Here is a 113491-nt window from a genome sequence, read left to right as displayed (position 1 = left end):
GATCGTCGCCGCGGGGAGGAAGCCGTGATGGAGCACGTCGCCGATGAACTCCCACGACCACTCCGGCGCCACGCCGACGCCGTAGGCCTTGCCGATCGGGAACCACCCGAGCGCGACCGAGAAGACCGAGATCGCCAGCAGACCCAGCCAGAAGTAGGGGATGGTGCTGAAGAAAGTGGTGATGGGGATGAGGACGTCGAGTCGGCTGCCTCGGCGCCAGCCGACGATGGCGCCGCCGATGGTGCCGATCGCGAAAGCGAGGAGCGTCGCGAAGCCGACGAGGCCGACCGTCCAGATCAGGGACTGGCCGACCACCTCGGTCACCGGCCGCATGCCGTGCAGCAGCGAGATGCCGAGGTCGCCGCGGAGAAGGAGGCCCCAGTAATCGACGTACTGCTGCCAGAGCGAGGTGTCGGTATCCATTCCGAGCAGGGCGCGCAGAGCCTCCGCCGCCTCGGGCGTGACGTTGCGGTTGCGCGCGAGGTACGCGCTCACCGCGTCGCCCTTCATCAGGCGCGGCAGGAAGAAGTTGATCGTGATGGCAGCCCAGAGCGTGAACAGGTAGAACAGGGCGCGGTTGCCGAGGAAGCGCCAGGGGACGCGGGTGCGGCCCTTGACGGCACTGGTCGCGGTCGTGCCCTCCTCGATCGCGTCGAAGCCCGGAGTTGGCAGCTGGGGGGCGACGGCGCTCACTTCTCACCTCCGAGGATGCCGGCTGCGTGCGCGAAGTAGGTGTCGGGATCGGGAGATGCGGCGCGCAGCTCCTGGGTGTACGGGTTGTCGGGACGCAGGATCACGTCGTCGGCGGGTCCGCGTTCGACGACCCGCCCCTGGTTGAGCACGAGGATCTCGTCGCTGAAGTGCCGGGCGGTGGCGAGGTCGTGCGTGATGTAGAGCACTCCCAGCCCCTCCTCGCGCTGCAGATCCGCGAGCAGGTTGAGCACCCCGAGGCGGATCGACACGTCGAGCATCGAGACGGGCTCGTCGGCCACCAGCAGCTTCGGGCGGGATGCCAGGGCCCGGGCGATCGCGACGCGCTGGCGCTGACCCCCCGAGAGCTCGTGCGGCCGGCGGTCGATCACCGCGTCGGCGTCGAGCCGCACGCGGCTGAGGAGCCGACGCACCTCGTCGTCGAGCTGGCCCTTCGGGACGACGTCGTCGAGCTGGAGGGGCCGCTGGATGGCGTAGCGGATCGAGTGGTACGGATTCAGCGACGCGAAGGGGTCCTGGAACACCATCCGCAGCTGCTGACGGTACGCACGCAGGCCCTTGCCCCGACGGGGGATCGGCTCGCCGTCGAGACGCACCTCGCCGCTCGTAGGCGTCTCGAGCTGGGTGAGGATCTTCGCGATGGTCGACTTGCCGCTTCCGGACTGGCCGACGAGGCCGATCGTCTGGCCGGAGCGGAGCGTGAAGCTCACGTCGTCGAGCGCTTTCACCTGGCCGGCGCCGCGCACGGAGTACACCTTCGTGACGCCGTCGAACTCGAGGACGGTCATCGGTGGACCACCCCTCTCTCGCCGGTGAGTCTGGGGAACGAGGCCAGCAACGTACGGGTGTACTCGTCCTGGGGGTCGGTCCAGATCCGCTCCGCGGTGTCGAGCTCGACGATCTCGCCGTCGCGCATGATCGCGATGCGGTCGCTGATCTCGAGCAGCAACGGCAGGTCGTGGGTGATGAAGATCACCGAGAATCCGAACTCGTGACGCAGGTGCGAGATCTGACGCAGGATCTCGCGCTGCACGAGCACGTCGAGGGCGGTGGTCGGCTCGTCCATGACCATGAGCTGGGGGCGAAGCGCGAGCGCCATCGCGATCATGACGCGCTGTCGCATGCCGCCGGACAGCTCGTGCGGGTACGAGCGGTAGCGCTGCGCGCCGACCTTGACGATCTCGAGCAGTTCGACGACGGCCTCGCGCCGCTGCGAGCGGGAGAGAGCGGGGCGGTGGACCTCGAAGACGTCCTCCAGCTGGGAGCCGATGGTCGCGACCGGGTTCAGCGAGTTCATCGCGCCCTGGAAGACCATCGAGATCTTGTCCCAGCGGAAGCGGCGCATCTCCTCGGCCTCGAGGCTGTTGATGTCGACGTCCTCGCCGGTCGCGTCGTGGAAGACGACGGAGCCGCTCGTGATCACGGCCGGGGGCTTGAGCAGGCGCTGGACGCCGTAGGCGAGGGTCGTCTTGCCGCATCCGCTCTCGCCGGCGAGTCCGAGGATCTCACCGCGCTGGAGTTCGAGGGTGACGTTCTTGACCGCCCGTACCGGGGGATCGACGTCGTAGACGATCGAGAAGTCGTGGACGGAGAGCAGCGATTCGCTCATCGGTGCTGGTTCGCTTTCGTGAGGGCTGACGTGCAGGCGGGACGGATGCTGCGCATCCGCCCCGCCTGCGGTGTGTCATTCGGCGGGCTGCAGCTGCGTGAGGATCTGCACGATCGCGGGCTGCGTCGGGTCGGCCGAGGCGTACTGGTCGTCCTCCGACGGCCATCCGACGTAGTTGCGCGTGTTGAACTCGCCCAGGAGCGGGTGCGCGCCGAGCGGGATCGCCGGCACGTTCTCGACGAACGCCGTCTGCATCACCGCGAGAGCGGCTTCACGATCGGCGTCCGACGACGCGTTCGCGTAGGTGTTCAGCGCGTCGGTGACCGCGGGGTCGTCGAAGCGGCCGAAGTTGAACGCAGCCTTGCCGTCGACGATCCACTTCGGGTCCATCGTGGACGTGTACAGGCCGTACGCGTTGCCGGTGTCCTCGAGCCAGTGGATGATCGCCTGGAAAGTGCCCTCCTGGCGTGCAGCATCCCAGCCGCCCCAGTCGGGCTGGTCGACCTTGACGTCGATGCCGAGGCCTTCCTTGAGCTCCTCGGCGATGAGCGCCTGCTCGGTGTTCCAGTCGCTCCAGCCCGCGGGGACCGAGATGGAGAACGAGACCGGCTCTCCGTCCGGGTCGATGAGCGCGTCGCCGTCCCAGGTGTAGCCGGCGTCGGTGAGGATCGCGCGGGCCTTGTCGACGTCGACCGAGTAGTTCTGTCCGGCGTACTCGGGAAGGACCTCGTCATCCAGCAGCGTGCCGAGACCGGTGACGCTCCAGACCACCTCGCTCGCGCCTTCGCGCGCGATGTCGACGTAGGCTTGACGGTCGATCGTCCAGGCGAGCGCCTGACGGAGTGCCGGGTCGTTGAACGGCTTGGTCTGCAGGTTCATGAACAGCGTTCCAGCGCCCGCGGTGGGCGACGCGAGGAACTTGTTGTCGGGATCGGCCGACAGGTAGCTGTCTTCGATCTGGGGGATGAACGCCTGCGCCCAGTCCGCCTCGCCGGTGGCGAGCGCGGTCGTGAGGGCCGCGTTGTCGCCGTAGGAGACGTAGTGCAGCTCGGGCACGGCCAGCTCGCCGCCCCAGTAGTCGGGGTTCGCGGTGAGGGTGACCGACTCGGTCGTCCACGAGTCGAGCACGTACGGTCCGGTGCCCACGACCTGGCCCTCGCCGGTGAGAGGGTCGGTGTTCGGGTCCTCGATCTCGCTCCAGATGTGCTCGGGCACGATCTGGAAGTGCAGCACGCGGGCCTGCTGTGTGTACTTCGAGCTGTTGAAGTCGATGGTGACGGTGTCGCCGTCGACGTTCACACTCTTGATGTCGAGTGCGTTGGTGTCGTTGAGCTTGCCGTCGAGCACCTGATTGAAGGAGAACGCGATGTCGTCGGCGGTGAACTCCTCGCCGTCGCTCCAGGTCACGCCGCTGCGGGCGACCGCGGTGAGCTGGGTGTAGTCGTCGTTCCACGTCACGGACTCGGCCAGCCACGGTGTGGTGCCGAGGTCGCCGGTCGGGTTGACGAGTGCGAGGGATTCGAAGATGACCTTGCCGTAGGCGTACTTCGAGGCGGACGAGTCGCCCAGGTACGGGTTGTTCGACTCGGTGGTGATCGCGCCGTCGGGCTTGGCGATCGTGAGCGCCGCTCCGGCGGAGTCGGCGTCGTTGCCACCCCCACCGGCGCAGCCGGTGAGCACCAGCGCCGCGGCGACACCGACGGCGGCGAACGTTGTTCTGAGCCTCATTGCTTCTCCTTGATGTGTGAGCACGACGTCGTGTCTCCCGCAAGTGACGACGGCGTCAGGGTGATTGCCGGATCAACTTACAATCAAGTAAGTAACTTTTGCAACTAGGGTGGTCCGCAGCGCATGGGAAGGCCGTGCGTAGACTCACAGCGCCGGCGAAATCGCACTCGGGACCCGGCGAAGAAGGGGGTGCCGACCGATGGCAGGACAGCGTCGGCAGCCGCGCTCGCGGCCCGAGACACTCGCCAAGCGACGCGACATCCTCGATGCCGCCGTCGAGATCTTCGGCAGCAAGGGGTTCACCGGAGGCACGCTCCAGGAGATCGCCGACCAGGTCGGCATGACCCACGCGGGGATCCTCCACCACTTCGGCTCGAAGCACGAACTGCTCCTCGAAGTGCTGCAGCACCGGGACGAGACCGATGTCGCAGACCTCGATGAACAGCACATCCCTGACGGGCTGGCGCTCTTCCGCCACCTCGTGCGCACGGCATTCGTCAATGCGCACCGGGCCGGCATCGTGCAGGCCTACGTCGTGCTCTCGGCCGAGTCGGTGACCGACGACCACCCCGGTCGCGACTTCTTCGAGAAGCGCTACCGGACGCTGCGGGCCGAGGTCGCGCACGCGTTCGCGGTCGTGTGCGCCGAACGCGGCATCACGGCGCCCGACACCGTCGGCTTCGCGTCGACGAGCATCCTGGCCGTCATGGACGGGCTCCAGGTGCAGTGGCTGCTCGACCCCGACGCCGTCGACCTGGCGCACGCCTCGGAGTTCGCCATCGAGGCGATCGTCTCCGCGGTGCTGTCGCCGTCACCGTCACCGCTCGACGACGCCGCCGGCGAGGACGCGGATCAGCCCAGTCGCTCGACCGTGTAGTCGATGCAGCGGATGAGCTGACGCACGTCGTCAGGCTCGATCGACACGAACGTCGCGACGCGCAGCTGGTTGCGACCGAGCTTGCGATAGGGCTCGGTGTCGACGATGCCGTTCGCTCGGAGGCTCTTGGCCACGGCCGCGGCATCCACCGACTCGTCGAAGTCGATGGTCACGACGACGGGGGAGCGGTCGTCCGCATCGGCGACGAACGGCGTCGCGAAGGCGGATGCCTCGGCCCAGTCGTACAGCGCCTGCGACGACTCGCGCGTGCGGGCGTCCGCCCACTGCAGGCCGCCCGACGAGAGGATCCAGTCGAGCTGCTTGTCGAGGAGGAACAGCGTCGCGAGCGCCGGGGTGTTGAGGGTCTGGTTGAGGCGCGAGTTGTCGAGGGCGTTCTTGAGGCTGAGGAACTCGGGGATGTAGCGGCCCGACGCCGCGATGCGCTCGATGCGCTCGATCGCCGCCGGCGAGACGAGCGCGAACCACAGGCCGCCGTCGGAGCCGAGGTTCTTCTGCGGCGCGAAGTAGTACACGTCGGCCTCGTGCACCGAGAAGTCGATGCCGCCCGCGGCGCTGGTCGCGTCGATGACGGTGAGGGCGCCCTCGTCGCCGTGCACGCGCGTGACCGGGGTCGAGACGCCGGTAGAGGTCTCATTGTGCGGCCAGGCGTAGACGTCGACGCCCTCGACCGCCTCAGCGAGGGTGCGGGTGCCCGGCTCGGCCTTGCGGACGTCGGGAGCATCGAGCCACGGCGTCTTCGCCGCGGCGGCGAACTTCCCGCCGAACTCGCCGAACACGAGATTCTGGCTGCGCTTCTCGATCAGGCCGAAGGCCGCGGCATCCCAGAATGCGGTCGAGCCGCCGTTGCCGAGGATGACCTCGTAGCCGTGCGGCAGACGGAACAGCTGGCTCAGCTCGGCGCGCACCTGGCCCACCAGGTCCTTGACGGGCGCCTGACGGTGCGACGTGCCCAGCAGCGCCGCTCCGGGTCCTGCGAGCGCCTCGATGTGGGCGGGCGCGATCTTCGACGGGCCGCACCCGAAGCGTCCATCGGTGGGAAGGATCTCGCGGGGCAGGAGGACGTGGGCCATGCGTCGATTCTAGAGAGCCGCGCGCCGGCGCCCCGTCCCCGTGACAGCCTGTGACGCTGCGGCTCGGGATCGCGCGGCGCCCGCCGGGCCTCCGCCACGTCTTCAACAGGTCAACCGGCCCTCCACAGGAGAACCGGGGGCGCGGATCTCCTGCGGAAGCGCGGTTGACCTGTTGAACGGCGAGCGGGAGGTGTCACCAGTCGCGGGTGAGGGGGCGGGATACGGAGCGGTGCGGGTATCCGTCGTCGCGGGTGTCGGCACCCGTCGTCGAGCGTGCCGGCATCCGTCGTCGCGGGTGTCGGCGTCCGTCGTCGTGAGTATTGTCGGCACCCGTCGTCGCACAGGTCAACCGGCCTTCTCCAGGAGAACCGGGGCCGCAGATGTCCTGCGGACGCGCGGTTGTCCTGTCGAACGGGGTGGCGTTGTCGCCACTCACGTGTGAACCGGCGGCATCTGGCGCGGCGCGACCTCCGAGGGCCCGGCACCTGCGTGCAACAGGCCAACCGGCCCGCTACAGGAGAACTGCGCCGCAGACCTCCTGTGGAAGCGCGGTTGACCTGTTCGCCGCCGCCTCCACAGAGGGGCGAACGGATGCTGTCGGGCCGAGTTGTCCCGAAAACAGCCGTGGCCGACGGTCGAGCCCTTGAGGATCCGAGACTCTGCGGGGATGGCAGATCTCCGGGACGAAGTGAAAGACCTCGGCGGGGTTGTCCGCACGACCGCGCTCGTGGACGCAGGCACGAGCCGGCACGCGATCGCCGCGGCGCTGGCTGACGGACGGCTCACGAGTCCTCGGCGCGGATGGGTGGCAGTCGGGGATGCCGACCCGTATCTCCTCGCGGCGGCCCGAGCAGGTGTCGTGCTGACGTGTGTCACCCGCGCGAAGCGGCTCGGTCTCTGGGTGCTGGGGGAATTCGGGGCGCACGTCGGTGTGCCTCCCACCGCGTCACGGTTGAACCTGCCCGACGGCAAGGCCACGGTGCACTGGTCGGTTCCCGCCGAGCCACGCGCCCCCGGTGCGCTGGAGGACAGCATCCTGAACACGCTCGTCATCGTGGCGAGCTGTCAGCCATACGAGCGGGCACTGGCAGTGTGGGAGTCCGCGCTCAACAACGGGCTGGTGGCGAAGGGCGAACTCGCGCGCTTGAGCCTGCGACCCGCGGCGCGCCGGGTGCTCAATGCGGCGGGCCCGTTCTCGGACTCGGGGCTGGAGACGCTCTTCGCCGTGCGTCTCAAATGGCTGCGGCATCCGGTTCGCTGCCAGATCTGGATCCAGGGGCACCGCGTCGACTTCCTGATCGGTGACCGTCTCGTCGTGCAGATCGACGGCGGGCACCACGTCGGTCTGCAGCGAGCCGAGGATGTCGCGCACGACGCTGCGCTGATGCTGCTCGGCTATCACGTGATCCGAGTGACCTACGTGCAGGTGATCGAACGCTGGCATGAGGTGCAGGACCTCATCATGCGCGCGGTCGCGCAGGGGCTTCATCGGGCGGTGTGAGGCACGTGCGACCGAGCGCGGTCTTCCTTCGCCGACAGGTCAACCGCGCCTTTACACGTGGTGGGTGCGCGAGTTTCTTCTAGAAGCGTGATCGACCTGTTTCGCAGGATCAAGTGGGACGCTGCACCTGCTTCGCGTCTGGATTGGCCCGATGGTAGCGAACTGGGCCGTGTGCGTGCTTCCGTCAACAGGTCAACCGCGCCTCTACAGGAGAACGGACGTCGGAACCTCCTGTGGAAGGGCGGTTGACCTGTGGAAGGGCGGTTGACCTGTGGGGGAGGACCGGACGGGGACTGGATGCCGCGACGAGTGCGTCCGGCCGCGGCGGCGCGCTCACGCATCGTCCAACAGGCCCGCCGCGGTGCGGGTGTCGATCAGTGGAGATGCGCAAGAACGCTAGCGAGCCTCTTCATAGGCGCGCTCCATCCAGGTGATCAGCTCGCGATCGACATCCTTCACCGTGCGCAGTTCCAGATGGTGCATCCACGTCGACGACGACGGATGAGAGACCTCCTTGAATCGAGGGGAGCGCAGTTCCTCCCGAAGCGCGATGGACACGACTACTGGCACGTCACTCTTCACGTAACGTTCGGGTGCCCACGCGTAGGCGAATCCTCGACGGGCTCGGAATGCCACCTGGCTCTTCGACACCACGACCTCGACGCCTTCGAGTCCGACGAGCGGCCGGGCGAGCGCGCGGTAGATCGAGACGGCCTTCTCGTCGGGGGCGAAGAACTCTTCCCCGGGCATCGGCTGAGTCATGGCGCAACACTATTCCGACGGTCCCGGTCCTCCAGCACTGGCAGCTCGAACTCGGCGGAGGACTCCCCGGGGGCCGGCCTGGGCATCGGGGGCAGAGGATAGGCTGTCCTCAGCCCCTTGACAACACTGAGGACACCGCGATGACCGATCTGATCGACACCACTGAGATGTACCTGCGCACGATCCTCGAGCTCGAAGAGGAGAACATCGTGCCGCTGCGGGCACGGATCTCGGAGCGCCTCGGGCACTCGGGCCCCACGGTGTCGCAGACCATCGGCCGTATGGAGCGCGACGGGCTCGTCGTCGTCTCTGAGGACCGTTCCCTCGAGCTCACCGCCGCCGGCCGGCAGAAGGCCGTCGACGTCATGCGCAAGCATCGGCTCGCCGAGCGCCTGCTGTCCGATGTCATCGGGCTGGACTGGGCCTACGTGCACGAAGAGGCCTGCCGCTGGGAGCACGTCATGAGCGAGCAGGTGGAGCGCCGGCTCGTCGAGTTGCTCGGCCACCCCACCGAGTCGCCGTACGGCAACCCCATCCCCGGGCTCGACCAGCTCGGCGATGTGCCGACGAACGGCTTCGAGCAGGGTGTTGTGGGGCTGGTGCGCCGGCTGAATGACGCCGGCGAGCCGATCACCGGCACGGTGCGCCGCCTCGCCGAGCCCGCGCAGGTCGACCCCGAGCTGCTGCAGCAGCTCAAGGGCGCCGGCGTCGTGCCGGGCGCCGTGGGCGACTACCGCTACAACGAGGGCTACGTGCTCGTGCAGATGCAGGGCAACGACGAGGGCCTCGAGCTTCCGGTCGAGATCGCGTCGCACATCTTCCTCGTCGACGAGACCCGCTGAGGAAAGCGGATGCCGGGCCGAGCCCCTCGCTGAGGGAAAGCGGATGCCGGGCCGAGCCCCTTGCGGAATGACGGCGCTTCCTGCGCCCGCGGCATCCGTAAATGCACTGTGCGGAGATTGCCAGGCGTGGAGCGTGACATAAACGTGACCTTCGGGTAGCCTCAAGAAGTCCACCAGGCGAGAAGCCCGCCGACCGGACCCCGCATGGATTGCCTCACCGGCTCGTCGTCCACGCGGTGCAGCCCGCACATCGTGCCCCGACATCGAGTGCTGACGAGCCAGGCGCCTCGGCGCAGAGGCGCCGGAGGACCAAGTTTGGCTGAAGAGATAGATTCGCACGCGATCGTGCCCGAGCATGCGGCGACGGACCCCAACCGTCGTGAGCGCAACCGGAAGACCCCCGTGCGACGCTCCCGAGCCGTGCCGCCCGCGAAGTCCAAGCCGACGACCGCGCGCGCGACCTCATCATCCGCACCGTCGACCAAGGGGCGCGTGGCCAAGCCGCTGCGCAGCCTTGTCGTGCTGACGATGGTGGGCGGACTCGTCGCGACGGTGGCCATCCCCGCGTTCGCCGCGACTGCCGGAGCCGGCCCTGAAGAGGCCGTCACCCTTCAGCAGATGGCGGTCGATGACGCGCAGACGTTCGTCGCGGCATCCGATGCGAACGCGAGCGAGCTGTCGCGCGAGAGCTACGCGGCCACCACCGCCGAAGAGATCGACAAGAAGAAGGCAGAGGAGGCTGCGGCCGAACGCGCCCGTCAGGTCGCGAAGCTCGCGTCGACCTCATCGCGCTCGTCCGTTCCGATCAACATCGCCCTCACCTCGCCCGGAACCGGCGAAGTGCGCTGGCCGATCCTCAACTTCACCAAGGGTCGCGGCCTTTGGGACTCGGGCTACCACCAGGGCGTCGACCTGCTCGCGCCCCAGGGCACCCCGATCTATGCGGCTGCTGCCGGCGTCGTCAAGGTGTCGCAGGAGAGCTACGGCGGCTACGGCGTCGGAATCTCGATCGACCATGTCATCGGCGGTCAGCAGGTGAACACCCTCTACGGGCACATGACGTACGGCAGCCGTCAAGTCTCGGTCGGCCAGACCGTCGAAGCTGGCCAGCTGATCGGCCTCGTGGGCAGCACCGGAAGCTCCACGGCGAACCACCTGCACTTCGAGGTCCACATCAACGGCTCGGTCGTCGATCCCTGGGCGTGGCTGCAGGCCAACGCCGGCTGACGCTGATCCCTGCGATCGCATCACCGCGAATGCCCACTGCCCTTCAAGGGAGTGGGCATTCGTTGTTCGACACGCCCGCCATCGTTCACCGGCTTCACCGCCCCGGTGTCCGCTGGGTGCGTTAGCCTGAATCCCGACGCTGAGAGAGCGGAGGGAGCCGATGGGCTGCACACCACGCATCCGAACCATGGATGCGCTTGGACGCCTCGTCCTTCGGCATTGCACGAGTGGATGCCGCGGCATTGCCGTGGCGCCAAGGCGCTGTCTATAAGACAGCGCCTTTTTCATGCCCCTGCGCCCTTGATCGTCGCATGTCGAATAACCGAGAAGCCGTCCCGGCCATTCGAGAGGATGATCAATGCGCACTCTGGTGCTGAATGCGGGCTACGAACCGCTCGCGGTCGTGTCGTTCAAACGGGCGCTCGTGCTCGTGATGAACGAGAAGGCCACCGTCGTGGAACACACCGAGACAGATCCGGTGTGGGGCACCAGACGCTCGTACGAGCGCCCCGCCGTGATCATTCTGACCCGCTATGTGCGGGTGCCGGGAGGTCGCCATGTGCCGGTGACGCGGCGCGGCGTGCTGCGGCGTGACAACCACCGTTGCGGCTACTGCGGCAAGGCGGCGTCGACGATCGACCACGTGCTTCCGCGCTCGCGCGGCGGAGCGGACTCGTGGGAGAACCTCGTCGCGTGCTGCCTGCGCTGCAACAACATCAAGGGCGATCGCACACCGCAGGAGATGAACTGGGAGCTGCGCTTCCTCCCGCGCCCGCCGCGTGGCGGACAGTGGACCGTGCGGGGCACCGAGCGGACCGATCCGCGGTGGGAGCCGTATCTCGCACTGGCGGCGTGATCCTCGGGCGGAGTGCGCGGGCAAGAGCGCGCCGCTGGATGCGCCGGCGGGTCAGCTCTCGTCGAGGAGTGTGGACGCGACGTCGGGAACATAGTTCTCGAGATTGCGCGGCGGTCGTTCGTATCCGTGCGAGGGGGCCTGCGGCGGGATGACGACCTCGTCACACTCGATGACTTCGTACGGTATGCGCGAGAGCAGATGCGACATCATGTTGATCCGGCTGCGGCGCTTGTCCACCGATGGCACTTCGTGCCAGGGCGCCTCCGGGATGTCGGTGTGCACGAACATGCTGTCTTTCGCGCGGGAGTAGTCCTCCCATTTCGTGATCGACAGCACGTCGTTGGGGCTGAGTTTCCACCGTCGTGTCGGGTCGTCGGCGCGAGAGCGGAACCGTCGCAGTTGTTCGGCGGCCGACACGCTGAACCAGTACTTGAGGAGAAGGATGCCGTCTTCGACGAGCATGCGCTCGAAGATGGGCGCCTGGTGGAGGAAGCGGTGGTACTCGGCGTTCGTGCAGTAGCCCATGACGTGTTCCACGCCGGCGCGGTTGTACCAGGAGCGATCCATCAGCACGATCTCGCCGGCGGCCGGCAGGTGAGGCACATAGCGCTGGAAGTACCACTGGGTTCGCTCGCGTTCGGTCGGCGTCGGCAGAGCGACGATGCGGGTGACGCGCGGGTTGAGATACTCCGATACGCGTTTGATCGTGGATCCCTTGCCGGCGGCATCGCGCCCCTCGAAGATCACCACGATGCGCGCTCCGCTGGATTGCACCCATGCCTGCATGTCGACGAGTCGAGCCTGCAGGCGACGGAGCTCTTGTTCGTAGGCCTTCCGTGGGATCCTCGGTTCGCTCATGGCCCTGAGGCTACACGCTGCGTTCGCGGTGGAACGGGTGGTGGAATCGAACATAACTGTCGGAAGTGGAAGGTACGCTCGTTCCCAGCGGTTGAATGACTAGAACATCTGTTCTAGAATGTGGGAATGGGGGCGATCGTGCAGCTCACGGCACAGCACGTGCACGAGACCGTCGGGCATGAGCCGACGGCCCCCGAGCCTGCCGCCCTCCGCGCGGGGAGAACAGCTTCGGCAGACGCGGGCATGGGCCAAGGATCGACCAACACCGTCGCACAGCTGCGCGCTCAGCTCGAGCGGGTGCAGGGACGCCGGCTCGACGCGCCGGTGCTGCCGGTGCATCCCGCCCTCGCCTCGCTGCTTCCCGGGGGCGGCCTGCGTCCCGGATCGGCCTACTCCCTCCCGCGGTCGACGTCGGTGCTGCTGGCGCTGCTCGCCCAGCCGTCGCAGTCCGGGTCCTGGTGCGGTGTGGTCGGGATGCCGCGGCTCGGCGCCGAGGCGGCCGAGGGGCTGGGGGTCGATCTGTCGCGGCTCGTGCTCATCCCCGATCCGGGGGCGCGCTGGCTCGCGGTGACCTCGACCGTCGCCGAGGTGCTGCCGGTGGTCGCGGTGCGTCCGTCCGGGCGCGCCGCCGACGGCGAGATCTCCCGCTTGGCGGCGCGGCTGCGCGATCGCGGTGCGGTGCTGCTCGTGCAGGGGCCGTGGCCGCAGGCCGAGGCCGTGATCGAGGTGGGTGAGCCGGCATGGGAGGGCGTCGGCCGCGGGCACGGCTATCTCTCGGGTCGCGAGGTGACGCTCACCTCCTCGAGCCGCCGCTGGCCGCGATCCCGGCGAGCTCGCGTGATGCTCCCGGATGCGGCGGGCCACGTCTCCGCCGCGCCCGAGCGGATGCGTCCTGTCGAGTCGCTGCATCCGGCCGCCGCCTCGGCGTACGAGGTCTCGCTCGGTCATCGGGTCAGGGCGGTGGGGTGACATGACGCCGGGAACGCCCGTTCGGAGCCTCGTGCTGTGGTTTCCCGACTGGCCGGTCACGGCTCTCGAGCGGGAGGCGGGTGCGGCTGCGCAGCGGCCGGGCTCGCGGCCGGCCGTCTCCGGGAAGCGGCCGGGCTCCGAGTCGGACGAGGTCGCGGAGCAGCGTGACACGGGCGATCGGCTGGGCGCGGGTCCGGAGGCGCGGGCAGGTACAAGGCGGGGCGCTCGGTCCGGCAGGTCGCCGTCGGGCGGGGCGCTACCTGGCGCGGCGCTGCCTGGCGCGGCGTCGTCTGGCGGGGCAGTGTCTGGCGCGGCGCTGCCGGGCGCGGCCGGTTCTGGAGCGGCCGCGTCTGGTGGGTCGCCGTCGGGCGCGGAGCACAGGTCGCGGCATCCGATCGCCGTCATCGAGCGCAATCTCGTCGTCGCATGCTCGGCGTCCGCGCGCGCCGAGGGGGTGCGCCGCGGGCAGCGACGGCGCGATGCGCAGGCGCGATGCCCGGGGTTGAAGCTGGTGAACGCGGATGCCGCGCGCGATCACCGCGCGTTCGCGCCCATCGTGTCGCTGATCGAGGAGCGGGCGCCCGGCGTCCAGCTGGTGCGGCCGGGACTGTGCGCACTGCGCGCCCGCGGCCCGGCGCGGTACTACGGCGGCGAGACCGAGGCCGCCCGCATGCTGATCGGCGCGCTGCGCGATGCCGGCCTCGACGGAGTCCGGGCGGGGATCGCCGACGGCCCGTTCACCGCGGAGCAGGCGGCGCGCGGCGGCACGAGCGCCGACGACCCGGTCTTCGTCGTGCCCGCCGGTGGGGCGGCGGGGTTCCTCGCGCCGCTGTCGGTCGCCGTGCTCGACGCGTCGGCGATGATCGGCGCGGGCGCAGCCGGGACGAAGGATGCAGCGGACCTCGTGGGACTCCTCGCGCGGCTGGGCGTGCAGACGCTCGGCGGGTTCGCCGCGATGGAGCCCGACCGCGTGCGCGAGCGGTTCGGCGAGCGGGGCGTCCGGCTGCACGCCCTCGCCGCGGGGCACGACTCGCGGCCGGTGCAGCCGCGCACGCCGCCGCCCGAGCTGCAGCGCGAGGTCGCGTTCGAGCCGCCGCTCGAGATCGCCGACCAGGTGGCGTTCGCCATGCGCGTCACCGCCGACGACTTCGTCGCGGGTCTGGGCGCGGTGGATCTCGTCTGCACCGAGCTGCGGGTCGAGCTCGTCGGCGACCGCGGGGAGCGCAGCGAGCGGGTGTGGCTGCATCCCGGCTCGTTCGATGCCGCCGCGGTCGTCGACCGCGTGCGGTGGCAGCTCGCCGAAGACGTCGGCACCGGGGACGCCGCGGGGCGCGGGCTGCGCAGTGGGGTCGCCCTGGTGCGGATCTCGCCCGAGACTGTGGACGCGGCATCCCATCACGCCCCCGCGCTGTTCGGGGGCGGCCCCGAGGAGCGGGTGCACCATGCGCTGTCGCGCGTGCAGGCGATGCTCGGGCACCGGGGTGTGCTGACCCCCGCGATCGGCGGCGGGCGATGGCTGGCGGAGCGCCAGGTGCTCGTGCCCTGGGGTGACCGCGACGAGCGCGACCGGCAAACGACAGGCGCCGGCGGCCTCGCGGCGCAGCGCGCGCGTCCATGGCCGGGGAGTCTGCCCGATCCGCTGCCGACGACGGTGTTCGCCGATCCGGTGCCGGTCGACGTGCGCGCGCTCGGGGGCGAGCTGGTCGATGTCGACGAGCGGGGCAACGTCGCAGCCGTCCCCGCGTTCTTCATCGAGAGCGGGCGCCGGCGGGCGATCGAGGCCTGGGCGGGGCCGTGGCCCGTGGTCGAGCGGGGATGGGATGCCGCGCGCTCGCGGCGTGCGTACCGGTTCCAGGTCGTCGACGCCGACGGATCGGCGTGGCTGCTGGTGTGCGACGGCGACGCGTGGACCGCGGAGGCCACCTATGACTAGCGGGCCTGCTTCCCGGTCGTTGAGCGAGCTTGCGAGTCGAAACGCAGAGACGAGACGTCCCGGGCCGGGCGTAGCAGTGAGGTTCGAGGCGTTTCGTCTCGGTCGCTGGCGCTCCCTCGCTCAACGACCGAGATCGTTGTCCCGGTCGTTGAGCGAGCTTGCGAGTCGAAAGGCAGAGACGAGACGTCCCGGGCCGGGCGTAGCAGTGAGATTCGAGGCGTTTCGTCTCGGTCGCTGGCGCTCCCTCGCTCAACGACCGAGATCGTTGTCCCGGTCGTTGAGCGAGCTTGCGAGTCGAAAGGCAGAGACGAGACGTTCCGGGCCGGGCGTAGCAGTGAGGTTCGAGGCGTTTCGTCTCGGTCGCTGGCGCTCCCTCGCTCAACGACCGAGATCGTTGTCCCGGTCGTTGAGCGAGCTTGCGAGTCGAAACGCAGAGACGAGACGTTCCGGGCCGGGCGTAGCAGTGAGATTCGAGGCGTTTCGTCTCGGTCGCTGGCGCTCCCTCGCTCAACGACCGAGATCGTTGTCCCGGTCGTTGAGCGAGCTTGCGAGTCGAAACGCAGAGACGAGACGTCCCGGGCCGGGCGTAGCAGTGAGATTCGAGGCGTTTCGTCTCGGTCGCTGGCGCTCCCTCGCTCAACGACCGAGATCGTTGTCCCGGTCGTTGAGCGAGCTTGCGAGTCGAAACGCAGAGACGAAACGCCCCGGGCCGACGAACGGCGTCGATGCGGCGCGTTTCGTCTCGCTGCGCTCGCTCAACGACCGGGATCGTGGTGAGGGCTGATGGGCTTCAACAACCCGGGCGTTCCGTGGTCCGAGATGGAGCGCGTGCTGAGCGGCCGTCGCAGGCCCGAGGCACCGCCGGTCGGTGCGGACGGCGGTGACAGCCCGGCGTGGTCGCATAAGCGCGGGCCGTATGTCGCACCCGAGATCGAGCGTCCGGCAGACGCCATCCCGTACGCCGAGCTGCACGCGCACTCGTCGTACTCGTTCCTCGACGGCGCCTCCTCTCCGGAGGAGCTCGCCGAAGAGGCCGAGCGCCTGGGACTGCACGCCCTCGCGATCACCGACCACGACGGCTTCTACGGCATCGTCCGGTTCGCCGAGGCCGTCGAGGCGCTGCAGCTGAAGACCGTGTTCGGCGCCGAGCTGTCGCTCGAGCTGCCGAAGCCGCAGAACGGTGAGCCCGACCCGGCCGGCGCGCATCTGCTCGTGCTCGCCCGCGGCGAGGAGGGCTACCACCGGCTGGCCGGCGCGATCACGCACGCGCAGCTGCAGGGGGCCGAGAAGGGGCGTCCGGTCTACGGCCTCGACGAGCTCGCCGAGCAGGCGGCGGGGGAGTGGGCGGTGCTCACCGGCTGTCGCAAGGGCGCCGTGCGCCGCGCGCTGGCATCCGCGCCGGGGAAGGCGGGGGCGGATGCCGCGGCTCACGAGCTCGACCGCCTCGTGACGCTGTTCGGGCGCGACGCCGTCCACGTCGAGCTCATCGACCACGGCAACCCGCTCGACACCCGCGACAATGACGTGCTCGCGGGGCTCGCGCGCGAGCGCGGGCTGCCGCTGCTGGCGACGAACAACGTGCACTACGCGGTCCCGAAGAGGCAGCTGCTCGCCGCGGCCGTCGCGGCGGTGCGTGCCAACCGCGGACTCGACGAGCTCGACGGCTGGCTTCCGGCCCACGCCGGGGCGCACCTGCGGTCGGGCGCCGAGATGGCGGAGCGCTTCGTGAGGTTCCCGGATGCCGTCGCCCGCACCGTGACGCTCGCCGACGAGCTCGCCTTTCCGCTGCGCAAGGCCAAGCCCGCGCTGCCGAAGCAGAAGGTGCCCGAGGGGCACACGCCGATGTCGTGGCTGCGCAAGCTCGTGTGGGATGCCGTGCCGCGCAAGTACCCCCACCTGACCGAGGAGAACCGGGCGCGCATCGAGAAGGAGCTCGGTGTCATCGAGCTGAAGGACTTCCCCGGTTACTTCCTGATCGTGCACGGCATCGTCCAGGAGGCGCGGCGCCGCGGCATCCTGTGTCAAGGGCGGGGGTCGGCGGCCAATAGTGCGATCTGCTATCTGCTCGATATCACGGCGGTCGACGCGATCGGCTACGACCTGCCCTTCGAGCGGTTCCTGTCGAGCCTGCGCGAGGAGGAGCCCGACATCGACGTCGACTTCGACTCCGATCGTCGGGAAGAGATCATCCAGTGGGTCTACCAGGAGTACGGGCGCGACCGCGCCGCGCAGGTCGCGAACGTCATCCAGTACCGGCCCAAGAACGCCGTGCGCGACATGGCCAAGGCGCTGGGGCATTCGCCGGGGCAGCAGGACGCCTGGTCGAAGCAGATCGAAGGGTGGGGGGCGCTCCTGGAGACGGGCGCCGGCCACGACATCCCCGATCAGGTGCTCGAGTTCGCGTCCGAGCTCCTCAAGGCGCCGCGGCATCTCGGCATCCACTCCGGCGGCATGGTGCTCACCGACCGGCCGGTGGGCGAGGTCGTGCCGATCGAGCACGCCCGCATGGAGAACCGCACGGTGATCCAGTGGGACAAGGACGACGCCGCCTGGATGGGGCTCGTGAAGTTCGACCTGCTGGGGCTCGGGATGCTGGCGGCCCTGCAGTACTGCTTCGACATGATCCGCGCCTCGACGGGGGAGGACTGGGAGCTGTCGACGATCCCGAAGGAGGAGAAGGCGGTCTACGACATGCTGTGCCGCGCCGACTCGATCGGCGTCTTCCAGGTCGAGTCGCGTGCGCAGATGGGACTCCTGCCGCGCCTGCAGCCGCGGCGGTTCTACGACCTCGTCATCGAGATCGCGCTCATCCGCCCCGGGCCCATCCAGGGCGGGGCCGTGCATCCGTTCGTCAAGCGCAAGCTCGGGCAGGAGAAGGTGACCTACGCCCACCCCAAGCTCGTGCCGGTGCTCGAGCGCACGCTCGGCATCCCGGTGTTTCAGGAGCAGCTCATGCAGATGGGCATGGCCGTCGGCGGGCTCACCGGCGAGGACGCCGACCTGCTGCGACGGGCTATGGGATCGAAGCGCGGAGTGGAGCGCATCGATTCGCTGAAAGAGAAGCTGTACGCGGGCATGGCCGAGAACGGACTCGTGGGCGAGGAGGCCGACGCGATCTACGCCAAGATCCAGGCGTTCGCGAACTTCGGATTCGCCGAGTCGCACTCGCTGTCGTTCGCACTGCTCGTGTACGCCAGCTCGTGGATCAAGCTGCATTACCCGGCGGCGTTCCTCACCGGACTGCTGCGGGCACAGCCGATGGGCTTCTACTCGCCGGCGACCCTCGTGGGCGACGCACGCCACCACGGGGTCGAGGTGCGTCGCCCCGACCTGCACCTGTCGGGCGCCGAGGCCGTGCTCGAGGGCGTGGAGCCGGCCTCTCGGTCGTTGAGCGGGCTTGCGAGTCGAAACGCAGAGACGAAACGCAGCGAGCACGCGGACGACCTCGACCCGAGGTCTGCGGATGCCCGGGGCGCTTCGTCTGCGGGCGCTAGAGCGCCCTCCGCTCAACGAGCGGAGCCCACCGGCATGGACTCCTGCCTCGAACGCGACCAGCCGCCGGTCGGGCTCTTCGACCTCGACGCACCCGACGAGTCGGCGACGCATCGGCGCGACGGCGGGTACGCGGTGCGACTCGGCCTCGCCGGGGTCAAGGGGATCGGCGCGACCGTCGCGCAGCGCATCGTCGCGGCACGCGAGGCCGGTGGCCTTTTCCGCGACCAGCGCGACCTGGTGCGGCGCACCAGCATCACGGCGACGCAGGTCGAGGCGCTCGCCACCGCGGGGGCGTTCGAGTGCCTCGGCCTCAGCCGGCGCGAGGCGATCTGGCTGGCCGGATCCGCAGCGCAGGATCGCCCCGAGTTCCTGCCGGACTCCCTTATCGCGGTGCAGCCGCCGCTGTTCACCGATCCCACCAGCTACGAGCGGCTGGCCGCCGACCTCTGGGCCACCGGCATCTCGACCGACGACCACCCGCTGACGCACTACCGCTCCGGGCTCGACGGTCGCGGCGTCCTGACGTCTCGCGAACTGCGCAGCCACGAGGTCGGTCGCCGCGTCGAGGTCGCCGGACTCGTGACCCACCGGCAGCGGCCGGCCACGGCATCCGGAATCACCTTCCTCAACCTCGAGGACGAGCATGGCCTTGTGAACGTCGTGTGCTCGCTCGGGGTCTGGAACAGGTATCGCCGGGTCGTGCGCGATTCGCCGGCGCTCATCGCCCGCGGCATTCTGGAGCGTTCGGCCGAGGGGGTGACGAACCTCATCGCCGACCGGTTCGAAGACCTCCGTGTGGGCGTGCAGCACCGCGCGAGGGACTTCCGCTGAGGCGTGTCAGGGGGGAGGGCTAGCGTGACGGATGTCGCGGCGCCGACGCCGCGGGAGAGAGGTCGTCATGGCCGGCAAACTCGGGAACATCACGTTCTACGCCGACGATCCTCCGGCGCTCGCCCGCTTCTGGGCCGCCGTGTTCGGCTATCCCGAGGCCACCTGGGACGACCCGCTGAAGGACGAGCTGCTCGCCGCCGGACTGACGGAGACGGACCTCGCCAAGCGCGGCTTGGCCGAGGATCCCGAAGGTGTGGGACCGAGGCTGTTCTTCCACCACGCCGACGACGCGAAACACGGGCGCAACCGGCTGCATCTCGACATCAGCGCCACACCCGGCCGGCATCCGACGCGCGAAGAGCTCGACGCCGAGAAGGATCGACTCGTCGCCCTGGGGGCCGAGGTCGTGCGCCTGGTCGACCAGACCTGGGGTCCGTGGCCCGAGACCTACTTCCAGATGAGGGACCCCGAGGGCAACGAATTCTGTCTGCAGTAGCGTGTGGTCGACGGCGCACCGCATCGTCCGTGCCTTCGCACGCGTCGGCGTCCCGCTCGCTGCGGGAGCGGGATGCTCAAGCCGTCAGATCTCCGGTCGTCAGATCTCGCCGTCCCAGGCCTGACTGCGGTTGTCGCCGTCCCAGCCGTCAGTCCGGCCGTCGACGTCGAAGGCCGCAACCGGCCTCAGGCGGCGCTCGATCGCGCTCAGCCGCGCTACGGCGGTGGCGTCGACGAGTTCATCCGCGTCGACATGGGCGTCTTGGACGACGATCTGGCTCGCCGGGCCGATGAGTATCATCACCCCGGTGATCGTGCCGCCCTCCTCCCATGACGGAACTGTCACGGCCTCGGCCTCGCCGGCCTCCGCCAGCGCCCGACCGCAGCTGAGCAGTGCCGACGCGATGTCATCCCCGGTCACGAATTCGCTTCCCGCGTACGTCACTCTCTTCACTCTGCCTTTCTACTCGCATGCCCTCCAGACACCTCTGGGGGTTGCAGCATGTCAGCGAACGGGCTACAGCTGACCGAGAGTTCCCCTGACGCTGCGGGTGTGAAGAGTGGAGGCGTGCCGCGGTGGCCGCCGTACGGCGCTACTCGACGAGCTTCCCGGCGACCGACACCTCGCGCATGAGCGCCGCGATCTCGGCCGGGATCTGGGGAATCGGCTCGCGGACGACACCGGTCGTCGGCGACCAGACGAGGTTGACCTGCAGCTCCGGGTCGATGTCGGGGAAGTCACTGCGGTTGTGGCAGCCGCGGGTCTCGCGGCGTTCGAGCGCCGCTTCGAGGGTCGCGCGTGCGGCGAGAGCCGCCGACTTCAGGTCGAACGCGTGGGCGAGGTCGTGGTAGCCCGCGATGTCGGGGTGCACGCCGATGTCGGCCATGCGTGCCTCGATGGCGTCGAGCTCCGCGAGACCGGTCAGAAGGCCCTGCTCGTCACGCACCACCCCGGCGTGCTCGGTCATCGTGTCGCGGATGGCACGCTGCAGCGCGCGCACGTTCTCGGTCCCCGACGCGGTGAGCAGGTCGGAGATCTCCGAGCGAGCCGCGGCCACCGCGGACGCGGAACGACGCTGTGCCGGCAGCGACGCGGAGTAGTCCGCGGCGGCCCGCCCGACGATGCGCCCGAACACGAGGAGCTCGATCAGCGAGTTTCCGCCCAGGCGGTTCGCGCCGTGCAGGCCCGAGGAGGCCTCGCCGATGGCGTAGAGACCGGGGACGTCGGTGGAGTGATCCGAGGAGCGCACCCAGACGCCGCCCATCGAGTAGTGGGCGGTGGGCGCGATCTCGATCGGCTCCTGGGTGATGTCGAGCATCTGCAGCTCGAGCATCGTCTGGTACACGCGAGGCAGACGGGTCATGATCGTCTCGCGCGGCAGGTGCGAGACATCCAGCCACACGCCGCCGTTCGGGGTGCCGCGCCCCTCCTTGATCTCGGTGTAGCAGGCCAGTGCGACACGGTCGCGTGTGGAGAGCTCGAGCCGCTCCGGGTCGTAGCGGTGCATGAAGCGCTCGCCGAGGCCGTTGCGCAGGATGCCGCCTTCGCCGCGTGCCGCCTCCGAGATGAGGGTGCCCGCCGCGTTCTCGGGTTCGATGATGCCGCTCGGGTGGAACTGGACGAGCTCCGGGTCGCGCAGGCGGCCGCCGGCTTCGACGGCGAGACGGAACGAGTCGCCGGTGTTCTCGTCGCGTCGCGAGGAGGTGCGCCGCCAGATCCGGTTGTGTCCGCCCGCCGCGAGGATCACGGCATCCGCGTGGATGAGGTAGCGCGTGCCGTCCTCGAGGTCGAAGCCGTATGCGCCGAAGACCGCGCCGTCGTCGTTGACGAGGATGCGCGTGACGTACACGGTGTCGAGGATGGGCACCTGCAGCTGAGCCGCGCGGTTGATGAGGGTGCGCTGGATCTCCAGTCCGGTGTAGTCGCCCGCGAACGCGGTGCGACGGTACGTGTGCGCGCCGAAGAATCGCTGCGAGATGCGTCCGTCGTCCTCGCGGGCGAACGGCATGCCGTACCGCTCGAGGTCCTCGATGCCGCGGGAGGCGCCCGAGGTGACGACCTCGACGGTGTGGGGGTTGGCGAGCAGATAGCTCTCCTTCAGCGTGTCGGCCGCATGCTGCTGCCAGCTGTCGTCGGCATCCATGGTGCCGAGGGCGGCGTTGATGCCACCAGCGGCCAGGGAGGTGTGGGCGTCCGATTTGGGACGCTTGCCGAGGGTGATGACGTCGACCCCTGCCTCGGCGAGTTCGATGGCTGCGCGGAGTCCGGAACCCCCGGTGCCGATGACGAGGACGGTGGTGGAAAGCTGGCGCTCGGAAGTACTCACGGCTTAACGGTAAGAACATCGAGACGATTACTCCAATGCATCTTTCTGTTCGTATCCATAGCATTATGCTATGAAACGTGAATCTCGAACAGCTCCGCGCCTTCGTCAGCGTGGCCGAGCTCGGCAACTTCACGCGGGCCGCCGAGCAGCTGCACCTCGCTCAGCCGTCCCTCAGCCGTCAGATCGGCACGCTCGAGCAGGATCTCGGCGCGGAGCTGTTCCACCGTGCGCGCGCGGGCAGCACGCTCACCTCGGCCGGTGAGTCGCTCCTCCCGTTGGCGCGCCGCATGCTCGCCGACGCGGAATCCGTCCGCCGGGAGCTCAATGCGCTGGCCGGGCTGCGGCGCGGGCGTGTGCGCCTCGGCGCCACGCCGACACTCTGCATCAGCCTGGTCGCCGAGGTGCTGGGGGCGTTCCACGCCGCGCACCCCGCGATCGAGCTGCACATCACGGAACGAGGATCGCGTGGGCTGCTCGACGCTCTCGCCGGCGGCGAGCTGGACCTCGCGCTGGTCACGACGTCGGGCGGGTCATCCACCGAGAGATTCACCGTGACCCCCCTTCTGCTCGAGGAGCTCGTCGTCATCTCGTCCGGCGACGCACCGCCGCTGGCCTCGCATGACAGCATCACGCTCCGTGAGGTCGCCGATCTGCCGCAGGTCGCCTTCAGCCCGACGTATGACCTCCGCAGCACGACCGATGCCGCCTTCGAGGCGGCGGGGCTGTGGCCCCGCGCGGTCATCGAAGGCGCGGAGATGGATGCCGTGCTCCGGTTCGTGGAGCGCGGGATCGGCGTCGCCATCGTCCCGGCGATGGTGATGATCGAGCGCAAGGGGCTGCGGGCGGTGCGTCTCACGGAGCCGACGCTCACGCGCACGATCAGCATCGCGCGTGTCGCCGACATCGCCCCCACACCGGCGGTCGAGGTCATGCAGCAGACGATCGTCCGCACCGCCGCCACCCTGGCAGCGCGGCCGGAGGCGACCACCCGCCTGGCGTGACGCGATCGGCCGGCGTCCTCAGCGGCCGCCAGTACAGCCGGTCAGCGGCCGCCAGTGCAGCCGGTCGCCGCAGCCGCGCCTTCATGCCGGAGTTGCGACCTGTGCGGCATCCCCCCGGATGCCGCACAAGTCGTCGAGGTGCGCATCGCGCCGCGCCCAGGACACCGAAGTCCTCGACGCCCTCGGAGAGAACGGGGGAGGTCGCGCATGGCGTCCACCTCTGACCCCGCTCCACACCGTGCTTGTCGTCCGTCGACCTGTCCAACCTCATTCCGTCGAACCCAGTCCACTCCCGGATCCCGCCGGCGAACAGGGTCGAAGGTCCCGATCCTTCGCGAGCCGCCACCCTGCCCGATCCGGACTAGGTGCTGGCCGGTCGGATCTCGCGGGCCGCACGCCCGCGCTCGCCGTGAGTCGGTCGCGGTCCGCGCGCACAGCGATCGTGTCTGCGCAGCGCGAGTCCGGCCTCGCGGATCGCGACGAAGATCAGAGCGGCGAGCAGCACGAGGGCCCAGTCCGTCGCGTCGAGCGGGCCGGTGCGGAACGCCGTCTGCAGCCAGGGCACGTAGACGATGGCGAGCATGATGCCGATGCCCGCGACGCAGGCGAGCCAGTAGGTGGGGTTGGAGAAGATGTAGCGCGTGAACAGCCCGCGCTCGCTGCGCCGCTGCGTGATGTTGAAGAACTGGCACACGAGCACCGTGACGTAGGTCATCGTGGTCGCCGGTGCTACCAGTGAGGCATCGACGGGCCCGGCGAAGGGGAACGACCCTTCTCGCTGGAAGAACAGCAGATAGTTGCCGATCGCCAGCACGCCGATGATCGAACCCGCGTACATCAGGTTGCCGATGCTGCGCAGCCCGACGATGTGCGATTTCGGGTCTCGCGGTGCGTGCTTCATTACCGAGCCCTCCTCGGGATCGCGCCCCAACGCGGCGATGGGCAGCAGCTCGCCCAGCAGATCGATGGCGAGGATCTGCATGACGTTGATCGCGAGTGGCAGACCCGCGACCGTGGCGAGGACGAGGCTCACGATGTTGACGACGAGCTCGGCGGCGTTCGACGTGAGACAGCTGATCACGCCCTTGCTGATGTTGGCGTAGATCACGCGCCCCTGTTCGACGGCGCCGACCAAGGTCGAGAAGCTGTCGTCGAGCAGGACGATCTCGGCTGCCTCTTTCGCGACGTCGGTGCCCGACGCGCCCATGGCGACGCCGATGCTGGCGTGCCGAAGAGCCGGGGCGTCGTTGATGCCATCACCCGTGACAGCCACGATCCGACCGGACTTCTTGACCAGATCGACGATACGTGTCTTGTCGGTGGGGTCCACGCGGCTGAACACGGTGCCGCCCGCGAGCGCCCGGGAGAGCACCTCGTCGTCGCGCATGAGGCGCAGCTCGTCTTCGGTGACGACCGTCAGCGCGTGGTCGTGATCGAGTCCCGCCTGGCGGGCGATCGCCTCAGCCGTACGGGAGAAGTCCCCGGTGATGATGTTCACCTTGACGCGGGCGTCGATGGCACGCCGCATCGCATCGGGAACCTCATCGCGGATGGGGTCGACCATCGAGACGAGCCCCAGGAGCACCAGACCCGTCTCGACGGCCAGCGGGTCGACCGCGGCCACGTCGGCAGGCGTCGCCGCGCGCGAGGCGTAGGCGAGGTTGCGCAGACCGCGGTCGGATCGTGCGATGTGGAGCGCGAGGAAGGCATCTCTGTCGGCATCGGTGAGGGGACGGATGCCGCCGCCATCGTCGATGTGGCTGGCCCGCGCGACGACCGCCTCCGGCGCGCCCTTGACCCAGGCGGTCAGGGTGCCGTCGGGAGATTCGCGGACGGCCGTCATCAGCTTGCGCGACGAATCGAAGGGGAACTCGCGCACCTTGCGCTGCTCCCGGCGCTCGCGGGGGACGTCGATGCCGGCCTTGGCGGCGACGGTGAGGAGCGCTGCCTCCGTCGGGTCGCCGAGGATATGCCAGGCCGGGTGCTTCTCGTCGGGGGGAAGCAGGCGGGCGTTGCTGGCCAGCACGCCCGCGCGGAGGAAGCCGACGAGGCGGGCGCGATCGCGTGGTGTCTCGGCGTCGGCGTCGGCTGCCCACTCGACATCGCCGGCGGGCTCATAGCCGGTCCCGCGAACGATGTACTCCTGACCGGCCGCCACGAGTCCGGTGACGGTCATCTCGTTCTTGGTGAGCGTTCCGGTCTTGTCGGTGCAGATCACCTGGGTGGAGCCGAGCGTCTCGACGGCGCTCAATCGCTTCACGAGCGCGTTGCGAGCGGCGAGGCTCGAGGCTGCCTGCGCCAGAGCGGTGTTTACCTCGGCCGGAAGGCCCTGGGGTATCACGGCGCTGGCGAATCCGACGGTGAAGAGCACCGCCTCGTGCAGGGGCAGATCTGCCCACACCGCGACCACCAGGAGAACGAGTGCCAGGGTGAACGTGGCGTAGGTGATCACTCTGCCGATGTGACCCATCTCGCGCTGGAGGGGGCTCAGCGTCTGCGGCGCCGCGTCGGCGAGCTGTGCGATGCGCCCGAGCTCCGAGTGGGTTCCGGTGGCGACCACAACCCCCACTGCCTCGCCGGTCGCCACGGTGGTGCCGGCGTGCGCGACGTTGTGTCTCTCGGCGACCATGACGTCGGTCGCGATGCGGTGGGTGTACTTGCGGGTCGGATCGCTCTCGCCGGTGAGGGCGAACTCGTTGGTGGCGAACGCGCTCGCCTCGATCAGTCGTGTGTCCGCCGGCACCGAAGCGCCCTCCGTCAGGCGGACGACATCGCCGACGACCAGCTCTGTCGAGTCGAGTTCGGTGAGGGTTCCGTCCCGGAGCACCTGACTGCGGGAGAGCGACAGATGCTGCAGAGCCTCCATCGTCTTGCCCGAGCGGTACTCCTGGAAGAACCCGATCGATGTGTTGAGCAGGACCAGCAGCACGAGCACCCCGGATGTCAGCAAATCACCCAGGTATGCCGTGATGGCGGCGCAGACGAGTAGCAGCACGATCATCCAGTCCTTGAACTGGCGGAGGAACCGTAGCGCCAGCGGCTCCGTGTGCACGCGGACGATCACATTGTCGCCGTACTCGGCTCGGAGTGCCATGACCTCTTCCGACGTGAGTCCTTCACGGCGCGTGCCGTAGCGTGCGAGCACCTCGTCTTCGTCCAGGAGATACGCCTCCGGCGAGGATGGCCGCGTCGAAGCCTCCGCCGCAGGCCTTCGCCCTTCGTGAGGGCCGTGATGCTCGTGCCCGGTCATGCCGGGATCCAGGTGCTGCGGCGTTGCGACGCCTGCGGGGGACGGACGTACATCCGGTCGGTGACCACCATGAGGGTGGCGATGACGAGCAGCACCGCCGTGAGACCGATATTCACCGGCAGCCAGTATCCCGAGGTGTTGTTCACCGAGGTGTGCAGCAGGATCACGACGAGCAGGCCGCCGCGCGACCGGTTGTACAGCCAGGTGAAGATCACCGCGAGCAGGCAGCTGCTGGCGACGCGGAGGGCGAAGCCTGCCGGACCCGTGCCCATGCCGGCGTCGTACACGCCTCGCAGGTGCAGCGGGAGGTGCCAGAGTCCCCAGACGGCACCCACGATCAGGCTGGCGAGGAACGGGCTCAGGCGCGCCTGCAACGTCGGAAGCAGCCATCCGCGCCATCCGATCTCCTCGCCGAGCGGCCCGCCGAAGAGCAGAGTGACGCCGAAGACGATCAGGATGCCGGTCCACGATCCCTCCGCGAGCACCAGCGGCTGCGAGCCGACGTCCGCGCCGAGCAGGGTGACCAGGCCGCTGCCCAGCGCGCTCGCCACGGGGAACAGCAGGACGGCGACGAGGTAGGTCCACCACGGCGAACGCGGCGACAGGATGCTGGACAGCAGCTTCGCGAAACGAGGGTTGCGGCTTCCCGAGATCCAGACCAGCGCTGCGGGAGTCGTGATCAGCAGGACCAGCAGCGCGGCCGACATCGGGGATGACACATCCGCCCATCGCGGGGAGAGGAGCAGCACAGTGACGGTCAGAGTTGCGAGCGCCGCGACGATGACGCGCAGTCGCGGGGGCTGAGCATCCGTGCCGCCGGCGGCGACCCGGTGGCCGGCCACCAGCAATGCCGCGACCGCCGGCCCGAAGGTCGCGAGCTGGTCCAGAGTGAGTGCGAGGCTCTGGTCGTGAGCGACGACCGGATGCAGGAACCACAGGCTCCACGAGATCCCGAACGCGATGGTCGCGAACGCGACCGTTCGCGCGGCCGCACCGCGCTCGATCGTGCCGTACGCGCTCATCCGACGTCCGTCACCGCGTGGGGCGGGCAGGGCGACGCAGGATGCCGAGTGCACGCAGCGTGCTCATGATGCCGCCGCCGTTATGCGCTGGGCACGGCGACCAGTCCGCCGGCCCACTCGCTCGCCCGACCCTCCTCGCCCTCGAGGAGCCGGTTGTCCAGACCGACGAGGAAGTCGGCGTGGGCGTCGGCGTCGGCGAGACGGCGGCGGAGCCCCTTCCTGATCGCCGCGGTCGCATCCCCCGAGAAGATCCGAGGTATGTCGGCTCGCGTCGAGAACACGGCGAATCGGGGGTTGCCGACGAGCATGATCCCTTCGAGCCACTCGCGCACTCCCGTTGAGCGGGCCGTCTCCTCGAGGCTCAGCTTCTTCGTCGGATCGACCGCCCACTCCACGGCCTCGGCACGAGACTTCGGCCGGGGGAGGCTGTGCGCGTGGGTGGGCGCTCCGACGATGACCAGCGTGTAGTCGCTCAGGTCGGCCGGTGCCTCGCAGGCGGGTGAGACGGTGACGTCGGCCCCCGTCGTCTCCAGCGCCCCTGCCATCGCCTCCGCGAGCTTGCGCGTGTTCCCGAACATCGACTCGTACACGATCAGTGCGTTCACCGTCCGCTCCTTCCGTCGTTGATGCACCCAGACTCTTCGATCGGCTCGGCGATGACTGGGCCGAACGTCCCGCCGTCCGCGGCGGGACCTTCGACCCTGCGCTCCCGTGGGCGCGTGAAGAGCATGGCCTCAGGAGCGCACACGCTGTGATCGCGCCGCGGTCGGGTTCGGCTTCTGGCCGCCTCCTCCCGCGCTCGGCTCACGGCTCTAGTCATAGGAGACGCACGACATGTCCAATCTGCTCTGGTTCCGAGACATCACGATGTCGGACCTGCCACGAGTCGGTGGCAAGAACGCATCGCTCGGCGAGATGGTCTCGCGTATCCACAGTGCGGGCGTCCGTGTCCCAGGGGGCTTCGCGACGACTGCTGACGCGTACCGCGCCTTCCTCGCGCACGGCGACCTCTCGGCACGGATCCGCGCCCAGCTGGCGGACCTGGATACCAGCGACGTCCGTGAACTCGCGGTGGTGGCGGCGCGCATCCGCACCTGGATCGAGGGTCAGCCGTTCCCGGCCGGCCTGAACGACGACATCCGCGCGGCGTACGCGACGCTGGTCGCCGAGCAGGCCCATCCCGACCAGGTCACCTGGGCGGTGCGATCCTCTGCGACGGCGGAAGACCTGCCCGACGCCTCCTTCGCAGGACAGCAGGAGACGTTCCTCAACATCGACGGCATCGAGAACGTGCTCGAGGCCATCCGAGGCGTCTTCGCCTCGCTCTACACCGATCGTGCGCTGGTCTATCGGGCGCAACGGGGATTCGACGAGGACGACATCGCGATCTCCGCCGGCGTGCAGCTCATGGTTCGATCCGATGTCGGGGCTTCGGGCGTGATGTTCACGATCGACACCGAGTCCGGCTTCGACGATGTCGTCTTCATCACGGGCGCCTACGGTCTGGGCGAGACCGTGGTGCAGGGGGCCGTGAATCCCGACGAGTTCTACGTCTACAAGCCGGCTCTCCGCGCGGCGCGGCCGTCGATCCTCCGCCGTGAGCTGGGGACCAAGGCGGTCGCGCTCCGATATGCGGCAGGCACGCGAGTCGGCGACAGCACGGTCCTCACCGACGTCGCCGCCGGCGACCGTTCGCGATTCAGCCTCACGGACGAGCAGGTCGAGGAGCTGGCGCGCGGCGCCCTCGCCATCGAATCCCACTACGGCCACCCGATGGATATCGAATGGGCGCTCGACGGCGTGGACGGCTCGCTGTACATCGTTCAGGCCCGGCCTGAGACCGTCGTCACCCGGAGAGACAGCAGTGTGCTGCGCCGCTACGTGCTGCGAGCGCGTGGCGATGTGCTCGCAGCCGGTCGCGCCGTCGGTGAGAAGATCGGCCACGGCCCGGTGCGGGTGATGCACGACCTCAGCCTGATGCATCTCTTCCAGACTGGCGACGTGCTGGTGGCCGACCGCACCGACCCCGACTGGGAGCCGATCATGAGGATGGCTTCGGCGATCGTCACCGACAGCGGCGGCCGGACCTGTCACGCCGCCATCGTCGCGCGCGAGCTGGGGATCCCCGCCGTCGTGGGAACGGGGACGGGAACAGAGACGCTGACCGACGGGACCGGCGTGACCGTGGCCTGTTCGGAGGGCGATGACGGGCTCGTGTACCGAGGCATCCTCGATTACGCCATCGAAGAGACCCCGCTGGATCGGATCCCAGAGCTCGCGGTGGACCTCATGCTGAACGTCGGCGTGCCCGACCAGGCGTTCACTCTTGCGCAGCTGCCCAACCGCGGCGTCGGCCTCGCGCGGCTGGAGTTCATCATCAACCGCGCGATCGGCATCCACCCGCGTGCGCTCGCCGAGTTCGATTTGCTGGCGGAACCGCTGAAGAGCGAGGTCGCGCAGCGGACGGCCGCCTACCCCTCACCCCGTGACTTCTTCGTCCAGAGGGTGGCGGAGGGCGTCTCGACCATCGCCGCCGCGTTCGCGCCAAAACCTGTCATCGTCCGGATGAGCGACTTCAAGACCAACGAGTACGCCGGTCTTCTCGGCGGTGACCTCTTCGAACCCCACGAAGAGAATCCGATGCTCGGATGGCGCGGGGCATCCCGCTACACGACCCCGAGCTTCCGTGCCTGCTTCGATATGGAGTGCGAGGCGCTGCGCCACGTCCGCGATCGGATGGGGCTCACGAATCTCAAGATCATGATCCCGTTCGTCCGCACCGTCGACGAGGCTGCGGCGACCGTCGCCCTCCTCGCGGAGAACGGCCTTCGCCGTGGCGAGAACGGGCTCGAGGTCGTGATGATGTGCGAGATCCCCTCCAACGCGCTGCTGGCGGATGCCTTCCTCGATCACTTCGACGGGTTCTCCATCGGCTCCAACGACCTGACCCAGCTGACCCTCGGCGTCGACCGCGACTCCGCCCTGGTCGCCGCGTCCTTCGACGAGCGCGACCCGGCGGTGCTCGATCTGCTCGAACGCGCCATCGAAGCGTGCACACGGCGGGGCAAGTACATCGGGATCTGCGGCCAAGGTCCCTCGGACCACCCCGACCTGGCCGAGTGGCTGCTGGCACGCGGCATCGATTCGATGTCGCTCAACGCCGACGCCATCGTCGAGACATGGCTGCGGCTGGCGGAACTCTCCGCGGTCAAGGTCTGACACGCAGCCGACCACGACCACGGCCGCACTCGTGGTCGTGGTCGTGATCGCCCGGAGGCGGGTGGTCAGATCGAGGCCCAGCCGCCGTCGACCGAGAGGATGGCGCCCGACACATTCGACGCGTCGTCGCTCAGCAGCCAGGTGATGGCGGCGGCGAGCTCCTCGGGACGAGCGACGCGCGGGATATTGGTCTGGAACAGCGGTCCGAGACGTTCTCCGGCCCACTCGGAGTGGAACGGCGCTTCGATGCTGGTTGCGACGGGTCCGGGCGCGACGGCGTTGCAGCGGATGCCCTTCGGCGTGTAGAAGAACGCGGTGCTCTTGGAGAATCCGTTCACGGCGTGCTTCGACGTCGTGTACGGCGTGCCGGCGGCGGAGCCGCGCTGACCCGCCTCGGAGCCGACGTTGACGATGCTTCCCATGCCCCGCACGAGCATCGGAGGGAGCACGGCGCGCGTCAGCCGCATCATGGCCGTCAGATTCACGGCCAGCACACGATCCCATGTCGCGTCGGCGATCTCGGCGGTCGGTTCGAAGCCGTCCATGATCCCCGCGACGTTCGCAAGCCCGTCGATCCTCGGTCCGGCGGCATCCAGGATCCGAGCGGTCGACGCCGGATCGGTGATGTCGGCGGCGACGGTCGTGACGTCGCCCTGGACCTCGTCGGTCAGGGCGGTCAGGCGGTCCGCCGACACGTCGACCGCGACGACTCGACCACCCTCTGCGACGAGTCGCTCGACCGTGGCCCTGCCGATGCCCGCCCCTCCGCCCGTGACGATGATGGTGCATCCGGTGAAACGGTTCGCCACATGAGACATGATGTCGTCCTCTCCCTGTCCCCACAGTCGACCGCGTCCGCAGGACCATTCGCGGGGCTTTGGTCCTGCGTGGCGGCGGCGGGCGTCCGCACGGCGGGACCTACGTCCCGGCCCCGCGAGATCGGCCTGGCTACGTTCAAGAGAGGAGCCACTCCGGCACCGGGGAAGGGAGACTCCCATGGAACGCATCGTCCTCGGCTATGACGGCAGCCCCGCGGCGGTCTCGGCGCTCAACTGGACGGCGGCGCGTTCGGCTCGCGGGATGACCAAGGTCGATGTCGTCCTGGTGGCCTCGCCTTCGACGAAGGACCGCACTCCGGGCGTCGAGCGCCTCGCGGAGGCGGAGGCCGCCCTGCGGGAGCGCATTCCCGGCCTCGAGGTCGAACTGCATCGCCTCGACGGGGAGGTGACCGCGTCGCTCGCGGAGGCCGCGCAAGGAGCGGACCTCGTCGTGATCGGGATCCACACCGGGCACCCGATACGAGCCGCCGCGAACGGCTGGACACCGCTGCGTCTGAGCCTGCGTGTCCAGACGCCGGTGTGCATCGTTCCTGCCGGGTGGACCGAGGGCGGTGATCCCGTGACGGTGGGCATCGCGGACGACGATTCCTCGGACGCTGCACTGGACTTCGGCATCGGGGAAGCGAGCACGACAGGGACGGGGCTGCGCCTGGTGCATTCGTGGCTGATGCCCAGCCCCACCTTCGACTACGGCACCGCGCTCACGGTGGACCCGGCGGTGGTGATCGATGGACACCGTCGGATACTCGACGACACCGCCCGAGAGGTGGCGCGCCGGCGCCCCACCCTCTCGGTCACGAAGGAGCTGATCCGCGACAGTCGATCTGCGGCCCTTCTCCGATTCGCCTCGAGATCGTCTCTGCTGCTCATCGGGACGCATCGCAGGGGAGTACTGGCCGGAACGCTGCTCGGCTCGGTCGCGCAGGAGGTGCTGTGGAGGGCGGACTGCCCGGTGTGCGTCGTGCCGCCGGTGCGGGCGGGGAGGATCGAGCGGGATCTCACGCCGTCTGCCGCCTCGGCGGACGGTCCGGGCTCAGGATCGCAACAGGCGCTCTAAGCTCATGGCGGTGTCCGGCACACGGGGCGGAATACGGCGCTAGTCCGGATCGGGGTGCTCGAGCTGGAAGATCGCGGCCTGGGTCCGGCGCTCCAGACCGAGCTTGCTCAGCATCGACGAGACGTAGTTCTTCACCGTCTTCTCCGCGATGCCGAGCCGTTCGCCGATCTGCCGGTTCGTCAGACCGTCGGCGATCAGCTTGAGCGTCTGCCGCTCCCGCAGCCCCAGTGAGCCCAGACGCGGATCCTCGTCCGCTCGATCGTGCATGCCCGCCTTCGCACGCGTCACGGCGTCCGGGTCGAGCAGAGTGCGCCCGCCGGCCACCGCGCGGATCGCATCCACCAGGCCGGATCCGCCGATGTTCTTCAGTACATAGCCGGCTGCACCCGCCAGCACCGCGGCCGAGACGGCGGTGTCGTCGTCGTAGGCAGTGAGGATCAAGCACGCCACCGACGGCAGACGCGAGCGCACGTCCCGGCAGACGTCGATGCCGCTGCCGTCGGGCAGCCGCACATCGAGCACCGCCACGTCGGGCTTGGTCGCCTCGATCCTGCCCAGGGACTGACGCGCCGTGCCGGCTTCGCCGATCACTTCCATGTCGGGCTGCGCGCCGACGAGCCCCGCAAGTCCGCGGCGGACGATCTCGTGGTCGTCGACGAGGAAGACGGTGATCATCCGCTCTCCTTCAGGCTGGTGCCGGATGCCGACCCGGTCGGGGCGATCCAGCGAACCGTCGTACCGGTGGGCGAGGACTCCACGGCGAAGGCGCCCCGCCGCTGCTCTGCGCGCTGGCGGAGGTTGTCCAGTCCGCTGAGTGCGGCGTCCGCGGGGATTCCTCCACCGTCGTCTTCGACGACGACGGTGACCTTGTCGTCGGACGCCGTGACGTCGAGCGAAACGTGGTCCGCCTGAGCATGGCGGATCGAGTTGCAGAGGAGCTCGCGGGCGACGGCGACGACGTCGGTTGCCAGCTCGTCGCGGACGAGGAGGTCGACCGGACCGTTGAATCGGATAGCGGGCGGCCGGCGCGCCCCGCTCGAGACCTCGCCGACCACATCGAGGACGCGATGGCGAACGGACGTGTCGTCGCGGTGCGAGAGCGCGAAGATGACGGTTCTGATCTGGGCGATCGCGTCGTCCAACTGGTCGATCGTGTCGCTGATTCCGTCCGCCGCTGGGCCCGGACCGACGCTGCTGGCGAGGGCCTGTAGGCCGAGTCCGGCACCGAAGAGCTGCTGGATGACGTGATCGTGCAGGTCGCGCGCGATCCGCCGTCGATCGTCGGCGAGGAGCGCGCGCTGGGCCTCCTCGCCGGCGCGCGCGAGCTCGAGCGCGAGGATCGCTCGCGAGCTGAGGTCGACGGCCCCCTCTGTCTCAGCCGGTGAGAACCGGCTGTCGTCGGGACTGCGAGAGATGCACATCACTCCCCAGAACAGCGGCCCGTTCTGCAACGGGATCGCCATCACCGGACCACTCACTCCCTCCCGGACGATGAGAAGCGGGTCGTCTGCGTCGATGGGCCGTCGCGGCTGCGTGTGCGGCCGAGGGTCGTCGAGCACCCGGCCGGCGAACACCGTGCTGGGGTCGATCTCCGTGGCGCGCAGGACGGCTTCCGCCTCGCCGTTCGTCGCGGCGACACGGAACCGGCCATCGTCCTCAGTCGGCAGGAGGATGGTGACCTGCTCGGCCCCGGAGACCTCGCGCACCCGTGTCACGAGGAGATCCAGGGCGGTGGTTGTCGAGGTCGACAGGATGGCGGCGGACAGCTCGGCCGCCGCCGTCATCCAGTGCGCGCGGACTTTTGCTTCCGCGAGGAGCCGCGCGTTCCCGATCGCGAACCCCGCCGTCGCTGCGAGTGCTTCCAGCAGCTGTTCATCCTCTTCGCTGAAGCCGCCGTCGCGGTGATTCGTCAGGTAGAGATTTCCGAAGACCTCGTCGCCGACGCGGACGGCCACACCGAGGAACGAATGCATCGGGGGATGATGGGGAGGGAAGCCGGCGGCGCGGGGATCGCCCTCCATCTCCGCCAGGAGGATCGGCCGGGAGTCGGTGATCAGCGCACCGAGGAGGCCGCGCCCCTCAGGCAGATGCCCGATCGCCGCGGCATCCTCTTCCGACAGGCCGACATAGATGAACTGCTCCAGCGCGTCGCGCTCGGGACTGATGACGCCCATCGCTCCGTACCGCGCATCGACCAGCTCGACGGCCGCCTCGATGATGCTGCGGAGCACGAGCGTGAGGTCGCTCTGCTCGACGACGGCCTGATTGGCGCGCAGCAGTGCCCGCAGGCGGCCCTGCGTTCTCATCACCTTCGCGCTCTGCGCAACCAAGGCGCTGATTGCGTCTTCGAGCTCAGAGCGAGGTCCGTCGGGAAATGACAGCGAGCCGGGCTCGACCACTGTGGTCCTCCTCCACTGCCGTTACGGCCAACGTAGGGCCGGGCGCGCCACACCGCCAGTGCCCGTGCGCGCAGCTGTCCGGAACCGGTCGGCGCTTGCTCACCGGCCCCGCCGGGACCTTCGACCCGACGAGACCGAAGGACGACGTCGTCCGGCTCGCACCGGAATCCGCCCCGCGCGGCGTCAGGTCCAGGCGTCGCCCGATGACGCGGCGTAGCGGTCCGGCTCGGGTCCGCGATGGAAACGTCGACCTGTGATCGAGACCGGCGTGATCCGCATCCAGCGGTACTTGAGCGTAGGTGTCCAGGGGGTGAGGGGGAGAGCGTCGGCGAGGTCGATCTCACGCTGCAGCTCCAGTCGCGTGGCGACGCCCTTCAGCACGACGCTCGCGCCGAAGGTGTCGTCGTGCTCGTCGACTTCGAACGCGACGCGAGGGTTGGCCGAGAGCTCGGCGAGCTTCGAGCCGGGAGCAGTGCGAAAAAGCACGCGGGGCCCGTCGACCACATAGTTGATGGGGAAGATGTCCGGCTCGCTGTTCACCGCCACGGCAAGCCGGCCCAGTTCGTGCCGTGCCAGCAGGTCCCAGCACTCCTCTTCGGTCAGCGTCGAAATCGCGTCGTTGCTCGTCCCGCCCATGACGTCACCTCCACCGGTCTGATCGCCGCATCGCGGCCCCAGCCCCAGCGAATCCCATGCCGCCGCGGACGAGGGGGCCCAAGGTCCCGCGGATTGTGGAGTCGGGGTGGTCGCCTGGCGGACGCGCTCGGGCGTCCGCCAGGCACGACGTCCGTCAGTGGTGGAAGCTGCCGGCTTCCTCTTCGGTCATGGAGTTGACGATCGGGTGCTTGTCGAAGTGCTCGATCGCCGCACGGTAGTCGGCCATGAGAAGCGACGCCTCATCACGCCCGAAGCCCTGCCGCACCAGGATCCGCTGCACGGGAAGGTCCTGTCGATCGGCCGGCATGGTGTACGCGGGCACCTGCCAGCCGCGCGTGCGCAGCCGGTCGGCGAGGTCGAACAGCGTGAACGGATGATCGACGCCCTCCTTGAGCTTCCACGACACGGCCGGGATGCCGGACTCGGCGCCCCCGTTGTTGATGATGTCGAAGTGGCCGAGCTTGCGGATCTCCTCCGCGAGGTACATCGACGTGTCGTGGCACGACTCGTGCACCTTGCGGTAGCCCTCGCGTCCGAGACGCAGGAAGTTGTAGTACTGCGCGACGATCTGACCGCCAGGGCGCGAGAAGTTCAGGGCGAATGTCGGCATGTTGCCACCGAGGTAGTTGACATTGAAGATCAGGTCTTCGGGTAGCTCCGCGGCATCCCGCCAGACGATCCATCCCACTCCGAGCGGGGCCAGGCCGAACTTGTGTCCCGACGTGTTGATGGACTTCACCCGCGGCAGGCGGAAGTCCCACACCAGCTCGGGCACGGTGAACGGGGCGATGAAGCCGCCGCTCGCGCCGTCGACGTGGATCGGGATGTCGAGCCCGGTGTCTGCCTGTAGCTTGTCGAGTGCATCGCTCACGTCGTGCACGGGCTCGTACTGGCCGGTGAACGTGACGCCGAGCGTCGGGACGACGCCGATGGTGTTCTCGTCGACCCGCTTGATCACCTCGTCGGCGTTCATGATGAAGCGGTCGCCCTCCATCGGGATCTCACGCAGTTCGACATCCCAGTACCGGGCGAACTTGTGCCAGCACACCTGCACCGGTCCGCAGATGAGGTTCGGCTTGTCGGTCGGCTTGCCGGCCTCGCGCCGTCGGGCGCGCCAATTCCACAGCAGCGCCATGCCGCCGAGCATCGCGGCCTCGCTCGAGCCGGTGGTCGACGTGCCGAGCGTGTTCTGCGCCTCGGGCGAGTTCCAGAGATCGGCGAGGATGTGGACGCAGCGCGCCTCGATCTCGGCCGTCTGCGGATACTCGTCCTTGTCGACCATGTTCTTGTCGAGCGTGTCGGCCATGATCGACCGGATCTCGGGCTCGAGCCAGGTCTGGCAGAACGTCGCGAGGTTCTGACGCGAGTTGCCGTCGAGCATCAGTTCGTCGACGACGACCTGGTACGCGTGGCGTGCGAGATGCTCCTTCTCGGGCATGCGGTACTTCGGCAGCGACACCGAGAGGTCTCCCGATGCGAAGACCTCATCGAGCAGCTCATCGCGGACGTCATCCTTCTTATGCAGCATCTTCGTGCTCTCCGCCGTAAGCCATCTTCAGTTTCCCCTGCCGTCGAGGACCCCCCAGGGTCCGATTCGGTCGGCGGCGGACTCTTGCGAGGTTCGCCGACGACGGTACGGACCATGCCTACTCCCGGCTTCGATCCGGTGTCAATGAAACTGCGGGAGGCAATTCGGGGCGAATGAAATGCTCTCGGATACTCGTGACACTTCACCACGAACGGGTGATGACAATTCCCAAGCGGCATTTCATTGTCCATCTGTGCTTCACTTCGGTGAGGGGCCTGTCTCACGGACCAGGGCTGGGAAGGGCGGTCGTGTCGACTATCGGTCACCTGCTGATCATCGCGACCGCGGTCGCCATCAGCTCCGTCCCCATCGTGACGACGATCCTCATCCTGCTGTCTCCGAACCGGTCCCGCTCGGCGGTGCCGTTTCTCATCGGCTGGGTCGTCGGCATCGTGCTGACGGTCTCCATTGCGGCGCTGTTCGCGAGCGTGCTCCCCACCTCGCGCACCGACCGGCAGCCCGACACCGCCGTCGCCATCGTGGAGATCGCGCTAGGAGTCGCGGCGATGCTGCTCGGCGTGCTCTCGTGGTTCCGTCGGCGCCGGAGCGGGGTGGCGGCGACGACTCCGAAGTGGATGCGCGCCGAGGCGAAGATGGGCGCCTGGTCGGCGCTGGGGCTGGGCTTCATCCTCAATCTCCGCCCCAAGGGCGTCGTGCTCGCCCTGGCCGCCGGCCTGACCCTTTATGCCGACGCCGGCTCGGTCCGTGTCGCGATCATCCCGGTGATCATTTACACCGTGGTCGCGGCATCCACCGTCGCCTTTCCGATCATCGTGACGGCCGCCTCACCGACCCGGATGCAGCCGCGCCTGGTTGCGGCGCATCTGTGGATGGAGACCAACGGCGGCCTGCTGACCAGCGCCATCCTCGTCGTGATCGGCCTTCTCATCGTCGGGATGGGCATCTCCCGGCTGTAGCTCGTCGTCGGCCACGCATCGTGGTGCTTGTCGCCTCTCGCGCCTGGCGAGCCTGCGGGACTTACGTCCCGGCAGCGTCCGATGCGGCGGCGAAGACTGGAGGACGTACCGATTCGATGGAGGAGACAGTCATGAGGGCAGCAGTCGTCCGAGAGTTCGGAGCAGCCGCGCAGATCGAGGAGCGGCCGATTCCCGAGCCAGGGCACGGACAGGTCCTGGTGCGGCTCGAGGCCTGCGGGCTCTGCCACACCGACATCCATGCGATGCATGGAGACTGGCCGGTCAAGCCGCCGCTGCCGCTCGTGCCGGGGCACGAGGGCGTGGGCATCATCGAGCAGCTCGGTGACGGCGTCACCAGTCGAACGCTCGGACAGCGCGTGGCGATGCCGTGGCTCGGTCACGCGTGCGGCGAGTGCCGCTACTGCATCGACGGTCGCGAGAACCTCTGCGAGCAGCAGTACAACAACGGCTACGGCGTGGACGGCGGCTATGCCGAGTACATGCTGGCCGATCCGCGCTTCGCGGTTCCGGTTCCCGATGCCGTCACTCCACTGGATGCCGCTCCGCTGACGTGCGCGGGCGTCACGACGTATGCGGCGATCAAGAACGCCCGGATCATTCCGGGAGAGACCGTCGCGGTCTTCGGTGTCGGCGGCCTCGGTCATCTCGCCGTGCAGTACGCGCGCCTCGTCGGCGCGAAGGTGATCGCGGTCGATGTCACCGAGGAGAAGCTCGCGCTCGCGTCCGAACTGGGCGCCGACCACGTCGTGAATGCGAAGACCACCGATCCAGTGCAGGCGATCCGTGACCTCGGCGGAGCAGACGCCGCCGTGATGCTCGCGGTCGCACCGACCGTCTTCCGGCAGGCGTTCGACGCCCTCAACCGCGGCGGCCGATTGGTGCTGGTGTCGCTGCCGGCCGACGGCACGTTGACGATTCCGATCTTCGACACGGTGCTCAAGGGCATCAGCGTGATCGGCTCCATCGTGGGAACGCGACAGGACCTCGTCGAGGTGTTCGACCTCCACGCGGCCGGTCGCACGCGTGTGATCACGCAGACACGCGAGCTCGACGAGGTCAACGCGTCCGTCGACGAGGTCCTTGCCGGCACCGTTCCGGCGCGGCTCGTCTTCACCTACGACACGGCGGATGTCGCTGCCGGCACCGCTCACGCCCACATCGCGGAGCGATGACGGCGACGCTCAGCACCGGGATGAGCCCGGGCGTCTCGCTACGAGGCGCCCGGGTTGTTTCAGATCCGGCGCCGCCGGGGCGTCGCGACGGCGCCCACGACGGCCGCCGTGGCGACGGGCGAGCGGCCGGGAGTGACGGCCGCCCCGACGACCGCGGCCTTCGCCACCGGCGAGGGACCGGGCGTGACAGCCGCGCCGACGACGGCCGCCTTGGCGACCGGAGCCCCGATGACTCCCACGCGTCCTACTCTTCGTCCGAGCATGTCAGGCTCCTATCTGGATGGCGGTCTCATCGGCCTCGATCGAGGCGATGATGGACTGGATCGGGATACGGCCGTCGGCGATGAGCTGGCCGCCCGCGCGGCGGGCGGCCGAGGCGAAGCCCGCGCTCCACAGGTTCTCGTAGACGAGCACGCCTGCGACCGTGCCCGGGTCCATCGCGGCCGCGAGATGCGCGACGTCGTCCGCGGCGAGGAGTTCGGCGAGTTCCGCCTCGAGGCGCACCAGTGGACCGAGATCGTCGAGTTCCGACAGCTCCAGCGCTTCGATGGAGCCGTCGGCGTCCTTCGTGAGCACGAGGATGTCGATGACGCGGATGGTTCCGGCATTCACGAGGGCGAGCAGCTCCGCCGCCATCTCGCCGGTGAAGCTGGCGTGTCCGGGTGGGAACTCGACGACGATGAAGTCGACGGGGCCGAGTTCATCGAGGGTGCGGTCGGTCATGGGATGTCCTTCCTCTGGAATCTCCACGGTGACGGATGCCGCGGCCGACCGACTCACCCACGGTGAGTGATCTTCGGCAGATGCGATCGCGCGACGGCGGTGACCGGGGCGGCGACGGCGCCCTACGGCATCCGTCAGAGATCACACGGATCGTGTGACGCCGAGCCGACCGCCCGTTGCTTCACTGGACACGGATGCCGTGCCGCTCCACGGCGGCGGCACGAAGGACGCGACCGAGAGGGTCGATATGGACTACACGGAGCACCTCCGGCGACTGAGCATCGATGCCCCCGGTCCGGAGGATCGCGCCGCGACCAGTGACTCCCTGGTAGACGCGAAGACCCGGGCGCTCGTGCGGCTCGGTGCGCTCATCGCCGTGTCGGCGGCCGAGGCATCCATCCACCGCGAAGTCGATGAGGCCGTCGCGGCCGGCGCGCAGGCGTCGGAGGTCGTCGGAGTGCTGGACAGCGTCATGCCGCTCGTCGGGCGCGCGTGCATCGTCAAGGCGTCATCGAAGGTCGCCTCGGCACTGGGCGTCGAGTTGGACCTCTACTGAGCGGGCACGCGTGGCCTGATCAGCCGCCCAGCAGCCCCAGCTCGATCGCACGCTCCACGGCCGCCGAACGGGTCGTCGCGCCGAGCTTGCGGTAGATCGACTTCACCTCGGTGCTGGCCGTGTTCCGCGAGATGAACAGGCGCTGGCCGATCTCGGCGATCATGAGGTGCGTCTGCAGGTAGGGGAGGAGCCGCATCTCTGCCGGTGTGAGCGGGAGTCCCAGCACGGTGCCGGAGCCGTCGCCCAGGGACTGCCGGAACTCCGTCACCTCGGCGCCGAGTGCCGCGACCTGCGGGCAGCGCTGCAGCAGGTCGTCGGCCTCCTTGAGCAGCTGGCGCGCCGCAGCCGCATCGCCCAGCCCTGCGAACACCTTGGCCAGCTGCAGCCGGGCACGTACGGCGACGAACGGCATCACGTGATTGCAGTGGATGCGCGCCCGCATCGCGCGGGCGAGCAGGCGATGGGACGCCGCGGCATCGCCCTGCCGCAGCGCGACACGTGCACTGACCGCCAGGGCGAGGGTCGCGGTCGGATAGCCGTCGAGGTGGTTGTCGTCGACCACGCTCATCGCGGCGCGGGCATGGTGGGCGGCATCCTCGATCGTCCCGCCGTCCAGGGCGATCACCGCCAGCTCCGATTCGCTGAGCAGGAGGGCGGCGGTGTTGCCCGCCTGTGCGGCCCGCTCGACGGATGCCGTGAACGCGCGCTCCGCGCCGGGCGTGTCGCCGACGAGCACGATCGCCGTGCCGAGCAGGTACAGCGCCGGCGCCCGCCACGGGCTCCACAGGGGCTCACTGGCCACGGCGAGCTCGGCATCCGTGAGAAGCCGAGAGGGACCGCTGAGACACATCGCGATCCGGATCATCGCGCGCGACGACTCGAACGCGAGCGCCTCGTCCGCGGTAGCGAAAACCAGCCGCGCACGTTCGAGCGTGGCCGCGCGTTCCTCGGCGGCGGGGGACTGGCCGGCAAGGAGGGCCGTCCACGCGGCGATGCCCATCAGGCCCGACGAGGCTTCGATCGTCGCCGGCCCGAGCGCGGCGAGCCATCGGTCGAGCACGGCGATGCGACCGCTCTGGTAGGCCGGCATCGCCAGCTGGGCGACCAGCACGCCGGCGTGCGTGCGTTCACCGGCGGCCAGCAGGTGCTCGATCGCACGCTCGGGCAGTCCCGCCTGTTCGAACCACTCTGCCGCGCGGAGATGCAGCCCGACGATGCGGGACGCCTCGACTCGGGACAGCTCCGTCAGCAGGAACTCGCGGAACAGCGCGTGATAGCGGAACCAGCGGCGCTCGCCGTCGAGCGCGACGAGGAAGACGCCCCGGGCCTCGAGATCGCGCAGGAGAGCGTGCGAGTCATCTGTCTGGAGCATCGCATCGCACAGCGGGCCCGACATCTGGTCGAGCACCGCCGTGCGCCGCAGGAAGTCCCGCAGCTCGTCCGAGAGGCCGGCGAGACCCTCGCCGTACAGGTAGTCCGCCACGAAGCGCTCGCCGCCGGTGATCGCCACGACATCCGAGCCGCCCCGTGTCGCCAGCGCACAGAGGTAGAGGCCGGTCGCCCATCCCTCACAGCGATCGACGGCGACAGCCAGCGCCTCGTCGGACACGGTGACGCTCGCGCCCTTGAAGATGCGACGAGCGCCCTCCTCATCGATGCGGAGGGCGTCGGAGCCGAGCTCGAACATCGCGCCGTCTGCGCGAAGCCGCGCCAGGTACGGCTGTTCGCGCCGGCTCGCGAGCACGATCTGCGATCCCGCCGGGATGCCGGCCAGCACGAGTTCGAGCGCATCATGGCACGCGTCGGATGACGCGGCATGCACGTCGTCGACGAACAGCACGAACGGTGCCGGCGCCTGGGCGAGCGCCTCCGCCAGCATCGGCGCGGACCGGCCGAGAACCCCTACGCCCATGGCGCCCATCGCCTCCGAGACCTCGCGCGCTCGCGGGGAGATCTGGCCGCCCGCCGTGGCGAGCAGCGTGAGCAGCGCCACCGGGTCGTCGTCGAACTCGTCGACGGTCGCCCAGGCCACGGGCCGGCTCTCGACGGCCGCCCATTCCGCGAGCATCGTCGACTTGCCGTAGCCGGCCGGTGCGGTGACGGCGACGACGCTCGCGCCGCTCTCGCGCGCGCGGTCGATCACGTTGCGCCGGCTGACCGCGCCCGCGCGTCGCGGTCTGATCGATGTCTTCGTCGACAGCAGATGGCTGCTGAGGCTTCGCACGGATGACGCGGCCTCATGGCTCGATTCGGACACGGGTGCATCCTAGCCAGGGCCGCCGTCCCGCTCGCGATATGTGACGGCTGAGCGGTGTGCCGCGAGCGGGACGGGTCAGGTGGGTGCGGCGACCGCGTCAGTCGTGCACGCGGGTGATCTCGGGCAAGCGCCACGTCATGTCGAACCACGGCTCGAGCGGGCCGTAGAGCCGCAGCAGCGGCCACCACGACTTGCCCGGCAGCGTCGGGATCCAGTTGGACTCCTTGCCCTCCGGAGCCGTCGGCCCGAACCAGAGCACGTGGGATCCGTCATCCTCCGCCTGGATGTCCTCTGCCAGGCTCGAGACGGCCGGGTAGGCGGTGGACTGCAGCAGCGACCGGGTCTGGGTGTCGTATGCGTCGATCGCCCAGAAGTTCTTGGCCGGCGCGTTCGCCGGGACGGTCAGCGTGTAGGTCGAGCCGCCATCGAGCAGGGCGCCGTCGGCGTCTTCGGCGGTGTAGATGTAGGCCGAGCCGGCGCCGACCTGCGCGTGCGCCATCGCCGGCGTGATCACCGTGGCGGCGTAGTGGAAGAGCGTGCGGGCGTTGAGGTTGCGGGCACCGTCGTTCAGAAACTCGTAGCTGCCGCCCACGAAGCCCTCCTTCCACGACGACCCCTCCCAGCGGAACGACTGGGGGTCGCGGGCCGCGTAGAGGGTGGCTCGCGCCATCGCCGCGCCGATCTGGGCCGCATTGTCGAGGATGCCGCGAAGGCGGTCGTCGGGTGCGAACGGCGTGCCGTGATGGATGCCGAGCGAGGCGAGCGTGCCCGCGCGCTCAGGGTCGAGTGCGGTCGTCGGCTCTTCGGTGACGAGTTGGCCGACCTCTTCGAAGAACGAGAAGTCGTTGGCGTGGACTGTGTTGATGGCCTGCTCGCCGATGTTCACGAACGTGTTCTCGGGCGCCGCCGCGGCGTCGCTGAGCCGGTAGATGCGCGACTGCTTGATGGCCGGCACCCCGCCGAGGGCGCGGATCACGACGAAGTTCGTGAACGTCGGCGACTCGTACATGTAGTAGCCGTCAGGTCGCTCGCCGTCGTACCCCGGCGGCAGGAAGAGGAACTTGCCGCCCGCGCCCCGGTCGGGGCCGGCGATCCCCATGTCGGCGACGTAGCGGAACCAGAAGTCGTCGACGACGCACAGCGACTGCGGCGGCGCTTCGATGACCGTTGGCCCCCACGCCTTCAGGTCGAGGAACGTCACGCCGTACGTGGTCTCGGTGTTCGGGGTGAGGAAGATGGGCGTCGAGGTGCACCGCGGATCGGTGTAGCCGATCTTGTCCGGGGAGTCGACCCCGGCCGTGCGCAGTCCGCGCCGCATCGCGACCAGTGATGCGCCGGGAACGGTGTTCAGGAATGCAGTGATGCCGCGGACGAGGTCGAGTCCGTCGAAGATCGATTGCACCGATTGGGGTTTCGGAACCCCGTCGAAGAACTCGAATTCTCCGAAGGGCGTTGTAAGAGTGTCCGGCGTGGAGACGTGCGCCAATTCCTCGGCAAGTTCTTGCGTCGTCAGCCCTAGTCCTGTTGTCGCCTCGATCGTCATGCTCGCCCTTTCCCCTCGTGAGTCGCCATGTCGCGAGTGTGGCAGGGGGAAGGGGGCGCAGCCATCACCCTTTTCGCGTGACGCTGACGACGGGACGCGGAGTGCGGGGGACGAGCGCATCTACTTGCTCACGGTCTCAGCTCGAGCCGCGGATGTCCTCGACGTACTGTGCGACCCGCTCGAACAACTCGGCGTCGTATGGCCCCCACTCCGGCCGGGGGGTGTCCGGGCCGCGATAAGGCTCATCCTGGTAGCGGGACTGATACTCGCCGAGCTTTGCCTCGAGTTCCGCGCGGATCCCGGCGTACGCCGGGTCGTCTGCCACGTTTCGGACCTCGGTGGGGTCGGCCTTCAGGTCGTAGAGCTCCCATTCCGGCTCGAACACGTCGTTCGAGGCGCCGGGTACGCCGAGCCCGGCGCCGTAATAGTAGATGAGCTTGTGGTCGTTGGTGCGGATGCCGTAGTGAGCAGGTGCGGCGTGGATGGGGTCGTCGTGCTCCCAGTACCGGTAGTACGCGGCATCCGGCCAGTCCTCTACCGGTTGGCCGCGCAGCAGCGGGAGGAAGCTGCGCCCCTGCGATGTGGGCAGCGCCTCATCGGCGTCGATGCCGCAGATCTCCAGGAATGTGGCAGCGAAGTCGACGTTCGTGATGATCGCCTCGCACCGGCTGCCGGCCTCGATGGCCGCAGGCCAGCGCATCAGCATGGGCATCTGCAGCGACTGATCGAACATCAGCCGCTTGTCGAACCAGCCGTGGTCGCCCAGGAAGAACCCCTGATCGGATGTGTAGACGACGAGGGTGTTCTCGGCGAGTCCTTTCTCGTCCAGGTAGTCGAGGAGGCGGCCGACGTTGTCGTCGATCGACTGGATGCACTGCAGGTAGTCGCGCATGTATATCTGGTACTTCCACCGCATGCGCGCCTCGCGGTTCTCCGGACCGCGCAGGTGCTCGGGCACCTCCTGTTTCAGATCGTCCGCGCCCATGTCGTCGGCGATCGTCATGCGCACGCCGCGTACCGCCTTGCTGCGGGTCTCGAGATCGTCGAAGAAGGTCTCGGGCTCCGGAATGCTGCCGTTGGCGTACAGGTGCTTGTGCCTCTCGTCCGGCACCCACGGCCGGTGCGGCGCTTTGTGGTGCACCAGCATGCAGAAGGCGTCGTCGTCTCCGATGCCATCCAGCCAGTCAATGGAGAGGTCGGTCACGATGTCCGTCGCGTAGCCGGGCACCACCGCGGCGCCGTTCTCATCGATCATCTCCGGGTCGACGTAATCTCCCTGTCCGGGGAACACCTTCCAGGAGTCGAACCCGCGGGGCAGTGACTGGCCGTGCTCTCCGAGGTGCCACTTGCCGAACATCGCGGTCTTGTACCCGCTCGCCTGCAGTACATCGATGAACGTCGGCACACGGTAGTCCATCTCGGTCCAGATCGACGACACACCGTTCACGTGACTGTACGTGCCGGTCAGGATCGAGGCCCGTGAGGGGCTGCAGATCGAGTTGGTGCAGAACACCGCGTCCATCCGGACCCCTTCCGCCGCGATCCGGTCGAGGTGCGGCGTGTGGTTGACGCGGCTGCCGTAGGCCGAGATCGCATGTGCGGCGTGGTCGTCGGACATGATGAAGATGATGTTGGTTCGAGTCATGATTGTCCTCTTCGATTCAGTCGGATCGGTCGTCAGAGTGTGACGACGACGGAGAGGGGCAGGTCGGCGACGCTGGATCCGACGCGCAGGGTGTAGGTGCCCGGCTCGTAGCTCCAGCCGGCATCCCAGTGGGCCAGCGATCGCTGCGGAACGTCGATTCGGATCTCAGCGGTAGCGCCGGCGTCCGCTCGCACGGCGGCGAAGCCGACGAGCCACCGCACCGGGCGGTCGACGGTGGAGTCTGGCTTCTCGGCATACACCTGCACGACGTGCTTGCCGGCTCGCTCGCCTGTGTTGGCGACGCGCACACGGAGCGCGGCACGATCGCCGGTGAAACCGTCGGTTGTCACGCTGATCAGGTCCCATGTCGTGTAGCCGAGGCCGTGCCCGAAGGGATACGCCGGTGGGGTGTCCGCGCGGAGCCAGGCGCGGTAGCCGATGTGGATGCCCTCGTCGTAGCGGAGGACACCGTTGACGGGGGTCACCTCGAGCACCGGCACGTCGTCCATGGTGACCGGCCAGGTGGTGGGAAGTCGGCCACCCGGCTCACGGGTGCCGTTGAGGATGTCGGCGAGCGCGCTTCCGTACTCCTGCCCGCCGAAGTAGGTCAGCAGTATGCCCGCTGCCTCTTCGCGCCAGGGCATTTCGACGGGCGACCCGGAGTTCACGACGACGATCGTGCGCGTGTTCGCGGCGATGACTGCGCGGACGAGGTCGTCTTGGCGGCCTGGCAGCTTGAGGTCGGTGCGGTCGCAACCCTCCGACTCCACCCGGGAGTTCGTGCCGACGACGACCACCGCGACATCGGCCGCCGCTGCCGCGCGAGACGCCTCGGTGATCAGGGTCTCGGCGTCGATCTCGGCGGGCTCGGTGCCGATGGTGATGCTGAACGCGTGACTGAGGCCGTCCGCGCGGCGCCGGGGTACGAGTTCGATCCGGATTCGTCTGGTCTCCCCGGCGACGAGCGCCAGAGGCACCGATACCGCCGGCGGCGATAGGAGTGCCGCGCCGAGATCCGTCCCAGCGGGGATGGCAGTCTCCTCTGCGAGAAGCTCGCCATCGACGAGGATGCGTCCGGTCCCCACGGATGCGAAGCCGATTCGCAGTTCGCCGGTCTCCGCGGGCGTGTAGTCCGTCTCGAAGACGAGCTTCGACATGCGAGCGATGGGCGCGTCGCCGCCGAAGTAGACCAGCGCGCTGGCGAGCCGCTCCTCCGAGAAGAGCACGTTGCCCTCGTCGTCAAGCATGTCGACGTGGGCCCCGTTGCCACCGGTGACCGGGTTGCGCATCCCGGCGCGGTCGAGCTCTGCGAGCCCCTCGTGCGCCACAGCGCCGAGCGAGTACGTGACCTCTGCATTCGGGAAGCTTCCGCTGATGCCCTCAAGCGGGGACACCACCCGCTCGGGGATCACCGTCGCGCTGCCGCCACCCTGGGTGCGCGCATTGCGTGCGTTCTGTCCGATGACAGCGATGCGCTGCACCGCGCCGAGCGGAAGCAGGCCGTCGTTCCTCACCAGCACCGACCCTTCGGCGGCCGCCTCGCGGGCGAAGGCGACGCCGTCTTCGACGTGCGCGGGCGCCTCGACCGCCGGGGCGAAGCCTTCCAGTGCGCCGACGCGATCTGCCAGGTGCAGGATGCGGCGGACCTTTCGGTCAATCGCGGCCTCGTCGACTTTCCCATTGCGCACAGCCTCGACGAGTGCCGCTCCCCACGGTCCCGTCGGCCCAGGCATGACGAGGTCCTGCGAATGTTTGGCGCTCTCGATGCTCCGCACCGCCGTCCAGTCGCTGATGACGACACCGTCGAAACCCCATTCCGAGTTCAGCGGCGTCTCCAGCAGCTCGTTCTCGGTGGCCGTCGCTCCGTTGATGGAGTTGTATGCGCTCATCACAAGCCACGCGCCGGCTTCCGTGATGGCGTCCTCGAACGCGCGGAGGTACACCTCGCGGAGAGCGCGATCGTCGACCTGCACCTCCGCGGTGAAACGGTCGGACTCGAAATCGTTCGCGACGTAGTGCTTCGGGGTCGCTCCGACGCCGTTCGCCTGGACACCTGCGACGTAGGCGGCGGCAAGCTGGGCGGTGAGCAGCGGATCCTCGCTGAACGCCTCGAAGTGCCGTCCACCCAGCGGAGAGCGGTGCAGGTTGATCGTGGGCCCGAGTACGACGTCCACACCTTTGCGTCTCGCCTCCACGGCCGAGGCGGCACCGTAGCGGCGCGCGATGTCGGGGTCCCACGACGACGACAACGCCGTCGCGGAGGGCAGGTTGAGTGAGGGTGAACGCTCGTCCCACACTTCGCCGCGCACGCCGCTGGGGCCATCGGAGACGAGAATTCGCCGCAGTCCGATCCTCTCGATCGGCCACGTCGTCCAGAAGTCGCGTCCCGTGAGCAGCTGCACCTTCTCTTCGAGGGTCAGAGCCGTCACCAGCTCGTCCAGTCGGGTGAAGTCGGATCCGGCGTCGCTGCGCGGTGTGGTCGTGGGGTCGGTCATCATCTGCCCAATCGTGAGGAGGTCGGTAGCAGCACCTGATCGCTGCCCTGGAAACCCAGCCGCCAGGCGCGTGCCCAACGGGGTCGATGGTCGGCGGGGAGGGGCCGGGTGTAGATGTGCCACACACGGTCATCGGCCTCCGGGTCGCCCGAGATGCGTTCCTGGAGCGTGAGCGCAGGCAGCTCGTGGCCAGGCGGATCGGTTGTCCACCCGATGAGCGCGCCCGGCGTCTCGCATCGAAGGGCGAGCGTGCCGTCGTCGGCCGGCTCCATCTCGGGCGGGGAGGTGACAGGCCGCGTACCTTCGGGCCGCCACGTGCGCACCAGATCCTCCTCGGGGATGAGCCCGACGTCGCCCGTCTCGCGAATCCACTCGTCGAGCGCAGCTGAGAGCCGCTCTACCGTGCCTGCGTGACCGGGGTCGTCAGCGAGATCGACGGTCTCGAACGGGTCGGTCGAAATGTCGTACAACTCGTGCACAGGCTTGCAGGCGCCGGTGGTGCGGCGCTGGAGCCCGGTCATCCGGTCTGGTGTCTCTCCTGCCGCGAGCTGGCGGGCCTCATCGTTGACGAACTGACGCAGCTGCTTCCATGTCGGGAACTTCTCCGCGAAGTAGAGCTGCTGCATGGGCGGCCGATCCGGATGCCGGTGGCGGATGTAGCGGTAGCGCTCGTCGCGCACGGTACGGGTGCTGTCCCGTTGCTCGTCCATGCGGTCCCGGCCGCCGTAGGCGTACGCGCCCTGAACACACTCGCTTCCGTCGGCGTCGAAGAGCGGTCGCGCCTGCATGTGCGGCGGGACGTCGACGCCGGCCATCCTAAGCATCGAGGGTGCGAGATCTGCCAGGTGTATGACGTCGGTTCGTGAGCGCCCGCCGCCGATCCTCGCGGGCCACCGCACGATGACGGGGACGCGCAGCCCCGCTTCCGTCGCCCAGCGCTTGGCACGCGGGAATCCCGCCCCGTGATCGCTCCAGAAGACGACGATGGTGTTCTCAGCGAGCCCGTCCTCGTCGAGCTCGGCGAGGAGCCGCCCGGCCCAGGCATCCATCACGCTGATGAGGTCGTGGTAGCGCGCCCAGGCGGTGCGGAATACCTCGGTGTCGAGGTGGTACGGCGGGACCTGAACGGACTGCGGATCGTGGCGGTGCTCGGTCGGCAGCTCGGCGGTCCGTGCGGCGAACGCGTCGTCGTCGAGGTAGATCTGCGACTCGTGCGTCGCCATGCCGTGGAACGCTGCGAAGAACGGCTGGGTGGGATCCGGACGGTTGCGCCAATGGGCGGTTGCGGAGCAGTCGTCGAATGCGGTCCCTGGTACCTCCAGCTGGAAGTCGGTGAAGACGTTGTTGGTCGCGTAGTACCCCTCCATCCGCAGGTACTCGCTCAACAGCCGGACCTCCGGCGGGGGAACCGACTTGGATCGCATATTGTGCGTTCCGATGGACGTCGGGAAGCACCCTGTCATGATCGCCGAGCGTGAAGGCGCACATACCGGCGTGGTCGCGAAAGCGTTGTCGAAACGGATGCCGTCCGCCGCGAGCGCGTCCAGGTGGGGCGTGCGCGCCGCATCGGCGGTTGGCCACACGCCTCGGTAGCAGCCCAGGTCGGGATTGATATCGTGCGTGGAGATCCACAGGATGTTCGGGCGCTCAACGACCATTTCGCTCAGACCGCCTTCGTCGCCGCGCGCGTGGCCTCGAACAGGTCGGCGCGGACGTCCGGCTCGGGAATGGCGGCGCTGGCGTTCAGGGCGAGGCCGAGCATTTCGTCGATGATCCGTTGATATTCGGGCAGCGCGATTCTGTTGGTCCGTTCTTGCTGGTCGACCAGAGTGTCCGCGAAGAAGCCATCACGCTCCTCCTCTGCGACGAGCTGTCCGCCGCGTCGCGTGGTGACATCCAGTCGGTAACGTTCGGTGCGGACGCACACGCGCTGCGGCCACCCTCTTCCGTCGTTCCAGCTCCCGGCGTCGCGGTTGGGGAACGCGCGGCTGGACGCGTCGCCGTAGCCGATCGCAGAGAGGACGTGATCGGGGGCACCTTCGCGGAAGAGGTCGCGCCCCGTCATGCTGGCGGGTGGCTGTACGCCAGCAAGGCCGAGAACGGTGTTCGCAAGGTCCTCACTGACCGTGAGGTCGCCGCGCCGAGTGTTCTCCGGGAGCACACCCGGCCAGGAGAAGATCAGCGGCACTCGATGACTCTCAGGCGCGAACGTGTGCTTGGCAAGGACGCCGTCTTCGCCCAGCGATGCACCGTGATCAGTGGTGAAGATCACGATGGTGGACTCGCGGAGGCCGTGCTCGTCCAGCGCTGTCATGATCTGCCCGACCTGGTCGTCCAACCAGGCTACGCACGCGTGGTACTGCTGGAAGGACAGTTGCGCCTCTTCATCGCTCAACGCAGCGCCCTGTGTCAGCTCTCCCCACGCGCGCTGGAAGGCGTTCGGGGCGTTGTCGGGGCGGCGAGGAGCATCAAAGTGGAGATCGGCGTAGCGGCTGGCCCAGGGCTCTGGCACGACCATCGGTTTGTGCGGCTGTACGAATGACGCGCGCACGAGGAACGGTGCGTCAGTATCGGCGAGACAGTTGACCGTCGACTCCGTGATGACCTCGGATCCCAGTCGCACTCCTTGCGGGAGGCGCGCGGAGATGACGTGGCCGATCTCGGGTGTTCGCACGATCTCGGCACCATGCTGCCGCGCGACCTGGAGAAGGTCACCCATATGTGCGCCAGAGTGGTCATCGGATTGCCAGGGCGACCGTCCCCCAGGGAGGTGCTCCTTGCCGAAGTTGCGGGTGGCCCAACCGGCCTGAGCGAGTGTTTCCGGGAACATCTCGGGCTCGGTCCATCCTGCGGGGGTGTAGCCCTCATTGTTGAGCACTCCCGAGTCGAGCGGGCTCTGACCCGCGAGCATCGCCTGCCGCGCGGGCACGCACACGGGAGACGACGTGTATGCGCGCTCGAATAGCACACCCCGGGCGGCGAGGGCGTCGATATGTGGCGTCGAGATCTCCGGATGCGTGTTCCCGTAGCAGCTCAACGCGTCGGCGCGCAGTTCGTCCGCCATGATCCACAAGATGTTTGGACGTCGCTCTTGCATGGGCCTGCTCCTTCGCTGGCGGTCCTCGGTGATTGCAAACCTACTAAGTACTTGCTAGGTTTGCAATCACAGCAGTTCTCAACGTGGAGGAGCAACAAAGATGTTCAAGCAATCACGGCGTCCTTGGCTCGCGGTCACCGCCGGGGTGGCGGCCCTGGCGATCGCCCTGGGTGGCTGTCAGTCGGCGGTCGACCTCGAGGAATCCGGTGGCCCGTCCGGCGAGCCCGTCGACGGTGGGGTACTCACCATCGCGCAGAGTTCCGACGCCCAGCCGAACAACGTGCTGGCGGGCAGGCTCGGCAACTCCAGCTGGGCATCGAATGTGTTCGAGACCCTGACGCTCCTCGACGAGGAGGGCGAGCCTCAGCCGCTGCTTGCGACCGGATGGTCCGTCGCCGACGACGGCCTCTCAATGGAGGTCACGCTTCGGGACGACGTGACTTTCCACACGGGGCGGCCCATGACAGCGGACGATGTCAAGTATTCAATCGAACAGTCCGCAGCCTCGAGCGCCCAGGTCGGCTATATCGCCAAGCAGTTCTCCGACGTCGAGGTCGTCAGTGACACCGAGCTCGTCATCAGCTTCGCGGCGCCGATTCCCAATATCTTCGATTTCTTCGAGCAGACCTACGTCCTCGACTCCGAGACGGCGGCGGGACTGGCCGATGGCTCGCAAGTCGTCGGCACCGGTCCCTTTCTCTTCGAGAGCTGGACACCGGGATCTGAGATCATCCTGACCAAGAACGACGACTACTGGGGCGAGTCTCCTCACCTCGATGGCATCGAAATCGCGGTGATCACCGACAGCACGGCGATGCTGAACGCGGTGCGCAGCGACCGGTCCCAGATCGCGATCGGCATGAACCCGGTCGATGTGCAGTCCCTCAGCTCCAACAGTGCATTCACAATCGCGAACACCGCCGGCAGCGTGTACCCGTTCGGCATCGACGTCACGCAGGCCCCGTTCGACAGCAAGGAAGCGCGGCAGGCCGTCAACTTCGCCATCGACCGCGAACGTATCGCCGAGCAGATCTTCGGCGACTCCGCGGTCGCGACGACCCAGTTCTGGGACCTGAACGGACCCGACTACCTGGATGAGTTCGCGAACGCGTACGAGTACGACCCCGAGAAGGCGAAGCAGATGCTCGAAGACGCCGGTGCCGCCGGTGCCGCCGTGACGATCAGCGTCATCAGCCTTCCCTCCAACACGAGCGTCGCCGAAGTAGTGCGGAACAACCTGGAAGAAGTGGGACTGGTGCCCACGATCAATCCGATCGAAACCCAGGCTTTCGGACAGCAGCAGATCGCCGGCGATCTCGGCCAGGCCTTCATGCCACTGCATGGTCTCAACGGCCTAGGGCCGATCACGCTGATGAATACCCTGCCGTCGCTGCGAGAAGGCAACCCCTCGCATTTCTGGACCGACGAGTACGCAACCTTGCGCGACGACCTGGTTGCGGCATCGGATGACGACGAGTATCGGCAAGCGCTCGAGGCGCTGACGGAGTACATCGCCGATGAGGCGTTCACCGCCAATATCGTTCAGGTGCTCGGTCAGGTCGTTCAGGCCGACACCGCCCAGGGGCTGACGCTGTCGTCCCGGGGATACCTCGACGCGAAGGCCGCATTCGTCAGCGAATGATGGACGCGCCCCTCGCCCGGCCAGCGGGCGAGGGGCACTAAGAGAAAGGCACCCCGTGACTTCCGCACCTAACGTGCTGCTCGTCATCGCTGACCAGCACCGCTTCGACTGGCTCGAAGGGCTGGGTGAGCTTCCCGTGCGCACCCCGAACATCCGGCGGCTCCAGGAACATGGAGTGACGTTCCGCCGCGCGACGACCCCGTCGCCGCTGTGCGCGCCGGCCCGCGCCTGCCTCGCGACCGGCTTGGACTACGACTCGACTCCCGTGCCGAACAACTTTCACGACCTCCCACTGGACGCCGGAACCTATTACCGCCAGCTGCGCGACGAAGCGGGATACTTCGTCGCCGGAGTGGGGAAGTTCGATCTCCATAAGGCCACATTCGACTGGAACCTCGACGGCTCACGCCTGCTGGGCGAGTGGGGGATGTCGGACGGCATCGACAACGAGGGCAAGTTCGATTCCCTCTGGTCTGGACGTGAACAGCCACACGGACCGTATATGCATCACCTCTACGAGGCCGGACTGGCGGAAGCGCACCTCTCCGACTTCAGCCGACGCGCGAAGGCCCCCTACAGTGATGTCTCCCTCAGTCCGCTGCCGGAGGAGTCATATCTCGACAACTGGATCGCCGCCAACGCGCACTCGCTACTGGATCGCCGTCCTCGTGACACGCCCTGGCACCTCGTCGTCAACTTCGCAGGCCCCCACGACCCCATGGACGTCACGGAGCGGATGAGGGATGCGTGGGCGGATGTGGACTTCCCTGCTCCTCACAACGCGGCCCCGTTCGACGGCGACCACAACGAGGTGCGCCGACGCTACGCGGCGATGATCGAGAACATCGATCGGCACTTGGGCATCTTCCTGGATCGCCTGGAAGAAGAGGGAGACCTCGACAACACCGTCGTCATCTACACGAGCGACCATGGCGAGATGCTGGGGGACCACGGCATCTGGGGGAAGCAGATAGCCCTCGATCCCAGCATCCGCATCCCGCTGATCATCAGCGGTCCCGTCGTCGCCGCGCATGGCGTCCAGTCCGATGCCCTGGTGTCCCTCGAGGACATCGCAGCGACGGTCCTCGAAATCGCCGATGTCGCGCAGCCTCGACACATGACTGCGCGATCGGTGCTGGGGGTCCTGCAGGGCTCTACCGAAGTGCACCGGGAGTTCGTCGTCTCAGGTCTCACCAGGTCTCCCCGGGAGATCGCGGCCGCGGTCGGCCACTACGGTGCGAACAAGTGGGTCGAACTGCGCGACTGGAGGACCGTCACCACATCGGAGGAGAAGATGATCGTGAGCGACGATCTCGAGCATCCTTACTTGACCGACGTGAGTTCCGACCCGTTCGAGGAGAACGACCTCGCGCAGCAGCGCCCCGAATCGGTGCAGCGGCTGCGAGCGTACCTCAACGTCGAGCCCCGGGGCGCAGAAGTGAGCATGTCATGATCCAGTTCCTCATCAGGAAGATCCCGTCGATCCTCCTCGTCCTGTTCGCGACCTCGATCATCGCGTTCCTCCTGCCGCGATTCGCTCCCGGTGATCCCGCACAGACAATCGCGGGATCGGACGCGACGCCCGAGCAGGTGGACGAGATCCGCCAAGCGCTCGGTCTGGATCAGCCCCTGTGGGTGCAGTACCTCACATGGCTCGGCGGTGTGTTCCGGGGAAACCTGGGGATGTCGTACATCTTCAACCGTCCGGTGAGCGACCTGATCACCACCCGGCTCGAGAGCACGATCGAACTCGCACTCCTTGCCTCCGTCTTCATGATCGTGATCGGGATGGGGCTGGGCATCCTGGGCGGGTCCGAGCGGTCCAAGCTGGGTCGCTTCGCTGTCGACGCGACCAACACCCTCCTGCTGGCCACGCCGGCGTTCCTCGCGGGCCTGCTGCTGATCGTGCTGTTCGGCGTGACGTGGCGCCTGCTCCCCGTGAGCGGTGAGGTGGGGCTGCTGGAGAATCCTGGGATCGGCATCCAATACCTCCTCCTGCCAGCCTTTGCGCTGGGACTGGCACAGGCGCCTGCGATCTCGCGGCTGCTGCAGACCACCATGAACACCACGCGGGGCGAAGAGTTCGTCGACCTCGCCCGGGCGAAGGGTGCGTCCCCGCGCCGCATCGCATATCGACATGTGCTGCGCACCAGCCTCGGAGCTGCCGTCGTGGCAATCGGGCTCCGTGTCGGCGAGTTGTTCGGCGGCGCCATCATCATCGAGGCGATCTTCGCCCGCAACGGGCTCGGGCAGCTCGCCGTGCAGGCCGTGAACTCCCGCGACTATCAGCTGGTCCAGATACTCATCATGGGTGCAGTGCTGATCGCCGTGCTGTCCCAGCTCATCACCGAAATCATCCTCGCCGCGCTAGACCCGCGCGTGAGATTGGACGCTTGAGATGACCGAGATGAATGCCCAGAAGTACGCGACCGTCCCCTCGACGGAGACCGTACGGAACCTGCAGCGTCGCCAGCGGCGCCTCACTCCCAACGCCACGCTCCGCCGCTACCTCGCGGCCTTTAAGACCGGGCGCGGTATCACCGGCTTGGTGATCCTCTCGATCCTGGTGCTGCTCGCCCTTCTCGCCCCGGTGCTCTTCCCGGACGGTTACGACCAGCAGAGTGCCGACGCTCTGCAGACTCCGAGCCTGGCGCACCCCTTCGGGACCGACGAGCTCGGACGCGACCTCCTCGTCCGCACGCTCTACGGGCTTCGCACGGACTTCTCCATCATCATCGTGGCCGTGCCGGCGAGCATGATCATCGGCACGGCACTCGGACTCCTCGGTGCTCTCTCCCGGTTCGCCGGGGTGTTCGTGCAGCGTCTGCTGGACATCATCCTCGGATTCCCGGGGGTCGTGCTCGGAGTCTGCATCGTGCTGATCATGGGTCCCGGGTGGGGTGCGCTCGTGGTCGCGATCACGATCGCGGGTCTGCCGTTCTTCGGCCGGCAGGCGCGAGCGGCGCTTCTCGAGCAGGAGCAGCGCGAGTACGTGACCGCTGCTCGCACGCTCGGTGTGGGCAAGGGCACAATCCTCGTCCGACACATACTTCCGAACGTGGCCGACCCGATCCTGGTGGGCGGCGCCATCTTCGTGGTCGCCGCGATCTTCATCGAGGCCGGCCTGAGCATCATCGGACTTGGCATCCAGCCGCCCGAGCCGTCACTCGGGTCACTGCTGAATATCGGCATGCGCTTCATCGAGCAGGCCCCCATGTTCATCATCGGCCCGACGATCATCCTCATCCTGCTGGCCATGTCGTTCAGCCTGCTCTCCGACGCTCTCAATGAAACGGTGAACCGCAAATGATCAGTTCAAGCCCCACGGCGCCGCTGTTGGAGGTCGAGGACCTCGAGGTGACCTTCGACCTGCCGAACGGTCCGCTCAAGGCGGTCAACGGAATCTCCTTCGATCTGCGCCCCGGACAGATCCTGGGCATCGTCGGCGAGTCCGGCTCCGGGAAGTCGGTGACCTCGCGGGCCATCATGCGGATGATCCGGCATCCAGGCCGGGTGACCGGCGGGAGCGTGCGCCTCCGTGGCAAGGATGTCGTCTCCCTCACCGAGCAGCAGATGCTCGACGTGCGCGGCAAAGAGATCGCGATGATCTTCCAGGACCCGCAGGCCGCGCTCAACCCGGTGATGCGTGTGAAAGACCAGATCACCGAGGCGATGCTCATCCACGACGTGGATGCCAAGACCGCCCAGGCGCGTGCGATCGAACTCCTTGGGAAGGTCGGCATCCCCGAGCCTGAAGTCGCCGCCGAAAAGTATCCGCACCAGTTCTCCGGCGGCATGCGACAGCGTGTGGTTATCGCGATCGCGCTCGCCAACAACCCGTCGGTGCTCATCGCCGATGAACCCACCACCGCGCTCGATGTGACGATCCAGGCGCAGATCCTCGATCTGCTGCGTCGCCTTCGCGATGACCTCGGGGTCGCAATCCTCTTCATCACGCACGACATGGGTGTCGTCGCCGAGCTGTGCGACGACGTCGTCGTGATGTACCGCGGCGATATCGTGGAGCGCGGCCCCGTCCGCAAGGTGCTGGCCGATCCCAGCGAGCCGTACACGATCGGTCTGATGGCGGCCATCCCGAAGATGGACTCGCCGTTGCGGGATGACGCTCCAGATGAACGGAATTCGCCTGTACTGGAGGTCGAAGGCTTGCGCGTCGACGTGAACACGCGACGGCGCAGCATGTTCCGACCGCCCGTGCCGTTCTTCGCCGTCGACGGGGTCAGTCTCTCGGTGGCACCAGGTGAGACTCTCGCCCTCGTCGGGGAATCCGGGTGCGGCAAATCGACCCTCTCGCGAACCATCGTAGGAATCAACAAGGTCACGGAGGGCGATATCCGAGTCGACGGCCGTTCGATCCTGGAGCTGAGCGCCGAAGACCGTCGAAAGGTCGCCCGCAGCGTCCAGTACGTCTTCCAAGACCCCTACTCTTCACTGAACCCACGTCGTACCGCCGGACAGAGCCTCGAGGAGGCCCTGCGGATCGCCGGCGTACCGGGCAGGCAGGTGCGGGAGAGGAGTATCGAACTGCTCGAGCGCGTGAGCCTCGGTCCCGACTACCTCGACCGGTACCCGTGGGCGTTCTCGGGCGGTCAGCGTCAGCGCATCGGCATCGCGCGGGCCCTTGCATCGAATCCTCGCCTCCTCATCCTCGATGAGCCGGTGTCGGCGCTCGACGTGTCTATCCAGGCCCAGATCCTGGACCTCCTGCGAAACCTGCAGGAGGAGTTCAACCTGGCGTTCCTCTTCATCTCCCACGACCTCGCCGTGGTCCGCGAGATCAGCCATCGCGTCGCCGTGATGTACAAGGGACAGATCGTGGAGACGGGAACGACCGAGCAGATCTTCGGCGCCCCGCAGGACGACTACACCCGGACGCTGTTGTCGGCGACGCCGGATCTCGACAAGGCGATCGCCTGAACGGCGGGAAGGAAGATCATGAGACGAGCTGAAGCTTACGACCTGGATGATCCGCGCGCCGCGGCCCGCCCCGGCACCGCGACCAAGGCGAAGGGCGAGGCCCGCCGACGAGAGATCCTCGACACGGCAATGACCCTGTTTTCAGGAGCCGGCTTCAACCGTGTAAGTCTCGCGGATATCGCCGCGGAAGTGGGCATCACCCAGGCAGGCGTCCTGCACTATTTCCCGTCGAAGGCGGCATTGCTGATCGCCGTCCTGCAGGAGCGGGAAGCTCGCAACACGGAAGATAAGCGAGCCCGCGAGGCCGAAGGCGTCCGGCCGCTGGATGCGTACGTCTCAACCCTCAAAGACAACGACCGGCGACCCGAGCTCGTCCAGCTCTTCGTCATCCTCGCCGCGGAGGCGACGGCGGAGGGCCATCCGGGTCATGAGTGGTTCGTTCAGCGCAACATCGACCTCACGCAGAGCATGACCGAATCCGTGCGCCGAGAGATCGACGAATCGAAACTCCCGCCAGGAGTCGACGCCACGGTGATCGCCCGATGGGTGCTTGGGATCGCCCACGGTCTCGGCGCTCAATGGGTGCTGGATCCTTCGTTCGACCGGGCCGGTCACGTCGAGCTGTTCCTGAACCTCCTCGAGCCCTATCTCAACTCACCTCGAGCACAGGCGTGACGCCGCGCCCGTCATCCCACCTCTCACCCCGAACGCTGAAAGACCACTCTGTGAGCACGCCAAACGTCATCATCATCCTTGCCGACGACCTCGGGTTCTCCGACATTGCGCCATTCGGAGGAGAGATCGACACGCCGGCGCTCCAACGCCTTGCCGACCGGGGCGTCCGCATGAGCTCGTACTACGTGACGCCTCGATGCTCGCCGTCTCGCGCGGCACTAATGACGGGACACCACCCGCACAGCGTGGGCATTGGCGTCTTGACCACCGACAATCGACCGAACGGCTATCCAGGCTCCCTCACCACCGACGTACCCACGCTCGCGGAGCGGCTGTCCGAGCGCGGGTACACGACCGGGCTGTTCGGCAAGTGGCACCTCGCCAGCGACTTCACCACCCCGTCGCCCACCTGGCCGACCCGTCGCGGCTTCGACGAATTCCGGGGAATCCTCCCAGGGGCCTCGAGCTTCTATCAGCCGCCGCTGGTCGAGGGAGAGGAGCGCGTGCCGATCGAGACGCTGGCGGATGACTTCTACTTCACCGACGACATCTCCGAGCACGGTGCCGACTTCATCAGCCGTCACGCCGCCGTCGACGAGCCCTTCTTCCTTTTCCTCACGTACACGGCTCCCCACTGGCCGCTCCACGCCGCACCCGAGGACATCGAGAAGTACCGTGAGCGATTCGCGGGCGGCTGGGACGAGATTCGTGCGGCACGACTCCAGCGACTTCAAGAGATCGGCATGGTGCCCGACGTGGACAAGCTCCCACCTGCCCAAGTAGCGACGGAATGGCCCGCAGACGAGGCCGCCTGGCAGATCGAACGCATGTCGGTATACGCTGCGCAGGTCGAATCACTCGACCGCGGCGTGGGCAGGATCCTTGACGCGCTGGACGCGGCGGGTGTTGCCGACGACACCCTCATCCTCTTCTTCTCCGACAACGGCGGATGCGCCGAGGAGCTTCCGCCCGGGCTGTCGGCGTTCAACGAGATGGTGTGCCCGACGACGACGCGAGAAGGCGAGCCGATCTCGATCGGCAACGATCCGAGCATCATGCCCGGGCCTGCGACGACCTATCAGAGTTATGGTGCTGACTGGGCGACGGTCTCGAACACACCCTTCCGCTTGTGGAAGCGATGGGTGCACGAAGGCGGCATTTCCACACCCTTCATCGCGGCCTGGCCTCACGGCGGCGTCCCCTCCGGGGGGACGATCAGCCATGCGGTCGGCCATGTCATCGACGTCGTGCCGACAGTGATGGATGCGTTAGGCGCGACCGCTGACACCGAAGGCACCAGTCTGCTTCCGATCCTCAGGGCTCCGGACGAGCGAGGCGCGGAGCGTGAGGTGTTCTGGGAGCACATCGGAAACAGCGCGGTACGTCGCGGAGATTGGAAACTCGTCCGCGAATGGGGCGGGGACTGGGAGCTGTACAACATCCGCCATGATCGGACCGAGTCGCGCAACCTCGCAACGCGGGAACCTGAGCTGGTGGCGGACCTCGCGGAGTCGTACCGGAGATGGGCGGAGAGCCACGGCGTCATTCCTTGGCAGGACGTGCTGGCAGATCACGAGGCGCGGGGGATCCCCACCGCGCGTGCTGTGGGCTGACCGGGAGATCTCATGGAGAAGTGGAACATCCTCCTCATCACGGCCGATGACATGGAGGGCACCACGCCTGGTGCCTTCGGGGGCCATCGGGACGCGACGCCTCGACTCGACCGGCTTGCCGCGGAAGGGATGGTCTTCACGCGCGCACACGTGGCAGTCGCGGTCTGTCAACCGAGCCGGTCGGCGATCATGACGGGGTTGTGGCCGCATCGCAACGGCGCCGAAGGGTTCGAACCGATCCAGGATCACATCCCGGTCCTGACCGAGCTTCTTGGTGGTGCCGGGTACCGCACGGCGATCTTCGGGAAGGTGAATCATCTGCAACCGGTCCCTCGATTCGGCTGGGACAGGGTTGTCGAGATGAAGCAACTCGGGCTGGGGCGCGACCCTCGGCGGTACGCCGAGGCGTTCGCGTCGTTCCTCGATGAGTCGGCCGACGCTCCGTGGTTCGCGATGGTCAACGCGCACGACCCGCACCGCCCGTTCCATGGCGCAGCCGACGTTGAGGCGATGTTCGGCGAAGCGGCGGATGTCATCCCGCAGCCCTCGCGGGTCTTCCGCGCCGACGATGCGGGCCCGGTGCCGGGGTATCTTCCGGATCTCCCGGACGTGCGGATCGAGTACGCGCAGTACCTGAGTTCCGCGCGACGCTGTGATGACGTGGTACGGGCGGTTCTGGACGAACTTGACGCGGCGGGGCACGCCGACAGGACCCTTGTCATCTTCCTGTCGGACAACGGGATGGCCTTTCCGTTCTCGAAGGCGAACTGTTACCTCCAGTCGACGCTCACCCCGTTGATCGTGCGGTGGCCGGGCGTCGTCACACCCGCGTCCGAGTGGGTCGGGCTGACCTCCATGCTCGACCTGTTCCCAACGATGTGCGAAGTCGCGGGCGTCGAGCCGGGCAGCGTCGATGGCTCCAGCCTGGTTCCCATTCTGACCGGCACGGAGGATACCCCGGAGGCGGCGACGATTGTCACCGTATTCCATGAGACCGCTGCCAAACGTCGGTACGAGATGCGATGCATTCATGCTCGTGGCTTCGGCTACATCTGGAACGGATGGGCGGATGGCAGCGAGGAGTACGTCGCCGAGAACATGCTGGGGCTCACGTGGAAGGCCATGCAGGATCGCGCTGATTCTGATGATGCGGTGCGGCAGCGCGTCGAGTTCTACCGGACGCGCGCAGTCCATGAGCTGTACGACCTCGCCAAAGATCCGAGTTGCCTGGAGAACCTGGCCGACGACCCAGCACACAAGGGATCGCTCCGCGCATGTCAGTCGGCGCTGCTTGCTTGGATGGCAACCACGGAAGACCCGCTCTTAGGCCGATTCGAAGCTACCGTTTCGTTGCCGAGCGGCGTCTGAAGCTGCGCACAGCGAGAGAGCAGTGCAGCGGTGAGAATTGACTGTGAGCGGCCGTATGACGATATTCGAGCCACGCGATAATCGACGTTCACGCATGTCGGCTGGCGTCCGAACAGAGGTGAGGTTTCCCACATGAGTTCCGAGAACGAGGCGGGCTGCGGTCCATCGTGTACGTGCGGGGCACCAGGCCGCTCGCAGTTCCTCACCATCGGCACCGCGGCTGCCGCCGGTGCTGTGTCGGCTGCGGGTGATGGCGGGCATGCTGTGGGGCAGGTCGTGGTCCCGGCGGGCACCTTCGTCATGGGCGACTCGTCGGGTGACCGCAATCCGGGAGACGGGGAAGTGCCACAGCATCCGGTCACCCTCGAGAGCTTCTCGATCGACGCGACCACGGTCACCAACGACGCCTTCGCCCGGTTCGTGGACGCCACCGGGTACCGCACGGAGGCGGAGACGTTCGGGTTCTCCGCCGTGTTCCACCTGGCCGTGCAGGCACCGGCGCAGGATGTGATGGGGCCGGCGACGGGGACAGCGTGGTGGTTCGGGGTGCGCGGCGCGGACTGGGCTCATCCCGGCGGGCGGGACTCGTCGATCGACGAGATCGGCGATCACCCGGTTGTGCACGTGAGCTGGAACGACGCGCAGGCCTACTGCGCGTGGTCCGGTCGACGCCTCCCCACCGAGGCCGAGTGGGAGTACGCCGCGCGCGGCGGCATCGACCAGGCGAAGTACCCGTGGGGCGACGAGGAGGTCGACGAGGGTGGATGGCGCGCGAATATCTGGCAGGGGCAGTTCCCCGGTGTGAACACCCGCGAGGATGGCTTCCTCACCACTGCCCCTGTGCGCACCTTCTCACCCAACGGGTATGGGCTCTGGCAGCCGGTCGGCAACGTGTGGGAGTGGTGCCGGGACTGGTTCGACCCCGGCTATTACCGCCGCTCTCCCGGCACCGCCCCGCCCGGCCCGGCACTGGGGGCGGCGCGGGTGCTGCGTGGCGGCAGCTACCTGTGCCACATCTCGTACTGCAACCGGTATCGCAACGCGGCCAGGTCGCAGAACACTCCTGATTCGTCGATGGGCAACGCCGGGTTTCGGACGGTCGCCGCATGAACGCCGACCGCCGCTTCCCCGCATCGGTGTACCGTCACGGCAGCGAGCCGGACGCCCGGTTCACTCTCGCCAACGAGCGCACCTTCCTGGCATGGATCCGCACCGCCCTCGCCCTCGTCGCTGGCGGCGTCGCGCTCGAGCTGCTCGGCCTCGAGCTGCATGCCGGACTGCGGCTGGCCGCCAGCCTCGTGCTCGTGATCGTAGGCGTGCTTGTGCCCGCATTGGCCTGGCTGAACTGGACACACACCGAACGCGCCCTGCGCCGAGCCGAGCCGCTGCCTGCGTCGCAACTGGGTCCGGTGCTCGCCGGCGCGGTTACCGTCGCCGGCGCCCTCGTGCTGCTGGCGATCCTGCTCGCATGACTGAGCTGTTCGACCCCGGACTGCAGCCCGAACGCACCGAGCTGGCCTGGCGCCGCACCGCCCTCGCGCTCGGCGCGGGCTCGATCGTCGCGATGCGACTAATCCCCGCGGCATTCGGCAGCGGCTGGTGGATACTCGTCGGCGCCGCCGGACTCGTCATGTCCGGCATCTCGTGGCTGTGGGCCCGTCGTCGCTATCGCGCCTTCAACGACACCCTCGCCCGCGACGGCGACAGAGGACGGATGCCGGGCGCCCGGCCCCTCCTCGCCCTCACCCTCTTCACGCTCGGCGCCGCAATCCTCAGCTTCGCAGTGGTGATCACCGTCGCAGTGTCGTAATCAAAGAGGCCAACAGGCGAGGGCAAGGCAGGCCGATTCACACAATAAATCCGAGATCAAAAGTCAACAACCGCACCGTTGCCCCTGGAGGGACTCGAACCCCCAACCGTTTCCTTAGGACGGAACTGCTCTTCCATTGAGCTACAGAGGCTGGCCCCCACAGTCTACGGGCTTGCTCGCGACGCCCCGTCAGCGGCCGAACTCGCGACGGCCCGTCAGCGGCCGAAGTCGGGGCGCACCTCGGCGATGCCGTCGAGCTCGGCCTGCAGACGGCCGTACAGCGCCCATCCCTCGTCGTGCCAGCCCACGGGGAGTGGCCCTTCGAGGCCGCCGTCCTGCCACCGGTCGTTCCAGGCGGCCAGCTCCGCGGCGAGTGAGTCCGATAGGCCGAGGGCCGCGGCATCCATCGGGTAATTGTCGGTGAAGGACTCCCAGAGCGGCCAGGTCACACCCCACTCGGGGAACATGCGGACCACACGCAGACCGTTCGGCAGCACGACGGCCTCGTGGCGGCGGCTGCGCGCCGACAGGTAGCGGTCCTGCATCTCGGCGCGCAGGCGCCATTCGAATGCGGATGCCGGAGCACAGTGATAGTCCATCCCCGACAGCCAGACCAGCCCGCGACCGCGAGGCTCGGCCGCATCCATCACGAGGGCGAGGGACCACATGTTCCGGTCGTTCTCGGCCAGCGCCCGCGTCGAGTCCATCACCTCGTGGAGGGAGGCGTCCACGATGTCGATCGCCTTCACCGCGGCTTCGGGGCCTGTGTACACGAATACCCGGTAGCGCGCATCGCAGCTCTCCCACGCAGTGTCGGGCTCATCGACGGGTTCGCCTCTCATAGCTCCGACAGTAGCGAGCGGCATGCGAAGAGCCCCGGCATCCATGAACGGATGCCGGGGCTCTTCGTGAGATCGTCAGCCCTGGGTTGCGAGGGCGAAACGCACGGCGCCGTCGTTCGACAGCTCCGCGTCGAGAACGCGGTTCTCGAGTACCGAAGCCGCCGTCTCGTCGAGGAAGACGCGGGCGCCGCCCTCGCGTACGACGGTGTCGGTCGCCTCGGGAGCGGGAACGACGCTCAGTTCGAATCCTTCGGAGGTTCCCGTGTCGCGGATACGCACCCCTCCGTCTTCGGCGAGCGGGACGCGGGCGATGAGTTCTTCGACGGCCTCGGCGGCGGTCTGGGTCAGCGTGAGCATGCTTTTCCTTTCCTCGTGCGGTTCCGAGTCGGCCACGATTCCGAGATCCCAGCGCGGATGCAACCCCTACGCGCCGAGAGCCGCGCATTCGGAGGGAGTTCCCACGTTCGGTCGCCGCCGGGCGGGGGCAGGCAGGGGGAGCGGCCGAAGAAGCCCGACTGTGATGCGCGGACAGCAAGATCTGTGATTCTTGTCATCGTGTCGGGCGCAACGCGGGGGCTATCCGCGCCGTGGTCTGACATGGTGGAGGCGTCGTCGCGAGCGCCGGGGAAGGTGCTTGCCGGCTTCTGTCCCGGCAGCAACGCGCTGCCGACCCGACCGTGCCCACCCAACCGTGAGGAACGACATGACACGCATTGGCATCGTCGCCGAAGCGCCCGGAGAGAACCGGGTGTCGGCGACCCCGAACACCGTCCCCAAACTCATCTCGCTGGGTTACGACGTCGTCGTCGAAGCCGGCGCCGGCGCCGCCTCGTCCTTCCCGGACTCCGCGTTCGCGCAGGCGGGAGCGACCGTCGTCGACGGGATGAACGCCTGGGCGTCGCCGATCGTGCTCAAGGTCGTCGCGCCGACGTCGGCCGAGATCGACCGGTTGGCCGACGGCGCCACGATCGTCGCGACGCTGACGCCGGCGCTGCGGCCCGACCTGGTCGAGGCGCTCGCCAACCGGGGGATCACGGCCATCGCGCTCGACGCCGTGCCTCGGATCTCACGCGCGCAGTCGATGGACGTGCTGAGCTCTATGGCGAACATCGCCGGCTACCGCGCCGTCGTCGAGGCCGCGCACGAGTTCGGCCGCTTCTTCACCGGGCAGGTGACCGCGGCGGGCAAGGTGCCCCCGGCGAAGGTGCTCGTCGCGGGTGCCGGTGTGGCAGGGCTCGCCGCGATCGGTGCGGCATCCAGCCTCGGTGCGATCGTCCGTGCCACCGACCCGCGGCCCGAAGTGGCGGATCAGGTCGCGTCGATCGGCGGCGAGTTCCTCGAGGTGGTCGTGCCCGACGAGGCGAAGCAGGTCTCCGCCGACGGCTACGCCAAGGCCACGAGCGAGGCGTACGACCGGCGTGCCGCCGAGATCTACTCGGAGCAGGCGGCCGATGTCGACATCATCATCACCACCGCGCTGATTCCGGGCCGTCCGGCGCCGCGCCTCATCACCGCCGCAGACGTCGCCTCGATGCGGCCGGGCAGCGTGATCGTCGACATGGCCGCGGGGCAGGGCGGCAACGTCGAGGGGTCGGTCGCGGGGGAGCGAACCGTGACAGAGAACGGCGTCGTGATCCTCGGCTACACGGATCTGCCCGGCCGTCTGCCGCAGCAGGCGTCACAACTGTTCGCGACGAACCTCGTCAACCTGCTGAAACTGCTCACCCCCGGCAAGGACGGCGTTCTCGCGCTGGACTTCGACGACGTCGTTCAGCGCACGGTCACCGTCGTGCGGAACGGCGCGATCACGTGGCCGCCGCCGCCGGTTCAGGTCTCCGCCGCCCCGGCGGCGGCGAAGGCGGCGGCGCCAGCGGTCGCGGCGAAGAAGCCGATGTCGGCGGGCGGCCGGACCGGCATCGTGGTCGCCGGCATCGCGGCGGTGTTCGCGATCTGCGCGTTCGCACCGCCCCCGCTACCGCAGCACTTCCTCGTGCTGACCCTCGCCATCGTCGTCGGCTTCTACGTCATCGGCCACGTCGCCCACGCGCTGCACACGCCGCTCATGAGCGTCACCAATGCGATCTCGGGCATCATCGTGGTCGGCGCGATGGTGCAGATCACGCTGCCCGATCTGACCGTTCAGATCCTCGCCGCGGTGGCAGTGCTGCTCGCCAGTATCAACATCTTCGGCGGCTTCGCCGTCACGCGGCGCATGCTCGCGATGTTCCAGAAGGGTGAGACCCGATGACCGCGGTCGCCGGCCAGGTGGCAGGCGCCGCGTACATCGTCGCCGCGCTGCTGTTCATCCTCAGCCTCGCGGGGCTCAGCAAGCACGAGACCAGTCGCCGCGGGGTGACATTCGGCATCGTCGGCATGGCCATCGCGCTCGGTGCCACGGTGTGGGTGACGGCCGCCGGCGCGTGGGACTCCGCCTCCGGAAGTGCCGCCATCACGGGGCTGGCGCTGCTTGTGGTCGCGGTCGTCGTCGGCGGCGCGATCGGGCTCTGGCGCGCGCGGGTAGTGGAGATGACCGGGATGCCGGAGCTCATCGCCCTGCTGCACTCCTTCGTGGGGCTGGCTGCCGTGTTGGTCGGCTGGAACGGCGCCCTTTACGACACCGGCCTCGAGGGTGCGCTCGCCGACATCCACCACGCCGAGGTGTTCATCGGCGTCTTCATCGGCGGCGTGACCTTCACCGGATCGATCGTGGCGTTCCTCAAGCTGTCGGCACGCATCTCGTCGAAACCGCTCATGCTGCCCGGCAAGAATGCGCTGAACATCTGCGCGCTCGTCGCATTCCTCGTCCTCACGGTCTGGTACGTCATCACACCGGACATGCGGTTGCTCTTTCTCGTCACCATGCTCGCATTCCTGCTGGGCTGGCATCTGGTCGCCTCGATCGGCGGCGGCGACATGCCTGTCGTCGTCTCGATGCTGAACAGCTACTCCGGATGGGCGGCCGCCGCGGCCGGTTTCCTGCTGAACAACGACCTGCTGATCGTTACGGGCGCGCTCGTGGGTTCGTCGGGTGCGTACCTGAGCTACATCATGTGCAAGGCCATGAACCGCTCGTTCTTCTCGGTGATCGCCGGCGGCTTCGGCATCGAGGCGCCTACGAGCAGTGGCCAGGAGTATGGCGAGCACCGCGAGATCGACGCCGAGAGCGCGGCCGACATGCTCGTGGGCGCGTCGACCGTCGTGATCACACCGGGCTACGGCATGGCCGTCGCCCAGGCGCAGCATGGGGTCGCCGACCTCGTGCAGAAGCTGCGCGAGCACGGCGTCGACGTGCGGTTCGGCATCCATCCGGTCGCCGGCCGCCTGCCCGGGCACATGAACGTGCTGCTGGCGGAGGCCAAGGTGCCCTACGACATCGTCCTCTCGATGGACGAGATCAACGACGACCTTTCAGCCGCCGACGTCGTGCTCGTCATCGGCGCGAACGACACTGTCAATCCGGCCGCCGCCGAAGATCCGGGCAGCCCCATCGCCGGGATGCCGGTGCTGCGTGTTTGGGAGGCCCGCAATGTCATCGTCTTCAAGAGGTCGATGGCATCCGGATATGCGGGCGTGCAGAATCCGCTCTTCTATCGCGAGAACACGCAGATGCTCTTCGGAGACGCGAAGGAGAAAGTCGAGGAGATTCTCTTCCAGCTCTCACGCACGTCCGAACTGCGCTGAATCGTGAATAGCCGCGAGGCGGCGTGCGTCAGTGCGCCGCCTCATAGGCCTCGAGAACGGATGCCGGAACCCGGCCCCGCTCCGACACCTGATAGCCGTTCTGCTTCGCCCATTCGCGGACGGCGCTGAAATCCTGCTGCCCGCTGCGGCGGCGCTTTCGCCCGGCCGACGCGGTGCTGGATGTCGCACGGGAGGAGGAGACGGCGCGAGCCGCCTTGGTGTACCGCTCGAGAGCGCTGCGCAGAGCGCTGGCATTCTCTTCGGTGAGGTCGATTTCGTAAGCGACGCCGTCGAGCGAGAACAGTACTGTTTCGCCTTCGCCGGCTTCCAAAAGGGTACCGTCGATGTCATCGACGAGCTGGTGAACGATTCTTCGGGCCATGGTGGCACAATACGCCCAATTGTCGCTCCCGACCATCGGGTATTTTCGCGGTCTGGAGAACTTCTATCCGAGGTAATTCGGACCGTCGGTCGAATACCGATGATTCACCCTGACAGCAGCGGATTTCGCGACATGTCGCGTGGGACGCCGAACGAGCGTTCGAGGGTCAGGGAAGGAGCCCGGCGCGACGAGCCGTGACGACCGCGGCGTGCCGGGTCGAGGCATCCAGTTTCGCCATCGCCGACTGCAGATACGACTTGACGGTGCCCTCTTTGAGATCAAGCGTCGAGGCGATCTCGGCGTTCGTCGCGCCGAGCGCGGCGCACGCCAGCACGTCGATCTCGCGCGGCGACAGCCTGACGTCGAGGTCGAGCGACGGTTCTGTCGCATCGTGGGAGAGCGCGGCGAGGCGCTTCTCGAGGCGGTCCAGTCGCGCACGCAGCGCGGGGTCGTCGACGACCGCGGCGATGCTGCGCAGTTCGGCGTAGGTCTCGCGCAGTTCTTCTCGTGTGGTGGCCGGCATCGTGACCTGGCCGGCCGGCGCGGGGGAGAGGGTCAGCCTGCGCTGCACCTCTTCTCGGATGCGCAGCTCGGCCGAGAGTTCTTCGGCGACCGCGAACGCGGGCCGGGCGACGACATCGCCGACCGGCGACTCGGCCCACGACCCGCAGTAGATGACGCCGCGCGCGCGGTTGCCCACCATCACCGGAACGGCGAACAGCGTGGCGATGCCCTCGCCGAGGACGGCGCGGTCGTAGTCGTGTGTGATGCTGCGCGACGACCCGTAGTCCAGCGCGAGCCGGGGGCGCTTCTCAACGAGTGCGCGCCCGCCGAGTCCGCGGGACGCCTCGACCACGAGGCCCTCGAGCCGGCGCGTGCGAGCGCCGTGGATCGAGGTGACATGGATCGCATCGCCTTGCGCGAGTCCGCCGAACCCGACCGGGAATCGCGTGCGGCGCACGAGTTCGGCGACGGCGTGATCGAGCGCCCGTGCATCGCCGCTGTCGCCGTCGAGTGCAGCGGCAGCGGCACCGGCTCCCGCGCGAGTGCGATCGGGGTTCGGTGCACGTGGTGGGAGGGACGCGCCCACGACTACCTGCTTCCGAGGGGTGACGGCGTCCTCGCCGCCTTTCGTAGCGCCGACTTTACCACCCGGGGCACCGCGCACAGGTGGTCCGGGTCTCCCCGGTGGGCGCGATGAAGCGCCCCGGACACGATCATCGCACCGGGCCTCCGCGCGGCGCCGACCGTGGGATCTGCTCGCCCGCCACCGCGCCCGGGCTCGGAGACGGCGGGCCTACCCCACATCGATCGGGAATGCGAGGCCCGGGCGGACACTCCGCCCGGGCCTCGCGGCGCGCGGGCGGCCTACACGCCCGCCGCCGGCTTCGCGCCGACCGGCGCGGCGGGGGCCCCGGCGCCGGTCGCGTCGGCCCCGCTCGGCGCGTCGGACGCCGCTTCCGCGTCGGTCGCGTGGGCACCGCTCGGCGCGGGGGGAATGCCTGGCCCCTGCTCGAGCTCGATGAGGAACCGCTTCAAGTCGGGCCGCCCGCCGTACTCGCCGAGCGATCCGTCGGCACGAACCACCCGATGCACCGGGACCACGATCGAGAACGGAGTGGTCGCACACGCCGTGCCGACGGCCCGGGCCGCGCGAGCGGTGCCCGCCATGACGGCCACTTCGCCGTAGCTCGCCGTCTCGCCGTAGGGGATGTCGCACACCGCCTCGAGCGCCGCGTGCGTGAAGCCGCGGACCAGCCGCCAGTCCAGCGGCAACTCGAACCCGCGGCGTTCGCCCTCGAAGTACTCGTCGAGCTGCGCGATCGCGACATCGAAGACGCTGTCCGCGGCTCGTGTGCGGCGCGAGGAAGGAGACGAAGCATCCGTCCCCTCGTCAGGAACCGGCACTGCGCGCAGCTGCAGCGCGACGCGTTCGATCTCGGTGCGCAGGGGGCCGTCGAAGGGATGGAGAGTCACGATGCCATCAGCGGTCGTGACGATGAGGATGTCGCCGATCGGCGACGGGTGGACGCGGAAGCGAGGCGGTTCCTCAGGGGTCATGCGACCATCCTGGCCCCGTGCGCCGACGCGGCGGAGGCGTCGGAGCGGGATCTGTGGGATGCCGCGTCGCACCGCATCCTGGGGAGGAAGGGGAGCTCGATGCCCGATCGCGTCGCGTCCAATACCGCGAAACTCAGGTCCATTGCAAGTGACCGGCGGACGTCGCCTTTAGGGTGGCACGTGTGTGGCGAGCAGAACGGAGCGCCGTGCTGGGCCCAGCAGACGCCGAGCGCGGGTATGACGTGACCCCGGGCGATCTGGGTCTCGCCGAACCCGACGTCGCCGTCGTGCACGTCGCCGAGTCCGAGCGCGACCGGCTCCGCCTGCAGTCCGCCGCCCTCGGCGGCAGGTCGACGCTCCTGCACTTCACGGACGGCGAGGACGCGTCCATCGAGATCACGAAGGCGCACCCCGGCAGCCTGCCCCAGTTCATCACCGGGCGCTCGACGCTGCTGTCGAACCTCTTCCGCGACGAAGTCGCGCTGCGCAACGCAAGGCTGGCCGCTGAGCGCATCACCGCGAAGGACCAGGAGCTCCGGACGACGCGCGGGCTGGATGCCGTGCGCCTGGCCGTCGGCCTCGCGACCTGGCGTGTCGGCGGGATCAGCTGGAGCGCGCCGGTGCTGCTGCGGCCGCTCGCGATCCGCCGTCATCACGGCGACTTCGAGCTCAAGCTGCACGGCACGTTCTCGGTCAACCCCGAACTGGTCCGAGCGATGCGCAGCCACTTCGGCATCATGATCGACGCCGGCGGTCTCGCCGCCCTCGCCTATGAGAACGGCGTCTTCAAGCCGCAGCCGGTGATCGACCACATCCGTGCCCTGACGGCATCCATCGACAGCTTCGCGGTGAAGCCGCGCCTGCTCGTGTCGAGCTTCGCCGACGTGGGCGGTGACATGGCGCTCGACGCATCGAACCTCGATCACCGTGTGCTCAACGCGCTGGCCGGCCACGTCGCCGACCGCGAGTCGCTCACGCTCCACCGCCGCGGACCCGTGCCCACGAGCCCCGACGAGCGCCCGCCCGCCGCCGACATGCTGCTGCTGGATGCCGACTCCGAGCAGGAGCGCGTGCTCGCGCGGGTGACCGACGGCCAGTCGCTCGTCGTCCACACGCTCCCCGGCACCGGCGGCACCCAGACCGTGATCAACGCCGTCGGCGCCCTCGTGCGCGACGGCAAGCGGGTGCTGGTCGTGAGTGCCCGGCGCTCGACGCTCGACGGCGTGCGCCATCGGCTCGCCGGCATCGGGCTCCCGGGGCTGGCGGTCTCGCCAGACCGTCTGCAGCGCGATCTCATCCGTGCCATCGGCCGCAACGAGAAGGCCCAGGCGCCGAAGGTCTCCGACATCGACGACGCGCTCGTGCGCCTGCGCGGCGTGCTCCGCGACTATCGCTCGGCGGTGACCGCGCAGCATCCCGCGTTCGGGGTGTCGGTCCTCGACATCCTCCGCGAGCTCGCGCAACTGGCAGCGGGCGGCGTCGCACCGGTGACCGAGGCCCGCTTCGATGCCGAGGCGCTCGCCAACCTCGCCACGACCCGACAGGATGCCGCGGCCAAGCTCGCCGCCGCCGCACGGCTCGGCGAGTTCCGGTTCGGTCCTGACGACTCGCCCTGGTACGGCGTGACCTTCGCGACCGTGGAAGAGGCCCGCGGCGCCCACGGGCTCGCCGGCAAGCTGCACCGCAGCGACGTGCCCACTTTGCTCGAGCGCGGCTACGAGCTCATCGCCCAGACGCGCATGCGTCCGTTCCGGACGATCGCAGAACTCGGTGTGTACCTGCGCCTGCTGCGCGGCATCCGCGACTCCCTCGACCGATTCAGCCTCACCGTCTTCGAGCGGCCGCTGGGCGAGCTGATCCAGGCGCATGCGCCGCGGCGCGACGCGCCCGACATGACCGGCGCCAACCGTCGCCGACTACGCCGGTTGTCGCGAGAGTACCTGCGCCCCGGCGTCCACGTGCCCGACATGTACGAGGCGCTCGTGCGCATCCAGCAGCAGCGCACCGAGTGGCAGCGGTACGTCGACACGGGCGTGACGCCCGAGCTGCCGCTCGGCCTCGCCGATGTGCAGGTCGCATGGCAGCGCGTGGACGCCGAGCTCGCCGAACTCGACGCCGCTCTCGGCCGCAGCGAGGCCGACCGGCTCGCGACGCTCCCCGTCAAGCAGCTGGTGCGCACGCTCGCCGGCCTTGCCGCCGACTCCGACGTGTTCGACAACCTCAAGGAGCGCGCGACGCTGCGCACCGAGCTCGCCGCGATGGGCCTCGAGCCCCTCCTGCTGGAGCTGTCGGTGCGGCACGTGCCCGAAGACCAGGTGGCCGCCGAGCTCGAGTACGCCTGGTGGCAGTCCGCGCTCGAGTTGCTGCTGCGCACCGACCGCGCCGTGCTCGGCGCGAACACCGCCGTCGTCGATCGGCTGGAGCGCGACTTCCGGCTCGTCGACGAGGCTCACGCCTCGGCATCCGGCCCCCTTCTCGCCGCCCACCTCGCCACGCAATGGCGCATCGGGATCGTGGACCACAAGAACGAGGCCGACGGGCTGAAGCAGGCGCTCAAGCGCGGGGCGATCACCCCCGCCGAGCTCGCGACGGTCGCTCCGGTGCTCTCGCGCACGCTGGCACCGGTGTGGCTGGCGTCGCCGTACGAGGTGCCGCGCATCCCCGACGCTGTGGGGTTCGACGTCGTGATTCTGGCGGATGCCGGCGCCCTGTGCCTCGCTGAGGCCGCGCCGGCGCTCCGCCGGGCCGGGCAGGTCGTCGCGTTCGGCGATCCGGTCACGCAGAAGCCCACGCCGTTCCGCGTCGCCGCCGGATCCGCGGTGTCGGGCGCCACCACGCCGCCTCAGAACAACGGGACCGTTGCCACCGCCGCAGCGGCCCCGGCCGACCGGCCGGAGGACGACGAGGTGCCCTTCGATTCGACGAGCGTGTTCGAGCGCCTCGCCGAACTGCTGCCAGTCGAGACGCTCACCCGCAGCTACCGCGCGGGCGGCGAAGACCTGGCGGCGCTCGTGAACGACGCGTTCTACGGCGGCGAGCTCGTGTCGCTGCCCTGGGCGGGTTCGTACCTCGGACGCGGCAGCCTCGCCGTCGACTACGTGGAGGGCGGCCACGGCACGCCCGACCCCGTCACCGGGGCCGTCGAGAGTCCCGACTCCGAGGTCGCCCGCGTGGTGACTCTCGTGGTCGAGCACGCGGTCAACCGGGGGAGCGAGTCGCTCATGGTCGTGACCGCGAGCGCGCGGCACGCCGAGCGGATCCGCGCCGCCGTCGAGGCAGCCTTCGCCGGGCGCTCCGACGTCGCCGACTTCGTCTCGCGCGACACCGCCGAGCCCTTCGCCGTGCTGACCCTCGAGGAGTCGGTCGCCGAGAGCCGGGACCGCGTCGTCTTCTCCCTCGGCTTCGGCCTCACCAAGCACGGCCGTGTGCTGAGCGACTTCGGCGACCTCTCGTCGCCCGACGGCGAGCGGCTGCTGACCGTCGGCATGACCCGTGCCCGCCGCTCGATGGTGATCGTGTCGTCGATCCGGCCCTCGGCCTTCGACGACGGACGCCTCGAGTACGGTGCCGCGACGCTCATGACGATCCTCGGCGGCATCGCCGCGCGCTCACGGGAAGCGCGCCTCGAAGATCTCGCCGATCCGCTGACCCGCGGCCTCGCCCGTGAGCTGCGCCGCGCCGGACTCTCAGTCGACGTGCACTACCGCGGCCTGCTGCCGCTGGTCGCGCAGTACGACGGCAAGGCGGTCGTGGTCGAGAGCGACCCAGAGACGATCGGGGAGTCGCTGCGCGAGTCGTTGCGCCTGCGCCCGCAGATCCTGCGGCGCCTCGGCTGGCACTACGTGCGCGTGCACTCGTTCGACCTGTACCGCGACCCCGCCGACGTCGCGCAGCGCATCGCCGCGATGCTCGGCGTGCCGCCCGACGCGCCGCGGGTCGACAACGAGACCCAGCCGATCGATGTCGTCGAGTGACCGCCAGCGCATCGAGCGGGTCAAGGGCTCCCGGCGGGCGAAGCTGACGCCCGCGCCTGGAACGAGCGCCGAGCCCGTCCCGGGCGACGACGAGACGGATGCCGCCACCGCGGCGCCCGACGCGACCCCCGGGTCAGCGGGGCCGAACGACGAGCGCCTGCGGCGCGACGTCCCCCCGCATTATTAGAACCGGCCGCGTTTCGTCTCGCTCGTTCCTCGCTCGCTCAACGACCGGGTGCGTTTCGCGCCGCGGAGACGCTCAGGACTTCTGCTTCTCCAGGATGTCGCGGATCTGCACCAGGATCTCCTGCTCGGTCGGCAGCTTCGGCTCCTCATCGGCCTCGGTGAGGCCGGCCTTGGCGGCTGCCCGCTCCTTGAGCACATTCATCGGGTGCACGAACACGAAGTAGACCACGATCGCGACCGCGAAGAAGGCGATGATGGCGTTGATCAGGTCGCTGATCGGGAACGTCACGGGTCCCCATAGGCCGTTCACAGTGATGCCGATGTTGCCGTTCTCGTCCGGCTTCCAGACGAGCGCGATGATCGGATTGATGATGCTCGACACGATCGCGTTCACCACTGCGGTGAACGCCGCGCCGATGACGACGGCGACCGCGAGGTCGATGACGTTGCCGCGCAGGATGAATTCTTTGAAGCCCTTGATCACGCGTACCCCCTGGGTGTCCGCCCGCGCCGGGGGCTCCGGACGATCAGGATCCGGGCGACGCGGGTGAGGCCTTCGCCTCGGACTTCGATGATGTCGAAGTCGACGAGGAGGCGCCACTCGACGCATCCGCGCCGCCGGTCGCCGGGGCTCCACCGCTCTTCGCGCCGGCGCGCGAGTCGGTGCGGTAGAAGCCCGAGCCGTTGAAGGTCACGCCGATCGAGCCGTACTCCTTGCGCAGCGCGCCGCCGCACTCGGGGCATTCGGTGAGGGTGGGGTCGGCGAAGGACTGCACCGCGTCGAAGCGGTGGCCGCACTGCTTGCAGGCGTAGGCGTAGGTGGGCATGGCTCTCTCGGTGGGTGTCAGCGCCGGCTGGGCGCGAGGGTGATGGTGCGCGTGGGCGTGACGACGCCGGTCACGGGCTGGTCGAGTTCGTCGCTCGGAACCTCGTCGACGAACTCGGAGTCGAAGACGACGGCGTACACGGGCGGGCAGCGCTCCATCGATCCGAGGGTCTTGTCGTAGAAGCCGCGGCCCCATCCCAGCCGCATGCCGTTGCGGTCGACCGAGGCCGCCGGGATGACGAGCAGGTCGACGTCGTTGACCGCGATCGGTCCGAGCAGCTCGCCGACCGGCTCGGGGAGTCCGAACATGCCCTCGGCGATATCGCCGTCGGCGGTCGCGACGGCCCAGTCGAGGAGGCCGTCGGTGCGCGTCACCGGAAGGAGCACGCGGATGCCGCGGGCCACGGCATCCGTCACGAAGGAACGCGTGCCCGGCTCGGTGGTGGTCGACAGGAAGCACGAGATCGATCGCGCACCGTGCTCGGCGACGAGGGTGTCGAGCTGAGCGTGGACGCCGGCCTCGGCGTATTCGCGCGCCTGCGGTGTGATCAGCTGGCGGCGCTCGCGCAGCTCGGCGCGCAGTGCGCGCTTCGCATCGGCGATGGCGTCGGACATGCAGTCGATTCTACGGCGCGCGTGACACGGGTCGGTGCGCCCGTGCCGGGTGGTCCGTGCCACCTAGACTCGGGGGATGCCCCACACCTCCATCAAAGCTGTCATCCCGGCCGCAGGTCTCGGCACGCGCTTCCTCCCCGCCACCAAGGCCATGCCCAAAGAGATGCTCCCCGTTGTGGACAAGCCGGCGATCCAGTACGTCGTCGAAGAGGCGGCGCAGGCCGGCATCGAGGACATCCTGGTCATCATCGGACGCAACAAGAACGCGATCTCGAACCACTTCGACTCGGTTCCCGAGCTCGAGGAGAAGCTCAAGGACAAGGGCGACACCGACCGCCTGCACCGCGTGCTGGAGTCGAGCGACCTCGCCGACATCCACTTCGTGCGCCAGGGCGAGCCGAAGGGTCTGGGCCACGCCGTGCTGCGCGCCAAGGCGCACGTCGGCGACTCGTCGTTCGCGGTCATGCTCGGCGACGACCTGATCGACGAGCGCGACCCGCTCTTGACCACGATGATCGCGGAGCACGAGCGTACCGGCGCGGCGATCATCGCGCTCATGGAGGTCGACCCCGAGCACATCCACCTGTACGGCGTCGCCTCGGTCGAGTCGACCGACGGCAACGGCGTGGTCAAGGTGAACGGCCTGGTCGAGAAGCCCAGCGCCGAGGACGCACCGTCGAATCTCGCGGTGATCGGCCGCTACGTGCTGTCGCCGAGCGTGTTCGAGATCCTCGAGCGCACCGAGCCCGGCAAGGGCGGCGAGATCCAGCTCACCGACGCGCTGCAGGAGCTCGCGGCGGACCCCGACGGCCCCGGCGTGTACGGGGTGGTTTTCCGTGGCCGCCGCTATGACACCGGCGATAGGGTGGACTACATCAAGGCCATCGTGCAGCTGGCGGCGGATCGTGACGATCTGGGTCCCGCGCTGCGTCCCTGGTTCAAGGATTTCGCGGCGAATCTCTGACGCCGCCCGTTCGAGGGAGTCACGTGGATCTGTCGGCTCCTCGTCGGCACGGGTCGGTGGCGATCCGCCTCGTGAAGCAGCGCGACGCGCGCGTGCTGCAGAACGAACTGCTGTCCAATCGGGGCTGGCTTCGGCCGTGGGAGGCGACCAGCCCCGATGGGCCGGTGTCGTTCGACATGCGGATGGGTGTGCGCCGGCTGCTCCAGCAGTATCGCGACGGCGCCGGCGTGCCGTTCGTCATGGAGTACGACGGTGAGGTCGCGGGCCAGCTGAACGTCTGGGGCATCGCGCGCGGCTCGCTCGCATCGGCCACGATCGGCTATTGGGTGAGCGAGCGGTTCGCGGGCCGGGGCATCACGCCGACTGCCGTCGCGCTCGCCACCGACATCTGCTTCTCCGAGTTGCGGCTGCACCGCATGGAGATCTGCATCCGACCCGAGAACCGTGCGAGCCTGCGCGTCGTCGAGAAGCTGGGCTTCCGCTACGAAGGGCTCCGCCGCCGGTTCATCCACATCGACGGCGACTGGCGCGACCACTACGCGTTCGCCCTCGTGCGGGAGGACGTCCCCGAGGGCGTCCTGCAGCGCTGGATCTCGGGCCGGGCGCCCCAGGACGCCGCGACCGTCCCGCCCACGGATCGCTTGCACGCGTAGGCGATACGGGTCGCGCGACGCCCTTTCCCAGGTGAGCGCGTCGATTCGGGCCGCCGGCTGGTGTTGAGGGACACGCCAGCGGATGCCGGGGCGACCGGCATCCGTCGCATACCGTGGTCTGCATGGGTGGGCAGGTGTGGGGCGGGGGAGTCATCGTTCTCGTCGCCGTGGGCTTGTGGCTCGTCTATCTGCTGCCGACGTGGCACAGCCGCCGCCAGTTCGACGCGGCAGAGCGCAACGCCGTCCGCCTGAACCAGGCGCTGCGCGTTCTCGCCGAGACGAGCGAGACGCCGGAGGAAGTGCGCCTCGAGTTGAACGCCCGCACCGCGGCCGCACAGCAGCGGCTCGCGAAGCGCGCGCTCGCCGAGCGCGAGCATGCCGCCCTCGAAGAGGCGCGGGTCGACCTCGAGCGTGCACGCACCGAGCGCGAGGTGGCCGAGGCCACTGCACGTCTCGAGCGCGAGCGGGCTCGCACCGAGCGCGTCGCCGCCGAGGCAGCTGCTCGCGTCGACCTCGAGCGCGCTCGCGCCGAACGCGCGTCGGCCGAGGCGGCCGCACGCGCCGAACTGGCCGCCGCGCGGGCGATTCCCGCTGCGCGCCGCGCGCGCGTGCGTCGCGCCTTCCGTCTTGTCGCCACCCTCGTCGGGCTCGGCGGCCTCGCCGTCGCCGGCTGGGGCGTGTTCGAGACGCTCACCGCGGGGGCGCAGACGCTGCTGTGGCTGGGCGTCGGTCTCGTGATGGCGTCGAGCATCACGCTTCATCGCCTGTCCCGCGTTGCGGCGCGTGCCGTGGCGCGGGAGACGGATACCGCGCCGCGCCGTGCCGCCGTACTGCAGGATGTTGCGCTCGAACGCGAGCAGCGCGCCTGGGCGCCGCGCGACCTGCCGCGGCCGCTCACGGCGTCGGCGGGATCGCGTGCCGCAGCCGTGCTGGATGCCGAAGCCGCTCGCGCGGCCCTGCGCCAGGCCGCGCTCGAGCAGGCCATGCTGGCCCGCGCAGAAGCCCAGAAGCCGCCGTCGATCGACACGGCGCGCACGGCCCGCACGGCCTCGGCCGACTCCGAATACGCCCGCATGGGGTACGTCGACGACGCCGAGATCGAGGCCCACGTGCGGCAGCTTCTCACCCGTCGCGCAGCCGGCGAATAGGCCCTCCGCGGGGCCCTCGTCGATTCGGGACGCACCTCGAACCGTGATAGTGTTTCTGAGGTTCACGGGCCTGTAGCGCAGTTGGTAGCGCGCCTCGTTCGCATCGAGGAGGTCAGGGGTTCGATTCCCCTCAGGTCCACCACAAGAAGGCGCCCGTCACGTCGGGGGCCTTCTGCTTTTCCCCGGCTGTGCAGCGTTTCGCGCGGTCGCGCCTGAGGTGTACGCCCCCCGGGCAGACTTCGCACCTGATGCCTACCATCGTGTGTAGAACAGCGTCTGCACGACGATCGCGAACGATGCCTGCACGATGAGTCCGGTGCGCCGCCAACGCTCGGGCAGCAATGCGGTCGCGAGGAGCATCCACGGCACGAACGGCAGCCAGATGCGCTCCACCTCGGCACGGCTCATCTGCGACAGCGTGGCCGCGATGCACATGCCCAGCCCAGCGGTCGCGAGCAGAGCGATCCGGCGGCGCGCACGTGCATCGTCGTCCGTGCCGTGAGCCGCCCAGTCCACGAGGGCGACCCCGAGGCCGGCGCCCACCCACGGCCCCGCGCTGATCGCCACCGCGGCGAGGTTCGCCCATGTCCAGTAGGCGCCCGGGCGGTCGCTCGCGATGCCGTCCCAGTACCGCTGCTGCAGCACCGGCAAGGCTTCCCACCAGGCGAAGCCGGCGAGGGCGAACGCGCCGATCACGAGCACAGCGCCCGCGATCGCGAACGGCAGCGGCCGCCACGCCCGTGCCAGCAGCAGCACCGTCACTGCCAGCACTCCCAGCAGTGGCAGGCCGTACGAGAGCATGACGCAGTATCCGTACAGCAGGCCGGCGACGAGTCCAACGAGTGCCTGCGCAACGAACCGGCGCGAGGTCGCGGCGACGGCGAGCAGAAGCGTCGCCCAGGCAGCGACCGCCGCGAACATCGCGTCGGCCGAGACGCTCATCCAGATCGCGGCCGGACCGACGGTGAGGAACGGCGCTGCGCGCCGGGCGTACGTCTCCGCGCCGAGCCGGCGCGCGGTCGCCATGACGGCGACGGCCGTCGAGCCCGCGATCACGGTGATGACGGCGCCCGCTGCCAGAGCGCTGCCGAGACCGAGGGCGACCAGAGCGACGAAGAACAGCAGGGCTCCCGGCGGGTGCCCCGCGATGTGCACCGGCCAGTTGTCGGCGCTGTCGAGAGGGATGTGCTCGATGTAGATGCGCAGTGTCTGCCCCAGGTCGGTGACCTGGCGGGCCGTGCCCAGATACTCGGAGGTGCGGTCGAGGATCGCCCCGACGCCGTCGAGCCCGTAGACGGTCGCCAGGCTCAGCATCCACGCCACGCCGTAGGCGTAGACCACCGCCAGAAGCCTCCGCCACGACCAGTGCATCGCCCGCGGCGCGTAGACCACCGCCAGCACGGCGAGGAGCATCGCGGCGGGTGTGCCCGGGCCGATCCGCAGTACGAGTATCGAATGCAGCGGAGGGAAGGAGCCCGCGCGGACGTCCCAGCCGGTGAGCGCCGGCACAGCGATGGCCGCGACCACGAGCACCACCGTCGTGACGAGCCCGGCGAGGGCCGCGCGTTCACGGGTTCGCGTCTTCGCGGGCGCGGGCGCGATCGTCTCGCTCACGATGCGATCTCGCTCACGATGCAGCCTCGCGCACGATGCCGACTCGCGCACGATACCGCCTCTTTCACGATGCCGCCTCTTTCACGATGCCGCCGGATCGCGCAGCGGTGCGCGGGCGAACTCGCGCATGCCGTCGGCGAAGCCGACCCGCGCGCGCCACCCGAGCTCGTCGCGCAGACGCTGCGAGGAAGCGGTGATGTGCCGTACGTCGCCGAGTCGGTAGCCGCCAGTGATCACGGGGGCGGGCCCGCCGAAGGCGTCGGCCAGCGCGTCGGCCATTTCGCCGACCGTGTGCACTTCGCCGCTCGCGACGTTGAACGGGCGGGCGGTGCCCGCGCCGGCGGAGGCGGTCCAGTCGATCGCCGCGAGGTTCGCCGCGGCGACGTCGGACACGTGCACGAAGTCCCGCCGCTGTGCGCCGTCTTCGAGCACGGTGGGCGCCAGGCCCGCCTCGAGCGCCGAGCGGAAGAGCGAGGCCACGCCCGCATACGGGGTGGCCTGCGGCATCCCGGGTCCGTACACGTTGTGGTAGCGCAGCAGCGCGCCGTGGCCGCCGGTCTCGCGCGCCCACGCTCGCACCAGGTTCTCCTGCGCGACCTTCGACGCCGCGTACACGTTGCGGGGATCGAGCGGTGCGGACTCGTCGATGAGCTCGGGAACGAGAGCCTCGCCGGTGCGCGGCGAGATCGGCTCGAATCTGCCCGCCGCGAGGTCGGCGAGGTCGCGGGGCGGTGCCGCGATCGGGCCCTGCCGGTCGCGGTAGTTGCCCTCCCCGTAGACCACCATCGACGACGCGAGCACGAGTCGCCCGACCCCGGCGCGCGCCATCGCCGCGAGCAGCACGGCGGTGCCGAGGTCGTTGGAGCGGACGTAGTCCGGTGCATCTCCGAGATCCACGCCGAGCCCCACTTTCGCGGCCTGGTGACACACGACGTCGGCACCCTCGACCGCGGGTGTCATGGCGTCGGCGTCCGTCATGTCGGCGCGCACGAACTCCGTGCCGGCCGGTGCCGCAGCATCGACGGGATGCACGTCGGGGCGAAGGCTGTCCAGCACTCGCACACACCAGCCCGCGGCGATCGCCTGGGCGACGATGTGCGTCCCGATGAACCCGGCACCGCCGGTGACGAGCAGCGTCTCCGTCATCACGCGACCGGGAGGGCGAGCACCCGCGCCGCCGCGGCGGGGTCGATGAGCTGCCGCGGCCGGAAGTCGGCCGGCAGACGCCGAACGGCATCGGCGATCGTGCCAGTGAACCGGTCTCGCGCGGCCGTCAGCCGTGCGAAAACGGCTCCGGCCGTCACCGCCTCGTCGTCGGAGTGGTGGCCGACATCGGCATCCGTCACGAACGAGAGGCTGGCGTAACCCAGGCCGAGCTCCGCCGCCAGCGCCGCCTCGGGGTATTGGGTCATGTTCAGGATGTCGGCGCCCAGCAGGCGCCATCCCCGCGATTCGGCTCGTGTCGAGAAGCGAGGGCCTGGGATGACGAGGGTCGTGGCGGTCGACGCGAAGCGCTCGCCGCGCGCGGTGAGCGCCTCGCACAGCGCGGCGCGCATCACGGGATCGAACGGGTCGGCGAACGCGAGGTGCTGCACTTCGGCGCCGTCGAAGTACGTGTCGGCGCGGCCGCGGGTGCGGTCGATGAGCTGATCGGGCACCGCGAACGTGTCCGCGGGCAGGTCTGGCGTGATGCTTCCGACGGCGGAGGACGCGAACACCGCTCGGACGCCGACGGATGCCAGCGCCCACAGGTTGGCACGGTAATTCACACGGTGCGGCGCGATGGCGTGTTCGGCGCCGTGGCGCGGGAGGAAGGCGACCTCGACCTTGCCGAGCGTCCCGATCCACAGCGGCGATGAGGGCGATCCGTAGGGGGTCGCGACCTCGAGCGTCCGCGATCGCTCCAGGAGCGTGTACAGCCCCGATCCGCCGATCACGCCGATCCTCGGGCCCTGTGCGTCGATCTCACTCACGCCCCCAGCTTGACAAGACGATGCCGGTCTCCGGCAGGGTGGAACCTTACGGTTCGGTGACGGAGTGACGGCGTTGTCTCCGCTTCGTAAGCGGATGCTGCGGACACGCGTCGCGCCTGCGGGGGACACTGAGCGGCATGACGGGGTTCACGCAGCGGCTCGGCACTGTGCTCGAGCATCGTGCTGTCGGCATCCGTCGCGCTCTCGACGCGCCGGAGCGCACGCCGCGCTCCGCGGTGGTGCTCGGCAGGGTGGTCGGGGTCGGCTTCGCGGTGTGCTTCCTCACGGGGGTGTACAGCCACCTGCAGCAGCATCCGCTCGACTGGCTGCCGTTGCCCACGCGCCCCGTCGACCTCTACGCGTGGACGCAGGGCCTGCACGTCACGGTGGGAACCGCGCTGCTGCCCCTCGTGCTGGCCAAGCTCTGGGTCGTGTACCCGCGGCTCTTCGCCTGGCCGCCGGTACGGTCGCTCGTCGACGTGGTCGAGCGAGGATCCGTTGCGATCCTGGTATCGGCGAGCCTGCTGCAGCTGGTCATGGGCGTCTTGAACACGTTCCAGTGGTATCCATGGCCCTTCTCGTTCCCGCGCACCCACTGGGGGCTGTCGTGGGTGGTCGTGGGCGCGATCGCCGTCCATCTCGGCATCAAGCTGCCACTCATCGCGCGGCACTGGCGACGCGAGGCGGCGCCGCAGGATCCGACATGACGCCCGCCGACATGGAGCGGCGGGTCTTCCTCGCCGGGGTGGGCGTGTCCGCCACGGCGCTGGTCGCCCTGACAGCGGGCCAGTCGTTCGACGTGCTGGCGCCGCTCAATCTCTTCGCGCCGCGGGTGAAGGGGCAAGGGCCGCAGGCGCTCCCCGTCAACCGCACCGCCGCCCAGGCGGAGGTCTCGGAGCGGGCGCTCGATCCTGCCTGGTCGCTCGAAGTGCGCAGTGCGGGTGACGGGCGACGCGTGTACGGACGCGAGGAGCTGTCACGGATGCCGCAGACCGAGGCCGTGCTGCCGATCGCGTGCGTCGAGGGGTGGAGCACGACGGCCGAGTGGCGGGGAGTACGGCTGAGCGATCTGCTGACGGCTGTCGGCGTCGACCCCGCTCACACGATCCGGCTCGAGAGCCTCCAGCAGCGGGGTGCGTACCGGACGACGACGATGCCCCCGCACTACGCGTGGGACCCGCTCACGCTCGTGGCCCTCGAGGTCAACGGCGCCCCGCTCGACATCGATCACGGCTATCCGGCCCGCATCATCGCGCCCGGGCGCCCTGGCGTCCTGCAGACGAAATGGCTGTCCCGGATCGAGGAGCTGCCGCCGTGAGATTCGCCAGGGTCGCGGTCATCGCCGCGGGGATCGGCCTCGCCGGGTACGGCGTGGTGCTGCTGATCACCGCCCTCTCACCGTCGCTGCTGCTCGCGCTCGCCGTGTGGCTGGCCGCGGTCGTCGTCGTGCACGACGCGATCCTCGCTCCGGCGATGTCGGCGCTGCGTGCACGGTGGTGGCGCGATGCCGGCGACCGCGCGCAGGTGGTGTCGGCGGTCGGTCAGATCGCGTTCGTGACGGGGGCGGTGCTCTCGCTGTTCGTGCTGCCCGAGATCTGGGTGCAGGGGAGAGGGTCGGCGAACCCGACGATCCTCGTCGGCGACTACGCGTTGCGCCTGGTGATCGTGTGGGCCGCGGTAGCGCTCGTCGTGCTCGTCACCTGGAGAATCTGCCGGCGACGCTCCGCGACTGAGCGCGGCTGAGTGGCGGCGCGGCGCTGAGCGGCTGCGCCGTGCTGAGTGGCTGCGTGGAGCTCTGCGCCGGCCGGGCGTACTCCGCGAACGTCCGTCCTCGCGCACTCCACTCGCGCACGAGGACGAGTCCCGCCTCGCGCGACCAGCGCCGGAGCGGTCGCCGACCCAGCTCGGCCCAGGGGAACGGCTCGCCGGCTGCCGTGCCGTCGGCATCGGCGAGCACGCCGTAGAAGCGGCGATCGCGCCGGGAGTCGGTGTGGGTCTCCACGATGACCCGCCCGTCCGGCCGCACGAGGGCCCGACAGCGCACCAGCAGGGCGAGCGGATCGCCCCCGATCCCGATGTTGCCGTCGAGCAGCAGTGCGGTACCCCACGCGCCCTCGGCCGGCAGCGCGTCGAAGACCGAACCGTGCCACACCGGGATGCCGCGGCGCCGGGCGATCCGAGCTGCCGTCGCCGAGACATCCACACCGAGGGCAGACAGTCCCGCCTCGCGCGCCGCGCGCACCATCCGGCCCGGCCCGCACCCGACGTCGAGCACCGGCGCGGGCAGATCGCGGGTGAGCCGCACCTCGACCTCGTCGGCCTCGCCGAGGTAGCGGTCGAGATCGTGCCGGGTGCCGTCGGAGGATGCCGCCTCGCGGAGCAGCAGAGGACCCGTCGGCGTGCGCAGCGCGCGCTCGTAGTGCTCGCCGAAGACGTCGGCCTGCGCCGCGGCGCCGCTCATGCGGTCTCCCGCAGCACTCGTGCCAGATGCCCGTCCGCCAGGAATGGCTCGACGGCGCGCAGCGCGGCGACGTCGTCGATGTCGGTGAGCACGGGCAGCATGCCGACGCGGAGGCCGGCGGCGCGCAGTCGCCGACGCTGCTCGGCGCCGGTATCGCCGCGTGACATCGGTACTCCGCGGACCACATCGCCGTGCGGTTCGCGGAGTGCGAGAGCCCAGTAGCCACCGTCGGACGCCGGGCCCAGCCATGCGTCGACGTCGTCCGGCCAGTCGGTCAGGAGGGCCAGGTCGGAGGGTCGCAGTTGGGGCGTGTCCATGCCGACGAGCAGCGTCGGACCCGTGCAGGCATCGAGGGCCGCAGCGATCCGTTCGTCGAGGCCTCCCGCGGTCTGTGCGTGCACCTCCCACCCCGTCGGCATCAGTGGAGCGGTGTCGCCGTCGAGGCACAGCACGCGCCGGTCGACCGGCAGCGAGGTGACGGTCGCGATCGTGTCGCCGAGGCTCGCCTCGGCGATGCGCGCCGCCTCCTCGAGGGTGAACGGCGGGTGCAGCCGGGTCTTCACGCGGCCGGGACGGCACTCCTTGGCCATCACCACGACGGTGGTCATCGCGCCTCCTCGCGCAGCACCCGCGACATGTCGGCGATCGCCGTCGCCGTCCCGCGCACGGTGCCGGTGACCTTGGATCGCCCGATGCGCGGGCGATAGCTGACGTCGACCTCGGCGATGCGCCACTGCCGGCGTGCGGCGCGGAGCACCATCTCGAGGGGGTAGCCGCTCCGCCGGTCGCGCAGGTCGAGGTCGAGGAGCGCTTCGCGGCGCGCGGCGCGCATCGGCCCCAGATCGTGGAGGCTCGCCGGGGTGAACGCCCGCAGCCGCGCGGCCAGGAAGGCGTTGGCGATGCGCGCGTGCAGCGGCCACGAGTTCCGCTGGGCGCGCCGGCGCCCCAGCACGAGGTCGGCGTCGCCGGCGGTGACGGGCGCGACGACGCGGGCGAGCTCCGCGGAGTCGAACGATCCGTCGGCGTCGCAGAAGGCGACGATCGGCGCCGTGGCGGAGAGCAGCCCGGCATGGGCCGCGGAGCCGAATCCGCGTCGCGACTCGGTGACGACGACGGCGCCGCGTACAGCGGCGATCTCGGCAGATCCGTCGGTCGACCCGTTGTCGACGACGATCGCGCGCATGCCGCTCGGCAGGGCCGCGAGCACGCCCGGCAGCGCCCGCGCCTCGTTGAGACACGGGAAGATGACGTCGACTCCAGCGGCCATGCCCCGACGGTAGGCGCGAGGGCGGCATGCGAGCGCGCTCAAAGGATTACGAAGCGCGGACAACCGGCCCGGAACGGGTGCCTGGCAGCCTCCCACCGAGGTGGGCGGCTTATTCTGGCCACATGTCCACCCCGCGGACGGCACAGCCCCTGGCCGACCTGGCCGATCGGCGCGTGCTGGTCGTCGAGGACGATCCGACTGTGCGCGAGGTCGTCGAGACGTATCTCGAGGCCGCCGGCTTCATCGTCGACGTCGCAACCGACGGCTTCGCGGCGCTCGACGCGATCGCCGAGCGCGCGCCCGACTTGGTCGTGCTCGACCGGATGCTGCCGGGCATCGACGGCGCCGAGGTGTGCCGTCGGATCCGACAGGCGGCTGACATCCCGGTGATCCTCCTCACCGCTCTGGGCGCGCCCGAGGACCGCGTGGGCGGGCTGGAGGCAGGCGCCGACGACTACATCACGAAACCGTTCTCACCGCGGGAGCTGGTGCTGCGGGTGCAGGCGGTGATGCGCCGCAGTCTCACCGAGTTCGCTCCGGAGGCGCCGTTCGACATCGGCCCCTTCCACCTCGATCCGTCGGCGCGTATCGTCGCTCGGGACGGGCAGCCGCTCGCGCTGTCGACCCGTGAGTTCGACCTGTTCTCGTTCCTGCTCAAGCATCCGCGCCGCGTGTTCACACGCGAGGAGCTGCTGCGCGCGGTGTGGGGATGGGAGTTCGGCGATCTGTCCACCGTCACCGTCACGATGCGTCGGCTGCGCGAGAAGATCGAGGACGATCCCGCCCGCCCGCGCCGGTTGCGCACCGTCTGGGGCGTGGGCTACCGCTTCGAGCCCGAGGAGACCGAATGATCCCCCTCGCCGACTTGGCTGCCATCGTCGGCATCGCGCTGCTCTGCGCCGTCGTGGTCGGCGCGCTGGGGCTGATCGCGCTGCGCATCGCCCGCCGATCGCCGCTCTTGGTACAGGTGCTGATCGTGGTGCTGACGGCGATGCTCTCGGTCACGAGCGGCATGATCGCCGTCGCGCAGGCGATGTACCTGTCGCCGCACGACCTGCTCGTGGGCATCTGGGTGTCCGCCAGCGCCACGCTCGTGTCGCTCGGCGGCGCCGTGGTGCTCGGACGCACCTTCACGCGGCAGAGCGCCCGGCTGCAGCGCTACGCCCGCGACATCGGCGACGGCGCACAGGTCGAGCCGCCGGCATCCTTCGATCGATCCGAGCTCGCGACCCTGCAGGGCGAGCTGGCGCGCACCGGACGCCGGCTCGAGGAGGCGCGTGCCGAGGTCGACGCCCTCGACACCTCGCGGCGCGAACTCGTTGCGTGGATCTCGCACGATCTGCGCACTCCGCTCGCCGGACTGCGCGCCATGGCGGAGGCGCTGGAGGACGGGCTGGCAGACGATCCCGAGCGCTTCCACCGTCAGATGCGCACGCAGGTGGACCACCTCTCGGCGCTGGTGGACGAGCTCTTCGAACTGTCGAAGATCCAATCCGGTCGTCTGTCGCTCGCCATGGAGCCGGTGTCCCTGTACGACCTGGTCAGCGACGCCGTCGCCGAGCTGCGGGTGCTGGCCGCCGCCCACAACATCACGATCAAGGAATCGCCCCGTCCCGACCTCGCGGTCGTGGGCGACGCGCGCGAGTTGGCGCGGGTCGTGAGCAACCTCCTCATCAACGCCATCCAGCACTCACCGCCGGGCAGCGTCATCTCCGTCACCACTCGTGGCATGGATGACGGGACCGCGATGCTGTCGGTTGTCGATGCGGGAGGCGGTATCGCGGACGCCGACCTGCCGAAGATCTTCCTCGCCGGGTGGCGGTCGGACGCGTCACGCACGCCCGCTCCGACACCGCAGGCGGGTGGTTCCGGTCTGGGACTGGCGATCGCGCACGGCATCGTCAAGGCGCACGAGGGCGACATCTCGGCCCGCAACGTGCCGGGCGGCTGCCGGTTCGACGTCATCCTGCCGCAGGTGGCAGCCGCCGTCTGACGTCGCCGGCGACTCGGGTTGGACGGGGGTTCCGGGGTGGCGGCGCGTTCGAGGGTCGCGAATGGTGGATTCGGTCGTGCGGAAGCCGCGTGTCGTGACCCCCGACCGAGCGGGTGGATTGTTCAGGAGTCGCGAATGGTGGGTGCGGGCGTGCGCAAGCCGCGTATCATGACCCCCGAACGATCGGGAGGGTCAGTCGGGCGGCGCTGGATACCGCAGGCCGCTGCCCCAGCCGATCTCCCAGCCGGCGCTGTCGTCGAAGTAGTCCGCGAACGAGACCGGCAGCGCGTGCTCCGGTTCGACCGCCGCGAGCAGGCCCGCGAACCATGCGGCGTACTCGGTTGCGTCGTGCGTCGCAGCGAGGCGGGGGAGAGCCCGCAGGATGAGCTCGGCGACATCGCCCGGCGTCGACATCGCGTCGACGGTGCCACCGGCGAACTCGGTCTCGGCGCCCGACGTGTAGTGGATCGTCGCGTCCGGGTCGGCGGCATCCGTCAGCACGATCCGGTGGTACATGCCGGAGGGGGCGAGGCCCGGCGACACTCGGAGCCGGTGGAAGCCCCGTCGGTGCAGTTCACGCACGCCCTGCAGGATGCGCACCGAGGTCGTCATGAGCAGCGCCGACGCGATCTCGTGATGCGCGGACTCATCGTGCGCGACGAGCCGCACCTCGTCCACGGCGGGGTGCGCGGCGGCGATCGCGTCGATGGCGGTGGTGATGGCGGCGCGTCGAGGCCACGCGTAGATGCCGGCGCTGATGAGCGGGAAGGAGACGCTTCGCGCGCCCACCTCGGCGGCGACCGCGAGCGAGCGGCGGTAGCAGGACTCCAGGAGTCCGCGATCGCGCTGCCCGGCGCCGAAGTTCGGACCCACCGTGTGCACGACCCAGCGTGCCGGCAGGGCGCCGGCGGTGGTCCAGCCGGCGTCCCCGGTGCCGAGCCCGTCCGGGAAGCGGGCGATGCAGTCCCGCAGGATCTCGGGTCCGCCGGCCCGGTGGATCGCTCCGTCGACGCCGCCACCGCCGCGCATGGCGTTGTTCGCGGCATTGACGACGGCATCCGTCGTCTGGGCGGTGATGTCTCCATGGACGGCGACGAGCGTGGTCATGGCTCCATCATGCGTCAGCGGCCCGGACGCTCTGCCCTGCTGCCCAGATCAGGCGATTCGGCGCATACCGGAGGTCTCGGCGCCGGCCATCCTGTGTCCGCCGGATCACCTGTTCCCGGCAAGCGACGATGTCAGCCTCCCGACGGCGTCAGTCGGGTCGAGCCTCGGCCGCGGCCCGGGCGGCGGCCGGCAGCGCGTCGATGATCCGTGCCACCGCGGCGTCGTCGTGGGCGGACGAGACGAACCACGCCTCGAACACCGACGGCGGCAGCGAGACGCCCTGCGCGAGCATGGCGCGGAAGAACGGCGCGTAGCGGTACGCCTCCTGCGCCTTCACGGTGTCGTAGTCGACGGGCGGCGTCGCCGCGAACTGGATCGAGAACAGGTTGCCCGAGCGCTGCACCACGTGCGTCACGCCGGCTTCGGAGAGGGCGGATGCCGCGGCATCCGCGATCGTCGTCGCAGCGGCGTCGATGCGGGCGTAAGCGTCCGCGTCGAGGTGGTCGAGGGTGGCGCGGCCGGCCGCGACGGCGAGCGGATTGCCGCTCAGCGTGCCGGCCTGGTACACCGGCCCGAGCGGGGCGAGCAGCTCCATGAGCGCCGCGGAGCCGCCGAGTGCGGCGAGCGGCAGCCCGCCGCCGACGACCTTGCCGAACGTGATGAGGTCGGGGGTGAAGGGCACGGGGTCGATGCCGTACCAGCCGGCGGGTCCCACGCGGAAGCCGGTCAGCACCTCGTCGAGGATCAGCAGCGCGCCGTGCGCGTGGGCGATGTCGGCGAGGGCGGCGTTGAAGCCGTGCGCCGGCGGCACGATGCCCATGTTCGCGGGTGCGGCCTCGACGATCACAGCGGCGATGTCGTCCCCGCGGGCGGCGAACACCTCGCGCACCGCGTCGAGCTCGTTGTAGCGGATCACGAGCGTCTGCGCGGCGATGGGGGCGGGAACGCCCGCCGAGCCCGGCATCGCCAACGTGGCGACGCCCGATCCGGCCTCGGCCAGGAGGCCGTCGGAGTGGCCGTGGTAGTGCCCCGCGAACTTCACGATCAGGTCGCGCCCGGTCGCGCCGCGCGCGAGGCGGATCGCGGTCATCGTCGCCTCGGTGCCGGTCGACACCAGGCGCACGCGCTCGATCGGGCGCATACCGGTCGAGCGAGCGAAATGAGACGAAGCGTCGTGAACCGGCGAGTTCGCGTCGGTTCGGCGCGTTTCGTCTCGCTCGTTCCTCGCTCGCTCAACGACCGGGGGGTTGGAGGGGCGCGTTTCGTCTGGCTCGTTCCTCGCTCGCTCAACGACCGGGGGGTTGGTGGGGCGCGTTTCGTCTCGCTCGTTCCTCGCTCGCTCAACGACCGGGGGGTTGGTGGGGCGCGTTTCGTCTCGCTCGTTCCTCGCTCGCTTAACGACCGGGGAGGGGCGGGTGACGCGGCCGGCGATGAGCTCGGCCAGCTCGGTCTCGCTCGGTGTGCTCGCGCCGAAGCCGAGGCCGTGGGCCGCGGCATCCTGCACCGCCTTCACGACGGCGGGATGCGCGTGCCCGAGGATCGCCGGACCCCACGAGCCGACGAGATCGACGTACTCGCGGCCCTCGACGTCGGTCACATACGGACCCGACGCCGACACGAAGAAGCGGGGGGTCTCGTGCACGGAGCCGAACGCGCGCACCGGCGAGTTCACCCCGCCGGGCATGGCACCGCGGGCGCGGGCGAATTCCTGTGCGTTGGTCGTCATCGGATCCACTCCGCGAGTTCGAGAGCCCAGTAGGTGAGCACGGCGTCGGCACCGGCGCGGCGGATGCCGATCACCGACTCCTCGATCGCACGCCGCCGGTCGATCCAGCCGTTCGCCGCGGCGGCCTCGATCATCGCGTACTCGCCCGACACCTGGTACGCCCAGACGGGGACGGGGCTCGTGGCCGCGGCATCCGACAGCACGTCGAGGTAGCTCATCGCGGGCTTGACCATCACGATGTCGGCGCCCTCGGCGAGGTCGAGGTCGAGCTCGCGCGCGCCCTCGCGGCGGTTCGCGGGGTCCTGCTGGTACGTGCGGCGGTCGCCCTCGAGCGACGACTGCACCGCCTCGCGGAAGGGGCCGTAGAAGGCGGAGGCGTACTTGGCGGCGTAGCCCAGGATCGGGGTGTTCGCATGGCCGGCGTCATCGAGCGCATCGCGCACGGCGGCGACCTGGCCGTCCATCATGCCCGAGAGGCCCAGCAGCTGCGAGCCCGCCTCGGCCTGCGCCACGCCCATGTCGCGGTAGCGCTCGAGCGTGGCGTCGTTGTCGACGTAGCCGTTCCCATCGAGCACGCCGCAGTGGCCGTGGTCCGTGAACTCGTCGAGGCAGAGGTCGGTCTGCACGACGAGCGCGTCGCCGGCCTCGGCGGCCGCGATGCGGGTGGCGACGTTCAGGATGCCGTCGGGATCGGTCGCACCGGAGCCCGTGGCGTCCTTGTGCTCGGGCACGCCGAACAGCATGATGCCGCCGATGCCGGCGGTCGCGGCATCCGTCACCGCCTTCTTCAGGCTCTCGGTCGTGTGCTGCACGACCCCCGGCATCGAGGAGATCGGCACAGGCTCGGCAGCGCCTTCGCGCACGAACATCGGGAGGATCAGCTCGGCCGGGTGCAGCCGCGTCTCGGCGACGAGCCGCCGCATCGCCGGGGTGGAGCGCAGGCGGCGGGGGCGGTCAGTCGGGGCGTACGTCACGGGCGTTCTCCCGTCAGGCCGGCGGCGCCGGCGTCGAGCAGTTCACGGGCGACGGATGCCGCGACCTCCCGCGGCGGGTCGCCCTCGTCCTCGGGCCACGTGGTGGCATGGGAGGAGGTCAGGGCGGTGGCGCCGTCGAGGCTGTACACGCGTGCCGACAGCAGCAGGAGTCCCGCGTCGACGACGGCGCGCGCGCCGACGGGCGCGGAGCATCCGGCCTCGAGCAGAGCGAGGACTTCGCGCTCGGCCTCCACCGCAGCACGGGTCTCGGCGTGGTCGAGCGCGCTGACGAGGTCCTCCTCGCCGCGGCGCACCTCGATCGCTAGGGCGCCCTGGCCGGGGGCGGTCGGCCAGGAGTCGGCGTCGAGGTAGTCGGTCACGACCTCGGTGCGGCCGATGCGGCGCAGGCCCGCGGCGGCGAGGATGACGGCATCCAGCTCTCCGCCGGCCACTTTGCCGAGGCGGGTGTCGACGTTGCCGCGGATGTCGACGACCTCGAGATCGGGACGTCGCGCGCGCAGCTGGGCCATGCGCCGGGGCGAGCCGGTGCCCACCCGTGCGCCGGCGGGGAGCGTGGCGAGGGTGAGCCCGTCGCGCGCGCAGAGGGCGTCGCGGGGGTCTTCCCGTGCCGGGATCGCGGCGACGACGAGCTGGTCGTGCCGTGCGGTCGGGAGGTCCTTGAGCGAGTGCACGATGACGTCGCACTGCCCGGCCAGCAGCGCGTCGCGCAGCGCTCCGGTGAAGAGCCCCGTGCCGCCGGCGCGGGAGAGCGGCTCGTTCGAGCGGTCGCCGTCGGTGGTGATCGTGACGAGCTCGGTGGTGACGCCCGTCGCGTCGGCCAGGTCGTCCGCGACCATGCCCGTCTGCGCGAGCGCGAGCGTGCTGCCGCGGGTGCCGATGCGCAGGGTGGTCACGAGAGCACCTCGGAGATCTCGTCGAGTCCGATGCGGCGGCCGGTGTAGAACGGCACCTCCTCGCGCACGTGGCGGCGCGCCTCGGTCTGACGGAGGTCACGCATGAGGTCGACCAGCTCGACGAGCTCGGGAGCCTCGAGCGCGAGGATCCACTCGTAGTCGCCGAGGGCGAACGACGCCACGGTGTTGCTCAGCACGCTGCGGTGCGCCGCACCCTTGCGGCCGTGGTCGGCGAGCATCTGGCGGCGCTCCTCGTCGGGCAGGATGTACCAGTCGTACGAGCGCACGAACGGGTACACGGTGAGCCACGTCTCGGGGTCCTTGTCGCGCATGAATGCGGGCAGGTGGCTGGCGGTGAACTCGGCGTCGCGGTGCACGCCCATCGCGTTCCACACCGGCACGAGCGAGGCGAGCGGTTCGGCGCGGCGCAGCGTCCGCAGGGCGGACTGCAGGACCTCGGGCGCGACACCGATGCCGGTGAGCCAGATCATGAGGTCGGCGTCGGCGCGCAGGCCCGAGACGTCGTAGAACCCGCGGACGGTGACTCCGGATGCCTCGACCTCGGCGACCGCGGCCGTCAGATCGCCGGCCGGCGCAGGGCGCTGGGGATCGCGTCGGAACACAGCCCACATGGTGTAGCCGAGGGTTTCCGTGGGGGGGCTCGCCGAGACATCGGTCATGCTCCTATCCTTTCACTCCTCGCGCGGAGCGTTTCCGGTGGCGCCGTTCCCGGCATCCGCCGTCTGCCGTGAGCCCGCGCGCCGCGTGTCACGAGATCAGGTGATGCGGCGGGTGCAGGACGTTTCGCTGCGAATCGTCCTGCACCCGTGAGATCACCTGATCCGGTGACGGCGCGGGCGGGGCGGCGGGGGGCTCAACGGGCGAGCAGGCCGGCGGCGGGCTCAGCGGGCGGGCGGGGCGGCGGCGGGCTCCGCAGGCCGGCGGGGGGCTCAGCGGGCGAGCAGGCTGGCGGCGGTGCGCTCGGCATGGGCGATGAGGCCGGCGAGGCCCGACCCGGCGACGGTCTCGCCGACGACGGTCAGCCCGGCGGGCGCAGTCGCGGCGGCGGGCCGCACCCACGAGACGTGTGCGGCGTCGACGACCACCGGCAGCGGCACGCCGAGGAGCGTCTCGGCGTCGGCGCGCGCGGCGGCGACGGGATCGGCGGGGGTGGCGTCGTACGACAGACGGAGCACGTGGCGGCCGGCGGCGGCGTCCCGCAGCCACGCCCACTTCGCTGTGGCGTGGGTCAGGGCGCGCGCGCCCACCGGTGCTCCTGCGGCGACGAGCAGCCCGGTGCCGCGGGGTGCGGCATCCAGTTCGTCCTGCTCCACGACGAGAGTCACGAGGTCGATGCGTCGCCCTGGGGCGGCGGGCGCCGCGAGGCTGGGCGCCGCGACGACCACCGTTCCGTCGAGCGTCGCGAGGTCGTCGACGGGGGTGCGGAGGCGGATGTCGCCGCCGAGGCGCGCGAGATCCTCGGCGAGTGCCGGCACGACGCGGTTGACACCCCCGCGGATGCCGGCGACCGCCGCGCCCGGGGGAGCGGCGGCGCGCAGCTGCGCGACGGCGCCGCCGAGCGATCCGGCGCTCGTGAGGGCGTCGGGGAGCCCGGGATGCGCGCGGGTGACGGGCAGCTCGTCGGGATGCTGCGAGTGCACGCCGTGCACCACGGGTGCCACGAGCAGGTCGAGCATGTCGTCGCCGTAGCGCTCGCGGACGAGGGCGCCGAGTGTCGACGGCACCGTTCCCAGCGGGCGAGCGTCGAGCCCGACTGCCCGCTCCGCGGCGGGTCTGCCGATCACGCGCACCACGTCGTCGGCGAGGGGGTCGGACGGGATGCCGAGCAGCGCGGTCGCCGGCAGCGGCACTGCGTCGCCGATCGCGGGCTGGAGCCACGCCGGTCCCGGCGCGGGAGCCACGATGTCGTCGGCGAGGCCGAGCTCCGCCAGTAGGGCCGCGACGGCCCCGCCGCGGACGGCGAAGCTCTCGGCGCCGGCATCCAACGCGATCCCGCCGACGTCGTGCCGCGCCACCGTTCCGCCGAGGCGATCGGATGCCTCGAACAGGGTGACCGCCGCGCCCGACGCCGCGAGCCGGCGGGCGACGACCAGGCCCGCGACGCCGCCGCCGACGACCGAGAAGCGCCCGGCGGAGGAGGGCTCAGCCATGCGCGTGGACGAACTCCACGATGCGCGTCAGTACGGTCGGGTCGGTGTCGGGCGGGACGCCGTGGCCGAGGTTCAGCACGTGGGCACGGGCCGCACGGCCGCGCTCCAGCACATCGACGATGTGGGCCTCGAGCACCGGCCAGGGGGCGCGCAGCAACGCCGGGTCGATGTTGCCCTGCACCGACACGTCGGGGCCGACGCGTCGGACGGCCTCGTCGAGCGGCAGGCGCCAGTCGACGCCGATCGTGTCCACGCCGACGTCGCGCATCGCGGCGAGCAGCTCGCCGGTGCCGACGCCGAAGTGCACGAGCGGCACGCCCAGCTCACGCACCGGCTCCAGGGCGCGTGCCGAGAAGGGCGCGACGTGACGGGTGTAATCGGAGAGGCTGAGGGAGCCCGCCCACGAGTCGAAGAGCTGCCCGGCGGACGCACCCGCCTCGATCTGCGCGGCGAGGAACGCGCCGGTGATCTCGGCGCACCACGTCAGCAGCGCCGACCAGGTCTCTGGGTCGGAGTGCATGAGCGCGCGGGTCTTGAGCTGCTCCTTCGACGGTCCGCCCTCGACGAGGTACGACGCCAGCGTGTAGGGGGCGCCCGCGAAGCCGATGAGCGGCGTCGAGCCCAGTTCCGCGACGGTGAGGGCGACCGCTTCACGGATGGGCGCGAGCGCTTCGGGGTCCAGTGGAGGCAGGGCCGCGACATCCGCCGCCGTCCTCACCGGGTTCGCGAGAACTGGACCGCGCCCGGCGACGATGCGCACGTCGACGCCCGACAGGCGCACCGGGATCACGATGTCGCTGAAGAAGATGCCCGCGTCGACGCCGTGACGGCGCACGGGCTGCAGCGTGATCTCGCTGGCGAGCTCGGGGTTCAGACAGGCGTCGAGCATGTCGGTGCCCACCCGCAGCTCGCGGTATTCGGGCAGGGAGCGCCCCGCCTGGCGCATGAACCACACCGGCGTCCTGGTCGGCCGCTCACCGCGATACGCACGTATCAGCGGAGCGGGATCGTTTCTCTGAAGAACGGAAGGGTGAGAGTCATGCAAAGACACACGTTAAGATTAGGTCTGTGCTCCTCTGTCTGACCGCGAACCATCGGAACGCGAGCCTCGACATCTTGGAGCGTCTCTCTGTGGGAGCGCCCACGGCGACGCGCGCTCTCGTGGATGACGAGCTCTTCGTCTCCGGCGCGGTCGTGCTCGCGACGTGCAACCGGTTCGAGGCATATCTCGACATCGACGAGCCGCTCACCGGCGGCGAGGCCGTCGCGGTGGAGTCGGTCGTCGAGGCGATGGCCGAGGCGTCCGGCGTCTCCGTCGACCTGCTGCGTGCGTCTGTCGCGGTGCACCAGGGAGCGGATGCTGCCGCCCACCTGTTCGCCGTCACCAGCGGCCTCGAGTCGATGGTCGTCGGTGAGGACGAGATCTCGGGCCAGGTGCGCCGCGCCCTCGACGCCGCGCGCGCCGACGGCATGACGAGCAGTGAGCTGGAGCGCCTGTTCCAGAAGGCGACCCACACGAGCCGCGGCGTGCGCAACCGCACGCAGTTGCGTGGCGCGCACCGTTCGCTCGTACGCCTCGCCCTCGAGCTCGCCTCCAGCCGCGTCTCCGACTGGGCCGCCGCCCGCGTTGTGCTCGTCGGCACGGGACGCTACGCCGCCCGCACCGTCGACGCACTGCGCGCCCGCGGCGCCGGCGACATCCACGTCTTCTCCCCGTCGGGTCGTGCGCAGGCGTTCGCGACGCAGCACGGGCTCATCCCGGTGTCGGACTTCGCCGCCGCCGCCGCCGAGGCGAACGTCGTCATCACCTGCACCGCCGACGCCGTGGTGCACGCCGATGCCTTCGTGCCCGGACACCGGCTGCTCGTGATCGACCTCGGTCTTCCGCGCAATGTCGACCCCGCCGTGGGCGCCGTCGAGGCGGTCGAGCTGCTGGACCTCGAGACCATCCGCCTGCACGCGCCGCTGCAGGAGTTCAGCGCGCACGCCGACGCGCGGGCGATCGTCGGGGATGCGGCGACCGAGTTCCACGCCGACCGCCTTGCCGGGCCGGCGATCACGACCCTGCGCACAGAGGTGCTGGGCATCGTCGAGCAGGAGATCGCCCGCGCGCGCGCACGCGGCGCCGGCGACGACACCGAGGCTGCGTTGCGCCACCTCGCCGGGGTGCTGCTGCACCGTCCGTCGGTCCGCATCCGCGAACTCGCGGTCGAGGGCCGCCTCGACGAGGTCACCGCGGCGCTCGAGACCCTCCACGGACTCGCGGTCGACGACGACAGCGGTCAGGCCGACGGCCAGGCCTGGTCGGCATCGGCCTGATCCGCCGTTCCGGTTGACCCTCACGCTGTGTCAGGGTCGAGCATGGGCTCCACCATGTACACCATCGGAGAGTTCGCCGCCTTCGGGCGCGTGAGCGTGCGGATGCTGCGGCACTATGACGCGATCGGGCTGCTTCAGCCCGCGCGGGTCGACGACCGCAGCGGCTACCGGTATTACGAGACGGGGCAGCTCCGCGACCTGCTGCGCATCGTCGAGCTGCGTCAGCTGGGCTGCGGGCTGGACGACATCGCAGTCGTGCTCGGGGCCGACGACGAGCGGGGGGCGCTGCTCCCGCTCCTCGTCCGCCGCGGCGCCGAGCTCGAGGCATCCGTCGCCGTCGACACCGCACGGATCGCCCTGATCGGCGAGCGCCTCCGCGCTTTGGAAGGAGACGTGGACGCCATGTCCGCACCCATCGAATACCGCCCCATCGACCCTGTCACCGTCTACGCCGTCGAGGGGCGCGCGCCGGGCGCGGGCCCCGAGAACGTGTCGCCGGTCATCGACCCGCTGCTGGGGTGCCTGACCGCTGCCCTCCGTGCCGCGGGTCGCGATCTGATCGAGCCCGGCATCTTCTGGTACGAAGACGTCGAGGGCTCGGAGGAGCTCGGCGTGCACGTCTCGTTCACCGCCGACGACGTGCCGCAGCCGGGGGAGGGCTACGACGTCGTGGAGCTCCCCGCCGTGCCGCTCGCCGCGGTCGTCACGCACCGCGGAGACATGCCCAGCATCGGCGAGTCGTACAGTCTCTTGATGACCGGCCTCATCGACGACGGCTACCGCATGGTCGGCCCGTGCCGCGAGGTCTATCTCGTCGCCGAGCCCGATATCCCTCAGTCGGACTGGATCACCGAACTGCAGGTTCCCGTAGAGAGGGATTGACGCAAACGTCGCGCTGCCGGGCACCATCTTCGCGACGACCGAACGCCGGCGAGCGCGCGACGGCCCCGTCGCCGTGAGTGCAGCCATGACCGCCCCACGGTGACCGCTGAGCGGATGCTGCGTCCGCGCGCTGCAGGGACGCACCGGCGCCGCCGCGAACGACCTGGTCGACCTGCCGCAGACGCTCGCATCGATCATCGGCGCCGGTCTGCTCGTCGTCGTCGGGCGAACGTCGGTGTCCTTTCGGCGTGAACCAGAACGACACACACGAGTTCGGGGGCAGCTCGTCGATGACCGGGAGTCGTCGCGGATGGCTGTCATGCCCGAAGCGGCCGAGCGGGATCCATTGTCACTCCCGCGCATGGACCGCCGTCCGAGGCCCCTGTCGCGCCGAAGTCCGACTCAAATGATCGTTGCGTGAATCGAAACTATGTTCTAAACTGGAGTCGTGACTCACCCTCCGTTGTCAGCACCCCGCATAGTGGCGGCGCGCTGGGAGGACGACGTCGACGACTTCATCCCTCCGGTGCCGGACGCTGTGGACCTGGTGCTGGAGACCGCGACCATGCTGTCGGTTTTCGCCGCGGAGCGACTTCGCCGGATCGAGGCGCTGCGTCGCGAAGAACTCGCGCTCATCGTCGGTCTTGGTAGCGGTGCGATCGACGTGGCGGAGCGCTCCATCCGACTCGAGCTGTCGGCCGCCATGCGCATCACCGAGTACGCGGCGGGTCGTCTGCTTCTGCAGGCCGATGCCCTGGTGAACCGCTACTCCGGCGCGTTGGATGCTCTCGGCCAGGCGCGGATCACGGAGAAGCACGCTGAGATCCTCGTCGACCTCCTGGACCAGGTGATGCCGGAGCTGCGTGCCGACATCGTGGACCGCGCGGTGGCGTTGGCCGAGGCAGAACCGGTCGGGACGTTCCGGCGTCGTCTGCGCGATCTGATCGCGCGGGTCGAGACCAAGACGCTCGAGGAGCGATACGCGTCAGCGGTCGCCGGTCGGTGTATCGCGGTCGAAGCCGGCACTGACGGTATGGGCCTTCTGCTCCTGCACGCGCCTCTCGTGGAGCTGCAGGCGATCGACGGCCGGGTCACGGCGATGGCGAAAGTGATCAAGACCACCGAGGGTGAGACGCGCACGCTGGACCAGATCCGCGCCGATGTGGTCTCCGACCTGCTCATCGACGGTACGACGACGCACCTTCCTGGCGCGGCGTCCGGTATCCGGGCGTCGGTGGTCGTGACGGTTCCGGCGCTGTCGCTTCTGGACGACAACGCGGGTGCGGCGGGAGACGCTCCGGTCGTCGAGGGCGTCGGACCGATCCCGCTCTCGCGCGCCCGCGAGCTGTGCGGCGGCGATGCGAAGTGGATGCGGGTGCTCACGCATCCGGAGACCGGCATGGTCCTCTCGGTGGGGCGTGCACAGTATTCGCCGCCACCGGCCCTGCGAAAGCTGGTGAAGTGGCGAGCCGATCGATGCATGGGACCGGGATGCGGCATGCCCGCCTCGCGATGCGAGGTCGACCACCAGATGGCATGGAGTCGCGACGACGGCGAAACGAGCCTCGACAACCTCGCGCCACTCTGCAAAGGCCATCACACCGTGAAGCATCACGGCGGCTGGGACGTGCAGCAGATCGATGGCAGCGGCGGGGCTGTCGAGTGGACCTCGCCCACCGGGCGGCGGTACGTCGTGGCGCCGGAGCGCAGGGTGCCCACCTTCACCGTCGCGGGCGGCGGACGTGAGCTCGCCGGCCATCCAGCGAGCGCCCACGGCGCGCCGTTCTGACCCCGAGCATGAGCTTCCGGTTCGGAGCGGCACGGCCTGGTCGGCCAAGCGGTTCGCCGATGGGGTTCGATGCGAATCGGGCCTCGCCCGTTTCGTCGTCCATCGGTCGGGGTCCACGCCCATCGGTCCTAACCGGCGTTCGGCGTCTCGGTGGTTGCCGGCGCTTCGACGACCATCGGTCCTTCCGGCGTCTCGCCGGGTCAGGCGAGCTCGTGGAGGAGGAAGGCGCCGAGGAACCCGATCGTCGCCCAGAGGCCCGTGAGCGCGTGCTGCTCGTCGAACGCCTCGGGAATCATCGTGTTGCAGACCATGGCCAGCAGGCCGCCGGCGGCGATCGTGGTGATCAGCGCGATGAGATCCGGGGACGCTGACTGGAACAGCATATAACCGGAAACCGATGCGACGACCGTCACCAGGGCGATCCCGAGCCACAGCAGCGCGACGAAACGGCCGTGACGGCCGCCGCGCTTCAGAGCCGCCGTCGACCCCAGGCCCTCGGGAATGTTGCTGATCGCGATCGCCGCGACGATGGGGATGCTGATCCCGCCCTGCAGAACCGACAACCCCATCACGATCGACTCCGGGATGCCGTCGATCAAGGCGCCGATGGCGATCACGACGCCCGCGCTGCCCGCGGCCCCGGCAGCGCGCCGCGCCACGATGTTCGCGGGCAGCTCGCTCAGGGATGCACCGCGCGAGGGCGCAGGGCTCACCGCGGGCGCGGCGGTCGCTCGCGCGCCGGTCGTCGCGTTGGCCGCTGTCGCGTCGGCTGTCGCGTCGCCCGCTGTCGCGTCGGCTGTCGCGTCGCCCCCTGTCGCGTCGTTCGTCTGCGGACGGCCTGCGGCACCGCCCTCTCCCGGAGAACCCGGCTTGTGCTTCCGGGGGCGGGAGACCAGCTGATCCGCGACGATGTAGAGGATCGCGCCGCCGAGGAATCCGACGGTCGTCGGGACCAGCCCGCCGTCGTCGGCGGCCTCCTCGACGAGTTCGAACGCGAGCGTCGAGATGAGCACCCCCGCGCCGAGCGCCATGATGCCTGCGACGAGGCGTTGCGGGATGTCGACGAACCAGGCGACCGCAGCACCGACGAGAAGCGTCCCACCCGCGATAAGACCGCTCAGCGCTGCAAGCCATACGCCATCCATGGCGCCAACCTAGTCACCGCGATCGTCGAACGAGCGAGGCGCGACGAACGCACGCCACGCGCTCGCCCAGCCGAAGAACGGAGAAGCAAAGAACCCCGGACCGACTCAGACGGTCGCGGCCTCCCGGGCTCGCAGGTCCTTGCGGAGGATCTTGCCGGAGCTCGACTTGGGGATCGCCTCGATGAACTCGACGCGACGGATCTTCTTGTGCGGGGCCACCTGCTCCGCGACGAACGCCATGACCTCGTCCTCGGTGAGCCCCGAGTCGGGCGCGGGCACGATGAAGGCCTTGGGAATCTCCTGCTTGTCCTCGTCCAGCACGCCGATGACCGCGGCATCCATCACCTTCGGGTGACTGAGAAGCAGTGCCTCGAGCTCGGCCGGGGCGATCTGGTAGCCCTTGTACTTGATGAGCTCCTTCACCCGATCGACGATCGAGAAGTATCCGCCGTCGTGGTACACCGCGATGTCGCCGGTGTGGAGGTAGCCGTCGGCATCGAGCGTCTCGGCCGTCGCCTCGGGCTGGTTGAGGTAGCCGAGCATCACGTTCGGTCCCTTGACCCAGAGCTCGCCGGGCTTCGTCACGCCGTCGGCGCCGACCTCGGTGATCTCCTCACCCGTCTCGGTGTCGATGAGCTTGTTGAGCGTGTTCGGCAGCATCACGCCGACCGAGCTCACCGGGATGTCGTAGCGATCGGTGGGCATCGCGTGCGAGACCGGGCTCAGCTCGCTCATGCCATACCCCTGCATCATGCGGGAGTTGATGCGACGACCCGCGGTCTCGGCTGTCTCGCCATCCAAGGGAGCGGCCCCCGAGAACACCGTGTGCACGCTCGAGATGTCGAACTGGTCGACGATCGGATGCTTGGCCAGCGCCACCGCGATCGGCGGCGCGATGTACAGGTAGGTGCACTGGAACTTCTGAATGTTCGTGAGGAACTCGACGAGGTCGAACTTCGGCATCGTCACGAGACTCGCCCGCTGACGCAGCGCGAGGTTGAGCAGCACCGTCATGCCATAGATGTGGAAGAACGGCAGCACCGCCAGCACGCGGTCGTTCTCACTGAGGTCGAGCGCCACGCGGCACTGCGCGACGTTCGCGACGAGGTTGCGATGCGAGAGCATCACGCCCTTCGGGATGCCGGTCGTGCCCGACGAGTAGGGCAGCACGGCGACATGCGTTGCGGGGTCGAACGACACCTCGGGAGCCGGCGCCCCCTCGGAGAGCAGTTGACGCAGGTTCGGGTGCCCCGCGGCGCCGTCGAGCACGATGACGCGCTCGTGCGGGATGCCGACCGCCTCGGCGGCGGTCGCGGCCTGGGGGAGCAGCGGGCTGACGGTGATGAGCCACGTCGCCCCGGCATCCCTCAGCTGCTTCTCGATCTCGCCCGCCGTATAGAGCGAGTTCACGGTCGTCACGGTCGCACCCGCACGCAGGATGCCGTGGAAGACCGTCGCGAACGCCGGGACGTTCGGGCACAACAGGCCGACGACCGTGTGGACCTCGACGCCACGGGCCGCGAGGGCGCCCGCGAACAGGTCGATCTGCCCGCGCAGAGCGCCGTACGTGGTCTCGGCGCCGGTGGCCGGATCGATGAGCGCGACGCGCCCCAGATCCTCGTCCGTCAGGCTCGCGAAGAGGTAGTCGTAGATGCTGAGCTCGGGGATCTCGACATCAGGTTGGGGGCTGGTGAACACCGGATCTCCTTTGATCGGGCGGCGTGAGTCGCCGTGGACGGGCCAGGGCCGCGCCGTGCGACCATCATGCCACCCCGACCGCGGATTCTGGGACGCGATTCCGCGAGGTGTGGAACGCAGTGTCAGCCCAGTCCACCCGGCCGCGCCGCAGCGGGCAGGGTGGAGCCGGTGTCAACGGGCGAGAGCGGGTTGACGGCCACCCGCGGCGAGCCGCTCGGCGGCCAGACCCTCGGCCGCCTCGAGCGGCGTGACCCCGCGAGATTCTGCTTCGTCGAAGATCCGGCGCACGGTGTCGCCGATCTGCCCGACACGCTCCATGATCTCGGTGCGGGTGCCGAGATGCTTCGCCTCGAGATCGAGGTAGATCACACCACCGGCGTTGACCACGAAGTCGGGGGCGTACAGGATGCCGCGACCGGCCAGTCGCCCCGCGCCGCTGTGATCGGCGAGCGGATTGTTCGCGGGTCCGCACACGGCCTTCGCGTCGAGCGCGTCGATGACCTCATCCGTGAGCAGGCCGCCGATGCCGGCCGGCACGAACACATCGGCGGGCACGAGGTGCTCCTCGCCCGGGCTGACCCAGTCGGCACCCAGCTCGGCCGCCAGATCGCGTTTCGCGGGGTTGACGTCGGTCACCGTGAGGCGCGCGCCCTCGGCCGACAGGCGCACGGCGAGACGGCTGCCCACCTGTCCGAGACCCGAGATGGTGATGCGGCGACCCTCGATGTCGGCGGTTCCGGCGACGCGCTCGAGCGTCGCGCGGAGGGACTCGTAGACGCCGAGGCTCGTGGGCCCGGCGGGCTCGCCCGAACCGCCCACCGCGTCGGGCAGTCCGACGACGTGCTCGGTGCGCTCGCTGACGACGAGCATGTCGTCGGTCGTCGAGCCCACGTCCTCGGCGGTGCGGTAGAGGCCGTGCAGCGATTCGACCGCGTCGCCGAGGTCGAGGAAGGCGGCGCGACGCCGGTCGGCGTCGAGGGTCGTGCCGGGCGGCAGGGCTATGACGGACTTGCCGCCACCCGCGTCGAGGCCGGCCGCGGCGTTCTTGAGCGTCATGGCGGCCGACAGCCGCAGCGCGTCGCCGAGCGCGTCGCTCCAGTGCGGATACGTCCACAGGCGTGCGCCGCCGAGAGCCGAGCCGAGCACGGACGAGTGCAGGGCGACGGTGATGAACAGGCCGCTGCGCCGTCCGGTGATCACCTCCACCCGCTCGTGTGCGAAATCGGGGAGGGGCAGTGTGGGCACAGTGTGCGTCATCGCGATACTTCCTTCGGCGGGCCTCGTGGGCAGTGCGCTGCGGACGCCGCGGCGTTGCGGTATCCACCCTCATTGGACACCGATTCGTCGGATTGTTCAAGCCTGCCGGCGGCGGGTGGGCAGAATGCGCGGTCGATTCGCAGCATGCTGCGCAGGTGTCAGCAGAGTGCGCGCCGTCGATAGCATCGATGGATGCCAGACGCCTACACCCACGGTCACCACGAGAGCGTCTTGCGGTCGCACCGCTGGCGCACCGCCGAGAACTCCGCCGCCTACCTGCTGCCGCACCTGCGGCCCGGCGTCTCGGTGCTCGACGTGGGGAGCGGACCGGGCTCGATCACTGCGGACCTCGCGACCATCGTGGCGCCCGGACGCGTCGTCGGGACGGATGCCTCGACCGACGTCGTCGCACAGGCGGCCGCCGATCACACGGCTCCCGGCCTGTCGTTCGAGGTGGGCGACGCCTACGCCCTGCCGTATGAGGACGGCGAATTCGACGTCGTGCACGCCCATCAGGTGCTGCAGCATGTCGACCGGCCGGTCGACATGCTGCGCGAGCTCGGCCGCGTCGCCGGACCGGACGGACTCGTGGCCGCGCGCGACGTCGACTACGAGGGCGTGATCTGGTATCCGCTCATCCCGGCGCTCGACGAATGGCTCGCGCTCTACCTCACGACCCATCGCAGCGTCGCCGGTGAGCCCGCCGCCGGTCGCCGCCTCAAGGCGTGGGCGCGCGAGGCCGGTCTCACCGACATCCGCGTCACCGCGTCGCTGTGGCTGTTCGAGGACGCGTTCGACCGCGCCTGGTGGGGCGGGATGTGGGCCGACCGCGTGCTGCAGTCCGCGTTCGCCGACTCGGCCCGGGCGACGGGCGCCGACGACGCGCAGCTGCAGCGCATCTCGGCGGGTTGGCGGGAGTGGGCCGCGGCGGACGACGGCTGGCTGCTGATGCCGCACGGCGAGATCCTCGCCCGCGGGCCGCGTCGTTAGGCTGATCCGATGACGACGCCCGCCTCGCTTCCCGCCCGCAGCCGTCTCGTCCACGATGCGATCCGTGCCGTCGGCATCACCGGTGATATCGTCGTGCTCCCGGATGCCGCATCCACCGCTGCGCTGGCGGCCGCGGCACTCGGAGTCGAGGTCGGCGCGATCGCCAACAGCCTGGTCTTCTCCTGCGACAGCGCCCCGCTCCTTGTCATGACCAGCGGCGCGCACCGGGTCGACACCGCAGCGCTCGCCGAGCGCCTCGGTCTCGGGAAGATCCAGCGCGCGACGCCCGAGCAGGTGCGCGAGGCCACCGGCCAGGCGATCGGCGGTGTCGCCCCCACGGGGCATCCGTCGGCGCTGCGCACCATCGTCGACGAGGACCTCGCCGGGTACCCCGAGATCTGGGCCGCCGGGGGCACTCCTCACACCGTCTTCCCGATGACGTACGACGAGCTCGTGCGCCTCACGGACGGCACCGTCGCCAAGGTCGACTGAGCGCCCGCCGGCACGTCACTCCCGCAGGATCTCGCGACAGACGATCGCAGCGGCCGCCGACCACGCTTGCGGCCGACACGCCGCCGGATACGGTGTCGGCACGGAGGTCGCGGACGCCGGGTCGCCGGAATGCAGTTCCGGCACCCTGTAGGCGAACCCGTCGGCCGCCGCCAGTAGGCCCTCGATGACCCGGCGAGCGGGAATCCAGAGCCCTGCGCGCGCCATCCCATGCGCGCAGATCGCGCTGTCGTGGGTCCAGACGCTGCCGCCGTGATACGACAGCGGCCAGTACCCGGCGGCCGCCGTGGACATCGTGCGGATGCCGTAGCCGCTCGACATAGTCGGGCCCACGAGCAGGGACGCGACGTGGGCTTCGTCATCCGGGTCGAGCAGGCCGGTGCCGAGCAGATGGCCGATGTTGCTCGTGAGCGTGTCGACGGGCCGCTTGTCGCGATCGAGGGCGATGGCCGGGTAACGGCCCTCCGGAGTCTGCACCCAGTACGCCTCGGCGAACCGCGCGCGCAGTCCGGCCGCCCACGTGCGCAGATCCTCCGGCACCGGTGCCGCGAGGTCTGGATCGAGGTCCTCGCCCAGCGCTTCGAGCAGCTCCGCCCCCGACATCGCCGCCTCATACGCGTACGCCTGCACCTCGCACAGCGCGATCGGCCCCTGGGCGAGGGTGCCGTCGCGCCACTGGATCGAGTCGCCCGAATCCTTCCAGCCCTGGTTGGCGAGTCCTCGGCCGGTGCGGTCGACGTAGTCCAGGAAGCCGTCGCCGTCGCTGTCGCCGTGCTCGATGATCCACCGCAGCGCTCGGACCAGCGCGGGAAGCAGGTCGCGGACCTCGGCCTCGGGCATCCCTGCCTGCCACGCGTCCGCGAGGACGCACACCCACAGCGGCGTCGAGTCGACGCTTCCGTAGTAAAGCGGCGGCAGGACGATGCCCTCGCCGGGCATCTCGAGCGTCGTCGCGCGCAGCTCGTGCAGGATCTTGCCCGGCTCCTGCGCGGTGTCGGGGTCGTCCTCCGTGCCCTGCAGTCGGGCGAGCACGCGGAGAGTGGATGCCGCGATGCCCACGTCGACCGGCAGCGCGAGCCGCGCGGCCCAGAGCGCGTCGCGCCCGAACAGCGTGAAGAACCACGGCGTCCCCGCGGCGAAGAACTCGTCCTCAGGGTGATCGGGAAGAGCCAGGCGCAGGGCGTCGAGATCGCTCAGCGCCGTCTCGAGCCACCGGGCGAGCCGGGGCTGGTCGGAGCGCACACCCTCGGCGAGCGCTCCCGCGTTCCAAGGGGCGGGACTCGAGGCCTCACGCACCACCAGCGCGTCGTCTCGGAGTTCGACAGACCACGCCAGCTCGGTGCGACCACCCGCGGCCACCCGCACAGCCCAGGTCGCGACGATGTCGTCGCCCTCGCGCTCGAGTCGCGCGTCGGCTGCGCGCAGGACGAACTGCTGCGGGCCCGCCGCGACGGTGGCCTCGGCATCCGGATCCTGCTCGATCTGGATGTCGACCGGGCGCGCACGGGGGAGGCCGCCCTTCACGTCGTGGAGCGGCGCGAACTCGGGGCTCAGTCGCAGCGAGAGAGTCGTCGTTATCGGCGTGGTCAGCCGCGAGGCGATGGTCAGCGTCTCGGTGAGCCGCCCTGCCGCCGCGCGGCGGTCGCGCGTCAGCCGGACCTTGGGATCCGGGGTGGGGTCGTCGAGTCCGCGCAGCAGCCCGCCGAACACGACCCGGTCGGCGCCGTCGGGCGCCGCCGATATCCACTCGATCGCCGAGTCCGGGCACGCCAGCGCGATCGCCCGGATGTGTCGCACATCCCCGTGATAGACGCCGTCGATGGCGGCGGAGCCGAGCTCACCGTTCGAAGCAGACCAGGCCTGCGTCGGTGCCCGGAAGACGATCGTCGCCGCGTTCAGCAGCGGCTGCAGCGGCTTCGAGGGCGTGGTGGACGAGGGGGACGAGGCGGGACTCATTCCTTGACGGCTCCTTCACTGGCATTCATGATCCGTCGCTGGAAGATGAAGAACATGACGGCGACGGGGACTGTCATGATCAGCGCCGCGGCGAGCTTGATCGGATACTGGCTGCCCTGGCTGAGCTGACCCGATGCCAGCGACGCGACGCCCTTGGTGAGGGTGGTCAGTTCCGGCGACTGTGTGGACACGATGAAGTGGGAGAGCTCGTTCCACGAACCCTGGAACGACAGGATGATGATCGTGATGAGCGCCGGACGTGCCATCGGCAGCACCACCGACCAGAAGATCCGGAACGTCCCGGCGCCGTCGATGCGCGCCTGCTCCTCCACGGAGACCGGGATCGACTCGAAGAAGTTCTTCATGATGAACACCCCGGCGGCGTCCACCAGGAGTGGAAGGATCATCCCGGCGTAGGAGTCGTAGATGCCCAGCTGGTTGATGACGAGGAACCGCGGGATGAGGAGCACCACGCCCGGCACGGCCATCACGGCGATGACCCCCGCGTACACGACGCCGCGCCCGCGGAAATTGAGCCGGGCCAGGGCGTAGCCCGCGAGGGACACGAAGAACACGCGCCCGAGCGTGACGGTGATCGTCACGATCGTGGAGTTCTGGAACCACACGGGGAAGTCGCTCCGCAGGAACAGCCGCTCGTACGCCGCCGTCGTCCACGTCTGCGGAACGAGGGCGATGGGGTTGCTCGCCGCCTCGGCGTCGGTCTTGAAGGACGTCCCGATCTGGACCAGGAAGGGATAGATGTAGAACAGGGCGATCGCGACGAGCAGGGTGTAAAGCGCGATCTGCCAGCCGATGCGTGAGGTCTTGCGACGGGCATCGGATGGCGCGCGCGGTGCGGGCTTCGGCGACGCCGCCGTGGGGGCGGCATCGATGGTCGTGCCGGTCATGATCGCCCCCTCGTCTCGGCGGGATCGGGTGGACTCGGTGCCTGGTCGGCGGCGACGGTCGCCGGCGTGGCGGTCGCCGGGCGGGTGGGCAGCTGGTACTGGCGCGCACGTCGCCGTGAGACCGGGCGCTCGCGCAGCACCCAGCGCTGGAAGATCGTGAACAGCACGATGATCGCGAAGAGGATGAATGCGATCGCAGCGCCCTGTCCCCAGTGCTGATCGAGGAAGCCCGCGTCGTACGAGAGATACGCCGGGGTCAGGGTGGTCTTGCCGGGCGCGCCCTGCGTGCCGGTGTAGATCTGGTCGAAGACCTGCCAGCAGCCGATGAGACCGAGGGTGAGCACCGTGAACAGCGCCGGCTTCAGCTGCGGCAGGGTCACCCGCCAGAACCGCTGCCACGCGTTGGCTCCATCGACCATTGCGGCCTCCTGGATCTCGGGTCCGATGTTCTGCAGCGCGGCGAGGAACAGCAGCATGAAGGTGCCGCTCGTCGTGAAGATCCCCATGAGGATGATCGCCGACATCGCGACCGAGGGACCCGCGAGCCAGTTCCACCACGAGACGCCGAGGAAATCGTTCTGGGTCAGTACGGCGGGGCCGTCGGTGATGCCCACCGCGGCCAGTGCGTTGTGGAGGATCCCGCTCGGATCCGCCCACCAGTTGGGGCCGTCGATGCCGATCGCGGCGAGGATCGCGTTGACCGGACCGATCGCGTTGAAGAGGAAGAGCCAGAGCACCATGATCGCCACCGTCGCGGTGACGGAGGGGAAGTAGAACGCGGTGCGGAAGAGGCCGCGACCGCGCAGCACCGCGCCGTTGACCAGGACCGCGAGGAAGAGCGACAGCGCCGTCTGCAGCGGCACGACGAGGAGCACGTACCAGGCGTTGTTGCGCATCGCCGTGCCGAAGTCGCGCGTGGCGAGGCCGTCGCCCGTCGTGACGGCCGCGTAGTTCTCGATTCCCACGAACCCGACGGCCGACGAGAAGGGGCTGCCCCGGCCCGACCAGTCGGAGACGCTCACCCACAGCGCCATGAGCACCGGGATGAGCAGGAAGACGCCCAGGATGATGATCACGGGGAGGGTGAAGATCCACCCCGCGGCGGCCTCGCCGCGGCGGATCCCCGATCGGGGGCTCCGCGCGCGGCGAGGCGCGGTGGCGGTCGCGGTCATGGCTCGCTCAGCCGACGATCGCCTCGAGGTTCGACTGCACCGAGTCGAGGATCTCCTGCGGGTCGCCGGTCTTCAAGCCCTCGAGCTGGGCGTTGAAGTCGGTGATGACGTCCGCCGTGCCGTCGTACGTCGGGATGCCCTGCGCGTAGTCCGCCCCCGCGAGGAACGCGGCGAGATCGGGGTTGTCGCTGGTCCACTGCTCTGCCGCGGACTCGATGGAGGGCATGACCCCGAACGCCTCGGAGAACGCGAGCTGCTGCTCGGTGCTCGTCAGGTACTGCACGAGGTCGAGTGCCGCCTGCTGGTTGGGGCTGTCGGCCGCCATCCCCCAGCAGTTGGTGTACTGCAGCGTGCCCTTGCCGGCGGGGCCCTCGGGAAGCTCGGCGACCACGTACTGCACGTCGGGGAAGTCGTTGGTCATCGCGCCCGTGATCCAGTTGCCCTCGATGGTCATCGCGGTCAGTTGCTTGCCGAACGCCTCGCCACCCCATCCCGCACCGACGTCGGATGAGTAGGCGAACGTGCCCGCCGTCATGTTGCCCTGCACGTAGGTGAGGGCGTCGACGTTCTCCTGGCTGCTGGCGATGGCCTCACCGTCCTCCACGAGGCCGCCGCCCGCCTGCGCCATGAACGCGCCCACGCGCTGGTACTCGGGTCCGAAGCCGAGGCCGACGACGCCGTCCTTCGTCAGGGTCTGCGCCACGGTCGCCAGCTGTTCCCACGTGGTCGGGATGTCGGCATCGGTCAGGCCCGCGGCATCCCACAGTCCCTTGTTGATGACGAGAGCCAGGGTCGAGAAGTCCTTCGGTGCGCAGTAGAACTCGTCCTCGAATGTGAAGTTCTCGACGAGCGACGGGTAGAAGTCGTCCTTGTTCTCCAGCTGGTCGCCGTAGGCCACGAGCGAGCCGTTCCCGGCGTAGCCGGCGAGCGCCTCGGTCGCGAGGTAGAACAGGTCGGGCGGATCGCCCGCCGCGAAGCCCTGCGAGAGCTGCTGCGGAAGGTCGTTGGCGACCTGGACGGTCGCCTCGACCCCGGCCTCCTCCGACCATGCCGCGACGGCGTCCTCGACGGCGGTCGTCTCCGCATCACCCGACGTGCCGATGAGGACGGTGAGGGCATCGTCGCTCGACGTCAGTTCACCGGAGCCGGCGTCACCGCCGCCCCCGCCCCCGCCGTCGTCGAATCCGGAGCCGCAGGACGTGAGGGCCAGCGCTCCGGTTATCAGGAGCGCGCCCGCCCCGAGGAGGCCGCGTGTGGTGTGCCGTGTCATGAGTCTCTTCTCCTTCGATGAGTGCTTCGGGATCGGCATCGATCGCGCATGTGCTGTCGAGCGACTGTGGGGGGCGCCCGAAATTTGAACGATCAAAGTTCGTTCGTGATGCCACGGTAGAAACTGTCGACCGTGAGTGTCAAGGGGGTTGGCGCGCCCGTAGGATAACGATTTGAACGATCCGATCCGACGCCTAGGGCAGGGAAGGGAACGATCATGGCGAAGCCGCCCACGGTCGAAGACGTCGCGCTCGCCGCGGGTGTCTCACGGCAGACGGTGTCGAACGTCCTCAACACCCCCGACATCGTGCGCGAGAAGACACGCGAGCGCGTGCGCCAGGCGATCTCGGAGCTGGGCTATCGCCCGCAGGTGGCGGCGCGGCGGCTGCGTACGCGCCGCAGCTCGACCATCGGCATCCACCTCGACCCGTACGCCGGCGGGATCTCCGGAGTCGTCCTCGACCGATTCGTGCACGCGCTGACCGAGCACGCGAGCGATCGTGGCATGCGCATCCAGCTCTACGCAGCGCGATCGCCGGCCGAGGAGATCGACCGCATGCGCGAGCTCACCGATGGCGGCGAGATCGACGCGGTCGTCATCACGGGAACCTTCCCCGGCGACCCGCGCACACGGTGGCTCGCCGACCGCGGCATCCCCTTCGTCTCGTTCGGGCGCCCGTGGGGCGAGGACGACGTGGCGGTCCCCGCGCACCTGTGGGTGGACGTCGACGGTGCAGCGGGAACGCGCGCGGCCACGGTCGAGGTGCTCGCACGGGGCGGTTCGCGAGTCGCCTTCCTGGGGTGGCCGGTAGGATCGGGCACCGGCGACGAGCGGGAGCGGGGCTGGCGCGAGGCGATGGCGACCGCGGACGCCGACGGCCGCCGGCTCGTGAGCGAGGAGGGCGTGGGTCTCGCCCGCGCCGTCGTGGAGGAGTTCCTCGCGGACGGCGAAGGGGTCGACGGGATCGTGTGCGCCAGCGACGCCCTCGCGATCGGTGCGCATCTGGCCGCTGCCTCCGCCGGCATGGCCGAGCTGCCCATCATCGGGTTCGACAACACCCCGGCCGCAGAGGCCATGGGGCTCAGCAGCGTGGAGCAGCTGCCGGAGCGCGTCGCGGTGGGGGTCCTCGAGCTGCTGATGGGCGCATCGGGGAGCGTCGTCGCGCCGCGGACTCCGGCCGCCGGGTCGGCGCACGTGCTGGTCGAGCCGCAGCTCGTGCTGCGATAGCGGAGCGGCCACTCCCTGCGCCGCCGCTGCCTACGGCGTGCGGCTCACGGCATCCTTGGCGCCTGCCGCCTTCGGTGTCGGGCGATCCGCCGCGCGGGGGAGCCACAGCAGCGCGATCACGCCGCTCAGCAGGTACAGGCATCCCTGTGCCTCCAGCAGCGGAAGCAGCCCGATCGCGCCGTCGGAGAGAGCGCCCGGCAGGATGCCGAGCGCCTGCCCGACGGCGCTGACCAGCCCGACCGCGGCGAACACGGCGCCTCGCTGACGGGGCTCCGACTGCTCCTGCAGCACGCTCATCAGGCCGGCGATCATGATCACCCCCGGCGCCCCGACAGCCGCGAACAGCAGGACGTAGGGCCAGATCTCGGTGGTGACCGTCGGAAGATTCCAGGTGACGAGGGAGAGGACGCCGAACGCGAACAGGCTGGCCGCGGTGAGCGCCCGCGGCGACGATCCGCGGGCGATGAACCCGAGGACGACGCCCGCGAGGACCGCGCCGACCGCCTGGATGCCGCGCAGCAGGCCCACGCCGGCATCCGACCCTCGCAACGGGCCGAGCGCGAACAGCACGAAGAGCACGAGGAACATGCCCTGGGCGACGCTCGAGACGAGGATCACCGCGAACGCGCCGCGCAGCCGCGGGATGCGCAGCGCCTCGACCAGACCGACCGGTCGCGCGCCGGCGGTGTCGGGGCGGGCGGCATCGACGGGCGCGTCGGCGCTGCCGGCGTCATGCGCGGCTGTCTTCACTGCGGGGAGCGTCGCGATGAGCACCGCCGAGACGATGTACGTGATGGCATCGGCGGCGACGATCAGGCCAAGGTCCCCGACGGCGAGAAGGACGCCGCCGAGCGGGCCGCCGATGAGCCTGCCGAGGTTCTGGTTCAGGCCGATCAGTGCATTGGCCGAGACCAGCTGCTCGGTGTCGACGAGATCGGGCAGCAGCGTGTTCTTGGCCGGCTCGAACAGCGTGCTGAGCGAAGCGTGCACGAAGATGACGGCGTACGCCAGCGGAAGGTCGGCGACCTCGTTCACCCAGAGGAGGGGGAGGAGCGCGAGGGCCTGGCCGATGTTGACCGCGACCATGATCCAACGGCGGTCGAACCGGCCGATGAGCCGGGCGGCGAGCGGCGCCACCACGACCGCGGGCACGAGCTCCACCAGGAACGCGATGGACGTGCCGAGCGCCGAGCCGGTGAGCTGGAACACGACGAGCGGAA

98 protein-coding genes and 2 tRNA genes (2 of these 100 only partly in view) are annotated in these 113491 nt (G+C 69.4%); 45 read left to right on the top strand and 55 right to left on the bottom strand.

Features of this window, described 5'->3' with window-relative positions; genetic code table 11:
- From MRBLWS13_RS06200 to MRBLWS13_RS06185, 4 genes are all read right to left on the bottom strand, one after another.
- Window positions 1-693, bottom strand: partial view of an ABC transporter permease gene (locus tag MRBLWS13_RS06200; protein WP_349428149.1) — the 5' portion only. The gene continues 387 nt to the left of window position 1, outside the view; the window shows 693 of its 1080 coding nt (coding positions 1-693); it begins with the start codon at window positions 691-693; the stop codon falls past the left edge of the window.
- Complete coding sequence (locus tag MRBLWS13_RS06195; RefSeq protein ID WP_349428148.1) at window positions 690-1499, bottom strand: ATP-binding cassette domain-containing protein; 810 nt, start codon at window positions 1497-1499, stop codon at window positions 690-692. Before MRBLWS13_RS06195 ends, MRBLWS13_RS06200 begins: the two co-directional genes overlap by 4 nt.
- Window positions 1496-2320 carry an ABC transporter ATP-binding protein gene (locus MRBLWS13_RS06190; protein WP_349428147.1) on the bottom strand — a complete coding sequence of 275 codons (825 nt, stop codon included), beginning with the start codon at window positions 2318-2320 and terminating at the stop codon, window positions 1496-1498. The genes MRBLWS13_RS06195 and MRBLWS13_RS06190 overlap by 4 nt, the downstream gene beginning before the upstream one ends.
- Window positions 2321-2395: 75 nt before the next feature.
- Entirely contained in the window at window positions 2396-4048 is a 1653-nt protein-coding gene (locus MRBLWS13_RS06185) for an ABC transporter substrate-binding protein (RefSeq protein WP_349428146.1), read from the bottom strand.
- A 199-nt stretch (window positions 4049-4247) separates the two neighbouring features.
- Here MRBLWS13_RS06185 and MRBLWS13_RS06180 point away from each other — a divergent pair, with 199 nt between their 5' ends.
- Window positions 4248-4925 (top strand): TetR/AcrR family transcriptional regulator, encoded by a 678-nt coding sequence (locus MRBLWS13_RS06180; RefSeq protein WP_349428144.1) that lies wholly within the window; start codon window positions 4248-4250, stop codon window positions 4923-4925.
- Here MRBLWS13_RS06180 and serC read toward each other — a convergent pair.
- Window positions 4901-6016 carry a phosphoserine transaminase gene (gene serC, locus MRBLWS13_RS06175; protein WP_349428143.1) on the bottom strand — a complete coding sequence of 372 codons (1116 nt, stop codon included), beginning with the start codon at window positions 6014-6016 and terminating at the stop codon, window positions 4901-4903. The genes MRBLWS13_RS06180 and serC overlap by 25 nt on opposite strands.
- A 667-nt stretch (window positions 6017-6683) precedes the next feature.
- Between serC and MRBLWS13_RS06170 the strand changes: the two genes are divergently transcribed.
- On the top strand, window positions 6684-7517 hold the full coding sequence (locus tag MRBLWS13_RS06170; protein ID WP_349428142.1) for a DUF559 domain-containing protein: 834 nt from the start codon (window positions 6684-6686) through the stop codon (window positions 7515-7517).
- A 396-nt stretch (window positions 7518-7913) separates the two neighbouring features.
- On the opposite strand, the gene MRBLWS13_RS06165 is transcribed toward MRBLWS13_RS06170, so the two are convergent.
- A complete protein-coding gene (locus MRBLWS13_RS06165) occupies window positions 7914-8279 on the bottom strand; it encodes a DUF5655 domain-containing protein (RefSeq protein ID WP_349428141.1) in 366 nt (121 codons plus the stop codon).
- Between the two features lie 140 nt (window positions 8280-8419).
- On the opposite strand from MRBLWS13_RS06165, the gene MRBLWS13_RS06160 reads away from it, so the two are divergent.
- From MRBLWS13_RS06160 to MRBLWS13_RS06150, 3 genes are all read left to right on the top strand, one after another.
- Window positions 8420-9121, top strand: a complete 702-nt coding sequence (locus MRBLWS13_RS06160) for a metal-dependent transcriptional regulator (RefSeq protein ID WP_308869867.1) — start codon at window positions 8420-8422, stop codon at window positions 9119-9121.
- A 345-nt stretch (window positions 9122-9466) separates the two neighbouring features.
- Window positions 9467-10348: a M23 family metallopeptidase gene (locus MRBLWS13_RS06155; protein ID WP_349428140.1), complete on the top strand. Its 882-nt coding sequence runs from the start codon at window positions 9467-9469 to the stop codon at window positions 10346-10348.
- 358 nt (window positions 10349-10706) lie between these two features.
- Complete coding sequence (locus MRBLWS13_RS06150; RefSeq protein ID WP_349428139.1) at window positions 10707-11204, top strand: HNH endonuclease; 498 nt, start codon at window positions 10707-10709, stop codon at window positions 11202-11204.
- A gap of 51 nt (window positions 11205-11255) precedes the next feature.
- On the opposite strand, the gene ppk2 is transcribed toward MRBLWS13_RS06150, so the two are convergent.
- On the bottom strand, window positions 11256-12062 hold the full coding sequence (ppk2, locus tag MRBLWS13_RS06145; protein WP_349428138.1) for a polyphosphate kinase 2: 807 nt from the start codon (window positions 12060-12062) through the stop codon (window positions 11256-11258).
- Window positions 12063-12305: 243 nt separating this feature from the next.
- Between ppk2 and MRBLWS13_RS06140 the strand changes: the two genes are divergently transcribed.
- From MRBLWS13_RS06140 to MRBLWS13_RS06125, 4 genes are all read left to right on the top strand, one after another.
- On the top strand, window positions 12306-13031 hold the full coding sequence (locus MRBLWS13_RS06140; RefSeq protein ID WP_349429001.1) for a hypothetical protein: 726 nt from the start codon (window positions 12306-12308) through the stop codon (window positions 13029-13031).
- On the top strand, window positions 12913-14964 hold the full coding sequence (locus MRBLWS13_RS06135) for a DNA polymerase Y family protein (protein WP_349428137.1): 2052 nt from the start codon (window positions 12913-12915) through the stop codon (window positions 14962-14964). Before MRBLWS13_RS06140 ends, MRBLWS13_RS06135 begins: the two co-directional genes overlap by 119 nt.
- A 783-nt stretch (window positions 14965-15747) precedes the next feature.
- Entirely contained in the window at window positions 15748-19290 is a 3543-nt protein-coding gene (locus MRBLWS13_RS06130) for an error-prone DNA polymerase (protein ID WP_349428136.1), read from the top strand.
- 67 nt (window positions 19291-19357) lie between these two features.
- Window positions 19358-19786 (top strand): VOC family protein, encoded by a 429-nt coding sequence (locus MRBLWS13_RS06125; protein WP_349428135.1) that lies wholly within the window; start codon window positions 19358-19360, stop codon window positions 19784-19786.
- 99 nt (window positions 19787-19885) lie between these two features.
- On the opposite strand, the gene MRBLWS13_RS06120 is transcribed toward MRBLWS13_RS06125, so the two are convergent.
- Both MRBLWS13_RS06120 and MRBLWS13_RS06115 read right to left on the bottom strand, forming a co-directional pair.
- The gene (locus MRBLWS13_RS06120) at window positions 19886-20239 is read right to left on the bottom strand and encodes a hypothetical protein (RefSeq protein ID WP_349428134.1); all 354 of its coding nucleotides are present in this window, start codon (window positions 20237-20239) and stop codon (window positions 19886-19888) included.
- 139 nt (window positions 20240-20378) lie between these two features.
- A complete protein-coding gene (locus MRBLWS13_RS06115; protein ID WP_349428133.1) occupies window positions 20379-22112 on the bottom strand; it encodes an FAD-dependent oxidoreductase in 1734 nt (577 codons plus the stop codon).
- Between the two features lie 77 nt (window positions 22113-22189).
- Here MRBLWS13_RS06115 and MRBLWS13_RS06110 point away from each other — a divergent pair, with 77 nt between their 5' ends.
- Entirely contained in the window at window positions 22190-23113 is a 924-nt protein-coding gene (locus MRBLWS13_RS06110; RefSeq protein WP_349428132.1) for a LysR substrate-binding domain-containing protein, read from the top strand.
- A 361-nt stretch (window positions 23114-23474) separates the two neighbouring features.
- Here the strand turns inward: MRBLWS13_RS06110 and MRBLWS13_RS06105 are convergent, their stop codons facing one another.
- From MRBLWS13_RS06105 to MRBLWS13_RS06095, 3 genes are all read right to left on the bottom strand, one after another.
- Window positions 23475-26363 (bottom strand): cation-transporting P-type ATPase, encoded by a 2889-nt coding sequence (locus MRBLWS13_RS06105; protein ID WP_349428131.1) that lies wholly within the window; start codon window positions 26361-26363, stop codon window positions 23475-23477.
- A complete protein-coding gene (locus MRBLWS13_RS06100; RefSeq protein WP_349428130.1) occupies window positions 26360-27385 on the bottom strand; it encodes a type II CAAX endopeptidase family protein in 1026 nt (341 codons plus the stop codon). Before MRBLWS13_RS06100 ends, MRBLWS13_RS06105 begins: the two co-directional genes overlap by 4 nt.
- A gap of 80 nt (window positions 27386-27465) precedes the next feature.
- Window positions 27466-27990: a flavodoxin domain-containing protein gene (locus tag MRBLWS13_RS06095; RefSeq protein WP_349428129.1), complete on the bottom strand. Its 525-nt coding sequence runs from the start codon at window positions 27988-27990 to the stop codon at window positions 27466-27468.
- Between the two features lie 229 nt (window positions 27991-28219).
- On the opposite strand from MRBLWS13_RS06095, the gene ppsA reads away from it, so the two are divergent.
- A complete protein-coding gene (gene ppsA / locus MRBLWS13_RS06090; protein ID WP_349428128.1) occupies window positions 28220-30604 on the top strand; it encodes a phosphoenolpyruvate synthase in 2385 nt (794 codons plus the stop codon).
- A 65-nt stretch (window positions 30605-30669) separates the two neighbouring features.
- Here the strand turns inward: ppsA and MRBLWS13_RS06085 are convergent, their stop codons facing one another.
- The gene (locus tag MRBLWS13_RS06085; RefSeq protein ID WP_349428127.1) at window positions 30670-31422 is read right to left on the bottom strand and encodes an SDR family NAD(P)-dependent oxidoreductase; all 753 of its coding nucleotides are present in this window, start codon (window positions 31420-31422) and stop codon (window positions 30670-30672) included.
- Window positions 31423-31600: 178 nt separating this feature from the next.
- Between MRBLWS13_RS06085 and MRBLWS13_RS06080 the strand changes: the two genes are divergently transcribed.
- Window positions 31601-32500 carry a universal stress protein gene (locus MRBLWS13_RS06080; RefSeq protein ID WP_349428126.1) on the top strand — a complete coding sequence of 300 codons (900 nt, stop codon included), beginning with the start codon at window positions 31601-31603 and terminating at the stop codon, window positions 32498-32500.
- A 39-nt stretch (window positions 32501-32539) separates the two neighbouring features.
- On the opposite strand, the gene MRBLWS13_RS06075 is transcribed toward MRBLWS13_RS06080, so the two are convergent.
- The 4 genes from MRBLWS13_RS06075 to MRBLWS13_RS06060 form a co-directional block, all read right to left on the bottom strand.
- Window positions 32540-33175, bottom strand: a complete 636-nt coding sequence (locus MRBLWS13_RS06075; protein ID WP_349428125.1) for a response regulator transcription factor — start codon at window positions 33173-33175, stop codon at window positions 32540-32542.
- Window positions 33172-34806 (bottom strand): GAF domain-containing protein, encoded by a 1635-nt coding sequence (locus MRBLWS13_RS06070; protein ID WP_349428124.1) that lies wholly within the window; start codon window positions 34804-34806, stop codon window positions 33172-33174. Before MRBLWS13_RS06070 ends, MRBLWS13_RS06075 begins: the two co-directional genes overlap by 4 nt.
- Before the next feature lie 276 nt (window positions 34807-35082).
- Window positions 35083-35535 (bottom strand): pyridoxamine 5'-phosphate oxidase family protein, encoded by a 453-nt coding sequence (locus MRBLWS13_RS06065; RefSeq protein WP_349428123.1) that lies wholly within the window; start codon window positions 35533-35535, stop codon window positions 35083-35085.
- A 154-nt stretch (window positions 35536-35689) separates the two neighbouring features.
- Window positions 35690-37084 (bottom strand): glutamate decarboxylase, encoded by a 1395-nt coding sequence (locus tag MRBLWS13_RS06060; protein ID WP_349428122.1) that lies wholly within the window; start codon window positions 37082-37084, stop codon window positions 35690-35692.
- Window positions 37085-37392: 308 nt separating this feature from the next.
- Between MRBLWS13_RS06060 and MRBLWS13_RS06055 the strand changes: the two genes are divergently transcribed.
- Both MRBLWS13_RS06055 and adhP read left to right on the top strand, forming a co-directional pair.
- Entirely contained in the window at window positions 37393-38061 is a 669-nt protein-coding gene (locus MRBLWS13_RS06055) for a GAP family protein (protein WP_349428121.1), read from the top strand.
- Window positions 38062-38192: 131 nt separating this feature from the next.
- Window positions 38193-39254: an alcohol dehydrogenase AdhP gene (gene adhP, locus MRBLWS13_RS06050; RefSeq protein ID WP_349428120.1), complete on the top strand. Its 1062-nt coding sequence runs from the start codon at window positions 38193-38195 to the stop codon at window positions 39252-39254.
- A 59-nt stretch (window positions 39255-39313) separates the two neighbouring features.
- Here the strand turns inward: adhP and MRBLWS13_RS06045 are convergent, their stop codons facing one another.
- Both MRBLWS13_RS06045 and MRBLWS13_RS06040 read right to left on the bottom strand, forming a co-directional pair.
- Window positions 39314-39517, bottom strand: coding sequence for a hypothetical protein (locus MRBLWS13_RS06045; protein ID WP_331910334.1), 204 nt, complete (start codon window positions 39515-39517; stop codon window positions 39314-39316).
- Between the two features lies 1 nt (window position 39518).
- On the bottom strand, window positions 39519-39977 hold the full coding sequence (locus MRBLWS13_RS06040; RefSeq protein WP_349428119.1) for a DUF6325 family protein: 459 nt from the start codon (window positions 39975-39977) through the stop codon (window positions 39519-39521).
- A gap of 154 nt (window positions 39978-40131) precedes the next feature.
- Here MRBLWS13_RS06040 and MRBLWS13_RS06035 point away from each other — a divergent pair, with 154 nt between their 5' ends.
- Complete coding sequence (locus MRBLWS13_RS06035) at window positions 40132-40533, top strand: hypothetical protein (RefSeq protein ID WP_349428118.1); 402 nt, start codon at window positions 40132-40134, stop codon at window positions 40531-40533.
- Window positions 40534-40552: 19 nt separating this feature from the next.
- Here MRBLWS13_RS06035 and MRBLWS13_RS06030 read toward each other — a convergent pair whose 3' ends face one another.
- From MRBLWS13_RS06030 to MRBLWS13_RS06005, 6 genes are all read right to left on the bottom strand, one after another.
- On the bottom strand, window positions 40553-42790 hold the full coding sequence (locus MRBLWS13_RS06030; protein WP_349428117.1) for a LuxR C-terminal-related transcriptional regulator: 2238 nt from the start codon (window positions 42788-42790) through the stop codon (window positions 40553-40555).
- A gap of 97 nt (window positions 42791-42887) precedes the next feature.
- Window positions 42888-44333: a DUF1254 domain-containing protein gene (locus tag MRBLWS13_RS06025; RefSeq protein ID WP_349428115.1), complete on the bottom strand. Its 1446-nt coding sequence runs from the start codon at window positions 44331-44333 to the stop codon at window positions 42888-42890.
- 136 nt (window positions 44334-44469) lie between these two features.
- On the bottom strand, window positions 44470-45978 hold the full coding sequence (locus tag MRBLWS13_RS06020; protein ID WP_349428114.1) for a sulfatase: 1509 nt from the start codon (window positions 45976-45978) through the stop codon (window positions 44470-44472).
- A gap of 32 nt (window positions 45979-46010) precedes the next feature.
- A complete protein-coding gene (locus MRBLWS13_RS06015; RefSeq protein ID WP_349429000.1) occupies window positions 46011-48473 on the bottom strand; it encodes a glycoside hydrolase family 3 C-terminal domain-containing protein in 2463 nt (820 codons plus the stop codon).
- The gene (locus MRBLWS13_RS06010) at window positions 48473-50131 is read right to left on the bottom strand and encodes a sulfatase (RefSeq protein WP_349428113.1); all 1659 of its coding nucleotides are present in this window, start codon (window positions 50129-50131) and stop codon (window positions 48473-48475) included. The genes MRBLWS13_RS06015 and MRBLWS13_RS06010 overlap by 1 nt, the downstream gene beginning before the upstream one ends.
- 5 nt (window positions 50132-50136) lie before the next feature.
- Window positions 50137-51537 (bottom strand): sulfatase-like hydrolase/transferase, encoded by a 1401-nt coding sequence (locus MRBLWS13_RS06005; RefSeq protein ID WP_349428999.1) that lies wholly within the window; start codon window positions 51535-51537, stop codon window positions 50137-50139.
- Window positions 51538-51715: 178 nt separating this feature from the next.
- On the opposite strand from MRBLWS13_RS06005, the gene MRBLWS13_RS06000 reads away from it, so the two are divergent.
- The 11 genes from MRBLWS13_RS06000 to MRBLWS13_RS05950 all read left to right on the top strand — a co-directional run bounded on the left by MRBLWS13_RS06000 (window position 51716) and on the right by MRBLWS13_RS05950 (window position 63616).
- The gene (locus MRBLWS13_RS06000) at window positions 51716-53212 is read left to right on the top strand and encodes an ABC transporter substrate-binding protein (RefSeq protein WP_349428112.1); all 1497 of its coding nucleotides are present in this window, start codon (window positions 51716-51718) and stop codon (window positions 53210-53212) included.
- Between the two features lie 55 nt (window positions 53213-53267).
- Window positions 53268-54665, top strand: coding sequence for a sulfatase-like hydrolase/transferase (locus tag MRBLWS13_RS05995; RefSeq protein WP_349428111.1), 1398 nt, complete (start codon window positions 53268-53270; stop codon window positions 54663-54665).
- Complete coding sequence (locus MRBLWS13_RS05990) at window positions 54662-55609, top strand: ABC transporter permease (protein ID WP_349428110.1); 948 nt, start codon at window positions 54662-54664, stop codon at window positions 55607-55609. Before MRBLWS13_RS05995 ends, MRBLWS13_RS05990 begins: the two co-directional genes overlap by 4 nt.
- 1 nt (window position 55610) lies before the next feature.
- A complete protein-coding gene (locus tag MRBLWS13_RS05985) occupies window positions 55611-56522 on the top strand; it encodes an ABC transporter permease (protein ID WP_349428109.1) in 912 nt (303 codons plus the stop codon).
- A complete protein-coding gene (locus MRBLWS13_RS05980; RefSeq protein WP_349428108.1) occupies window positions 56519-58150 on the top strand; it encodes an ABC transporter ATP-binding protein in 1632 nt (543 codons plus the stop codon). The genes MRBLWS13_RS05985 and MRBLWS13_RS05980 overlap by 4 nt, the downstream gene beginning before the upstream one ends.
- Window positions 58151-58168: 18 nt before the next feature.
- Window positions 58169-58825, top strand: a complete 657-nt coding sequence (locus tag MRBLWS13_RS05975; protein WP_349428107.1) for a TetR/AcrR family transcriptional regulator — start codon at window positions 58169-58171, stop codon at window positions 58823-58825.
- Between the two features lie 50 nt (window positions 58826-58875).
- Window positions 58876-60438, top strand: coding sequence for an arylsulfatase (locus tag MRBLWS13_RS05970; protein ID WP_349428106.1), 1563 nt, complete (start codon window positions 58876-58878; stop codon window positions 60436-60438).
- A gap of 12 nt (window positions 60439-60450) precedes the next feature.
- Window positions 60451-61806, top strand: coding sequence for a sulfatase (locus MRBLWS13_RS05965; RefSeq protein WP_349428105.1), 1356 nt, complete (start codon window positions 60451-60453; stop codon window positions 61804-61806).
- Window positions 61807-62106: 300 nt separating this feature from the next.
- Window positions 62107-62916: a formylglycine-generating enzyme family protein gene (locus MRBLWS13_RS05960; RefSeq protein ID WP_349428998.1), complete on the top strand. Its 810-nt coding sequence runs from the start codon at window positions 62107-62109 to the stop codon at window positions 62914-62916.
- On the top strand, window positions 62913-63278 hold the full coding sequence (locus MRBLWS13_RS05955) for a DUF202 domain-containing protein (RefSeq protein ID WP_349428104.1): 366 nt from the start codon (window positions 62913-62915) through the stop codon (window positions 63276-63278). Before MRBLWS13_RS05960 ends, MRBLWS13_RS05955 begins: the two co-directional genes overlap by 4 nt.
- Entirely contained in the window at window positions 63275-63616 is a 342-nt protein-coding gene (locus MRBLWS13_RS05950) for a DUF202 domain-containing protein (RefSeq protein WP_349428103.1), read from the top strand. Before MRBLWS13_RS05955 ends, MRBLWS13_RS05950 begins: the two co-directional genes overlap by 4 nt.
- Window positions 63617-63695: 79 nt before the next feature.
- Here MRBLWS13_RS05950 and MRBLWS13_RS05945 read toward each other — a convergent pair.
- The 3 genes from MRBLWS13_RS05945 to MRBLWS13_RS05935 all read right to left on the bottom strand — a co-directional run bounded on the left by MRBLWS13_RS05945 (window position 63696) and on the right by MRBLWS13_RS05935 (window position 64815).
- Window positions 63696-63767: transfer RNA gene (locus MRBLWS13_RS05945), tRNA-Arg, on the bottom strand.
- Window positions 63768-63831: 64 nt separating this feature from the next.
- Entirely contained in the window at window positions 63832-64458 is a 627-nt protein-coding gene (locus MRBLWS13_RS05940) for a hypothetical protein (RefSeq protein ID WP_349428102.1), read from the bottom strand.
- Window positions 64459-64533: 75 nt separating this feature from the next.
- Complete coding sequence (locus MRBLWS13_RS05935) at window positions 64534-64815, bottom strand: Fe-S cluster assembly protein HesB (protein ID WP_349428101.1); 282 nt, start codon at window positions 64813-64815, stop codon at window positions 64534-64536.
- 346 nt (window positions 64816-65161) lie between these two features.
- Here MRBLWS13_RS05935 and MRBLWS13_RS05930 point away from each other — a divergent pair, with 346 nt between their 5' ends.
- Together MRBLWS13_RS05930 and pntB are read left to right on the top strand one after the other, a co-directional pair.
- The gene (locus MRBLWS13_RS05930) at window positions 65162-66706 is read left to right on the top strand and encodes a Re/Si-specific NAD(P)(+) transhydrogenase subunit alpha (protein ID WP_349428100.1); all 1545 of its coding nucleotides are present in this window, start codon (window positions 65162-65164) and stop codon (window positions 66704-66706) included.
- Entirely contained in the window at window positions 66703-68139 is a 1437-nt protein-coding gene (gene pntB / locus MRBLWS13_RS05925; protein ID WP_349428099.1) for a Re/Si-specific NAD(P)(+) transhydrogenase subunit beta, read from the top strand. Before MRBLWS13_RS05930 ends, pntB begins: the two co-directional genes overlap by 4 nt.
- A 28-nt stretch (window positions 68140-68167) precedes the next feature.
- Here pntB and MRBLWS13_RS05920 read toward each other — a convergent pair whose 3' ends face one another.
- The 3 genes from MRBLWS13_RS05920 to MRBLWS13_RS05910 form a co-directional block, all read right to left on the bottom strand.
- A complete protein-coding gene (locus MRBLWS13_RS05920; RefSeq protein WP_349428098.1) occupies window positions 68168-68521 on the bottom strand; it encodes an Lsr2 family protein in 354 nt (117 codons plus the stop codon).
- A gap of 166 nt (window positions 68522-68687) precedes the next feature.
- Complete coding sequence (locus MRBLWS13_RS05915) at window positions 68688-69611, bottom strand: LuxR C-terminal-related transcriptional regulator (RefSeq protein WP_349428097.1); 924 nt, start codon at window positions 69609-69611, stop codon at window positions 68688-68690.
- 278 nt (window positions 69612-69889) lie between these two features.
- On the bottom strand, window positions 69890-70582 hold the full coding sequence (locus MRBLWS13_RS05910; protein WP_349428096.1) for a methylated-DNA--[protein]-cysteine S-methyltransferase: 693 nt from the start codon (window positions 70580-70582) through the stop codon (window positions 69890-69892).
- Between the two features lie 209 nt (window positions 70583-70791).
- On the opposite strand from MRBLWS13_RS05910, the gene MRBLWS13_RS05905 reads away from it, so the two are divergent.
- A complete protein-coding gene (locus MRBLWS13_RS05905) occupies window positions 70792-74556 on the top strand; it encodes an AAA family ATPase (protein WP_349428997.1) in 3765 nt (1254 codons plus the stop codon).
- Window positions 74543-74743: a hypothetical protein gene (locus MRBLWS13_RS05900; protein ID WP_349428095.1), complete on the top strand. Its 201-nt coding sequence runs from the start codon at window positions 74543-74545 to the stop codon at window positions 74741-74743. The genes MRBLWS13_RS05905 and MRBLWS13_RS05900 overlap by 14 nt, the downstream gene beginning before the upstream one ends.
- Window positions 74744-74815: 72 nt before the next feature.
- Here the strand turns inward: MRBLWS13_RS05900 and mscL are convergent, their stop codons facing one another.
- Genes mscL through MRBLWS13_RS05885 form a run of 3 tightly spaced genes read right to left on the bottom strand, consistent with a single transcriptional unit; the run spans window position 74816 to window position 76183 of the window.
- Window positions 74816-75226, bottom strand: a complete 411-nt coding sequence (mscL, locus tag MRBLWS13_RS05895) for a large conductance mechanosensitive channel protein MscL (RefSeq protein ID WP_349428094.1) — start codon at window positions 75224-75226, stop codon at window positions 74816-74818.
- Between the two features lie 43 nt (window positions 75227-75269).
- On the bottom strand, window positions 75270-75569 hold the full coding sequence (locus tag MRBLWS13_RS05890) for an FmdB family zinc ribbon protein (RefSeq protein ID WP_349428092.1): 300 nt from the start codon (window positions 75567-75569) through the stop codon (window positions 75270-75272).
- Between the two features lie 17 nt (window positions 75570-75586).
- Complete coding sequence (locus MRBLWS13_RS05885) at window positions 75587-76183, bottom strand: 5-formyltetrahydrofolate cyclo-ligase (RefSeq protein ID WP_349428091.1); 597 nt, start codon at window positions 76181-76183, stop codon at window positions 75587-75589.
- Window positions 76184-76259: 76 nt separating this feature from the next.
- Between MRBLWS13_RS05885 and galU the strand changes: the two genes are divergently transcribed.
- The 4 genes from galU (at window position 76260) to MRBLWS13_RS05865 (ending at window position 79090) form a co-directional block, all read left to right on the top strand.
- Window positions 76260-77147: a UTP--glucose-1-phosphate uridylyltransferase GalU gene (galU, locus tag MRBLWS13_RS05880; RefSeq protein WP_349428090.1), complete on the top strand. Its 888-nt coding sequence runs from the start codon at window positions 76260-76262 to the stop codon at window positions 77145-77147.
- 23 nt (window positions 77148-77170) lie between these two features.
- On the top strand, window positions 77171-77800 hold the full coding sequence (locus MRBLWS13_RS05875; RefSeq protein ID WP_349428089.1) for a GNAT family protein: 630 nt from the start codon (window positions 77171-77173) through the stop codon (window positions 77798-77800).
- Between the two features lie 122 nt (window positions 77801-77922).
- The gene (locus MRBLWS13_RS05870; RefSeq protein ID WP_349428088.1) at window positions 77923-78948 is read left to right on the top strand and encodes a large exoprotein; all 1026 of its coding nucleotides are present in this window, start codon (window positions 77923-77925) and stop codon (window positions 78946-78948) included.
- 66 nt (window positions 78949-79014) lie between these two features.
- Window positions 79015-79090: transfer RNA gene (locus tag MRBLWS13_RS05865), tRNA-Ala, on the top strand.
- 110 nt (window positions 79091-79200) lie between these two features.
- Here the strand turns inward: MRBLWS13_RS05865 and MRBLWS13_RS05860 are convergent.
- From MRBLWS13_RS05860 to MRBLWS13_RS05850, 3 genes are all read right to left on the bottom strand, one after another.
- Window positions 79201-80562, bottom strand: coding sequence for a hypothetical protein (locus tag MRBLWS13_RS05860; RefSeq protein ID WP_349428087.1), 1362 nt, complete (start codon window positions 80560-80562; stop codon window positions 79201-79203).
- An 81-nt stretch (window positions 80563-80643) separates the two neighbouring features.
- Window positions 80644-81708: an NAD-dependent epimerase/dehydratase family protein gene (locus MRBLWS13_RS05855; RefSeq protein ID WP_349428086.1), complete on the bottom strand. Its 1065-nt coding sequence runs from the start codon at window positions 81706-81708 to the stop codon at window positions 80644-80646.
- Window positions 81708-82535, bottom strand: coding sequence for an MTAP family purine nucleoside phosphorylase (locus MRBLWS13_RS05850; RefSeq protein WP_349428085.1), 828 nt, complete (start codon window positions 82533-82535; stop codon window positions 81708-81710). The genes MRBLWS13_RS05855 and MRBLWS13_RS05850 overlap by 1 nt, the downstream gene beginning before the upstream one ends.
- A gap of 137 nt (window positions 82536-82672) precedes the next feature.
- On the opposite strand from MRBLWS13_RS05850, the gene MRBLWS13_RS05845 reads away from it, so the two are divergent.
- The 3 genes from MRBLWS13_RS05845 to MRBLWS13_RS05835 are packed head-to-tail and all read left to right on the top strand — an operon-like array spanning window position 82673 to window position 84278.
- A complete protein-coding gene (locus MRBLWS13_RS05845; protein ID WP_349428084.1) occupies window positions 82673-83242 on the top strand; it encodes a hypothetical protein in 570 nt (189 codons plus the stop codon).
- The gene (locus tag MRBLWS13_RS05840) at window positions 83239-83853 is read left to right on the top strand and encodes a molybdopterin-dependent oxidoreductase (RefSeq protein WP_349428083.1); all 615 of its coding nucleotides are present in this window, start codon (window positions 83239-83241) and stop codon (window positions 83851-83853) included. The genes MRBLWS13_RS05845 and MRBLWS13_RS05840 overlap by 4 nt, the downstream gene beginning before the upstream one ends.
- The gene (locus MRBLWS13_RS05835; protein WP_349428082.1) at window positions 83850-84278 is read left to right on the top strand and encodes a hypothetical protein; all 429 of its coding nucleotides are present in this window, start codon (window positions 83850-83852) and stop codon (window positions 84276-84278) included. Before MRBLWS13_RS05840 ends, MRBLWS13_RS05835 begins: the two co-directional genes overlap by 4 nt.
- Here MRBLWS13_RS05835 and MRBLWS13_RS05830 read toward each other — a convergent pair.
- The 3 genes from MRBLWS13_RS05830 to MRBLWS13_RS05820 are packed head-to-tail and all read right to left on the bottom strand — an operon-like array spanning window position 84232 to window position 86263.
- A complete protein-coding gene (locus MRBLWS13_RS05830) occupies window positions 84232-84996 on the bottom strand; it encodes a methyltransferase domain-containing protein (protein WP_349428081.1) in 765 nt (254 codons plus the stop codon). The genes MRBLWS13_RS05835 and MRBLWS13_RS05830 overlap by 47 nt on opposite strands.
- Window positions 84993-85604 carry a DUF2064 domain-containing protein gene (locus MRBLWS13_RS05825; protein WP_349428080.1) on the bottom strand — a complete coding sequence of 204 codons (612 nt, stop codon included), beginning with the start codon at window positions 85602-85604 and terminating at the stop codon, window positions 84993-84995. The genes MRBLWS13_RS05830 and MRBLWS13_RS05825 overlap by 4 nt, the downstream gene beginning before the upstream one ends.
- Entirely contained in the window at window positions 85601-86263 is a 663-nt protein-coding gene (locus tag MRBLWS13_RS05820; RefSeq protein ID WP_349428079.1) for a glycosyltransferase family 2 protein, read from the bottom strand. Before MRBLWS13_RS05820 ends, MRBLWS13_RS05825 begins: the two co-directional genes overlap by 4 nt.
- A gap of 122 nt (window positions 86264-86385) precedes the next feature.
- Between MRBLWS13_RS05820 and MRBLWS13_RS05815 the strand changes: the two genes are divergently transcribed.
- Together MRBLWS13_RS05815 and MRBLWS13_RS05810 are read left to right on the top strand one after the other, a co-directional pair.
- On the top strand, window positions 86386-87114 hold the full coding sequence (locus tag MRBLWS13_RS05815; protein ID WP_349428078.1) for a response regulator transcription factor: 729 nt from the start codon (window positions 86386-86388) through the stop codon (window positions 87112-87114).
- Entirely contained in the window at window positions 87111-88256 is a 1146-nt protein-coding gene (locus MRBLWS13_RS05810; RefSeq protein ID WP_349428077.1) for a HAMP domain-containing sensor histidine kinase, read from the top strand. The genes MRBLWS13_RS05815 and MRBLWS13_RS05810 overlap by 4 nt, the downstream gene beginning before the upstream one ends.
- A gap of 192 nt (window positions 88257-88448) precedes the next feature.
- Here the strand turns inward: MRBLWS13_RS05810 and MRBLWS13_RS05805 are convergent, their stop codons facing one another.
- The 7 genes from MRBLWS13_RS05805 to hemE all read right to left on the bottom strand — a co-directional run bounded on the left by MRBLWS13_RS05805 (window position 88449) and on the right by hemE (window position 96199).
- The gene (locus MRBLWS13_RS05805) at window positions 88449-89363 is read right to left on the bottom strand and encodes a macro domain-containing protein (RefSeq protein ID WP_349428076.1); all 915 of its coding nucleotides are present in this window, start codon (window positions 89361-89363) and stop codon (window positions 88449-88451) included.
- A gap of 148 nt (window positions 89364-89511) precedes the next feature.
- Window positions 89512-91089 carry a glutamate-1-semialdehyde 2,1-aminomutase gene (locus MRBLWS13_RS05800; protein WP_349428075.1) on the bottom strand — a complete coding sequence of 526 codons (1578 nt, stop codon included), beginning with the start codon at window positions 91087-91089 and terminating at the stop codon, window positions 89512-89514.
- Window positions 91086-92012: a porphobilinogen synthase gene (hemB, locus tag MRBLWS13_RS05795; RefSeq protein WP_349428996.1), complete on the bottom strand. Its 927-nt coding sequence runs from the start codon at window positions 92010-92012 to the stop codon at window positions 91086-91088. The genes MRBLWS13_RS05800 and hemB overlap by 4 nt, the downstream gene beginning before the upstream one ends.
- A 47-nt stretch (window positions 92013-92059) precedes the next feature.
- Window positions 92060-92977 (bottom strand): hydroxymethylbilane synthase, encoded by a 918-nt coding sequence (hemC, locus tag MRBLWS13_RS05790; RefSeq protein ID WP_349428074.1) that lies wholly within the window; start codon window positions 92975-92977, stop codon window positions 92060-92062.
- Window positions 92974-93657 carry a hydrogen peroxide-dependent heme synthase gene (gene hemQ / locus MRBLWS13_RS05785; RefSeq protein WP_349428073.1) on the bottom strand — a complete coding sequence of 228 codons (684 nt, stop codon included), beginning with the start codon at window positions 93655-93657 and terminating at the stop codon, window positions 92974-92976. Before hemQ ends, hemC begins: the two co-directional genes overlap by 4 nt.
- Window positions 93658-93927: 270 nt before the next feature.
- Entirely contained in the window at window positions 93928-95148 is a 1221-nt protein-coding gene (locus MRBLWS13_RS05780; RefSeq protein WP_349428072.1) for an FAD-dependent oxidoreductase, read from the bottom strand.
- Window positions 95141-96199 carry a uroporphyrinogen decarboxylase gene (gene hemE / locus MRBLWS13_RS05775; protein WP_349428071.1) on the bottom strand — a complete coding sequence of 353 codons (1059 nt, stop codon included), beginning with the start codon at window positions 96197-96199 and terminating at the stop codon, window positions 95141-95143. Before hemE ends, MRBLWS13_RS05780 begins: the two co-directional genes overlap by 8 nt.
- A gap of 17 nt (window positions 96200-96216) precedes the next feature.
- Between hemE and MRBLWS13_RS05770 the strand changes: the two genes are divergently transcribed.
- The 3 genes from MRBLWS13_RS05770 (at window position 96217) to MRBLWS13_RS05760 (ending at window position 100138) form a co-directional block, all read left to right on the top strand.
- The gene (locus MRBLWS13_RS05770) at window positions 96217-97467 is read left to right on the top strand and encodes a glutamyl-tRNA reductase (RefSeq protein ID WP_349428070.1); all 1251 of its coding nucleotides are present in this window, start codon (window positions 96217-96219) and stop codon (window positions 97465-97467) included.
- Window positions 97468-97509: 42 nt separating this feature from the next.
- Window positions 97510-98349 carry a MerR family transcriptional regulator gene (locus MRBLWS13_RS05765; protein ID WP_349428069.1) on the top strand — a complete coding sequence of 280 codons (840 nt, stop codon included), beginning with the start codon at window positions 97510-97512 and terminating at the stop codon, window positions 98347-98349.
- 448 nt (window positions 98350-98797) lie between these two features.
- A complete protein-coding gene (locus MRBLWS13_RS05760) occupies window positions 98798-100138 on the top strand; it encodes a DUF222 domain-containing protein (RefSeq protein WP_349428068.1) in 1341 nt (446 codons plus the stop codon).
- Window positions 100139-100338: 200 nt separating this feature from the next.
- On the opposite strand, the gene MRBLWS13_RS05755 is transcribed toward MRBLWS13_RS05760, so the two are convergent.
- The 3 genes from MRBLWS13_RS05755 to MRBLWS13_RS05745 form a co-directional block, all read right to left on the bottom strand.
- On the bottom strand, window positions 100339-101283 hold the full coding sequence (locus MRBLWS13_RS05755) for a ZIP family metal transporter (RefSeq protein WP_349428067.1): 945 nt from the start codon (window positions 101281-101283) through the stop codon (window positions 100339-100341).
- Window positions 101284-101388: 105 nt separating this feature from the next.
- Window positions 101389-102981 (bottom strand): AMP-binding protein, encoded by a 1593-nt coding sequence (locus MRBLWS13_RS05750; protein WP_349428066.1) that lies wholly within the window; start codon window positions 102979-102981, stop codon window positions 101389-101391.
- Window positions 102982-103152: 171 nt separating this feature from the next.
- Window positions 103153-104238, bottom strand: coding sequence for a Glu/Leu/Phe/Val dehydrogenase dimerization domain-containing protein (locus MRBLWS13_RS05745; protein WP_349428065.1), 1086 nt, complete (start codon window positions 104236-104238; stop codon window positions 103153-103155).
- 192 nt (window positions 104239-104430) lie between these two features.
- On the opposite strand from MRBLWS13_RS05745, the gene MRBLWS13_RS05740 reads away from it, so the two are divergent.
- Together MRBLWS13_RS05740 and MRBLWS13_RS05735 are read left to right on the top strand one after the other, a co-directional pair.
- Window positions 104431-105228, top strand: a complete 798-nt coding sequence (locus MRBLWS13_RS05740; protein WP_349428064.1) for a methyltransferase domain-containing protein — start codon at window positions 104431-104433, stop codon at window positions 105226-105228.
- Between the two features lie 9 nt (window positions 105229-105237).
- Window positions 105238-105720, top strand: a complete 483-nt coding sequence (locus MRBLWS13_RS05735) for a YbaK/EbsC family protein (RefSeq protein ID WP_349428063.1) — start codon at window positions 105238-105240, stop codon at window positions 105718-105720.
- Window positions 105721-105735: 15 nt separating this feature from the next.
- On the opposite strand, the gene MRBLWS13_RS05730 is transcribed toward MRBLWS13_RS05735, so the two are convergent.
- The 4 genes from MRBLWS13_RS05730 to MRBLWS13_RS05715 are packed head-to-tail and all read right to left on the bottom strand — an operon-like array spanning window position 105736 to window position 111044.
- A complete protein-coding gene (locus MRBLWS13_RS05730; protein WP_349428062.1) occupies window positions 105736-107694 on the bottom strand; it encodes a glycogen debranching N-terminal domain-containing protein in 1959 nt (652 codons plus the stop codon).
- Window positions 107691-108602 carry a carbohydrate ABC transporter permease gene (locus MRBLWS13_RS05725; RefSeq protein WP_349428061.1) on the bottom strand — a complete coding sequence of 304 codons (912 nt, stop codon included), beginning with the start codon at window positions 108600-108602 and terminating at the stop codon, window positions 107691-107693. Before MRBLWS13_RS05725 ends, MRBLWS13_RS05730 begins: the two co-directional genes overlap by 4 nt.
- Entirely contained in the window at window positions 108599-109774 is a 1176-nt protein-coding gene (locus MRBLWS13_RS05720) for a sugar ABC transporter permease (RefSeq protein WP_349428060.1), read from the bottom strand. The genes MRBLWS13_RS05725 and MRBLWS13_RS05720 overlap by 4 nt, the downstream gene beginning before the upstream one ends.
- A gap of 7 nt (window positions 109775-109781) precedes the next feature.
- Entirely contained in the window at window positions 109782-111044 is a 1263-nt protein-coding gene (locus MRBLWS13_RS05715) for an extracellular solute-binding protein (RefSeq protein WP_349428059.1), read from the bottom strand.
- A gap of 216 nt (window positions 111045-111260) precedes the next feature.
- Between MRBLWS13_RS05715 and MRBLWS13_RS05710 the strand changes: the two genes are divergently transcribed.
- Window positions 111261-112271, top strand: a complete 1011-nt coding sequence (locus MRBLWS13_RS05710) for a LacI family DNA-binding transcriptional regulator (RefSeq protein ID WP_349428058.1) — start codon at window positions 111261-111263, stop codon at window positions 112269-112271.
- Window positions 112272-112301: 30 nt separating this feature from the next.
- Here MRBLWS13_RS05710 and MRBLWS13_RS05705 read toward each other — a convergent pair whose 3' ends face one another.
- A protein-coding gene (locus MRBLWS13_RS05705; protein WP_349428057.1) for an MFS transporter crosses the window boundary here: on the bottom strand, window positions 112302-113491 show its 3' portion. The gene runs 97 nt beyond the window's last position; the window shows 1190 of its 1287 coding nt (coding positions 98-1287); the start codon falls outside the window, past its right edge; it ends in the stop codon at window positions 112302-112304.

The organism is Microbacterium sp. LWS13-1.2 (assembly GCF_040144835.1).
In the GTDB taxonomy this organism is placed as follows: Bacteria; Actinomycetota; Actinomycetes; order Actinomycetales; family Microbacteriaceae; genus Microbacterium.
Note: the sequence above shows the minus strand (reverse complement) of the source record. Positions and strands in the feature narration are given on the sequence as shown.

What these genes read in the sequence shown, in the direction of transcription:
- MRBLWS13_RS06125 (WP_349428135.1), top strand. Translation starts at nt 19,358, where the DNA reads ATGGCCGGCAAACTCGGGAACATCACGTTCTACGCCGACGATCCTCCG.
- MRBLWS13_RS06070 (WP_349428124.1), bottom strand. Translation starts at nt 34,806, where the DNA reads ATGAGAACGCAGGGCCGCCTGCGGGCACTGCTGCGCGCCAATCAGGCC.
- MRBLWS13_RS05745 (WP_349428065.1), bottom strand. Translation starts at nt 104,238, where the DNA reads ATGACGCACACTGTGCCCACACTGCCCCTCCCCGATTTCGCACACGAG.
- MRBLWS13_RS05930 (WP_349428100.1), top strand. Translation starts at nt 65,162, where the DNA reads ATGACACGCATTGGCATCGTCGCCGAAGCGCCCGGAGAGAACCGGGTG.
- MRBLWS13_RS06185 (WP_349428146.1), bottom strand. Translation starts at nt 4,048, where the DNA reads ATGAGGCTCAGAACAACGTTCGCCGCCGTCGGTGTCGCCGCGGCGCTG.
- MRBLWS13_RS06045 (WP_331910334.1), bottom strand. Translation starts at nt 39,517, where the DNA reads ATGCTCGGACGAAGAGTAGGACGCGTGGGAGTCATCGGGGCTCCGGTC.
- MRBLWS13_RS05985 (WP_349428109.1), top strand. Translation starts at nt 55,611, where the DNA reads ATGACCGAGATGAATGCCCAGAAGTACGCGACCGTCCCCTCGACGGAG.
- MRBLWS13_RS06040 (WP_349428119.1), bottom strand. Translation starts at nt 39,977, where the DNA reads ATGACCGACCGCACCCTCGATGAACTCGGCCCCGTCGACTTCATCGTC.
- MRBLWS13_RS06100 (WP_349428130.1), bottom strand. Translation starts at nt 27,385, where the DNA reads ATGAGCGCGTACGGCACGATCGAGCGCGGTGCGGCCGCGCGAACGGTC.
- MRBLWS13_RS05820 (WP_349428079.1), bottom strand. Translation starts at nt 86,263, where the DNA reads ATGGCCGCTGGAGTCGACGTCATCTTCCCGTGTCTCAACGAGGCGCGG.
- MRBLWS13_RS06005 (WP_349428999.1), bottom strand. Translation starts at nt 51,537, where the DNA reads ATGGCGGACGAACTGCGCGCCGACGCGTTGAGCTGCTACGGGAACACG.
- MRBLWS13_RS05805 (WP_349428076.1), bottom strand. Translation starts at nt 89,363, where the DNA reads ATGACCACGCTCGTCGCCGTCCATGGAGACATCACCGCCCAGACGACG.
- MRBLWS13_RS05710 (WP_349428058.1), top strand. Translation starts at nt 111,261, where the DNA reads ATGGCGAAGCCGCCCACGGTCGAAGACGTCGCGCTCGCCGCGGGTGTC.
- MRBLWS13_RS05940 (WP_349428102.1), bottom strand. Translation starts at nt 64,458, where the DNA reads ATGAGAGGCGAACCCGTCGATGAGCCCGACACTGCGTGGGAGAGCTGC.
- MRBLWS13_RS05825 (WP_349428080.1), bottom strand. Translation starts at nt 85,604, where the DNA reads ATGACCACCGTCGTGGTGATGGCCAAGGAGTGCCGTCCCGGCCGCGTG.
- MRBLWS13_RS05990 (WP_349428110.1), top strand. Translation starts at nt 54,662, where the DNA reads ATGATCCAGTTCCTCATCAGGAAGATCCCGTCGATCCTCCTCGTCCTG.
- MRBLWS13_RS05800 (WP_349428075.1), bottom strand. Translation starts at nt 91,089, where the DNA reads ATGACGACCAACGCACAGGAATTCGCCCGCGCCCGCGGTGCCATGCCC.
- MRBLWS13_RS05815 (WP_349428078.1), top strand. Translation starts at nt 86,386, where the DNA reads ATGTCCACCCCGCGGACGGCACAGCCCCTGGCCGACCTGGCCGATCGG.
- MRBLWS13_RS06190 (WP_349428147.1), bottom strand. Translation starts at nt 2,320, where the DNA reads ATGAGCGAATCGCTGCTCTCCGTCCACGACTTCTCGATCGTCTACGAC.
- MRBLWS13_RS05780 (WP_349428072.1), bottom strand. Translation starts at nt 95,148, where the DNA reads ATGGCTGAGCCCTCCTCCGCCGGGCGCTTCTCGGTCGTCGGCGGCGGC.
- MRBLWS13_RS06180 (WP_349428144.1), top strand. Translation starts at nt 4,248, where the DNA reads ATGGCAGGACAGCGTCGGCAGCCGCGCTCGCGGCCCGAGACACTCGCC.
- MRBLWS13_RS06060 (WP_349428122.1), bottom strand. Translation starts at nt 37,084, where the DNA reads ATGCTGCATAAGAAGGATGACGTCCGCGATGAGCTGCTCGATGAGGTC.
- MRBLWS13_RS05890 (WP_349428092.1), bottom strand. Translation starts at nt 75,569, where the DNA reads ATGCCCACCTACGCCTACGCCTGCAAGCAGTGCGGCCACCGCTTCGAC.
- MRBLWS13_RS06130 (WP_349428136.1), top strand. Translation starts at nt 15,748, where the DNA reads ATGGGCTTCAACAACCCGGGCGTTCCGTGGTCCGAGATGGAGCGCGTG.
- MRBLWS13_RS06165 (WP_349428141.1), bottom strand. Translation starts at nt 8,279, where the DNA reads ATGACTCAGCCGATGCCCGGGGAAGAGTTCTTCGCCCCCGACGAGAAG.
- pntB (WP_349428099.1), top strand. Translation starts at nt 66,703, where the DNA reads ATGACCGCGGTCGCCGGCCAGGTGGCAGGCGCCGCGTACATCGTCGCC.
- MRBLWS13_RS06075 (WP_349428125.1), bottom strand. Translation starts at nt 33,175, where the DNA reads ATGATCACCGTCTTCCTCGTCGACGACCACGAGATCGTCCGCCGCGGA.
- MRBLWS13_RS06170 (WP_349428142.1), top strand. Translation starts at nt 6,684, where the DNA reads ATGGCAGATCTCCGGGACGAAGTGAAAGACCTCGGCGGGGTTGTCCGC.
- MRBLWS13_RS06140 (WP_349429001.1), top strand. Translation starts at nt 12,306, where the DNA reads ATGGGCCAAGGATCGACCAACACCGTCGCACAGCTGCGCGCTCAGCTC.
- MRBLWS13_RS06160 (WP_308869867.1), top strand. Translation starts at nt 8,420, where the DNA reads ATGACCGATCTGATCGACACCACTGAGATGTACCTGCGCACGATCCTC.
- MRBLWS13_RS05870 (WP_349428088.1), top strand. Translation starts at nt 77,923, where the DNA reads ATGGGTGGGCAGGTGTGGGGCGGGGGAGTCATCGTTCTCGTCGCCGTG.
- ppsA (WP_349428128.1), top strand. Translation starts at nt 28,220, where the DNA reads ATGTCCAATCTGCTCTGGTTCCGAGACATCACGATGTCGGACCTGCCA.
- MRBLWS13_RS05935 (WP_349428101.1), bottom strand. Translation starts at nt 64,815, where the DNA reads ATGCTCACGCTGACCCAGACCGCCGCCGAGGCCGTCGAAGAACTCATC.
- hemB (WP_349428996.1), bottom strand. Translation starts at nt 92,012, where the DNA reads ATGCGGCGGCTCGTCGCCGAGACGCGGCTGCACCCGGCCGAGCTGATC.
- MRBLWS13_RS05740 (WP_349428064.1), top strand. Translation starts at nt 104,431, where the DNA reads ATGCCAGACGCCTACACCCACGGTCACCACGAGAGCGTCTTGCGGTCG.
- MRBLWS13_RS06195 (WP_349428148.1), bottom strand. Translation starts at nt 1,499, where the DNA reads ATGACCGTCCTCGAGTTCGACGGCGTCACGAAGGTGTACTCCGTGCGC.
- MRBLWS13_RS05725 (WP_349428061.1), bottom strand. Translation starts at nt 108,602, where the DNA reads ATGACCGGCACGACCATCGATGCCGCCCCCACGGCGGCGTCGCCGAAG.
- MRBLWS13_RS05920 (WP_349428098.1), bottom strand. Translation starts at nt 68,521, where the DNA reads ATGGCCCGAAGAATCGTTCACCAGCTCGTCGATGACATCGACGGTACC.
- MRBLWS13_RS05755 (WP_349428067.1), bottom strand. Translation starts at nt 101,283, where the DNA reads ATGGATGGCGTATGGCTTGCAGCGCTGAGCGGTCTTATCGCGGGTGGG.
- serC (WP_349428143.1), bottom strand. Translation starts at nt 6,016, where the DNA reads ATGGCCCACGTCCTCCTGCCCCGCGAGATCCTTCCCACCGATGGACGC.
- MRBLWS13_RS05955 (WP_349428104.1), top strand. Translation starts at nt 62,913, where the DNA reads ATGAACGCCGACCGCCGCTTCCCCGCATCGGTGTACCGTCACGGCAGC.
- MRBLWS13_RS05735 (WP_349428063.1), top strand. Translation starts at nt 105,238, where the DNA reads ATGACGACGCCCGCCTCGCTTCCCGCCCGCAGCCGTCTCGTCCACGAT.
- MRBLWS13_RS06135 (WP_349428137.1), top strand. Translation starts at nt 12,913, where the DNA reads ATGCGGCGGGCCACGTCTCCGCCGCGCCCGAGCGGATGCGTCCTGTCG.
- MRBLWS13_RS06150 (WP_349428139.1), top strand. Translation starts at nt 10,707, where the DNA reads ATGCGCACTCTGGTGCTGAATGCGGGCTACGAACCGCTCGCGGTCGTG.
- MRBLWS13_RS05910 (WP_349428096.1), bottom strand. Translation starts at nt 70,582, where the DNA reads ATGACCCCTGAGGAACCGCCTCGCTTCCGCGTCCACCCGTCGCCGATC.
- galU (WP_349428090.1), top strand. Translation starts at nt 76,260, where the DNA reads ATGCCCCACACCTCCATCAAAGCTGTCATCCCGGCCGCAGGTCTCGGC.
- MRBLWS13_RS05900 (WP_349428095.1), top strand. Translation starts at nt 74,543, where the DNA reads ATGTCGTCGAGTGACCGCCAGCGCATCGAGCGGGTCAAGGGCTCCCGG.
- MRBLWS13_RS05845 (WP_349428084.1), top strand. Translation starts at nt 82,673, where the DNA reads ATGACGGGGTTCACGCAGCGGCTCGGCACTGTGCTCGAGCATCGTGCT.
- MRBLWS13_RS05975 (WP_349428107.1), top strand. Translation starts at nt 58,169, where the DNA reads ATGAGACGAGCTGAAGCTTACGACCTGGATGATCCGCGCGCCGCGGCC.
- MRBLWS13_RS06010 (WP_349428113.1), bottom strand. Translation starts at nt 50,131, where the DNA reads ATGGTCGTTGAGCGCCCGAACATCCTGTGGATCTCCACGCACGATATC.
- MRBLWS13_RS06105 (WP_349428131.1), bottom strand. Translation starts at nt 26,363, where the DNA reads ATGACCGGGCACGAGCATCACGGCCCTCACGAAGGGCGAAGGCCTGCG.
- MRBLWS13_RS06025 (WP_349428115.1), bottom strand. Translation starts at nt 44,333, where the DNA reads ATGACGATCGAGGCGACAACAGGACTAGGGCTGACGACGCAAGAACTT.
- ppk2 (WP_349428138.1), bottom strand. Translation starts at nt 12,062, where the DNA reads ATGAGCGAACCGAGGATCCCACGGAAGGCCTACGAACAAGAGCTCCGT.
- MRBLWS13_RS06015 (WP_349429000.1), bottom strand. Translation starts at nt 48,473, where the DNA reads ATGACCGACCCCACGACCACACCGCGCAGCGACGCCGGATCCGACTTC.
- MRBLWS13_RS05720 (WP_349428060.1), bottom strand. Translation starts at nt 109,774, where the DNA reads ATGACCGCGACCGCCACCGCGCCTCGCCGCGCGCGGAGCCCCCGATCG.
- MRBLWS13_RS05730 (WP_349428062.1), bottom strand. Translation starts at nt 107,694, where the DNA reads ATGAGTCCCGCCTCGTCCCCCTCGTCCACCACGCCCTCGAAGCCGCTG.
- MRBLWS13_RS05855 (WP_349428086.1), bottom strand. Translation starts at nt 81,708, where the DNA reads ATGACGGAGACGCTGCTCGTCACCGGCGGTGCCGGGTTCATCGGGACG.
- hemQ (WP_349428073.1), bottom strand. Translation starts at nt 93,657, where the DNA reads ATGACCGATGTCTCGGCGAGCCCCCCCACGGAAACCCTCGGCTACACC.
- MRBLWS13_RS05715 (WP_349428059.1), bottom strand. Translation starts at nt 111,044, where the DNA reads ATGACACGGCACACCACACGCGGCCTCCTCGGGGCGGGCGCGCTCCTG.
- adhP (WP_349428120.1), top strand. Translation starts at nt 38,193, where the DNA reads ATGAGGGCAGCAGTCGTCCGAGAGTTCGGAGCAGCCGCGCAGATCGAG.
- MRBLWS13_RS05810 (WP_349428077.1), top strand. Translation starts at nt 87,111, where the DNA reads ATGATCCCCCTCGCCGACTTGGCTGCCATCGTCGGCATCGCGCTGCTC.
- MRBLWS13_RS05765 (WP_349428069.1), top strand. Translation starts at nt 97,510, where the DNA reads ATGGGCTCCACCATGTACACCATCGGAGAGTTCGCCGCCTTCGGGCGC.
- MRBLWS13_RS06080 (WP_349428126.1), top strand. Translation starts at nt 31,601, where the DNA reads ATGGAACGCATCGTCCTCGGCTATGACGGCAGCCCCGCGGCGGTCTCG.
- MRBLWS13_RS06020 (WP_349428114.1), bottom strand. Translation starts at nt 45,978, where the DNA reads ATGACTCGAACCAACATCATCTTCATCATGTCCGACGACCACGCCGCA.
- MRBLWS13_RS05830 (WP_349428081.1), bottom strand. Translation starts at nt 84,996, where the DNA reads ATGAGCGGCGCCGCGGCGCAGGCCGACGTCTTCGGCGAGCACTACGAG.
- MRBLWS13_RS06085 (WP_349428127.1), bottom strand. Translation starts at nt 31,422, where the DNA reads ATGTCTCATGTGGCGAACCGTTTCACCGGATGCACCATCATCGTCACG.
- MRBLWS13_RS05980 (WP_349428108.1), top strand. Translation starts at nt 56,519, where the DNA reads ATGATCAGTTCAAGCCCCACGGCGCCGCTGTTGGAGGTCGAGGACCTC.
- MRBLWS13_RS05965 (WP_349428105.1), top strand. Translation starts at nt 60,451, where the DNA reads ATGGAGAAGTGGAACATCCTCCTCATCACGGCCGATGACATGGAGGGC.
- MRBLWS13_RS05840 (WP_349428083.1), top strand. Translation starts at nt 83,239, where the DNA reads ATGACGCCCGCCGACATGGAGCGGCGGGTCTTCCTCGCCGGGGTGGGC.
- MRBLWS13_RS05885 (WP_349428091.1), bottom strand. Translation starts at nt 76,183, where the DNA reads ATGTCCGACGCCATCGCCGATGCGAAGCGCGCACTGCGCGCCGAGCTG.
- MRBLWS13_RS06065 (WP_349428123.1), bottom strand. Translation starts at nt 35,535, where the DNA reads ATGGGCGGGACGAGCAACGACGCGATTTCGACGCTGACCGAAGAGGAG.
- MRBLWS13_RS05950 (WP_349428103.1), top strand. Translation starts at nt 63,275, where the DNA reads ATGACTGAGCTGTTCGACCCCGGACTGCAGCCCGAACGCACCGAGCTG.
- MRBLWS13_RS05960 (WP_349428998.1), top strand. Translation starts at nt 62,107, where the DNA reads ATGGGCGACTCGTCGGGTGACCGCAATCCGGGAGACGGGGAAGTGCCA.